105 protein-coding genes, 1 other RNA gene and 2 pseudogenes (2 of these 108 cut by a window edge) are annotated in these 115,343 nt (G+C 60.8%); 14 read left to right on the top strand and 94 right to left on the bottom strand.

The annotated features are described in order from the left end of the window. Positions 1-130: the 5' end (the start) of a TetR/AcrR family transcriptional regulator gene (locus H7C18_RS01770; protein WP_185127293.1), read on the bottom strand. Its footprint begins 461 nt before the window's first position; only the first 130 of its 591 coding nucleotides appear in the window; it begins with the start codon at positions 128-130; the stop codon falls past the left edge of the window. A 159-nt stretch (positions 131-289) separates the two neighbouring features. On the opposite strand from H7C18_RS01770, the gene H7C18_RS01775 reads away from it, so the two are divergent. Then, positions 290-1,183, top strand: coding sequence for a ketopantoate reductase family protein (locus H7C18_RS01775; RefSeq protein WP_185127294.1), 894 nt, complete (start codon positions 290-292; stop codon positions 1,181-1,183). A 101-nt stretch (positions 1,184-1,284) separates the two neighbouring features. On the opposite strand, the gene H7C18_RS01780 is transcribed toward H7C18_RS01775, so the two are convergent. The 38 genes from H7C18_RS01780 to bshC all read right to left on the bottom strand — a co-directional run bounded on the left by H7C18_RS01780 (position 1,285) and on the right by bshC (position 44,277). After that, the gene (locus tag H7C18_RS01780) at positions 1,285-2,757 is read right to left on the bottom strand and encodes an extracellular solute-binding protein (protein WP_185127295.1); all 1,473 of its coding nucleotides are present in this window, start codon (positions 2,755-2,757) and stop codon (positions 1,285-1,287) included. A 116-nt stretch (positions 2,758-2,873) separates the two neighbouring features. Further along, positions 2,874-3,800 carry a carbohydrate ABC transporter permease gene (locus H7C18_RS01785; RefSeq protein ID WP_185127446.1) on the bottom strand — a complete coding sequence of 309 codons (927 nt, stop codon included), beginning with the start codon at positions 3,798-3,800 and terminating at the stop codon, positions 2,874-2,876. Positions 3,801-3,827: 27 nt separating this feature from the next. After that, positions 3,828-4,778, bottom strand: coding sequence for an ABC transporter permease (locus tag H7C18_RS01790; protein WP_185127296.1), 951 nt, complete (start codon positions 4,776-4,778; stop codon positions 3,828-3,830). A 188-nt stretch (positions 4,779-4,966) separates the two neighbouring features. Continuing rightward, positions 4,967-6,607, bottom strand: a complete 1,641-nt coding sequence (locus H7C18_RS01795) for a response regulator transcription factor (RefSeq protein WP_185127297.1) — start codon at positions 6,605-6,607, stop codon at positions 4,967-4,969. Then, complete coding sequence (locus H7C18_RS01800) at positions 6,608-8,452, bottom strand: sensor histidine kinase (protein ID WP_185127298.1); 1,845 nt, start codon at positions 8,450-8,452, stop codon at positions 6,608-6,610. A 1-nt stretch (position 8,453) separates the two neighbouring features. Then, entirely contained in the window at positions 8,454-9,971 is a 1,518-nt protein-coding gene (locus tag H7C18_RS01805) for an extracellular solute-binding protein (RefSeq protein WP_185127299.1), read from the bottom strand. Between the two features lie 133 nt (positions 9,972-10,104). After that, the gene (locus H7C18_RS01810) at positions 10,105-10,593 is read right to left on the bottom strand and encodes a DivIVA domain-containing protein (RefSeq protein ID WP_185127300.1); all 489 of its coding nucleotides are present in this window, start codon (positions 10,591-10,593) and stop codon (positions 10,105-10,107) included. An 82-nt stretch (positions 10,594-10,675) separates the two neighbouring features. Further along, a complete protein-coding gene (locus H7C18_RS01815) occupies positions 10,676-11,461 on the bottom strand; it encodes a YlmH family RNA-binding protein (RefSeq protein WP_185127301.1) in 786 nt (261 codons plus the stop codon). A 41-nt stretch (positions 11,462-11,502) separates the two neighbouring features. Further along, positions 11,503-11,772, bottom strand: a complete 270-nt coding sequence (locus tag H7C18_RS01820) for a YggT family protein (RefSeq protein WP_185127302.1) — start codon at positions 11,770-11,772, stop codon at positions 11,503-11,505. A 7-nt stretch (positions 11,773-11,779) separates the two neighbouring features. Beyond that, positions 11,780-12,229: a cell division protein SepF gene (locus tag H7C18_RS01825; protein ID WP_185127303.1), complete on the bottom strand. Its 450-nt coding sequence runs from the start codon at positions 12,227-12,229 to the stop codon at positions 11,780-11,782. 48 nt (positions 12,230-12,277) lie between these two features. Further along, entirely contained in the window at positions 12,278-12,970 is a 693-nt protein-coding gene (locus H7C18_RS01830) for a YggS family pyridoxal phosphate-dependent enzyme (protein WP_337912707.1), read from the bottom strand. A 9-nt stretch (positions 12,971-12,979) separates the two neighbouring features. Then, the gene (pgeF, locus tag H7C18_RS01835) at positions 12,980-13,822 is read right to left on the bottom strand and encodes a peptidoglycan editing factor PgeF (protein ID WP_185127304.1); all 843 of its coding nucleotides are present in this window, start codon (positions 13,820-13,822) and stop codon (positions 12,980-12,982) included. A 65-nt stretch (positions 13,823-13,887) separates the two neighbouring features. Beyond that, a complete protein-coding gene (locus tag H7C18_RS01840; protein WP_185127305.1) occupies positions 13,888-14,166 on the bottom strand; it encodes a PRC-barrel domain-containing protein in 279 nt (92 codons plus the stop codon). A gap of 630 nt (positions 14,167-14,796) precedes the next feature. Then, the gene (gene sigG / locus H7C18_RS01845; protein ID WP_185127306.1) at positions 14,797-15,579 is read right to left on the bottom strand and encodes an RNA polymerase sporulation sigma factor SigG; all 783 of its coding nucleotides are present in this window, start codon (positions 15,577-15,579) and stop codon (positions 14,797-14,799) included. A 63-nt stretch (positions 15,580-15,642) separates the two neighbouring features. After that, complete coding sequence (gene sigE / locus H7C18_RS01850; protein ID WP_185127307.1) at positions 15,643-16,365, bottom strand: RNA polymerase sporulation sigma factor SigE; 723 nt, start codon at positions 16,363-16,365, stop codon at positions 15,643-15,645. Between the two features lie 15 nt (positions 16,366-16,380). Beyond that, positions 16,381-17,349, bottom strand: a complete 969-nt coding sequence (gene spoIIGA, locus H7C18_RS01855) for a sigma-E processing peptidase SpoIIGA (protein ID WP_185127308.1) — start codon at positions 17,347-17,349, stop codon at positions 16,381-16,383. Positions 17,350-17,587: 238 nt separating this feature from the next. Continuing rightward, complete coding sequence (locus H7C18_RS01860) at positions 17,588-18,205, bottom strand: hypothetical protein (protein WP_185127309.1); 618 nt, start codon at positions 18,203-18,205, stop codon at positions 17,588-17,590. Positions 18,206-18,275: 70 nt separating this feature from the next. Continuing rightward, the gene (locus tag H7C18_RS01865) at positions 18,276-19,175 is read right to left on the bottom strand and encodes an ABC transporter ATP-binding protein (RefSeq protein ID WP_185127310.1); all 900 of its coding nucleotides are present in this window, start codon (positions 19,173-19,175) and stop codon (positions 18,276-18,278) included. Next, a complete protein-coding gene (locus H7C18_RS01870; protein ID WP_185127311.1) occupies positions 19,172-19,531 on the bottom strand; it encodes a GntR family transcriptional regulator in 360 nt (119 codons plus the stop codon). The genes H7C18_RS01865 and H7C18_RS01870 overlap by 4 nt, the downstream gene beginning before the upstream one ends. 524 nt (positions 19,532-20,055) lie before the next feature. Then, positions 20,056-21,201: a cell division protein FtsZ gene (gene ftsZ / locus H7C18_RS01875; protein ID WP_185127312.1), complete on the bottom strand. Its 1,146-nt coding sequence runs from the start codon at positions 21,199-21,201 to the stop codon at positions 20,056-20,058. 50 nt (positions 21,202-21,251) lie between these two features. Then, positions 21,252-22,502, bottom strand: coding sequence for a cell division protein FtsA (gene ftsA, locus H7C18_RS01880; RefSeq protein WP_185127313.1), 1,251 nt, complete (start codon positions 22,500-22,502; stop codon positions 21,252-21,254). A gap of 215 nt (positions 22,503-22,717) precedes the next feature. Further along, positions 22,718-23,476 carry a cell division protein FtsQ/DivIB gene (locus H7C18_RS01885; RefSeq protein ID WP_185127314.1) on the bottom strand — a complete coding sequence of 253 codons (759 nt, stop codon included), beginning with the start codon at positions 23,474-23,476 and terminating at the stop codon, positions 22,718-22,720. Positions 23,477-23,583: 107 nt separating this feature from the next. After that, positions 23,584-24,867 carry a UDP-N-acetylglucosamine 1-carboxyvinyltransferase gene (murA, locus tag H7C18_RS01890; RefSeq protein WP_185127315.1) on the bottom strand — a complete coding sequence of 428 codons (1,284 nt, stop codon included), beginning with the start codon at positions 24,865-24,867 and terminating at the stop codon, positions 23,584-23,586. 16 nt (positions 24,868-24,883) lie between these two features. Beyond that, the gene (gene murB, locus H7C18_RS01895) at positions 24,884-25,789 is read right to left on the bottom strand and encodes a UDP-N-acetylmuramate dehydrogenase (protein WP_185127316.1); all 906 of its coding nucleotides are present in this window, start codon (positions 25,787-25,789) and stop codon (positions 24,884-24,886) included. Between the two features lie 180 nt (positions 25,790-25,969). Beyond that, on the bottom strand, positions 25,970-27,079 hold the full coding sequence (murG, locus tag H7C18_RS01900) for an undecaprenyldiphospho-muramoylpentapeptide beta-N-acetylglucosaminyltransferase (RefSeq protein WP_185127317.1): 1,110 nt from the start codon (positions 27,077-27,079) through the stop codon (positions 25,970-25,972). A 7-nt stretch (positions 27,080-27,086) separates the two neighbouring features. Further along, positions 27,087-28,184, bottom strand: a complete 1,098-nt coding sequence (gene spoVE / locus H7C18_RS01905) for a stage V sporulation protein E (protein ID WP_185127318.1) — start codon at positions 28,182-28,184, stop codon at positions 27,087-27,089. A gap of 47 nt (positions 28,185-28,231) precedes the next feature. Further along, positions 28,232-29,674 (bottom strand): UDP-N-acetylmuramoyl-L-alanine--D-glutamate ligase, encoded by a 1,443-nt coding sequence (gene murD, locus H7C18_RS01910; protein ID WP_185127319.1) that lies wholly within the window; start codon positions 29,672-29,674, stop codon positions 28,232-28,234. Between the two features lie 4 nt (positions 29,675-29,678). Beyond that, complete coding sequence (gene mraY, locus H7C18_RS01915) at positions 29,679-30,641, bottom strand: phospho-N-acetylmuramoyl-pentapeptide-transferase (RefSeq protein WP_185127320.1); 963 nt, start codon at positions 30,639-30,641, stop codon at positions 29,679-29,681. A 4-nt stretch (positions 30,642-30,645) separates the two neighbouring features. Continuing rightward, a complete protein-coding gene (locus H7C18_RS01920; protein ID WP_185127321.1) occupies positions 30,646-32,052 on the bottom strand; it encodes a UDP-N-acetylmuramoyl-tripeptide--D-alanyl-D-alanine ligase in 1,407 nt (468 codons plus the stop codon). Next, positions 32,049-33,593, bottom strand: a complete 1,545-nt coding sequence (locus H7C18_RS01925; RefSeq protein WP_185127322.1) for a UDP-N-acetylmuramoyl-L-alanyl-D-glutamate--2,6-diaminopimelate ligase — start codon at positions 33,591-33,593, stop codon at positions 32,049-32,051. Before H7C18_RS01925 ends, H7C18_RS01920 begins: the two co-directional genes overlap by 4 nt. Before the next feature lie 117 nt (positions 33,594-33,710). Beyond that, positions 33,711-35,636 (bottom strand): stage V sporulation protein D, encoded by a 1,926-nt coding sequence (locus tag H7C18_RS01930; protein ID WP_185127323.1) that lies wholly within the window; start codon positions 35,634-35,636, stop codon positions 33,711-33,713. Between the two features lie 90 nt (positions 35,637-35,726). Beyond that, positions 35,727-38,057, bottom strand: a complete 2,331-nt coding sequence (locus H7C18_RS01935) for a penicillin-binding transpeptidase domain-containing protein (protein ID WP_185127324.1) — start codon at positions 38,055-38,057, stop codon at positions 35,727-35,729. 25 nt (positions 38,058-38,082) lie between these two features. Continuing rightward, the gene (gene ftsL2 / locus H7C18_RS01940; protein ID WP_238357419.1) at positions 38,083-38,484 is read right to left on the bottom strand and encodes a cell division protein FtsL; all 402 of its coding nucleotides are present in this window, start codon (positions 38,482-38,484) and stop codon (positions 38,083-38,085) included. Beyond that, entirely contained in the window at positions 38,484-39,464 is a 981-nt protein-coding gene (rsmH, locus tag H7C18_RS01945) for a 16S rRNA (cytosine(1402)-N(4))-methyltransferase RsmH (protein WP_185127326.1), read from the bottom strand. The genes ftsL2 and rsmH overlap by 1 nt, the downstream gene beginning before the upstream one ends. 84 nt (positions 39,465-39,548) lie before the next feature. After that, positions 39,549-39,986: a division/cell wall cluster transcriptional repressor MraZ gene (gene mraZ, locus H7C18_RS01950; protein ID WP_185127327.1), complete on the bottom strand. Its 438-nt coding sequence runs from the start codon at positions 39,984-39,986 to the stop codon at positions 39,549-39,551. Between the two features lie 127 nt (positions 39,987-40,113). Further along, positions 40,114-41,277 carry a DUF4349 domain-containing protein gene (locus tag H7C18_RS01955; protein WP_185127328.1) on the bottom strand — a complete coding sequence of 388 codons (1,164 nt, stop codon included), beginning with the start codon at positions 41,275-41,277 and terminating at the stop codon, positions 40,114-40,116. A 77-nt stretch (positions 41,278-41,354) separates the two neighbouring features. Continuing rightward, positions 41,355-42,617 carry an adenosylhomocysteinase gene (locus H7C18_RS01960; protein WP_185127329.1) on the bottom strand — a complete coding sequence of 421 codons (1,263 nt, stop codon included), beginning with the start codon at positions 42,615-42,617 and terminating at the stop codon, positions 41,355-41,357. 25 nt (positions 42,618-42,642) lie between these two features. Next, on the bottom strand, positions 42,643-44,277 hold the full coding sequence (gene bshC / locus H7C18_RS01965) for a bacillithiol biosynthesis cysteine-adding enzyme BshC (protein ID WP_185127330.1): 1,635 nt from the start codon (positions 44,275-44,277) through the stop codon (positions 42,643-42,645). A gap of 432 nt (positions 44,278-44,709) precedes the next feature. Here bshC and H7C18_RS35930 point away from each other — a divergent pair. Together H7C18_RS35930 and H7C18_RS01970 are read left to right on the top strand one after the other, a co-directional pair. Then, positions 44,710-44,883: pseudogene (locus tag H7C18_RS35930) on the top strand (transposase); the annotation flags it as partial. A gap of 36 nt (positions 44,884-44,919) precedes the next feature. After that, entirely contained in the window at positions 44,920-45,639 is a 720-nt protein-coding gene (locus H7C18_RS01970; RefSeq protein ID WP_238357404.1) for a hypothetical protein, read from the top strand. A 328-nt stretch (positions 45,640-45,967) separates the two neighbouring features. Here the strand turns inward: H7C18_RS01970 and H7C18_RS01975 are convergent, their stop codons facing one another. The 8 genes from H7C18_RS01975 to H7C18_RS02010 form a co-directional block, all read right to left on the bottom strand. Further along, positions 45,968-47,044, bottom strand: a complete 1,077-nt coding sequence (locus H7C18_RS01975; protein ID WP_185127332.1) for an ABC transporter ATP-binding protein — start codon at positions 47,042-47,044, stop codon at positions 45,968-45,970. Continuing rightward, complete coding sequence (locus H7C18_RS01980; RefSeq protein ID WP_185127333.1) at positions 47,025-48,035, bottom strand: ABC transporter ATP-binding protein; 1,011 nt, start codon at positions 48,033-48,035, stop codon at positions 47,025-47,027. The genes H7C18_RS01975 and H7C18_RS01980 overlap by 20 nt, the downstream gene beginning before the upstream one ends. Positions 48,036-48,063: 28 nt before the next feature. Next, positions 48,064-48,993 carry an ABC transporter permease gene (locus H7C18_RS01985; protein WP_185127334.1) on the bottom strand — a complete coding sequence of 310 codons (930 nt, stop codon included), beginning with the start codon at positions 48,991-48,993 and terminating at the stop codon, positions 48,064-48,066. Continuing rightward, complete coding sequence (locus tag H7C18_RS01990) at positions 48,990-49,928, bottom strand: ABC transporter permease (RefSeq protein WP_185127335.1); 939 nt, start codon at positions 49,926-49,928, stop codon at positions 48,990-48,992. The genes H7C18_RS01985 and H7C18_RS01990 overlap by 4 nt, the downstream gene beginning before the upstream one ends. 108 nt (positions 49,929-50,036) lie before the next feature. Continuing rightward, positions 50,037-51,680 carry a peptide ABC transporter substrate-binding protein gene (locus H7C18_RS01995; RefSeq protein ID WP_185127336.1) on the bottom strand — a complete coding sequence of 548 codons (1,644 nt, stop codon included), beginning with the start codon at positions 51,678-51,680 and terminating at the stop codon, positions 50,037-50,039. Between the two features lie 170 nt (positions 51,681-51,850). Beyond that, positions 51,851-52,249 carry a DUF3397 domain-containing protein gene (locus H7C18_RS02000; RefSeq protein WP_185127337.1) on the bottom strand — a complete coding sequence of 133 codons (399 nt, stop codon included), beginning with the start codon at positions 52,247-52,249 and terminating at the stop codon, positions 51,851-51,853. Positions 52,250-52,260: 11 nt separating this feature from the next. After that, positions 52,261-53,226, bottom strand: a complete 966-nt coding sequence (locus H7C18_RS02005; protein ID WP_185127338.1) for a ketopantoate reductase family protein — start codon at positions 53,224-53,226, stop codon at positions 52,261-52,263. Between the two features lie 156 nt (positions 53,227-53,382). Further along, positions 53,383-54,039, bottom strand: a complete 657-nt coding sequence (locus H7C18_RS02010; protein ID WP_185127339.1) for an RsfA family transcriptional regulator — start codon at positions 54,037-54,039, stop codon at positions 53,383-53,385. 330 nt (positions 54,040-54,369) lie between these two features. On the opposite strand from H7C18_RS02010, the gene H7C18_RS02015 reads away from it, so the two are divergent. Then, positions 54,370-54,606, top strand: coding sequence for a DUF2626 family protein (locus H7C18_RS02015; RefSeq protein ID WP_185127340.1), 237 nt, complete (start codon positions 54,370-54,372; stop codon positions 54,604-54,606). A gap of 163 nt (positions 54,607-54,769) precedes the next feature. Here the strand turns inward: H7C18_RS02015 and H7C18_RS02020 are convergent, their stop codons facing one another. Continuing rightward, the gene (locus H7C18_RS02020) at positions 54,770-55,954 is read right to left on the bottom strand and encodes an SAM-dependent methyltransferase (protein WP_185127341.1); all 1,185 of its coding nucleotides are present in this window, start codon (positions 55,952-55,954) and stop codon (positions 54,770-54,772) included. A 123-nt stretch (positions 55,955-56,077) separates the two neighbouring features. On the opposite strand from H7C18_RS02020, the gene H7C18_RS02025 reads away from it, so the two are divergent. Continuing rightward, entirely contained in the window at positions 56,078-57,175 is a 1,098-nt protein-coding gene (locus H7C18_RS02025; protein WP_185127342.1) for a coiled-coil domain-containing protein, read from the top strand. Here H7C18_RS02025 and H7C18_RS02030 read toward each other — a convergent pair. Continuing rightward, positions 57,146-58,480: an extracellular solute-binding protein gene (locus H7C18_RS02030; RefSeq protein WP_185127343.1), complete on the bottom strand. Its 1,335-nt coding sequence runs from the start codon at positions 58,478-58,480 to the stop codon at positions 57,146-57,148. The genes H7C18_RS02025 and H7C18_RS02030 overlap by 30 nt on opposite strands. A 125-nt stretch (positions 58,481-58,605) precedes the next feature. On the opposite strand from H7C18_RS02030, the gene H7C18_RS02035 reads away from it, so the two are divergent. After that, positions 58,606-59,109, top strand: a complete 504-nt coding sequence (locus tag H7C18_RS02035) for a hypothetical protein (protein ID WP_185127344.1) — start codon at positions 58,606-58,608, stop codon at positions 59,107-59,109. Positions 59,110-59,172: 63 nt separating this feature from the next. Here H7C18_RS02035 and H7C18_RS02040 read toward each other — a convergent pair whose 3' ends face one another. Next, positions 59,173-60,504, bottom strand: a complete 1,332-nt coding sequence (locus H7C18_RS02040; RefSeq protein WP_185127345.1) for a PhoH family protein — start codon at positions 60,502-60,504, stop codon at positions 59,173-59,175. A gap of 181 nt (positions 60,505-60,685) precedes the next feature. On the opposite strand from H7C18_RS02040, the gene H7C18_RS02045 reads away from it, so the two are divergent. Then, complete coding sequence (locus H7C18_RS02045) at positions 60,686-61,288, top strand: YhcN/YlaJ family sporulation lipoprotein (RefSeq protein ID WP_185127346.1); 603 nt, start codon at positions 60,686-60,688, stop codon at positions 61,286-61,288. Between the two features lie 224 nt (positions 61,289-61,512). On the opposite strand, the gene H7C18_RS02050 is transcribed toward H7C18_RS02045, so the two are convergent. From H7C18_RS02050 to H7C18_RS02075, 6 genes are all read right to left on the bottom strand, one after another. Beyond that, on the bottom strand, positions 61,513-62,616 hold the full coding sequence (locus tag H7C18_RS02050; protein WP_185127347.1) for an LCP family protein: 1,104 nt from the start codon (positions 62,614-62,616) through the stop codon (positions 61,513-61,515). 15 nt (positions 62,617-62,631) lie between these two features. Then, on the bottom strand, positions 62,632-62,922 hold the full coding sequence (locus H7C18_RS02055) for a hypothetical protein (protein WP_185127348.1): 291 nt from the start codon (positions 62,920-62,922) through the stop codon (positions 62,632-62,634). A 129-nt stretch (positions 62,923-63,051) separates the two neighbouring features. Further along, entirely contained in the window at positions 63,052-63,366 is a 315-nt protein-coding gene (locus H7C18_RS02060; protein WP_185127349.1) for a YlaH-like family protein, read from the bottom strand. 60 nt (positions 63,367-63,426) lie between these two features. Beyond that, positions 63,427-65,268: a translational GTPase TypA gene (gene typA, locus H7C18_RS02065; RefSeq protein WP_185127350.1), complete on the bottom strand. Its 1,842-nt coding sequence runs from the start codon at positions 65,266-65,268 to the stop codon at positions 63,427-63,429. Between the two features lie 126 nt (positions 65,269-65,394). Beyond that, positions 65,395-65,877, bottom strand: coding sequence for a hypothetical protein (locus tag H7C18_RS02070; RefSeq protein ID WP_185127351.1), 483 nt, complete (start codon positions 65,875-65,877; stop codon positions 65,395-65,397). Between the two features lie 193 nt (positions 65,878-66,070). Further along, on the bottom strand, positions 66,071-66,742 hold the full coding sequence (locus tag H7C18_RS02075; protein ID WP_337912721.1) for a TerC family protein: 672 nt from the start codon (positions 66,740-66,742) through the stop codon (positions 66,071-66,073). Between the two features lie 132 nt (positions 66,743-66,874). Between H7C18_RS02075 and H7C18_RS02080 the strand changes: the two genes are divergently transcribed. Next, positions 66,875-67,624 (top strand): TerC family protein, encoded by a 750-nt coding sequence (locus H7C18_RS02080; RefSeq protein WP_185127352.1) that lies wholly within the window; start codon positions 66,875-66,877, stop codon positions 67,622-67,624. Between the two features lie 76 nt (positions 67,625-67,700). On the opposite strand, the gene thiI is transcribed toward H7C18_RS02080, so the two are convergent. The 5 genes from thiI to H7C18_RS02105 form a co-directional block, all read right to left on the bottom strand. Next, a complete protein-coding gene (thiI, locus tag H7C18_RS02085) occupies positions 67,701-69,026 on the bottom strand; it encodes a tRNA uracil 4-sulfurtransferase ThiI (protein WP_185127353.1) in 1,326 nt (441 codons plus the stop codon). A 6-nt stretch (positions 69,027-69,032) separates the two neighbouring features. Then, positions 69,033-70,193: a cysteine desulfurase family protein gene (locus H7C18_RS02090; protein ID WP_185127354.1), complete on the bottom strand. Its 1,161-nt coding sequence runs from the start codon at positions 70,191-70,193 to the stop codon at positions 69,033-69,035. 123 nt (positions 70,194-70,316) lie between these two features. Further along, positions 70,317-71,075, bottom strand: coding sequence for a lytic transglycosylase domain-containing protein (locus H7C18_RS02095; protein WP_238357405.1), 759 nt, complete (start codon positions 71,073-71,075; stop codon positions 70,317-70,319). Positions 71,076-71,167: 92 nt separating this feature from the next. Next, the gene (locus tag H7C18_RS02100; RefSeq protein ID WP_185127355.1) at positions 71,168-71,386 is read right to left on the bottom strand and encodes a DUF1540 domain-containing protein; all 219 of its coding nucleotides are present in this window, start codon (positions 71,384-71,386) and stop codon (positions 71,168-71,170) included. Positions 71,387-71,479: 93 nt separating this feature from the next. Continuing rightward, positions 71,480-71,983 (bottom strand): DUF3907 family protein, encoded by a 504-nt coding sequence (locus tag H7C18_RS02105; protein WP_185127356.1) that lies wholly within the window; start codon positions 71,981-71,983, stop codon positions 71,480-71,482. A 219-nt stretch (positions 71,984-72,202) separates the two neighbouring features. On the opposite strand from H7C18_RS02105, the gene H7C18_RS02110 reads away from it, so the two are divergent. The 3 genes from H7C18_RS02110 to H7C18_RS02120 all read left to right on the top strand — a co-directional run bounded on the left by H7C18_RS02110 (position 72,203) and on the right by H7C18_RS02120 (position 75,583). Next, a complete protein-coding gene (locus tag H7C18_RS02110; RefSeq protein WP_185127357.1) occupies positions 72,203-74,215 on the top strand; it encodes a S8 family serine peptidase in 2,013 nt (670 codons plus the stop codon). 244 nt (positions 74,216-74,459) lie between these two features. Continuing rightward, positions 74,460-75,095 (top strand): DsbA family protein, encoded by a 636-nt coding sequence (locus tag H7C18_RS02115; protein WP_185127358.1) that lies wholly within the window; start codon positions 74,460-74,462, stop codon positions 75,093-75,095. 32 nt (positions 75,096-75,127) lie between these two features. Beyond that, positions 75,128-75,583 carry a disulfide oxidoreductase gene (locus H7C18_RS02120; protein ID WP_185127359.1) on the top strand — a complete coding sequence of 152 codons (456 nt, stop codon included), beginning with the start codon at positions 75,128-75,130 and terminating at the stop codon, positions 75,581-75,583. A gap of 84 nt (positions 75,584-75,667) precedes the next feature. On the opposite strand, the gene rnpB is transcribed toward H7C18_RS02120, so the two are convergent. The 20 genes from rnpB to yqfC form a co-directional block, all read right to left on the bottom strand. Beyond that, positions 75,668-76,142: RNase P RNA component class A (rnpB, locus tag H7C18_RS02125), an RNA gene on the bottom strand. A 219-nt stretch (positions 76,143-76,361) separates the two neighbouring features. Beyond that, positions 76,362-77,477 (bottom strand): Nif3-like dinuclear metal center hexameric protein, encoded by a 1,116-nt coding sequence (locus H7C18_RS02130; protein WP_185127360.1) that lies wholly within the window; start codon positions 77,475-77,477, stop codon positions 76,362-76,364. Then, on the bottom strand, positions 77,453-78,250 hold the full coding sequence (locus H7C18_RS02135; protein ID WP_185127361.1) for a tRNA (adenine(22)-N(1))-methyltransferase: 798 nt from the start codon (positions 78,248-78,250) through the stop codon (positions 77,453-77,455). The genes H7C18_RS02130 and H7C18_RS02135 overlap by 25 nt, the downstream gene beginning before the upstream one ends. 1 nt (position 78,251) lies before the next feature. Continuing rightward, positions 78,252-79,085 (bottom strand): hypothetical protein, encoded by an 834-nt coding sequence (locus tag H7C18_RS02140; RefSeq protein ID WP_185127362.1) that lies wholly within the window; start codon positions 79,083-79,085, stop codon positions 78,252-78,254. 90 nt (positions 79,086-79,175) lie between these two features. After that, positions 79,176-80,300 carry an RNA polymerase sigma factor RpoD gene (rpoD, locus tag H7C18_RS02145; RefSeq protein WP_185127363.1) on the bottom strand — a complete coding sequence of 375 codons (1,125 nt, stop codon included), beginning with the start codon at positions 80,298-80,300 and terminating at the stop codon, positions 79,176-79,178. A gap of 33 nt (positions 80,301-80,333) precedes the next feature. Then, positions 80,334-82,163 carry a DNA primase gene (dnaG, locus tag H7C18_RS02150; RefSeq protein WP_185127450.1) on the bottom strand — a complete coding sequence of 610 codons (1,830 nt, stop codon included), beginning with the start codon at positions 82,161-82,163 and terminating at the stop codon, positions 80,334-80,336. A gap of 133 nt (positions 82,164-82,296) precedes the next feature. Further along, positions 82,297-82,767 (bottom strand): YaiI/YqxD family protein, encoded by a 471-nt coding sequence (locus H7C18_RS02155; RefSeq protein WP_185127364.1) that lies wholly within the window; start codon positions 82,765-82,767, stop codon positions 82,297-82,299. Between the two features lie 291 nt (positions 82,768-83,058). Continuing rightward, entirely contained in the window at positions 83,059-83,868 is an 810-nt protein-coding gene (locus H7C18_RS02160; protein ID WP_185127365.1) for a pyruvate, water dikinase regulatory protein, read from the bottom strand. Positions 83,869-83,940: 72 nt separating this feature from the next. Next, complete coding sequence (glyS, locus tag H7C18_RS02165; RefSeq protein WP_185127366.1) at positions 83,941-86,028, bottom strand: glycine--tRNA ligase subunit beta; 2,088 nt, start codon at positions 86,026-86,028, stop codon at positions 83,941-83,943. Continuing rightward, positions 86,021-86,908, bottom strand: coding sequence for a glycine--tRNA ligase subunit alpha (glyQ, locus tag H7C18_RS02170; RefSeq protein WP_185127451.1), 888 nt, complete (start codon positions 86,906-86,908; stop codon positions 86,021-86,023). The genes glyS and glyQ overlap by 8 nt, the downstream gene beginning before the upstream one ends. Positions 86,909-87,384: 476 nt before the next feature. Continuing rightward, a complete protein-coding gene (gene recO / locus H7C18_RS02175) occupies positions 87,385-88,185 on the bottom strand; it encodes a DNA repair protein RecO (protein WP_185127367.1) in 801 nt (266 codons plus the stop codon). A 39-nt stretch (positions 88,186-88,224) separates the two neighbouring features. Then, a complete protein-coding gene (locus H7C18_RS02180) occupies positions 88,225-88,383 on the bottom strand; it encodes a YqzL family protein (protein WP_185127368.1) in 159 nt (52 codons plus the stop codon). Between the two features lie 103 nt (positions 88,384-88,486). Beyond that, complete coding sequence (gene era / locus H7C18_RS02185; RefSeq protein WP_185127369.1) at positions 88,487-89,386, bottom strand: GTPase Era; 900 nt, start codon at positions 89,384-89,386, stop codon at positions 88,487-88,489. Continuing rightward, a complete protein-coding gene (cdd, locus tag H7C18_RS02190) occupies positions 89,383-89,814 on the bottom strand; it encodes a cytidine deaminase (protein WP_185127370.1) in 432 nt (143 codons plus the stop codon). Before cdd ends, era begins: the two co-directional genes overlap by 4 nt. A 33-nt stretch (positions 89,815-89,847) precedes the next feature. Beyond that, positions 89,848-90,234, bottom strand: a complete 387-nt coding sequence (locus H7C18_RS02195; protein WP_238357406.1) for a diacylglycerol kinase family protein — start codon at positions 90,232-90,234, stop codon at positions 89,848-89,850. Further along, positions 90,231-90,764: an rRNA maturation RNase YbeY gene (gene ybeY / locus H7C18_RS02200; RefSeq protein WP_185127371.1), complete on the bottom strand. Its 534-nt coding sequence runs from the start codon at positions 90,762-90,764 to the stop codon at positions 90,231-90,233. The genes H7C18_RS02195 and ybeY overlap by 4 nt, the downstream gene beginning before the upstream one ends. After that, positions 90,761-93,055: an HD family phosphohydrolase gene (locus H7C18_RS02205; protein ID WP_185127372.1), complete on the bottom strand. Its 2,295-nt coding sequence runs from the start codon at positions 93,053-93,055 to the stop codon at positions 90,761-90,763. The genes ybeY and H7C18_RS02205 overlap by 4 nt, the downstream gene beginning before the upstream one ends. 15 nt (positions 93,056-93,070) lie before the next feature. Then, positions 93,071-94,045 (bottom strand): PhoH family protein, encoded by a 975-nt coding sequence (locus H7C18_RS02210; RefSeq protein ID WP_185127373.1) that lies wholly within the window; start codon positions 94,043-94,045, stop codon positions 93,071-93,073. Positions 94,046-94,051: 6 nt separating this feature from the next. Then, positions 94,052-95,269, bottom strand: coding sequence for a sporulation protein YqfD (yqfD, locus tag H7C18_RS02215; RefSeq protein ID WP_185127374.1), 1,218 nt, complete (start codon positions 95,267-95,269; stop codon positions 94,052-94,054). 89 nt (positions 95,270-95,358) lie between these two features. Then, positions 95,359-95,655: a sporulation protein YqfC gene (yqfC, locus tag H7C18_RS02220; RefSeq protein ID WP_185127375.1), complete on the bottom strand. Its 297-nt coding sequence runs from the start codon at positions 95,653-95,655 to the stop codon at positions 95,359-95,361. Between the two features lie 164 nt (positions 95,656-95,819). On the opposite strand from yqfC, the gene csaA reads away from it, so the two are divergent. After that, on the top strand, positions 95,820-96,149 hold the full coding sequence (gene csaA / locus H7C18_RS02225) for a chaperone CsaA (RefSeq protein ID WP_185127376.1): 330 nt from the start codon (positions 95,820-95,822) through the stop codon (positions 96,147-96,149). A gap of 154 nt (positions 96,150-96,303) precedes the next feature. On the opposite strand, the gene H7C18_RS02230 is transcribed toward csaA, so the two are convergent. The 9 genes from H7C18_RS02230 to addB all read right to left on the bottom strand — a co-directional run bounded on the left by H7C18_RS02230 (position 96,304) and on the right by addB (position 108,992). Beyond that, entirely contained in the window at positions 96,304-96,876 is a 573-nt protein-coding gene (locus tag H7C18_RS02230) for a hypothetical protein (protein ID WP_185127377.1), read from the bottom strand. A gap of 5 nt (positions 96,877-96,881) precedes the next feature. Then, positions 96,882-97,874, bottom strand: a complete 993-nt coding sequence (gene floA, locus H7C18_RS02235) for a flotillin-like protein FloA (protein ID WP_185127378.1) — start codon at positions 97,872-97,874, stop codon at positions 96,882-96,884. Positions 97,875-97,893: 19 nt separating this feature from the next. Next, the gene (locus tag H7C18_RS02240) at positions 97,894-99,270 is read right to left on the bottom strand and encodes an NfeD family protein (protein WP_238357407.1); all 1,377 of its coding nucleotides are present in this window, start codon (positions 99,268-99,270) and stop codon (positions 97,894-97,896) included. A 149-nt stretch (positions 99,271-99,419) separates the two neighbouring features. Further along, on the bottom strand, positions 99,420-99,863 hold the full coding sequence (locus H7C18_RS02245; protein WP_185127379.1) for a GatB/YqeY domain-containing protein: 444 nt from the start codon (positions 99,861-99,863) through the stop codon (positions 99,420-99,422). A 14-nt stretch (positions 99,864-99,877) separates the two neighbouring features. Beyond that, positions 99,878-100,051, bottom strand: coding sequence for a 30S ribosomal protein S21 (gene rpsU / locus H7C18_RS02250; RefSeq protein WP_027091135.1), 174 nt, complete (start codon positions 100,049-100,051; stop codon positions 99,878-99,880). A 105-nt stretch (positions 100,052-100,156) separates the two neighbouring features. Continuing rightward, the gene (locus tag H7C18_RS02255; RefSeq protein WP_185127380.1) at positions 100,157-100,516 is read right to left on the bottom strand and encodes a histidine triad nucleotide-binding protein; all 360 of its coding nucleotides are present in this window, start codon (positions 100,514-100,516) and stop codon (positions 100,157-100,159) included. 146 nt (positions 100,517-100,662) lie between these two features. Continuing rightward, positions 100,663-101,262 carry a hypothetical protein gene (locus H7C18_RS02260; protein WP_185127381.1) on the bottom strand — a complete coding sequence of 200 codons (600 nt, stop codon included), beginning with the start codon at positions 101,260-101,262 and terminating at the stop codon, positions 100,663-100,665. 102 nt (positions 101,263-101,364) lie between these two features. Then, positions 101,365-105,474, bottom strand: coding sequence for a UvrD-helicase domain-containing protein (locus H7C18_RS02265; protein ID WP_185127382.1), 4,110 nt, complete (start codon positions 105,472-105,474; stop codon positions 101,365-101,367). After that, a complete protein-coding gene (addB, locus tag H7C18_RS02270) occupies positions 105,471-108,992 on the bottom strand; it encodes a helicase-exonuclease AddAB subunit AddB (protein ID WP_202886912.1) in 3,522 nt (1,173 codons plus the stop codon). The genes H7C18_RS02265 and addB overlap by 4 nt, the downstream gene beginning before the upstream one ends. A 278-nt stretch (positions 108,993-109,270) precedes the next feature. Between addB and H7C18_RS02275 the strand changes: the two genes are divergently transcribed. Next, positions 109,271-110,206, top strand: a complete 936-nt coding sequence (locus tag H7C18_RS02275; RefSeq protein WP_185127384.1) for an ArsR family transcriptional regulator — start codon at positions 109,271-109,273, stop codon at positions 110,204-110,206. Here the strand turns inward: H7C18_RS02275 and ltrA are convergent. The 3 genes and pseudogenes from ltrA to H7C18_RS02290 all read right to left on the bottom strand — a co-directional run. Continuing rightward, positions 110,159-111,229 (bottom strand): annotated as a pseudogene (gene ltrA / locus H7C18_RS02280) (group II intron reverse transcriptase/maturase); the annotation flags it as partial. The gene H7C18_RS02275 and the pseudogene ltrA sit on opposite strands and share 48 nt — an antisense overlap. A 108-nt stretch (positions 111,230-111,337) precedes the next feature. Then, on the bottom strand, positions 111,338-111,574 hold the full coding sequence (locus tag H7C18_RS02285; protein ID WP_185127385.1) for a hypothetical protein: 237 nt from the start codon (positions 111,572-111,574) through the stop codon (positions 111,338-111,340). A gap of 129 nt (positions 111,575-111,703) precedes the next feature. Further along, complete coding sequence (locus H7C18_RS02290) at positions 111,704-113,092, bottom strand: class I SAM-dependent rRNA methyltransferase (protein ID WP_185127386.1); 1,389 nt, start codon at positions 113,090-113,092, stop codon at positions 111,704-111,706. Positions 113,093-113,185: 93 nt separating this feature from the next. Here H7C18_RS02290 and H7C18_RS02295 point away from each other — a divergent pair, with 93 nt between their 5' ends. Further along, entirely contained in the window at positions 113,186-114,199 is a 1,014-nt protein-coding gene (locus H7C18_RS02295; RefSeq protein WP_185127387.1) for a Na/Pi cotransporter family protein, read from the top strand. Positions 114,200-114,675: 476 nt separating this feature from the next. Here H7C18_RS02295 and deoC read toward each other — a convergent pair whose 3' ends face one another. Beyond that, positions 114,676-115,343, bottom strand: the 3' portion of a protein-coding gene (gene deoC / locus H7C18_RS35665; protein ID WP_185127388.1) for a deoxyribose-phosphate aldolase. Its footprint extends 478 nt past the window's final position; the window shows 668 of its 1,146 coding nt (coding positions 479-1,146); its start codon lies off the right edge, out of view; its stop codon occupies positions 114,676-114,678.

A 115,343-nucleotide genomic window follows, 5' to 3' on the forward strand; every position in this document is an offset into this window, starting at 1 on the left:
TAATGGTAGCCCTCTGCGCGATATCTTTTATGGTAATGGCGTCGAATCCTTTCCTCTGCAACAGATCTCCGAACGCGTCCTTTATTAACTGCCGCGTGCGCAAAACCCTTGGATCTTCCTGACTTGCCATATCGAGATCTCCTTCCAGGCATCAAATAACGCGAAGTGTTGTCTATGCGACTTTTCGCTTCGTCTGCCGGTTGAAACCATAAGAATGCGGCACTATCATTTTATGCGACGGTTGTTGTTTAAACAAACCGTGACGATTTCGCCGAGAGGAAGGATCATCGTGAACGCCAAACGAAATAGACTGCTGATATTCGGCGCCGGCGTGATCGGCAGCGTATACGCGCTCCGATTCGCGCAGTACGGACTGGACGTCACCTTGCTGGCAAGAGGAAAAAGGCTGGAGGCGTTGAACAAAAACGGACTGAAATACAACGATAACGGAACGATAAGGAAAATACCGATCAGGACGATCGAGAAGCTTGAAAACGACGACATCTACGATTTCGTCTTTGTTCCCGTACGGTATGACCAAGCCGAGTCTGCCCTGACGGCGATCAAGAACAATCGGAGCGAAACCATCGTCACCTTGACCAACACCGTCGGATACGACGCTTGGCTGGATATCGTGGGCGACCGGCTGCTCCCGGGATTCCCCGGCGCGGGCGGAGACATCAAAGATGATGTTCTTTACGCCCGATTCGGTTCCGAGAAACATCAAGGAACTTTTTTTGGCGAAATAAACGGACGAACGACCGAAAGAGTGAAAGAGCTGGCAAGAATACTCGAAACGGCGGATTTGCCTTACGAGATACAAGATAACATTCAAGCGTTCCATGTCTCGCATGCCGCGATCGCCGCGGTCAACAAGCATTTCTATACGAATGACGGCATGACGGATTTGGAGACGGCAAGAAGCGAAAATACGCTAAGCAAGGTCGCGGCGGATATCAAACAAAATCTTCGCTTGGTAGAGCAAGCCGGAATTCCGGTCATCCCGTCCGAAACGAAATCAATGGGAGAACTGCCCGAACAAGATATTGTGACGAAATACCGTCAAATGCTGAGCGATAGCTTCATCATCGACGTAAAGCTGGGGAAGCACGCCGTTAACCAAAAAGCGGAAATTCTGCTGCTGGACAAGATGCTTCATCAAAAGCTGACCGCTCGCCGATGACATAGACGGCCGGCAAGCCAAAGCCGCCCCCAAGTCATGTCCATGACGTTAGGGGCGGCTTTTCTGCCTAACCTTTTTATAATCTCTCTTCGCTTCTCTTTTTATTTTTTGGAGCTCTTATACCACTCGTTCGCGCCCGCGGTCATGTCGGCGCCACCCTGCTCCTTCCACTTGGCCACGAATTTGTCGTAGTCGGACAGCGGCTCCGTTCCGGTAATGAAGTTGAGCATCTCGTCCAGCTGGAACTGCAGCAGGTTCAGCTTGTTCTCCGCGACCTGCGGGATCGGCGGCGCCAACGCGATCGGGTCGGTCACGACCAGACCTTCGGAATTCGCCTGCATCTGCTCGAAGTACGATTGCAGCGTCGGATCCTTGCGCACGCGGGCCTGCCAGTAGTCCGGATATTTGGTCTCGTCGACGCCGGTCATGTAGTTGCTTGCGTTGTTCAGATCGTCGGTGAACTTGGGCAGAATCGGATAATACTTGCCGTCCTTCACTTCGTAGTGGACGCCCTCCTGGCCGATCGACATCTCCTTGAAAATATCCGGCGACAGCTTGGCGTCCAGCAGCTTGACGGCATCTTCCTTATGCTTCGCATACTTCGGCACGACCGCATACCAGGAGGTTCCGGTAACCGCGTAGACGGTCGCCTTGCCGCTCTTATCCTTCAGGAACGGCACGAGCGCCGCCTTCGCGTTCGGATCGGCCTTCGTCAGCGCGTTGATCGCGCTCGGCGCGTTGTACCAGGCCAGCTTGAACATCGCCGCCTGCCCGTTGGCGAACTTCTCCATCATTTTGGCCGCCGTGTTCAGCGGCAGCTCCGTATCCAGCAGCCCTTCCGTGTACAGCTTATTCATATAAGTCAAATATTCCTTCATCTGCGGCGTCTCGACCTGGTGAACGAGCGTGCCGTTCTGGTCGACCCAGTCGGTCGTCACGCCGAACGCCGCCGCGATGTCGCCGAGCAGCGAGCTTACGGCGTCCTTGCTCGCGGTAAGCGGAATGACGTTCTTCTTCTCTTTGATCGTCTTCAGCACCGTGTACAGCTCGTCGGGGTTGGTCGGCATCTTGAGCCCCAGCTCATCCAGCCAATCCTGCCGCACGACCAGCTCCTCGCTGACCGCGATGCCCGATCCGGTCTCCGGGATGCCGTAGATTTTGCCGTCCAGCTTGGCGCTTTCCCATGAGGCGTCCGAGATCGCATTCTTGATGTTGGGGCCGTTCTTGTCGATCAGATCGTCCAGCGGCTCGAGCGCTCCGGAGCTGGCCAGGTTGTAGAATTGCGGGGCGCTGAGCTTCATCAGGTCGTAAGGCTCCTTGTTGGCGACGAGCAGATTCAGCTTCTGGTCCGCTTCCTCGGCGGGCAGCATGTCATACTTGACCGGATAACCGGTCAGCCGCGTGATCGCCTTGGCCGTATAGTCTTCGTTCGGATCGAAACGGCCGTACTGAATGAGCATCTTCAGCTCGGGCTTGCCGGAGCCGGAGCTCTCTTTGTCCGATTTGCCGCTGCAGGCCGCAAGCGAGAGCGTGAGCGCGCCTGCGAGAGTAATTGCCGCTATTTTTCCGATCATGCCTTCAACCTCCGTTTTCATGGATTGCGCCGTTTGAAGCGAATTGCCGATGGCCGAACCGCATTCGTGCCGACATCACCTCCCGCAAGCGTCAACGAGTCATCCCTGAAGCTCCTCTATTCTTTCACCGAACCGACAAGCACTCCTTTGACGAAATATTTTTGCAGGAACGGGTACACGATCAGAATCGGAACCGTCGCGAGCAGGATGGAAGCCGCCTGGATCGACTGCGGAGCCGTATTCAGCGCCTGGTCGGGGTTCAGGGTCGCATTGCGCAGGAAATCGCTGGAGGAGACCAGAAGCTCCTTCAAGAACAGCTGCAGCGGCTTCAAACCCGGATCGGAGATATAGATCATCGCGTTGAAATAATCGTTCCAGAAGGCGACCGCGAAGAACAGAGCAATGGTCGCCAATACCGGCAGCGACAGCGGCAGATAGATGGAGAACAGAATGCGGATATGCCCGGCCCCGTCCAGCTTGGCCGATTCCTCCAGACTGTCGGGCAGCCCCTCGTAGTAATTTTTGATCACCAGCATGTTGAACACGTTGATCATCGAGGGCAGGAACAGGACAGGCAGCGTATTGACGAGATGAAGATTGTGCATGAGCAGGTAGGTCGGAATCAGGCCGCCGCTGAACAGCATCGTGAAGATGAAGAGAAGCAGCAGCCATTTTCGGCCGACGAGGCGAGGCTTGGACAGCGGGTAGGCGGTCAGCGCCGTCACCAGCAGGCTGCATGCCGTCCCCAACAAGGTCAGCAGGACCGAGACGCGCAGCGCGCCCAAGAACGCGTCGTCCTGGAGCACATATCGGTACGTTCCGAACTGCAGATCGATCGGGAGCAGGTTGACCCGGCCGGCGACGACCGCTTCCTCGCTGCTGAGCGACTTGGCGAGCAGGTTGACGAACGGAAGCAGCGTCGAAAGGCCGATCAGCGCGAACAGCGTATAATTGCAGACGTCGAACACTTTCTCGGGCAACGAACGGCGAATGCCTTTTCTCCGGCGCTTTGTCTTCGCGGTCGCCGGCACCCGTGCCGTCATGCTATCCATGTTGATTAGCCCCCTTCGTCACCAGATGCCCCGGCGCAAATATTTGCGGCTCAAGTAGTTGCCGGAGATGATCAGAACGAAGCCGATGACCGATTCGAACAAGCCGACGGCTGTCGTAAAGCTGTATTCCTGCTTGCCCAGACCCATCCGGTACACGTAGGTGCCGATGATGTCGGACGACTTGTAGACGGTGGAGTTGTACATCGCCAGAATCTGTTCGGTATCGCCCGTGAACATGCTGCCCAGCCGCAGAATGAGCATCAGCACGATAATGGGCGAGATTCCCGGCAGCGTAATGTGCCAGATTTGCTTCCATCTCCCGGCTCCGTCCATCCGCGCCGCTTCATACAAGCCCGGATCGATGGTGGAGAAAGCGGCGAGATAGACGATCGTGCTCCAGCCCGTCTCCTTCCAGCCGGCCGTCGTGACGAGCACGCTGCGAAAGTAGTCGTTGCTCAGGAAGAAAGGGATCGGCTCGATGCCGAATTGGCCCAGAAATTTGTTGACCAGTCCCCCGTTGATCGAGAGCAGGTCGATGAACAGGCCGCTGATGATGATCCATGACAGGAAATGCGGAAGGTAGATGACGGTTTGCACGGTTTTGCGGTAGGTCATCTGCCTCAATTCATGGAGCAGAATGGCGGCGATAATGGGCAGCGGGAACAGGAAGACGAGCTTAAGCAAGCTGATCTCGATCGTGTTGCGAAGCACGAGCAGGAAGTCGTCGGACTCAAACAGCTTGCGGAAGTTTTCCGTCCCGACCCAAGGGCTGCCCGCCATCCCGTCGAAAATGTTGTAATCCTTGAACGCGATAAGGATGCCGTACATCGGCGTGTACTTGAACAGAAGCAGCACGGCAATGCCCGGCAAGAGGAGCAAATAGAGTTCCCGGTCGGCGCGGATGTTCTTCCAGACCGACCGTCTGTTCGGCCGCGGCGCGATGGCTGAGTTCGGATTCCTGTCCGTCATGCTTCTCCCCCTTGCTGGTCTTGATCGATTCCGTAGCTTAAGTGTAGAGGGGAAAGCGCTGTCCTAGTAGAGGAGGCTCATGACCGTTTTTGGTAATTTGATGTTGGATCGGAGGAAGGCGCGGCCGAAAAAGCCCGGAACCGCAAAAGCTGCGGTCCCGGGCCCGAACGAAATCGCCGAATGGCCGGTTATTGCTTCATTCCACCCGGCGTTACGCCCCAATATTTGCGGAATACTTTCGTAAAATAGCTGACGTCGCGGTAGCCGACCATCCGTGCGGCATCGTACACTTTGGCTCCGTCGGAGAGCGCGGCTTTGGCTTTCTCCATCTTCTGCTCCAGCACGTAAGCCGAGAACGTCTGCCCCATCTCCTGCTTGAACAGGCGGCTCAAATACGACGGATTCACGTACAGTCGCTCCGCGGCCGTATGAAGCGACACCTCTTGATCGATCTCCTCCTGCGCGATGACGAGCAGCGTCTCGACGAACTGATGGCGGCTCGATTTGCGGCGCCGGGCCTGATACGAGGCGATCTCGTCCACGCTGCTTTCCAGCCAGGCGCGGATCTTGTCCCGGGTCGACAGCTGGTTCGGGCTCAGAAACGAGGCGAAGTTGATCTTCAGCACTTCCTTGACCGCAAGCCCCTGCTTCTGCACGAACCGGACAAGCAGGCTGCCGATGTAGAGAACGCCCTCCATAATCTCGTCGGCCGTCTCGGCCCCTGCCATCCCGCTCCGCCACATCTCGTCCAGAGCCCGGACCGCCGCTTCGGCATCGCCCAGCTCCAATGCGATCTCCAGAGCTTTCTCCTGCTCGCCGCTGATCGGAGGCGGGACGGCGCCCGGCGTGCCGCACGAGTCCGGCTCGCGGTACGGAATGGCGATCCCCGGCCCGTACACGATGCGGTCCTGCAGCGCAAGGCACGCTTCGGCGTACAGCCCGTTCAGCTCGCTTAACGTCCCCACGGAGCCTCCGATCCCCGCGCTGCAGACAAGGCCGAGGCCCTCCCGCGCCCGATTCAGCAGCTTATCCACCAGCGCCTGAGGACCCAGCAGACCCTGCTGCGCGTCCTTCTCCGGAGGAACGGCGAAGATGGCCGCCAGATATCCCTGCCCGTCCAGGCACAGCCAGCAATCCGCTTCGGCCAGCAGCGACTGCGCCAGCAGGTAGACGGAGAACCGCGCGCGGGCGAGATCGACCGGGCGCGCGCGCTCCGCGCCGGCTTCGCCGCCGGCATCCGCGCTTGGCGGCTCTTCGGCCGGCTCCGTATCGACGACGGCGACCGCGTAACGCGCGCCCGCCGGGAGCCTGAGCCCGTACTCGGCGCCTTGACGTTCGGCTTCGCCCGGCCGGAACGAGCCTCGCAGCAGCCGCTCGAGGAAAGCCGCCTGCAGCTGCGGCAGGTGATCGACCCACTTCTGCCGCAGCAAATCCTCGTTATAGCGGCGGTCCAGCTCCCGGCGGAGCTGCCGGGCCGCCCCGGCGACCGCCTCCAGAATGTCGCGCTCGCCGGCGGGCTTGAGCAGATATTGGGTCACGCCCGCCTCCATCGCCTGCTGCGCGTACGCGAAGTTGTCGTGACCGCTCAAAATGATCGTTTTCAGGAAAGCGTCCTTCTCTCTCAGCAACCGGACAAGCGTCAAGCCGTCCATCTCCGGCATCTGAACGTCGAGCAGAATGATGTCCGGCTTCTTCCGCTCGAACAGCTGCAGCGCCTCCTTCCCGTTCGCCGCCAGCGCCACGACTTCGATGCCGTGATCCTCCCACGGAATGCCTCCGGCGAGCGACTGCCGCAGCCGGGCTTCGTCCTCCACAATCATCAGATTCATCTACGATTTCTCCTCTCTCCCCTTCAGACCGGACGATTCAAGGGAGGCTTGCGCGTAAATGTCGTAACGGCATCGCTCCAGCGGCAGCCGAACGATGGCCTTCGTCCCTTCGCCTTCCCGGCTGCCGACGGTCAGATCGGCTTCTTCGCCGTAGCAGAGGCGAATCCGGGTCATCACATTGCGCAGGCCGAACAGATCGTTTTTCTCCTCCGGCTGGAGCGACAGCAGCCGAATATGGCGGCGGCGCAATTCCCCCAGCTCGGCCTGTACGTAGGCGATCCGCTCCGCCGTCATCCCCCTGCCGTTGTCGGCGACCGACAGCTCCAGGAACTCGCCGTCCACCCGTCCGCCGACCGCGAGCCGGCCTCCTTCGCTGCAGCCTTCCATGCCGTGCAAAATCGCGTTCTCCACCAGCGGCTGCAGCAGCAGCTTCAGCACCGGCACCTCCGCCGCCTCCGGCCCGATCCGGTATTCGACCTCGAAGCTGTCGAGGAACTTGAGCTGCTGGATGCGCACGTAGTAGTTCAGATGCTCGATGCTCTCCCGCACCGTGATGACGTCATTGCCTTTGTTAAGGCTCAGCCGGAAGAACTTCGACAGGTTGAGCACCATTTCCCCGATCTCTTCCGCCTCGTAATTTTGCGACGTCCAGTAGATCGAGTCGAGCGTATTGTACAGAAAATGCGGATTGATCTGAGACTGCAGAAACTTCAGCTCGGTCTGGGCCAGATGAAGCTGCTGCTCGTAGTGGTTCTCGATCAGGTGCTTCTGGTTGAGCGTCATCTGGTTGAACGTCTCGGTCAGGAAGCCGAGCTCGTCCTTCCGTTTGTAATCGATTTTCACGTCGAGCATGCCGGCGCTGATCTGCTTCATCCCCTTCATGAGCTTCTTGACCGGGGAGGCGATTCCTTTGTACACCGTCCAGGAGATGATGAAGGCCAGCACGATGCTAAGGCCGGCGATCAGGTACAAGTACCTTTGAATCGATTCGGTCCGCCGGAACACCTCGTGCTTCGGCTGCACGATCGTCATCTGCCAATTCGAATAATTGGAGCGGATCGTGACGGACAGCAGCTCCGAACCGCCCCGCTCGGCGGCCTTTGCCGTCTCGGCGCTGCCTTCTCCGACGATGAGGCTCCCGTCCTGCCCGTACAGCGACACGTACGCGTTCGCCGTCGGCAGCAGCGACTTGACCGTCGACCGCAGCTCCGACTGATCCAGCGAGATGATAAGCGCATTGGGCTGCCTGCGCTGATTGTACAAATCCATCGACCGAACGAGCGAGAGCCTGTCGTTAAAGATCGATTGGGCGCCCGAATCGCCCCCCCTCGTTCCGATGCGGCCGGATTCGTATAAAATGCCCGATCCGATGCGGTTGATCGTGTCCGTCAGCCACTGCCGCTCCTCCGCCTCCGGCTGCCGCGAACCGTAGCCTGTCGTCAATAGCGTGTTGGACGCCTCGTGGTAGATCGATATTTTCTGAACGAACTGGTTGCTCAGCTTGATGTTGGACATCTGTTTAAGAATCTGGGCGAAGTCGAGGATCGACTTCGAGGTCAGCTTGGCGCCGCTGCCTTCCAGCAAGGAGATGACGTTCGGGTCGGTAGCGATAATGGTCGACAACTGCTCCACGTTCAGCAGCGTCAAATCCAGGCTGTCCATCGTGGAGGAGAGCGCCAGCTGCGACCGTTCGACCGCCTGGTCGTACAGGACGTGTTTGGACTGCTCGACCGCGTACATGCCGACGCCCGTGAGCGGCAGCAGCAGGATGAGAAAATAGCACGTAAGACGGAATTGGATGTTCTGCGAGAACATCCGGCGCACGCCGGTCGGTCCGATCCTCATATCAATTCTCCGTCCCTTGCTTGGACTGGCGATACCAATCGTTGACTTCCCGGGTTATCTCCGCTCCTCCGTTCGCATACCACTGCGCGGCATAATCGTCGAACGCCTCCAAGGGTACGAGCCCCATGACGATCCGGTCGAACACGTCCTGCAAATCTTTCAGCTTGGCTCCGTACTGGCTCATCGACGGCGTCGGCGCGCCGGTGAACGCATCCGGCATCAGATGCTCGTCGATCCGCTTCAGGTTGTCGTTCAGATGGAACGGACCGAGCGAGTCGAGCCGCCGGGCGTTCAGCGCCGGATTGTCGAAGTCCGCCAGCGATTGGTAGATGCCGCGATATTGCTGCTGGTTATGCTTCGCAAAGTCCGTCGCCATGACCCCGTCCTTCATCGTCCAGACGTCGTTCTCGAAGCCGAGCTTTAACGTTTTGTAGCCTTCGCCGGCGATAAAATCAAGCATCCGGATCGCTCCCGCGGGATTGGCGCTCCCTTTGGGCACGACGTTGTAGGAGCGGATCGGGTTGTTGCCGTAGACGCCTTGCAGGCCGTCCGGTCCGACCGGATCATCCAGCGCGATCCACTCCTCCCCCGGATGGTGGTCCATGCTGTCCTTGATCGCTCCTCTCGTATCGTACCAGGTCGCCGAATAGAGCCCGACTTTGCCCGATCGGACCTTGTCCGCCAAGGTGGCCGTCTCGTTCAGCGGATACTGCGGATCCATCAGCCCTTCCGAGTACAGGCGCCGCAAAAATTCAAGCGCATTCTTCGTCTCCGGGAGAACGTTGCCGTATACCAGTTTGCCGTCGCGTTCGAGCCACTGGTCGAGCTGCGTGCCGAAAGCGCCGAAGAACGGACTCGACCGTCCCAGATGTTCCGTCAGAATCAGCCCGTACGTGTCATCGATGCCATTGCCGTCGGGGTCGTCCTTCGCGAACGCCTTGATCGCCTCGTAATATTGCTCCAGCGTCCGGGGCGGCGCAAGTCCCAGCCGGTCCAGCCAATCCTTGCGCGCATACATCAGCTCGGTCCCGTCTGTCTCGGACAAGCTAGGAACCGCATAGATGCGGCCGTCGTAACGGACGCGATCCCACAGCTCTTCCGGGATGTTGGCCAGCAGGTGCTTGCCGTACTGCCGGAGCCAATCGTCCAGCGGCAGCAGATCGCCTCGCCTGGCGTAATTGTCCACCCACACGCCGCTGACGGCATTGATCAAATCCGGCGCATTCCCCGACGCCATGATGACGTTCAGCTTCTCCTCGTACGCATCTTCCGGAGGGAGCAGGACGTCGACGTCCAGTCCGGTTGCCTGCTCGATAAAATCCAGGTACGGATTGTGGTTCTCGTCCAGGCCGTCGGGAAAAGCGAGATCCATGCCGTACAAGACGGCCGATACGTCCGTGCGGCCGCTTGCGGACCGGGCGCCGGTATCGGACGCGGGCTGCGAATCGCTGCAGGCGGCCAACAGCAGTGCGCCTGAGAGCGGGATGGCCAAGAGGCTTCGTCTCCGCTTACCTTGCATACCCGGCATTCTCCTCCCTCTGAAGGATGGCAATAGTGGCAAAAAACCGCCCCCAGGCCGAAGCCTGCGGGGCGGCTTAATCGCAGCCGTGCCGACAAATCATGATGGCGACCGCATACATGGCGGCGGAACGCTACTCCAGCTCGCGGACGCGGGCTTCGTTCGATTCGAGCGATTCCCAGCCGTCTTGGCTGAGCAGGTCGAGCTGGGTCTCGACGAGCGCGCGGAAGCGGGCGCGGTAGATGGCCGCTTGCTTTTTCAGCTCTTCGACCTCCATCGCCACCTTGCGCGACTTGACGAGCGAGTCGTTGACGATGCGGTCGGCATTCTTCTCCGCTTCCTTCACGATGAGCTGAGCTTCCTTCTTGGCGTTGTTCTTCAGCTCGTCCGCGGCTTCCTGCGCCACGATGATCGTCTTGCTGAGCGTCTCCTCGATGTTGGCGAAATGCCCGAGCTTCTCCTGATGCACCGAGAGCTGAGCCTGCAAATCTTTGTTCTCGCGGATCAGCGACTCGTAATCTTTAATGATCTGATCTAGAAATTCATTGACCTCGTCCTCGTCATAACCGCGCAGTCGCTTGGAAAATTCCTTGTTATGAATATCGAGTGGAGTAAGTGGCATTGCGAAGTACCTCCTGTGCTCATGGTCCGGCTCCGTTCTCTCCCTTGAATTCGACGGAAGACGGCAAATTCCTCCCGGACCCTTACACAAATTTGCCGATTCGTACGCGATTTCGGCCGCTTTTGGACACGCCCTCCGCGGCGAGCACCTTGAAGCGCCCGAACCCTTTGAGGGAGACGACGTCGCCTTCCCGCAGCGCGTAAGACGGATCCTCGACCGTCTTCCAGTTGACGCGGCAGCGGCCGGACCGGATCGGATCGACGATCTTCGAGCGGCTGAGCCGAAAGGCGTCGCTGGCGACGCCGTCGAGCCGCATCGAGGCGACGGAGATTACAGACTCCTCCAATTCCGTCTTCACTTCCCGCAAGCGGTCAAGCGGGAGCACTTCCGTGCTCACTTCCGCGCGGTGGACTTGCCGCAGATGCGTCCGGAGGAAATCCCCGATCTCCTCCGCGATCAGCGCGTGGCAGCCGTCCTCCCGGACGTGGAGGTCGCCGATCTTCTCCCGCTTGATGCCGAGCCCAAGCAGCGCGCCGAGGTAGTCTCCGTGGTCCAGCTCGCCGATCCGGCGGTCGTCCGAAGCGACGGAGAGCACCGCGATGCCGATCGGCTCGTGCTCCAGCGGGCGATAATCGGGCGCGACCAGCGAGCGGCGGCGCTCGGCGTCCGGGCTTCCGCCATCCAGCCGCAGAGCGACGTCCGGATGGCGATTGGCGAGCGTAAACAAAATATGCGCCTGGCGCGGGTCCAGAAAGTCGGTGCGCCGAACTTCGTGATACTCGGCGGCCCGCTGAACCCACTCCCAGGCGCGGTCGACAAACGCTCGCTCGTCAGGATGGAAATGCGCGTAAAGATCCTGTTGCGGCATTCTTCATCGATTCCTTTCGAACGGTAATACGGCGGTCTGTCTTATCCGAAGAACATCGACAGAACCGCGTCGATTCCCAGCACGATGAACCGCAGCGCGATCAGCGCCACGATCGGCGAGATGTCCAGAACGCCCCCGATCGCCGGGATAAATCGCCGGAAGATGGACAAGTAAGGCTCAACCAGCTTGCCCAGCAGCTGTCCGACGAAGCTCTCCCGCACGGAAGGCACCCATGACATCAACACGTAAATCAGGATCATGTAAAAATAGATGTTGTAAAGGATCCCAATATAGCTCTCCACTACGTCCAATCCGAGGTCACCTCATTCTGTGATATTCGGTTTCCTCCGCCATCATCTCCGAGATCGTCCCCGAGATTTCCACGGAATCCGGGGTGCAAAGGAAAATGTTCGGGCCGACTTTGGAAATATGCCCCCCAAGGGCATAAACCGTCCCGCTCAGAAAATCGACGACCCGGAGGGCCTGTTCGCGTCTGATCCGCTGCAAATTGACGATGACGGAACGGCGCGACTTCAGGTGGTCGGCGATTTCCTGCGCCTCGTCATACGTGCGCGGCTCCACGAGCACGACGCGGGTGCTCTTCTGGGAATGGATGCTGACCACGTTGCTCTTCCCTGATGGTTTACGGGATTCGAACGCGGAAGTTTCAACTTCCGGTTCGTCCTCCACTCCCATTTTCTCCGGTTCCGCCGCCGCTTCTTCGTCCTGCAAGCCCAAATAATTCAAAAATTTGTTGACGACGCTCATAAAGTTCGCCTCCTTAAGTTAGCCGATTCGAGCCGTCCTCCGCCGGAATCAGATATCTTCTTCTTTCCCGATCAGCACGCTTCCCAAACGGACCCACGTGGCCCCTTCTTCTACGGCGACTTCGAAGTCGCCGGACATCCCCATCGACAGCTCGCGGATCGGCTCGCGAAACGCTCCGCTCTCGTTGAGCTCGTCCCTCCATTGCCTGAGCCGGCGGAATACCGGCCGCGCATCCTCGGGAACGGCGGCGAGCGGGGCCATCGTCATCAGCCCGACCGGACGAATCCGGTCCATTCCCCGCAGCGCGGCGGCGAAGCCGGGCAGCTCCTCCGGCGCGAGGCCGTGCTTCGAACTCTCGCCCGATACGTTCACCTGGATAAAGCAGGATACGGTCAGATCCAGGGCCTCGGCCCGCTTCTGAATCTCTTCCGCGAGCGGCAGGCGATCCAGCGAATGAATATAGTCGAAGCGGCCGACGACGTCTTTGACTTTGCGGGTCTGAAGCGACCCGATGAAGTGGAAGACCGCTTGTCCATGCAGCAGACGCCACTTCTCCTCCGAATCGGGCCAGCGGTTCTCGCCGATGTGCCGAACGCCGTGCGCGACGGCGTTCGCGGCGGCGGCCGCGGAGACGTACTTGGTCACCGCCAGCACGTTCACGCCGCCGGGCGATCTGCCGCTTCTCTCGCATGCTTCAACGATTCTGCGCTCCACATCCCGCATGCGTTCCTGTATCGACACCTTGGCCGTTCACCCTCTCTTCCTCCCGAGCCAGCTCATCATCCGGCCGGTCGCGCCGTTCTCCATGCGATGGGAGAAAAAAAGATCGGTGCGGCATCCGGTGCACCATGTTGTCAATTCGATGCGGCTCGGCAAAATTCCTGCTTTTATCATAAGGTGTCGGTTGATTTCTTTCAAGTTCAGCTTGGCGCGCCCATTTTCGACGGGCGTAAAGAACGTCCCGTCCTCCGTTTCCGCACGCTCCGCCAAGGGCCGCACATGCCGCAGCACCGCCTCGTCGACCTCGTAGCAGCAGACCCCGATGGACGGACCGATCGCGGCGAGCAGATCGGCCGGCTTCGTCCCGAACGTCCGCTCCATGGCCCGCACGGTCTCTCCCGCGACGTCCGCCACCGTCCCCTTCCAGCCGGCATGGGCGAGTCCCAGCGCGCCGGTCTCCGGATCGAGAAAATAAAGCGGAACGCAGTCCGCGAAATACATGACCAGCAGCACGTCCGGCTCGTTCGTGATCAGCGCATCCGTCCCCTGTACGGCGGAAGCGCGGTCCAGCCGACCCCGGCCCCTGTCGGCCGCGGTCACGACGTGAACGCGGTTGCCGTGCACCTGTTCGGCGCAAGTCCACGCCGCTACGTCCCAGCCCAACGTACCGGCGACCCGATCCCGGTTCGCAAGCACCGCCTGCGCCTCGTCGCCGACGTGCAGCGCCGTGTTCAGCGTGTCCAGCGGAGCGGCGCTCACGCCTCCGTGCCGGGTCGAGAAGCCGGCCGTCACGCCGCCTTGCGCCTCCCATCGCTCCAGATGAAGCAGGCGCGCTCCTCCCGCCGGATGCTCCTTCGGCTTAAACGGTTCCATGCTCACACCTCCGCCCCCAGTGTATCATAGCGCCGACGCCGACGGAATAGAGAAGGAACCGGACGTCACCGCCCGATTCCCTCGTTCTCCTCCAGGCGGTAGGACTTCGCGTCGTCCAGCCGGACGAGCACGACGTCGGCGCCGATCTTGACGATGTTCCGCCAGGGAATGACGACGTCGCTTCCCCCGCCGCCGAACATCCCGAAAAAACGGGTGGCGGTCGGCACGACGATCGAATCGATTCTTCCCTGACGCAGATCGAGCTCCAGGTCGCTCACTTGGCCCAGCTTTTTGCCGTCGACGATGTTGATGACGTCCTTGGTCTGGAAATCGGATATTTTCATGGACCCTTGATCCCGCCTTTCCCCTGCGTCGTCCGGTCCGCTCCGGGCGTCCCGTCATAGGCGTCCGTCTCGTCTAATTCATTATATGTGCCTATCCGGGAAAATGTCCGATAAACCGGTCCCCCAAAAGTGACGCGTTGCTTCGTAGCTTATTCCGAGTACTTTTGGGGGAGCCCCCGAAAACAATCCCCCAAAAGTGACGCGTTGCTTCGTAGCTTATTCCGAGTACTTTTGGGGGAGCCCCCCTGGAAAACAAAATAACCCCAAGTGGGGCTTAGCTTCGAAGCTTTTTTAGGTACTTTACGGGCCATGGAAGAATACACGAATGTGCTGGCCGTATCCGTATCGGGCAGCGGGCTGAACGTGTAACGGAGAGTCGGTCTGCCAAAGGCTACGTTAGCCGATTTTGTCGGCTATCGGCATCCGTTTGGTCTGCCCAAAGGCCACGTTAGCCGATTTTTTCGGCTATCGGCATCCTTTCGGCCTGCCCCGACGCCACGTTAGCCGATTTTATCGGCTATCGGCATCCTTTCAGCCGCCATGGGACTGCAATAGCCACTTGGGAAGCTTTTATACTTTCTTTAATATTAACGAAGTCCCCCGGACGGAATCCGGAGGACTTGGGTTTGTTCACGTTTTGACATGCTTCTGCATCTGCTGGATGGCCGATTTCTCGAGCCGGGACACCTGCGCCTGGGAGATGCCGATCTCGTCGGCCACTTCCATTTGCGTCTTGCCTTCGAAAAACCGCATCGACAGAATCATTTTTTCGCGCTCGTTCAGCTTTCTCATCGCTTCGCGGAGAGCGATTTCTTCGATCCATTGAATGTCCTTGTTGCGCTCGTCGCTGATCTGGTCCATGACGTAGATCGGATCTCCGCCGTCATGGTAGATCGGCTCGAACAGCGAGACCGGATCCTGGATCGCGTCCAGCGCGAACACGATGTCCTCCTTCGGCACGTTCAGCGCCTCGGATATTTCCAGAATCGTCGGTTCGCGCGAATGCTGGTTGGTCAGCTGGTCCCGGATCTGCAGCGCTTTGTAGGCGATGTCGCGAAGGCTGCGGGATACGCGGATCGGGTTGTTGTCGCGCAGGTAGCGGCGGATTTCGCCGATGATCATCGGCACCGCATAGGTGGAGAACCGGACGTTCTGGCTTAAATCGAAGTTGTCGATGGCTTTCATAAGTCCGATACAGCCGACCTGGAACAGGTCGTCGACGAATTCCCCGCGGTTGTTGAACCGCTGGATGACGCTCAGCACAAGGCGCAGGTTGCCGTTGACCAGCTTCTCCCGCGCTTCCAGTTCCCCTTGGGTTTGCAGAGCGAGAAACAGTTCCCTCATTTCGGCGTTGGTGAGGACAGGCAGCTTTGAGGTGTCCACTCCACAGATCTCCACTTTGTTGCGGGTCAAGACGATTCCTCCCGGGGAGCAGCGTTATTGTAAAGTATCTCCGGGGGAGGGCTTTTTATTCGATCAGACCATTTTGTTGAATTCTTTGCGGAGCCTTTTGATGATTCTTTTTTCCAGCCGGGAAATGTACGACTGGGAGATGCCGAGCAGATCCGCGACGTCCTTCTGCGTCTTCTCCTCGCCGTCCGCCAGGCCGAAGCGCAGCTCCATGATCGTCCGCTCCCGCTCGGTCAGCTTGTCGAGCGCCTTGTGCAGCAGTTTGCGGTCCACCTGCTCCTCGATGTTGCGATAGATCGTATCGTTCTCGGTGCCGAGCACATCCGACAGGAGCAGCTCGTTGCCGTCCCAATCGATGTTGAGCGGTTCGTCGAACGATACCTCGGTCCGCGTCTTGCTGTTGCGGCGAAGATACATCAGGATCTCGTTCTCGATACAGCGGGAGGCGTAGGTGGCCAGCTTGATTTTTTTCTCCGGATCGAACGTATTGACCGCCTTGATCAGCCCGATCGCTCCGATCGACACCAAATCCTCGATGTGGATGCCGGTGTTCTCGAACTTGCGGGCGATGTAGACGACGAGGCGAAGGTTCCGCTCGATCAGCATCGCGCGGATGGCCGCGTCTCCGGACGGCAGCCGCTCGAGCAAATATTCTTCTTCCTCGCGCGTCAGCGGAGGCGGCAACGCTTCGCTGCCCCCGATGTAGTACACTTCCTCGCTCTTCCATCCTAACCGGAACAACAGGCGATAGAGCGTCAGTTGGGACATCAGCTTCCATTTTACGAGCACTTCGTCAACCTCCTGTCATGCTGGTCGGGATGAGGACTTTAGCGGCTCCGCGTCGAAGCCGAGTCCAAGATCGGGATGCACGATGGCCTGATACGTTCCGTCGGGCGACAGCTTGCCGCCGTCCATGCCGATCAGAACCCGCTGATAAGACCGGGGGGGCTCGCCCTCTCGGCCGATCGTCACGGAATCGGGCTTGATCGCGAGCATCAGCCGCGTGTCGGTGCCCATTCCGCGGTAAGGAACGAGCCGCAGCCGGTCTCCCCAGGCGTACGGTTCGCCCGCCGCGCCGTCCAGCTCGGCGACGAGCCGGTCCGCCGCTTCTCCGCGCAGCCGTTCGGTCCAGCCCGCGGGTAGGCGCTCCCGCCACACCGACGCCTCCATCATCATGACCGGAATCCGGGTCAGCGGGTCGTACAGCCGGTTGCCCGTATCGACCAGTCCGCGGCAGCTCCAGCTGTCTTCTCCTACCGTCACCGTTACGTTCACGACGAAAGCGTCCAGCCTCCGGGTCCGCTCCGCGCTGGCGGAAGCGCCCCGGAACAGCCACACCGAGAGGCCGAACGCTGCCGCGAACAAGCCGAGCTGCATCTGCCATTCAAGCGCCACGCCGCCGCCGGAAGTGACGGACATGTCCGCCCACGGCGTACCCGATTGCCGGAGCAGGAACGAGATGCCGAGCACGCCTCCGAGCGTGGCGAAATTCACCAGGTAAAAAGTCAGAAACAGGCGGACGAATCGAAGCGGACCGCCGTAGCCAAAAGCGCAGAAGACCATGGCGACGGAGACGAGCACTTTGGCGGCGAAGCTGTACAAGTAAGGCGCGTCCGCCAGGAACATCGCCGCCGCATAAGCGGCTCCCAGCCCCGCCGACAGGGCGATGCGGCTGCGCTTGGGCTGCAGCTTGCGCGCTTTGGCCGTCGTCATGAGAACCGTCCCGTCGATCGCCAGGTTCGTGAGAAACACCAGGTCCACATATACGACCATACGAAATCGCCATCCTTTGCGCCCCGGAACGCCGTATGGAGCAAGGCCGGGATGGATGACCTTAAGTATAATCCGATTCAAGTTCGGAGTCTGTCTAATCCTGCCGGAAACGCCGCTGTTTTTTTGTCGAGCTCGCGGTGCCGCGACACGCCACGAATAAGCGAAAACCGTTGCGAAGGCGCCCTCGGATCGGGCGTTCGCAACGGTTTTCGGAATGAAATGCCTGGCATTCGTTTTTCTAGGCAACGGACTTGCGAAGCAGTCCGTAGCTGATGGCCGCATACAGCGGAATAGGTATCGCCGCCCAAGAGAAAAGCTCGACCGAGGTTAAAGGCTTGAAAAAGTCCAACAGCGCGCCCCATTGATCGTAGTACGTGAGCAGGAAAGTTCCGAAGCTTCCCGCGACGAAGAGGACCGCCGAGAGACTCAAGACGCCGAGCCGGCCAAAGCGGCGGTACACGGAGGCGTAGACGAAGCCGACGAAGAACAAGTGAAGAAAGCCGACGAGAAACACCCAAAACCGCGAGATCGCCCAACCGTCGGACAACCAGGGGAGATGAAAATAATGCATCCGGACTCCCCATCCGTTCGATTGTTGTTCCACATAAGTCAAAATGTCGAGCGCCGCCGCGAACGCCACGCTGACGAGAACCGCGAACGCCGCCGTTCCGAGAAAAAAGTCTAGCCGCCTAATGCTGAATCCGATGGCGAACGGGAACGTCTGTGCCGCGATCATGACCCCGGTGACTCCCACCATGATGAAGATAGAGCAGAGCGCTCCCGTATAATAGGGCTCATCTTGCCCGATGAAATAACCGATGATGAGATTGACGACAAACGTGATTCCCATAATCATTCCTGGAAGACCCATCCAGAATACTCGATTTCTCCAGTGCATGCGCACAACGCTTGCGGTCCGATTCATCCTAGATCTCCGCCTTTCGTTCCGGATTCGCATTCGAGGCGTTCGTCATATGAACGACCAACTGCTGCAGCGTGACGGTCTCGGAGGAAAGCCCGAGCCGCTGCGCCCGTTCCCGATCGCCGCCGTCCCCGTCGCCAATGACGACTGCGGATACGAGACCGCCGAGCGTTTGACGGTGGACCGTTTTGCGTCCTTCCGCGAACTCGTTCACCTTAAAGGCCGGGCCCGAGACTCGGATCGCCCGGCCTCGCAGCGCGTCGGCGTCCTCGTCCAGCAGCAGCTTTCCGCCTTCGATCAAGATGACGTGCTCCAGCAGCTTGCTGATCTCGTCGATCAGGTGCGTGGACAATACGATCGTGCGCGGATGCTCCGTGTAATCCTCCATCAGCCGGTCGTAGAACAGACTGCGCGCCACGGCGTCGAGGCCCAGGTACGGCTCGTCGAAAATCGTCAACGGAGCGCGGCTGGCGATGCCGACGATAATGCCGACGGATGCGAGCATGCCTCTCGACAGCTTCTTCATGCCGCGCCGAAGCGGAAGGCGGAATTCGTCGGCAAGCGAATAGGCGTATTCGCGATCCCATCCGGGGAAGAAGTCCGCCGCCGTCTCCAGCACGTCCTTCACGCGGAACGTATCCGGATACTTCTGGCTCTCTTTGATGAAGCAGGTCCGTTTCAGCACCCTTTCGTTCTCGTATGGATTCTCCCCGAAGACCTTAAGCTCGCCGGAGGTAGGCAATTGCTGAGCGGTCATCAGGTGCATCAGCGTCGTCTTGCCCGCGCCGTTCCGTCCGAGAAGCCCGTATATTTTGTTCTCGGCGATCTTTAGGCTTACATTGTCCACCGCCACCGTGTCTTTGTATGCTTTGCGCAGCCCTTTCGTTTCGACGACAACGCTCATTCCTTGTTCTCCCCTCTCCGAATCATATCCGCCAATTGATCTTGCGTGATGCCCAGCTTCTTGGCTTCCCGAACCATCGACAGGACGTATTGCTCGTAAAACTGCTCCTTGCGCTTCTCGATCAACACCGCCCGGGCTCCCTCCTTAATGAACATTCCGATTCCCCTCTTCTTGTACAGTATGCCATCGTCCACCAGCACATTGACGCCCTTCGCCGCCGTCGCCGGATTGATCTGGTAGAACGCCGCAAATTGGTTGGTAGAGGGAACTTGCGTCTCTTCCGGCAAAGTTCCGTCGATGATGTCGTTCTCGATCTTCTCGGCGATCTGAACAAAGATCGGCCGGCTGTCGTCCATATAGGTTCACCGCCTCGTCTAACCAAATTGGTTAATTACTTATGTAACTAACCATATCACCAATGAAGCTGGCCGTCAATCGACTTCTGAAAATAAAGAATAAACCCATGCGCGGCGCGCATGGGCCTATTTCTTTTCCGAGTCATTTCCTGCTTGGCCTCTCGTTCAGCGTCAGAACGTCCGTTGCGCTGTGCAAGGCATGCTGCCCGGAGGCGACGTCAGCGTTGGAGAAAAAAACAACGAAGGCACCATTTACTAACAAAGTTTGTGGGACATGCGTGCCTAACAGGGCTTATCTTCCGGCTGGCGTGATAACGATGCAAATCATCGCATCGAGAGCTAATTCGCCGGACTTCGGCGGCGAGCCGATGCGCTTGCGGTACAATATGGCACCGTTTTCGAGGATTGGCGAGGTGATGGAGATGAATCGTGCTCGTTAATTATGCCACCGTAGAAAAAAAGCGCAAAAAAAACCGTGCCGAATCTCTGGCTCGAGATGGCACGGTACGTTGAAATCCGGACGCTTAGCGGTCGCGAGGACGGTTGCGCAGGAAAGCGGGAATATCGAGTTGGTCGGAAGAGCCGCTGCTCGAACCGAAGGGACGCAGCTGATTTCCGCTGCCGCTCGAGGACGGCCGGGCTTCGTGCTGTTGCTGCTGCATCGGTTCCGCGGCCGGCTGGGTAGGCGCGGACATGCGGCGGGTCTGAGTTTGCGGCTTGTGTTCGAAGCCCGTCGCAATGACCGTTACTTTGATCTCGTCCTTCATCGTGTCGTCGATGCTGGCCCCGAAGATCATGTTCACTTCGGGATCGGAAGCGGAGATGACGATCTCGGCCGCTTCGTTTACTTCGAACAGCGACAGGTTGGAGCCGCCGGTAATATTCATGATAATGCCGCGCGCGCCTTCGATCGACGTCTCGAGCAGCGGGCTCATGATCGCCTTCTTGGCGGCCTCCATCGCGCGGTTCTCGCCGGAAGCGACGCCGATGCCCATCAGCGCGGAGCCGCGTTCGGTCATGATCGTCTTCACGTCGGCGAAGTCGAGGTTGATCAGGCCCGGAACCGCGATCAGGTCCGAGATGCCTTGAACGGCTTGCTTGAGCACGTTATCCGCTTCGCGGAACGCTTCCATCATCGGCGTCTTCTTATCGACGATCTCCAGCAGACGGTCGTTCGGAATGACGATCAGCGTATCGACTTTTTCCTTCAATGCCTCGATGCCATGCTCGGCCTGCAACGAGCGCTTGCGCCCCTCGAACGTGAACGGGCGGGTGACGACGCCTACCGTCAACGCGCCGCATTCCTTCGCGAGCTCCGCGATGACCGGAGCGGCGCCGGTGCCGGTGCCGCCGCCCATGCCGGCGGTGACGAACACCATGTCCGCCCCGCGCAGCGAATTCATGATCCCTTCGCGCGATTCCTCGGCGGCTTTCTTGCCGACTTCCGGATTCGCTCCGGCGCCCAGTCCGCGGGTCAGCTTGTCCCCAATTTGAAGCTTCTGCTCCGATTTCGTCAAATGAAGGGCCTGCGCGTCCGTGTTCACCGTAATGAACTCGACGCCTTTGACCCCGTTCTCGATCATCCGGTTTACTGCGTTGCTGCCGCCGCCACCGACGCCGATCACTTTGATTTTCGCGAGCGGTTCCATTTCAAAATCGAATTCCAACATAATACCCTCTTCCTCCTCGCATCGCTTCCTGTTCCCTCGTCAGCGTCGGCTCATATGAATTCTTTGAATAAGTTCTTGACCCATTCCATAATGCCGGGCTTCGATTCGACCGGACCGGCAGCCGCCGCCGCCTTGGCCTTCGCCGCCTTCTTGGCCGGCGCCGCGCTCCGGGTGCGAACGTACTTGGTCACGTACTGGATCATGCCGACTCCGCTGCTGAAGGACGGGTCCCTCACGCCGATAAAGTCGGGAACGGCGATCCGAACGCTTGCCTCCAGCTCGCTCTGAGCCAGCGGCAGCACGCCCGGCATCGACACCGATCCGCCGGTCAGCACGTATCCGTTCAGTTTCTCCATGTAGCCGAGCCGCTTCACTTCCTGACGGATCATATGGAAAATCTCCTGCATGCGCGGTTCGATGATGGCGGCCAGATCGTATTGGGAGAATTCCTTCTCCACGTTGCTGCCGACCCGCATCACCTTGAACCTCTGATCGTCGGCCGCGTCGTCCGTTCTGGCGCAGCCGTATTTCAGCTTAATCTTCTCCGCATGCTCCGTCTGCGTCTTGAGCCCATAGCAAATATCGCTGGTCACGTAATCGCCGCCGATCGGCAACGTCGAGACGGCGGCCAAGCTGCCGCCTTCGAAGATCGCAAGCGTCGTCGCGCCCGCTCCGATGTCGGCGAGCACCGTGCCCATCATCTTCTCGTCCTTGGTGAGCGCCATCATGCCCGAAGCGAGCGACATGAGCACGACGCCGGCGATCTTGAGCCCCGCCTTCTCCACGCACCGCATCAAGTTATGTACCGCGGCCTTCGTTCCCGTGATGATCGTGCATTCGACTTCGAGCCGAACTCCGATCATCCCCCGCGGATCTTGAATGCCGGTAAGCCCGTCCACCAGAAACTGCTTCGGAAGCAGTCCGATAATTTCCCGTTCGGGCGGAAGCGCGACGACTTTGGCGGCTTGCAGCACGCGCTCGATGTCCTCTTCCCCGATCTCCCGATCCTCGTTGGAAACGGCGACGACGCCGTGGTTGCTTTGCAGTGCGATATGGTTGCCGGCGATGCCGACGTAAACTTCGCCGATCGTGATGCCGACCATGCGCTCCGCGTGGTCGACGGCATTGCGAATGGATTGTACGGTCTGATCAATATCGACAATGGCGCCTTTGCGAATGCCCTCGGAATCCGAGGAGCCGACGCCTATAATGTTGATGGCCCCATTGCTGATCTCCCCGATAATCACCCGGACCTTCGATGTGCCGATATCCAGGCTGACGATGAGGTCGTTGCTGCTCAACCGGTGGCACCTCCAATTAATCGTTGAAAAAAGGGCTGAGTGTGGGATGGTTCCTCTACTTATTCCACGCCTTCGAGGTTTTCCCTCTTTTTTCAACAAAAATTTTCATGATTCTCATTTAGATTTGGGCGATCCTCCCAGGCGGAAAATCGGATGCCCAATAAAATAAATTTTATCATTGTTTCACGAGCTTGAGTAGAGTCCATTTCCTTAGTTTACGGCGCATCCGGGGTTTTGGTCGCCTCGTTTTCTGCCGAATAAGGCATATAATAGTCTGCATCCAGCAGCACGATCCTGCCGGGCTCCCGATTCTCGACGAACTCGCCGATGATGCCGACCTTCTCGGGCAGGAGACCGATCGTCGTCACGATCTCGAAACGCGAGCGAGTGTACATCTTGATCCGGTCCGGATAGGCGGCGGAAGGATCGGGCGCGATCTGCGAGACGTCGCCGATCAGCGAGGGTTCCAGCTTCCCGAGCGCGGCGCAGAGCGCGGCGCGGTTCGCGTCGTCCGCCTTCCAGCCGGTCAGCACCGGCCGGTCGGGAAGCGCTTCTCCCGCCTCCAGCGGCACCGACAGGCCGCTGGACAGCACGACCGAGGCTTTTCCCTGCTCGCCAAGCTCCACCGCCACGTCGGGGTACTCCTGGACACTCACCGTCACTTTGCCCGGAAAGCGCTTGGCGACATGAACCGACTCGACCGCTTTCAGCGTCCGGACGCGCCGTTCCAGCAAACCGGAGCCGGCGGAGAAGAAAGAATCCCCTTTGGAGACGCCCAGCACCGCTTCGACCTCGGCCGGCTTCAAGTGCGCCGTTCCCTTGACCTCGATCTCCGAGATGCGGGACAACGAGGAGCGGAAGAACAGGACGACGAGCGCGATGACGAACAGCGCGATCACGATCGCCAGCAGCTTGCCTCCTCGCCGCTTCTCCGGCACCGCCTGCTCTTTCAGCGCGGGTATCCGTTCGGCCATGTCCGTCCCCTCCATTCTCGCATCTCTATTTTCCCGTTCGGGCTTGTCCGTTTTCGTTCGTAAAAAGAGCCCCACCAAAGGGAATGGCCGCTTCAGCGGGGTGCCGATTATCTGCTGGTTCCTGCTGCGATTCTCTCGAACGGCTGGCGTACGATGCTGCCGCCCAGGTGCCCGAACATATTCTCGATTCTATCGTATCCGCGATCGATATGGTGAACCTGCTCCACGACCGTTCTGCCGCCGGCGGCAAGCCCCGCGATGACGAGCGCCGCTCCGGCCCGCAGGTCGGTCGCTTCCACCGTCGTTCCGTAGAGCTGCGGCACGCCGCGGATAAACGCGGTGTTCAGGTCGAGCCGGATGTCCGCTCCCATGCGGCACAATTCGTCCACATGCTTGAAGCGTCCCTCGAACACCGTCTCCTTCACGACGCTCACGCCGTCGGCCAGCGCCAGCAGAATCATCAGCTGCGCCTGCAGGTCGGTCGGAAACGCCGGATAGGGCGAGGTGACGACGCGTTCGACCGCCCGGGGGCGACCGTTCGCGCAGACTCTCATTATACCACTATCTACCTCGATCTGAACACCGGCGCGGCGCATCACGTGGATCAGGGAAGTCAGGTGCCCGGGCTGCGCCCCTTCCAGCGTCACGTCGCCGTGGGTGGCGGCGGCCGCGACCATGACGGTTCCGGTCACGATCCGGTCGGGAATGATCTCGAAATCGCAGCCTTCGAGCGCCGGTACGCCGTCAATCGTGACCGTGTCCGTACCGGCTCCTCTTACCTGACCGCCGAGCGCGTTCAGGAACGACTGCAGATCTTGAATCTCCGGCTCGCGGGCCGCCCCGACGATCGTCGTCCGCCCTTGGGCGAGCACCGCCGCCATCATGATGTTCTCGGTCGCTCCGACGCTGGGAAAATCCAGAATGATCTCCGCTCCGGTCAGCTTCTTCGCCGTGCATACGATCCGGCTGCCCGTCTCCCGAATCTCGGCTCCGAGCGCCTGCAAGCCGCGCAGGTGAAGATCGATCTTGCGTTCGCCGATCGCGCAGCCGCCGGGCTGGTACACTTCGACCTCCCCGAAGCGGGCGAGCAGCGGACCCATGAGGAACACCGACGAGCGCATCTGGCGCATGAGATATTCCGGAACCCGGGAAGAAGAGGCGCCGGAGCCGTCGACGGTTACCCGGTCCGCAAGCTGCTCCGTCCTGCACCCCAAATCCTGCAAAATTTGAAGCATCACTTCGATATCCAACAATCGGGGAACGTTGCGGAGCGTTACCGTCCCTTCCGTCAGCACGCTGGCGGCGAGAATCGGCAGAGCGGCATTTTTGGCTCCGTGGATGCGTATGGTGCCCGAAAGCGGCTTGCCGCCTTCAATCACCAATTTGTCCAAGGGTTTCACCTCCGGATTACCGCTCACCCATCAGGAGAACCTCCGGCACCAAGCGAATTCCGAAGCGGTCTTCCACGGTGCTCTGTGCCCGGCGCATGAGGGTGAGTACGTCCTCGGCCTTGGCGCCGCCGTGGTTGACGATGAAGTTGGCGTGCATACGGGAGATCTCGGCCCCGCCTTCGCAGGCGCCTTTGAGTCCGGCCGCTTCGATCAGCCTGGCGGCGTGGTCGTTCGGCGGATTGCGGAATACGCTGCCTGCGCAAGCCATCTGCAGCGGCTGCGTCCGCAGCCTGCGATCCTTGTAAGAGGCCATCGCCGCGGCGATCTCCTTGCGGTCTCCCGGCCGGAGCTCGAACGTCGCCCCCGTCACGACGCCGCGCCGCTCTTGCAGAACCGAATGACGATAGCCGAAAGCCATCTCTTCCTTCCCGTAAGTGCCGAACGTCCCGTCTTCCCAGACGATGTCGGCCGACTTTAAGATGCGTGACACGTCCGAGCCGTGCGCTCCGGCGTTCATGTAGACGGCGCCCCCGACCGAACCGGGAATTCCCCCCGCGAATTCCAGCCCGGTGAGCCCTTGCTTGCCGGCCATGACCGACAGCTTGATGAACGAGTACGATGCGCCCGCCTTCGCCAAGCCGTCCTCGAAACGAACTTCGTCGAAGCCCCGGCCGAGCTTGAGAACGGCTCCGCGAATTCCTTTGTCGGAGACGAGCGTGTTCGAACCCCGTCCGAGCGTCGTCCAGGGAACGCCGTGCCGGTAAAGGATGGCGACGGCAGCCGCCAATTGCTCTTGGGAATCGGGAACGATGAAGAGATCCGCAGGTCCGCCGATTTTCCAGGTTGTATGTTCCGCAAGCGATTCGTTCAAGCTTACGCTGCCGACCCGGGCTTGTTCCAGTTCCGCGGCCAACGGTTGCATAAACAGTTCCTCCTTGCCCTGATGGATGGCTTTGCTGCCATTGCCTCCTGCCGCGCAGGCTCGACAATCACGATCACGCTGTATCTTATGTCGGCGCGGTCGGCGTGGTGACAAACGCCCAGCAGCCAAGCCTTCGGTGGATATTTCGCAGAAAAAGCCGGCGCGATTTCCCCGGCCCTCTTACTTATGACGAATGATGCCGGTCAGTTGTTCATAAATGTCCTCTGCCGCCCGCGGCTTGCCCAGTTCGCGCGAAGCCAGCGCCATCCGTTCCCGCCGGGCGGAATCTCGCATGATCGACGAGACGCTCGCCAGCAGCTTCTCTCCGGTCAGGTCGCGCTCCAGAATCATTTCCGCCGCCCCTGCCGAAGCCAGGCTCTCCGCGTTCGGCTGCTGGTGGTTGTTCGTCACGTTCGGGGACGGGACGAGTATCGCCGGCACGCCGAGCGATGTGATCTCCGCCAGCGAGGTGGCGCCCGCGCGGCTGACGACGAGCGAAGACGCGGCGAGCACCTCCGGCATGTTGTGCGCATACGGCAAGGCATGCACGCGGCCGGACAGTTCGGCGGGCAGCTCCCGCAGGCGGGCCGACGCTTCCTCGTAGTAGCGGTCTCCGGTCACGAAGACCAGATGAACGTTCTTCAGGTCCGCAAGGCCGGGCAGCATCGCCAGCACGGCGTCGTTGAGCGCCTTCGCGCCGCGGCTGCCTCCGACCGCCAGCACGAACGGCGTTCCCGCCGTCAGGCCGAGCGAGGCGAAGCCCATCATCGGATCGGCCTTGGCGACCGCGGAGGCGACCGGATTGCCGGCAAACTTTACGTTCTGTCGGCCGGCAAAATGGGGCAGCGAGTCGGCGAAGCTGACCGACACCGCGCGGGCATAGCGGCTCAGGAACTTGTTCGTCAGGCCGGGCACGACGTTCTGCTCGTGAATGAGCGTCGGAATGCCCAGCCGCGACGCCGCGTAAACGACCGGCCCGCATACGTAGCCGCCGGTGCCGACGACCGCGTCCGGCTTGAATTCGCGAAGCAGCTTCTTGGAGCGGCGCACCGCCTGTACGAAACGGGCGATCGTGCGGACGTTCTCCAGCGACAGCGAACGGCGGAAGCCGGTGATGTCGACGCTCTCGAACCGCAGCCCTTGGGCGGGCACGAGGCGGCTCTCCAGTCCCCTCGTCGTGCCGATGTAGAGCAGGGACGTGCCGGGCTCCTTCTCCGCGGCCTCGCGGCCGATGGCGAGCGCGGGATAGATATGTCCGCCGGTTCCTCCTCCGGTCAGCACCAGTCGCATGCTTTCGTCACCTCGAATAACGGGATAAGTTAAGTAAAATGCCTAGCGCCGTCAGCAGCAGCGTCAGCGACGAGCCGCCGTAGCTGACAAGCGGCAGCGTGATGCCCGTCACCGGCAGCAGGCCGATGACGACGCCGACGTTCATGAGCACTTGCGTCGCGATGATGCCGACGATCCCCGCGGCGAGGAAGCTGCCGAACGGGTCGGCGATCGTGATGGCGGTGCGCATGCCCCGCCAGATGAGCAGCAGGAACAGCAGGAGCAGCAGCGCGCCGCCGATGAAGCCCAATTCTTCCGCCAGAATGGAGAAGATGAAGTCCGTCTGGGGCTCGGGCAAATAGTTGTATTTCTGCCGGCTCATGCCGAGGCCGAGGCCGACCAGGCCGCCGGGGCCGATCGCGTACAGCGATTGGATCGACTGGTATCCGGCGCCGAGCGGGTCTTTCCATGGATCGAGGAACGCGGTGATCCGGGCCAGCCGGTAAGGCGCGGCGGCGATCAAGCCGACGAAGCCGGCCACGCCTACTAGCCCGAGCGCCCCCAGATGCGACAGCCGGGCGCCGGCGACGTAGATGACCATCAGCGCGGCGCCGATCATGACCGCTCCCGTGCCGAGGTCGGGCTGGAGCATGATGAGGCCGAACGCCAGGCCGAGAATGCCGAGCGGCGGCATAAGTCCGCGCGAGAACGAGTGAAGCGTCTGCTGGCGGTCGGACAAGAACTTGGCGAGGAACAGAATCATCGCCAGCTTCATGAACTCCGACGGCTGGATGCCGAGGCTTCCGATGCCAAGCCAGCTTCGCGCGCCGCCGCGAACGACGCCGATGCCCGGAATGAGCACGAGCAGCAGGAAAGAGAAGCAAACGATCAGCCCCGGAAACGCCCATTTGCGCCAGCGGCTGTAGTCGAGGTTCATCGTCGCGAACATGGCGGCGACGCCGATGCCGGAGAAGATCATCTGGCGCTTGACGTAGTAGAACTTGTCGCCGTAATCGTGAAAGGCGGCGACGGCGCTGGCGCTGTAGACCATGACCACGCCGATGGCCAGAATGCCGAGCGTGGCCGCGATCATCCAAATATCGGGGGCGTTGCGGGATTTGACCATGGTACCGGACACCTCGCGTAACGAAGAAGTGGGGACAAGCCCCCTTCTTACAGCGTATGCACCGATTCCTTAAAAATGCGGCCTCGCACCTCGTACGAAGCAAACATGTCCCAGCTCGCGCAAGCCGGAGACAGGAGCACGATGTCTCCCGGACCGGCCAGAGCGGCCGCTTCGCGTACGGCGAGCCGCAGCGTTTCGGCGGCATCACCTTCAGGTTCGACGAGTTTGACCGCCGTTAAACCGGCTTCCCCCGCCACCCTGCCGAGCTTCTCCCGCGTCTGCCCGATCGCCACGAGACCTTTGACCCGGTCCCGGAACACGGTCAGCAGCTCCCGGTAGTCCGAGCCGCGGTCGAGGCCGCCGGCGATCAGGACTACCGGCGCAGACATCGAGGCGATCGACATGGCGGTCGCCGTCGAATTCGTCGCTTTGGAGTCGTTATAGTACCGAACGCCGTGAAATTCGCCGACGTATTCAAGCCGATGCTCCACAGCGTTGAAGTTTTCCAGCGGCTGCCGCAGCGTCTCCGGCGCCGCGCCCGCAGCGAGGGCGACCGCGACCGCCGCCAGCGCGTTCGCGGCATTGTGACGCCCCGGGATTCCGAGCCGCGCCGCCTGCGCGATCCGCCGCTCGGAGCCGTCGCCGGGACGGTAGACGATCCACCGCTCCGCCGCCTGCGGGTCGTCCGGGCTCTCTCCCGGAGCTGCCGGCGGATACGGCGGCTCCGCGCAAACCCCGGCCTTCAGCCGCTGCGTCAGCGAGAACGGCAGCTTGCGGGCGGCGAACGTCCGCGACAGCCGTTCGCATACCGGATCGTCGGCATTGTACACCGCCGTGTCTTCCGCCGTTTGATTGGCGAACAGCTTCGCCTTCGAAGCGATGTAGTCGTCCATGCCGCCGTGATAGTCCAGATGCGTCTCGGCGATGTTCAGGAGGCACGCCACGCGGGGCCGGAAATCGGACGTCCCTTTCAACTGAAAGCTGCTGAGCTCGGCGACGAGCCAGTTGCCTTCCGTCGCTTCTTCGGCGGCGTCGCACAGCGGACGGCCGATGTTGCCGGCGACGATGGGCGCAAGGCCCGCTGCCGCAAGCAGCGCGCCGGTCCACGACGTCGTCGTCGTCTTGCCGTTGCTGCCGGTGATGCCGATGATCGGCGCCTTCGACAGCTGTCCCGCGACTTCGACTTCCGTCACCGTCTCGATGCCCAGTTCGGAAGCCCGGACGACCGGCGGCGCGGTATAGGGAATGCCGGGATTTTTGACGAGCAGAGACGTATCCGCGCCGACGAGATCGTCCGGATGCCCGCCGCATACAACAGAAATGCCCAAAGCCTCAAGCTCCTCGGCTTCGGGACATTGCTCTCTCGGTTTACGATCGTTCGCCGCGACATCGGCTCCGATGCGGTGGAACAGCTTGGCGGCGGCCACGCCGCTGCGGGCCAGCCCGAGGACGACCACTTTGCGTCCCCGGTAAGTTGCGATTGGTCTCATATGTCTATAGCCCCTTGTACAAGATCAAGCCGACGCCCGCAAGCACGAGCCCGGCCAGCCAGAATACGGTCACGACCCGCCACTCCGACCAGCCCGTCAGCTCGAAATGGTGGTGGATCGGACTCATCTTGAATACCCGCTTGCCTCGCGTCTTGAACGACGCGACCTGAATGATGACCGACAGCATTTCCAGCACGAACACGCCGCCGATCACGATCAGCAGAAGCTCCGTCTTCGTCAGGATCGCCACGGCCGCCAGCCCCCCGCCGATGCCGAGAGAGCCGGTGTCGCCCATGAACACTTTGGCCGGATGGGCGTTGTAGACGAGGAAGCCGAGCACCGCTCCGATCATCGCCGCGGAGAAAATCGCCGACTGAAGCTGCGTCGCTTCCAGCGCGATCAGAGCGTATGCGCCGAACGCCAGGGCGCTTGTCCCGGACAACAGGCCGTCCAGGCCGTCGGTGAAGTTCACCGCATTGGTTGCCGCGAAAAACACGATAATGACGAATAAATAATAGCCCCAGCCCAAATCCAGCGAGCCGTGAACGCCCGGAAAGCCGATCGACGTGCCGTGGCCCATCCGGTGCAGAATGTAGCAGAACACGATCGAGACGAGCAGCTGGCCGAACAGCTTCTGCTTGGCCGTCAGCCCGAGCGAGCGTTTCAAGAGAATTTTGATGTAATCGTCGAGAAAACCGACCAAGCCGAAGCCGAGGCAAGCGATCAGAAGCGCCCAGAACGACCAGCCGCGGTCGGAAAATTTGAGGAACGCGAGCGTCAGGGCCAGCAGGATGATGACGCCGCCCATCGTCGGGGTTCCTACTTTTTTCTGATGGGACTGGGGCCCTTCGGTTCGCACCTGCTGGCCGAACTTCATCCGCCGGAGCACGGGGATGCAGAGCGGTCCAAGCAGCGCCGCCAGAATGAAGGAGACGCCCAGCGTCCATAATGTCGTCGAATAATCCATGGCTTCACCCCACGGCTCCCTTCTGCAGCGCGAACACGGCTTCTTCCAGCTTCATGCCCCGCGACGCCTTGACCAGTACGAGATCTTCGGGCTTCAGGCGGGCGAGCAAGTCCGCGATGAGCGCTTTTTTATCTTCGAAATGGAGCGCGCAGCCGGGCGCGAGCGCCTTCGCCGCCTCCCGGACGGTATGCGCCGACAGCGGGCCGTACGCCAGCAGGACGTCCGCTTTGTCCGGCCCGATGCTCCGGCCGATCTCCGCATGGAAGGCGGCCTCGTCGGGACCCAGCTCGCGCATGTCGCCGAGCACCAGGTATTTCCGGCCGCCCGGACGCCTCAATCCGCCGACCAGCTCGATCGCGGCGCGCACCGAGGTCGGGCTCGCGTTGTACGCGTCGTTCAACACGAGCGCGCCGTTCCAGGCGGCCGTCCTCTCGATCCGCATGCCGGTCAGCTTGGCCGCGCGAAGTCCTTCGGCGATCCGTTCCGCCGGCAATCCGAACAGCCGGCCGACGGCGATGGCCGCAAGCGCGTTCGTCGCGTTATGGCGGCCCGGAACGTGCAGCTCGTAGACGAATTCGGGATCGTCCGCCGTACGGAAACGACAGCCTTCCTCCGTCAGCCAGGCGTCTCCGAGCCGAACGGCGCAGCTCTCCCGCTCGCCGAACGTAAGCCCGTTTCTGCCTTCCGGTAGCGGGGCGGCGGCAAGTTCTTCAGCCAGCAGCGGCTCGTCGCCGTTGTAGATGAGCGTCCCGCCGTCCTTCAACCCTTCGGCGATTTCCAGTTTGGCGCGCGCGATATTGCGGCGGGAGCCCAGGTGGAGCAGGTGGGATTCGCCGATATTCGTAATGACGGCGGCATCGGGCCGGGCAATCCGGGTGAGAAGAGAGATCTCGCCCCGGCCGCTCATGCCCATCTCCAGCACCAGAATCTCGGTATCCTCGGAAGCGCGCAGAATCGTTAACGGCAGTCCGATATGATTGTTGAAATTGCCTTCGGTCTTGGCGACGCGGTACGCGGTCCCCAGCACCGAGGCGATCAGGTCCTTCGTCGTCGTCTTGCCGTTGCTTCCGGTGACGCCGACGACGCGCGCGCCGAGCGCCTCCGCGTATGCGGCGGACAGCTTCTGCAGCGCGGCCAGCGTATCGTCCACGACGATCAGCGGCAGCTTCGTCCGCGGCGCGGCCCGGTCGGCCTGCCAGAGCGAAGCGGCGGCTCCCGCCGCCTCCGCCGCGGCCAGGTGGTCGTGGCCGTCGAACCGCTCGCCGGCGAGCGGAACGAACAGCTGGCCGGGAGCCAGCGTTCTCGTATCGGTCGAGACGCCCGCAAGCTCCGTCTCCCCTGCTTCCGCTCCCGTCAAAAGTCGAACCGCGCCGCACCAGGCGGCCGCTTGCTGCAATGTCGTTCGGATCACTTGGCTAAACTCCTTAAGGCGGCTCTCGCCACGAGGCGGTCGTCGAAATCCTGCGTCGTTCCGCCTATGATTTGATAGGTCTCATGGCCTTTCCCCGCAATCAATACTACATCTCCCGGGCTTGCCATTTCAACCGCTTTGTGAATCGCTCGGGCGCGATCGGGCTCCAGCTCGTAGGCGGCTTTCCCGCCCGTCCCGGCGCTATCTCCGGCCTCGCCGACGCCGCCTTTCCCGGCCGGCTCGGCGCCGCCTACCGCGAGTCCCGGCTCGATCTCCTTCAGGATGGCGAGCGGGTCTTCCGTGCGCGGATTGTCGCTGGTGGCGATGACGTAATCGGACCATTGGGCGGCGATCCGGCCCATGATCGGGCGCTTCGTCCGGTCGCGGTCGCCGCCGCAGCCGAAAACGCTGATCACGCGCCCGGAGGCGATCTCTCTCACCGTCTTCAGCACGTTGTCGAGCCCGTCCGGCGTATGCGCATAGTCGACGATCACCGCGAACGACTGCCCTTCGTTTACCGCTTCGACCCGGCCCGGCACGCCGGGAGTGCTCTCCAGGCTGCGGATCGCCGATTCCAGCTCGATGCCTTCGCACAGCGCCGCCGTCAGCGCGGCCAGCGCATTATAAACGTTGAACATGCCGACCAGCTGCAGCTCGACCTTTCTCCCGCCCCGGAACGTGTCCAACCGAAACGACGTGCCGGTCGACGATACCGCGATCTCGGACGCACGAACATGAGCATCGCGATTCACGCCGTACGTGACGACTTCCGCGGCTGTCAGCTTCGCGAACTTCTTCGACGCTTCGTCGTCCGCGTTCAGAACCGCGTACGTCCGCTGCGCCGGGTCTTCCGCGTATGTATTGCCGAGCCGGGAGAAAAAGAGCCCTTTCGCATCCGCGTAAGCTTCCATCGTTTTATGATAGTCCAGATGGTCTTGGGTCAGATTCGTAAAAATCGCCGTGCGGAACCGGGTTCCCTTGACGCGCCCCTGCTCCAGCGCATGGGAGCTGACCTCCATCACGGCGCGGTCCGTGCCGGCATCGACCATGTCTCGGAACAGACGCTGCAGCGCGAGCGCGTCCGGCGTCGTCCCCGACATCGGGAAGCTCTTCCCGCCGTAGCGGGCTTCGATCGTGCCGATAACCCCCGGCTTCGCGCCCGCATCGGCGAGAATCCGCTCGATAAGGTACGTCGTCGTCGTCTTGCCGTTCGTTCCGGTGACCCCGATCGGCCGCAGGGAATGCGAAGGACGCCCGTACCAGGCATCCGCCAATATGGCCAGCGCCTGTCGGACGTCCGGAACGACCAGTTGCGGCAGATCGACAGGCAGCTCGCGCGAGACGACCAGCGCCGCCGCTCCCTTCTCTTTGGCCTGGCCGGCGTAGTCGTGCCCGTCCACCGTATGCCCCGGCAGACAGAAGAACAGCTGTCCCGGCTTCACGCGGCGCGAGTCCGCCTCCAAGTCCGCAATCTCGACCGGAGTCTCGGAGGTTATGCGATAGACCAGCAGAGACTCGGCCAGTTCGCTGAGCAATTTCATTTCGTGCGCCCCCTTCCGTAAACTGCATTCCTCATTATCGTCCAACCCGCTCCCCCATACAAGGGAGCGAATTGGCAATCGGCGAAAATGTGTTATTTTTCATTCTCGCCGCGTTCGTCAGTTGGGAGCGTCGCCGAGATAGATCCGGATGACGGAGCCTTTCTCGACCCTGGAGCCCGCGGCCGGGGCTTGGCGGAGCACGGTATCCCCGTTGCCGCTGGCCGACAGCTGGAAGTTCATGTTCATGTCTTCGTACAGATCGGATACCGTCTTGCCGACCACGTTCGGAACCGTGACCATCGGCGTTTGCCCGGGCTTGTATTCCTTCGCGATCTGGCCTTCCGGGTTCGGCTTCACGCCCAGATAAGGAAGCGCGTCGGCCATGATGTTGCGCACGATCGGCGCGGCGACGACGCCGCCGAACTGAATCCCCTGCGGATTGTCGACCGCCACGTAGACGATCAGCTTCGGATCGTTCGCCGGGGCGAAACCGATGAACGAGACGATATGCTCGCTGGGAGAGTAGCGGCCGTTCACGACCTTCTGCGCGGTCCCCGTCTTGCCGCCGACGCGGTAGCCGTCGAGGAACGCGCCGCCGCCGGTTCCTTGCGCCACGACGCTCTCGAGCGCCTCGCGCACCTGCTTCGACGTCTCGGGCGAGATGACCTGCCGGACGACTTCCGGCTGCACGTCCTGGAGAACCATGCCCGTCTCCGGCTGAATCCACTGCTTGGCGACGTGCGGCGTCAGCAGCTTGCCGCCGTTGATCGCCGCCGATACCGCCGTAATCTGCTGGATCGGCGTGACCGACACCCCTTGGCCGAAGGCGGTCGTCGCCAGCTCCACCGGGCCGACCTGGCTCGGCTTGAACAGAATGCCTTTGGACTCGCCGCTTAAGTCGATGCCCGTCTTCTGTCCGAAGCCGAAATCCTTGATGTATTGGAACAGCGTGTCTTTGCCCAGCCTCTGACCGAGCGCCACGAAGCCGGGGTTGCACGAATTCTCGACGACTTCGAGGAACGACTGGCTGCCGTGGCCGCCGCCCTTCCAGCAGCGAAGCCTCGCGCCCGCCACTTCCGTATAGCCGGGATCATAGAAAAACTCGTTTTTGAGATCGACTTTCTTTTCCTGCAGCGCCGCCGACAGCGTAATGATCTTGAACGTGGAACCGGGCTCGTACGTCATCCAGATCGGCAAATTCCGGTTGTACACCTTCGGATCGGCCTGCTGGTAATTGGCCGGCTCGAACGTCGGGCGGCTGGCCATGGCGAGCACTTCGCCGGTGTTCGGGTCCATCGCGATGGCGATGGCGTCGTCCGGCTGGTACTGGAGCATCGCCTGGTCCAGCTCGCGCTCCACGATCGACTGGACCTTCTGGTCGATCGTCAGCTTCAGCGTCAAGCCGTCGCGCGGCGGCACGTACTTCTCCGACGAATCCGGCATTTGCCGGCCGGCCGCGTCGGTCAGGAAGTTGACGTTGCCCCGGATTCCCTCGAGCAGATCGTTGTACTTCAGCTCGACGCCGTTTAGTCCGTCGTCATAGCCCGTAAAGCCGAGAATGTTCGCCGCCAGGCTCTGGTAGGGATAGTAGCGCTTGCTGTCATCCGCGACGAAGATGCCCGGCAGCTTCAAGTCGCGGACCTGCTGGGCCAGCTCGGTGGTGATCCTCCGGCCGCCCGGCTGCAGCTTCACGCTGCTCTCCTTCTTGGATAATTGACCGTACAGCTTGTCTGCCGTCATGCCGAGCAGCGGCGCGAGCTTGGCCGCTTCTCCTCGCGGATCCTTCACCTGCGCGGGAATCGCGTACAGCGTCGGCGTGCTGACGTTGTACGCCAGCTTGACGCCGTTGCGGTCTACGATGTCGCCGCGTTTGGCTTCGAACACGATATTTCTTCGCCATGAATCTTCCGCGAGCTGCGAGAGCTTGCCGCCGATCCACAACTGCACGTAGCCGAGCCGGAATACGAGAAAACCGAAAGCGATCACGACGCCGACAAGTAAGATGAATAACCGTCTGCGCACGGTAACTTGCGATATTTTCACGCGCGTGCCCCCTTCCCGTCAGCAGCGGAACGAGCTTGTACCGCTTCATTCCAAGCTATTCGGGTCGGGGGCTCGTTAGAACCTATCCTACTAATCTCCGGTAGACTGCGTTTGGTCAGATTGCGTTTGATCCGGCTTGTTCGCGTCGGTCGATTCTTCATCCCCGGAGCTGCCGGTGTCGCCGTCCTTGCCGCCGCTATCGGCGCCGCTTCCGGAATCGTCGGCCGTGTCGACCTTCTCTCCCGGAGGCGCCAGCGTCAGCTTCACGGTCAGTTGGCCGTTCGTCTTCGACGATGTCTGAGAGGCGACGTAGCCTTCGCCTTCGGTCTGACAAGACGCGCCCATGAGCGAGCACATCTCCAGCGCGTCGCGCAGCGACATGCCGGTCAGATCCGGCACGCTGTCGACCGACTTCTCGGTGATCAGGTAGATTGTCTGCGACGTCGGAAGCACGCTCCCCCCTTTGGGAAGCTGCTGCAGCACCTTGCTTCCGCCGCCGATCACCTCGACGCCGAAGGACTTTCCGGTCAGCTCGGCCTTGGCGGCGTCGACCGCTTTTCCGGATACGTCCGGCACGCTGGCCGTGACCGGCGCCGGCGTCGCCGAAGCGTCGTCCTCCTGCTTCTTGTCGTCGCTTTTCGTATTCTCGTCAAGCTTCGGCAGCACGCCGAGATGGAGCAGCGACTGCTGCATGATCGACTTGAAGACCGGGCCCGCGACGGCGCCGCCGCCCGCATCGGGGACGTCCGGCTGGTCGATGAGAATGTAAAGGACGATCTTCGGATCTTCGACCGGCGCGTAGCCGATAAAGGAGACGACGTATTTGTCCTTGGAATATTCCCCGTTGATGACGACCTGCGCCGTCCCCGTCTTGCCCGCGATCCGGTAGCCGGGAATATAGGCCGTCCGTCCGGTGCCGATCTTCTGGTCGCTGACGACCTGTTCGAGATAATCGCCTGCCTGGCGCGACGTATCCGCCGAGATGACTTGACGGATCGCTTTCGGCTGCGTCACCGTCTTCTCGCCGGTCTTCGGATCGGTCACCGAGCGGATCAGATGCGGCTCCATCAGTCTGCCGCCGTTGGCCACGGCCGCCACGGCCGCCACCTGCTGAATCGGCGTCACCTGCACCTTGCCCTGACCGAAAGCGGCGGTCGCCACTTCTGACGGGTATTGAAATGTAATCGCGCCTGACACTTCTCCTGCCAGCTCGATCCCCGTCTTCTGCCCGAAGCCGAAGTTGTCGATGTACTGCCGCAGCTTATCCTTGCCCAACATTTCGTAGCCCAGATGAACGAAAGCGACGTTACTGGAGTGCTTGAGGCCATCCAAATACGAAATCGTGCCCCAACCGACATTGTTGGAATCGCGGATGGTCGCACCCGGCACATGGATGTTGCCGGATTTGTAAGTAGCGTTCGGGTCGAATTTCCCTTCCTGAATGGCCGCGGCCAGCGTCACGATCTTGAAGGTCGAACCCGGCTCGTAGACCGACTGGATCGCGTCGTTTTTGAACGAATCCGGCTTATAGGACCAGTAGCTGTTCGGGTTGAAATCCGGCAGGCTGACCATGCCGAGAATGTCCATCGTCTTCGGATCGGCTGCGATGGCGGTGGCGCTGACCGGATGATACTTGTCGTAAGCATCGCGCAGCGCCTGTTCCATATAGAACTGGATATCCTTGTCGATCGTCAGTTCGACGTTTTTGCCGTCCACCGGCTGTTTGACATCGACCGTTCCGTTCGGAAGCTGGGTGCGGATGCCGTCTTTTTCGTACGTAATTTTGCCGGCTTGCCCTTGCAGGTCCGCGTTCATCGTCTTCTCGACGCCCATGACCGCCTTCCCGTCTTTGTCCACGTATCCGAGAATTTGGGACGCCAGCGATTGGTTCGGATAATAGCGTTTCTGCCCTTCCTCGAAGTAGAGGCCGATGTCGTTCTCGTTCGTCTGCTTCTCCAACTCGTCCCGGAACGTCATCAGATGCTGGGCCACTTCCTTGTCGATCTTCCAGCCTTCCGGATTGAGTTCGCGCTGATCGTAAAAAGTGCCGTCCTTCTTCTTCGCGTTAATCGCGTCGCGAACCTCGTTCTCCGGCTTGTTCAACACCAGATGAATCTTCGAGACGATCTGATCGAGCAGCCGCCACTCCGGATGTTCGGAGTTCAATTGGTTAATGATTTTCGGGCTGACGGCCACCGTGTAGGCGTCCGTATCGGCGGCGAGCACTTTCCCGTTGCGGTCGGTAATCGTTCCCCGTTCCTGCGGCAGCGGCTTGCTCGTAATCCACGTCTGGCGAGCCTGATCGGCCCAGAACGACGCGTGGGCGACCTGAACCCAATAGATTCGGCCGAATAAACCGAGAAAAAGGAGGGTTAATAACCCTCCCAGCAGTAGCGTTCGTACTTTGATTCGTTTCGTCATGATAAATCGTCCCCTTTCCCCTGAACTACGGCTGCTGGGACGTGCCGGAGGAGGATCCGGACGGGGACAGAGTGATCGGCGTTTGGTTGAGCGGCTGCAATCCGTAGCTGAGAGCCTTCTCCCGAATGACGGCGGGGTCTTTCAGCTGGTCGATCTGGCGCTGAAGCTCTTTGGAGTCGTCGACGAGCTTCTCGTAATCGGATTGGGTCGTTTGAATATCCCGATTTAATTGATAGAGTCCCGCATAACGGTAAATGATCAAGCTGGCCACGGCAACGAACACGAATACGGTGAGCAAATAGAGCAGCTTCTCGCCGACCGGAATCGAACGGCGGCGCGGCGACGGCGACGGCTGCGACGAGCGGCGCTTCTCCGGGTCCTTCGTCTTCTGTTCCGGACGCAGCGCCAGGTTGCCATAGTATTGCATCAATCATTCTCCCCCTTGCGTTCCTCGATTTTTTCAGCGATTCTCAATTTGGCGGACCTTGCCCGGTTGTTTGCTTCCAATTCCCGCTCGGACGGCAAGATCGGCTTACGGGGCGTCAGCCGGAGCCGGCCGTCTCCTCCCCCGCAGACGCATACCGGAAAGTCCGGCGGGCAGCGGCACGAAGCGACCTCGGCCGCGAACGTCTCTTTGCAGATGCGATCTTCCAGCGAGTGGAACGTAATGACGGCGATCCGGCCGCCCGGCTTCGCGCATTCGATCGCCTGCAGAAGCGCTTCGCGAAACGCGCCGAGCTCGTCGTTCACGGCGATGCGGATCGCCTGGAACGTCCGTTTGGCCGGGTGGGGACCCGTCCTTCTGGCTGCGGCGGGAATGCCGGCCTTGATCAACTCGACGAGCTGGCCCGTCGTCTCGATCGGAGCCGCCGCGCGCGCCTGAACGATCTGCTTGGCGATATTCCGCGCAAACTTTTCTTCCCCGTAATCGCGGATCAGTTCCGCGATCTCCCGTTCCTCCCACTCGTTCACGACGACTTTCGCCGACAGAGGCTGGCTGCGGTCCATCCGCATGTCCAGCTCCGCGTCGTGATTGTAGCTGAAGCCGCGATCGGCTTCGTCGAGCTGAGGGCTCGACACGCCCAGGTCGAACAGCACGCCGTCGACCCGGGGCACTCCGTTCTCCTCGGGCACGCCCGCTTGGCGCAGCGCGTCGGTCAGCCACCGGAAGTTGCTTTTCACCAACGTGACGGTATCGCCGAACGGCTTCAGCCGCTCCCGCGCGTGAGCAAGGGCGGTATCGTCCTGGTCGAGGCCTATCAGCCTGCCCCGACCCGGCGCAAGCCGCGAAGCGATCGCCTCGCTGTGGCCCGCGCCCCCGAGCGTGCAGTCGACATAAACGCCGTCTTCCTTGACGCGGAGACCCGCGACGGCTTCCTCTTTGAGTACCGTAATATGGTGAAACATGCGTTTGCCCTCCCGGCAACCCCTCGGAGTCGTTCTAAGTTGTCTGATCTATAAGTAAGGAATTTGTGAACGAGATTCAAAGTTTCAGAAATTGAAGTCGAAGTCGACCAGCTTCTCGGCAATCTCGTTGAACGATTCCTGAGATTGCTGATTGTACGTCTGCCAGGTCGCCTTGTCCCAAATTTCCACCCGGTTGGAGACGCCGATCACGATGCAGTCCTTGTCCAGCTTGGCATATTCGCGCAAGTTGCCGGGCACGTTTACCCTTCCCTGCTTATCCCATTCGCATTCGGACGCGCCCGAAAAGAAGAAACGGGTAAAAGCCCGGGCGTCGGACTTCATCATGGGAAGCTGCTTCAGCTTCTGTTCGAGAGCGCTCCACTCTTCGCGGGGGTAGACGAACAAGCAGTTGTCCAAGCCGCGGGTGACGATGAATTCGGTTCCGAGGGCTTCGCGGAATTTCGCGGGGATGATGATCCGTCCTTTATCATCGATCGTGTGCTGAAATTCCCCCATAAACATAAGCCCTCTTCACCTCCCCCATCTTCCACCACTTTCCCCCACTTTGAACCACATAACCAAACTTATTCGCCCCATAAAATAAAAATCCTGCTCAGAGAGCAGGATTTCCGAAAAATATTTTACGGGATTAACGACCCGAATGGTCGTCGTTCGTCTCCTCCGCGGCGGGTTCTGCCGGCTCGGGAATAGGGATGTCCGCGCCCGCTCCGCTGCCGGCAATCGCGGCGTTCAGCTGTCTCCGCTTCGCCGCGGCCCGCAGCTTCGCCGCCATCCGGCTTCGCCGGATTGCCCATGCGAGCGGAACGCCGATGACGGCAAGGACGAGCAGCACGGGGAGCACGGCTGCCAAGACCGTCAAAATGCCTTCGCCGATACGGCCCAGCACGTTCGCGCTGCCAAGCAGCGCATCGCCCAGCCGTCCGCCCAGCGCCTGACGCTTCGCGCCGCTCCCTTCCGCATCCTTTTGCGCCGTTTCGCCCGCGATTTGAATCAAGGTCAGGTTCACCGTCGAATAAGCGACGTTTTGGTCCAGGTACCGCATGCGGCCCTTGATTTGCTCGATCTCCTGCTGGACGCTTCCCAGCTCATTCGAGAATTGAACGAGATCGCTTGACTTGGTCGCTTTATCCATGAAGGCGAGCAGCCGGGCCTCGACCGCTTGCTTCGCGTTCAGACGGGCTTGCAGATCGACATATTCCTCCGTCACGTCGTTGCCTTGAAGCTTCCGCTCGAACCCTTTGTTCGGAACCTGCTTCAAGCGGTCGAGGAACGAGCTGAACCCGGAAGAGGGCACTTTGATGACGTAGGTGGCGCCGATCTCGTCTCCGTTTTTGGTGTCGGCATACTTCACGATAAAGCCCAGACTCTGCTCGATCGCGCCGCTGATCCGGTCCTGCGCTTCGCTTGCGTCTTCCGCCTTCAGCGTCACGTCGGCGGTGTAGACCATCTTACGGTTGAATCCGGCGCCGTCATCCGCGAACGCGCCGATCCCCGAATCGACGGACGATCCCAAAGACTCCTCCGATGCAAGCGGTTTCGAATCGGCGTTCGCGGCGGAGGCGTCGCTTGCCGAGCCCGAGGTCGATCCGGAGGCAGGTTTGCTGTCGCCGAAAGCCACGGACAACGACTCGCTCTTCGCCTCGTTAGCCGCAGCGGCCGGCGCTGCTTGATCGGCCGCCGGCGCCGCCGCCGAATCGTCGTTGTCCGACCCGGACGAACAGGCCGCCAGCATGAACGTCAGCCACAACGCCAGCACCGCGAGAAACGCAAGCTTGTTCCTTTTCCCCTTCATATGAAAAATCCCCCTTATTGGATATCTAAATCCAATAACGGGGAATTTCAGGTAAAAGTTGCAGATGTTCGAATAATTTAATGGGCCGCCCAGCTGGCCAAATACGTCCTCTGCTGTTCGCTCAGCGAGTCGATCGTAATGCCGAGCGAAGCAAGCTTCGTACGGGCCACTTGTTCGTCCAGCTCGTACGGAACGTTGACGACGCGATTGCCGATCGCGGCGTAATTCTCGTTCACATACCGGAGAGAAAGAGCCTGCAGCGCGAACGTCATGTCCATAATCTCGGCAGGATGCCCATCCCCGGCGGCCAAGTTGACGAGGCGCCCTTCGGCCAGCACGTAGATGCGGCGTCCGTCTTTCAGCAGGTACTCTTCGATGTTCCGGCGCACGGTGCGCTTGGAGGAAGACATGGCCTCCAGCTCGACCAGATTGACTTCGACGTCGAAGTGGCCGGCGTTGGACAGAATCGCTCCATCCTTCATCTTGGCGATGTGCGCGCCGGTGATGACATCGCGGTTGCCGGTGACCGTCACGAAGAAATCCCCGCGTTCCGCGGCGTCCGCCATCGACAATACCGTGAAGCCGTCCATGTAGGCCTCGACCGCCTTGATCGCGTCGACCTCGGTGACGACCACGTTCGCGCCGAGTCCTTTTGCGCGCATGGCGACTCCTTTGCCGCACCAGCCGTAGCCGTTCACGACGACCGTCTTGCCCGCTACGATCAGGTTCGTCGTCCGGTTGATGCCGTCCCAGACCGATTGTCCCGTTCCGTAACGATTGTCGAACAAATATTTGCAATAAGCGTCGTTGACCGCGACCATCGGAAAATTCAGCGAGCCTTCCTTATCCATCGCCTTGAGGCGCAAAATGCCGGTCGTCGTCTCCTCCGCCCCGCCGCGAACGTTCGGCAGCAGGTCCCGCCGTTCCGTGTGCAGGATGGTCACCAAATCCCCGCCGTCGTCAATGATCAGGTCCGGCTTCGTCTCCACCGTCTTGACCAGCAGGTCGTGATATTCCTCCGCGCTCGGGTTGTACTTGGCGTAAACGGCGATCCCGTCCTCCGCCAGCGCCGCGCAGACATCGTCCTGCGTGGACAGCGGATTGCTGCCGGTAATCGCCACCTCTGCTCCTCCGGCCTGCACGACTTTGGCCAGATAGGCCGTTTTCGCTTCCAGATGCAGCGAGATAGCGACCCGCAGGCCTTTGAACGGCTGCTCCCGCTCGAATTGCTCGCGGATGCTGTTCAGCACCGGCATATGCGCCTGGGCCCAATCGATCTTCAGCTTGCCTTCCGGCGCCAAAGACGGGTCTTTAATGATGCTCGTAAGCGATGTTCTCATCTTGATCTCCTTCCCTTCTCCACCCTCATGGGAAAACCAGTCGGTGTCCCCCCGTCACATCATATGGGACTTCCTTCCAAACTTCCAGCCACTCCGGCCCATACCGGTTCAAAAAGTGAATCGCGCCAAGCACCCGCTCCTGCGGTTTCCCCTGCGGCTGCAACGCTGCGCTCATTTGGTCCCACTGCTTCAAAGCCGACTCGTGCCGTTTGGCCAAGACGTCGGTCGCCCGCTTCTCCAAATAGGCGATCTGGTCCAAAATTCGCTCGCGGTTGTTCTCGCCAAGCCGCTTCAGGTCCGGCTGCACGGCGGCAAGCGTCTCGAGCAGCGGCGCATACAGGTCGGCGAACTGCCTTCGAACGTCGCCGAACCGATCTTCCAGCCGCCAATCGTCCTGCCGGGCCAACCAGTCCGCTTTCAGCTTCGCCCCATCCTCCATAACGGATTCCGCGTCGACTTCGTATTTCTCCAGCAGCTTGACGATGCCCGGATCGACGAACGTAAACGACTGTCTGGGCAGCAGCAGCGGAAGCGACATGCCGAATGAGGCGAACGCCGGCCCCAGCACGCCCCAATAGGCCAGCTCGGACGGACCGAGAACGGTGGCGAGCACGGGGAGCGCGTATTCCTGCATCAACGGCCGGGTCAAGGCATTGTTGCTCAGACGGTCCGGGGAACGCTCCGCCATTTCGAGCAGCTCGTCGCATGTCAACGATAGCTCATCCTTGCGGTCGCCGTAGTTGCCGTCCTTCTTATACAGAAGAAGCCGGCCCGAGTCGCCGTGCACGAACAAATTCGCGCACCCTTTCGCCGCCTCCGCCTGAATCGGCAGCCCCAGCTCGCGAACCTGCATCTCTCCTTCTTTTAAAGAAGATTCCAGTTCGTCGTTCCGTTCGATCAGCCGGCGGAAAAACGCTCCTTCCTGCGATCGGAGCTCCGGATCGTCCGCGTCGAGCAGGACAAGTCCCTCCGAGCCGAACCATTCCGACAATAGGCGGGCGAACGCCAGCGTTAAGGTCGGTTCGTCCTCCGTGTGCGACCGAATCTTCTCGATCCAGAACGGCTTATGTTCCGTATCGGGAAGCTCCGCCGCCAACTCCTCGATCGCTTCGTTCCATTGCTGGCGAGTAAGAGGCGTGCGACTGACGGCGTTCCGCGGGCCCTCCGGCCGTTCGATCCGGATTCTCTTCGGCGCTCCGTCTTGGCCGGCGACGTAAACATGGTTCGCTTCGTCGTAATCGTGGTCCTCTCCCGCGATCCAGAACACGGGCACGACCGGCCGCTGCAGCAATTCGCGCGCATATTTCGCCGCCTGAATGACGGTCAACGCTTTATAGACAATGAGGAGCGCTCCTCCGAACAGTCCCGCTTGCTGGCCTCCGACGACCGCCAGTGCGTTCCCGCTCGCAAGTTCGTCAATCGACCGATCGACCTCCGCGCTCGGCTTCAGCCGGCGTTGGTAGGCTCTCAGCGCCCCGGCCAGCCGGGAACGATCCATTCGGCCGGCTTCCGTCCGGTCGAGCGCTTCCGCCCGAAGCCTCCAATCGGATGGATGGGAAGGATGGGATCCGAACAGTCCGCATACGCCAGCTTCTCCCTTCCGGTATCGTTCAGCCAGAGAAGAGAGAGAGGACGACCCTTCCAGTGTGGTCAAATTCATTTAAAGGGGCCTCCCAACAATCGAAGTAACAGATCAAACTTGATTGTACATGAAGGAACTGTTTTCGGCAAAGAGGAAAAGCTGCGTTTCTTTCTCCCGAGCCTCTTTATCCTCTGACTCGCGTGCAACTCTCTTCTCACTTCTCTTTTCCCGTCTCCAGCTTCCTCGCTGGATCAGGCTTCTCCCGGCCTCAATCTTCTTTTCTCGTAATTACCTACTATCCCATCGGCTCAGTCGCCCGCCCGGCTCTATCTTCCGACGGCTCGATTACCTACTATCCCATCGGTTCAGGGCGAGACTTTCGAAGCGAAAAAGCTCCGAATCGTCGCAATTACATATCGCCAATGACAAGCTTATGGTATTGAAATGAGAACAAATGTTTGCTAAAATAAGAACGTAAGTTCGTATAATTTAAAAAGGTGGCGGCTTTCTATGGTCCCTTTACCTTCGTTTGCGGAGTTTTGCCGGCATTTTGCGAACGAGGACGCTTGCGTTCAAGCTTTATTCCATTCCAGATGGCCTGAAGGATTTCGGTGCCCCGATTGCCGATGCGAACATTATTATTTGATTCGGACGCGCCGGCTTCCTTTGTACGAATGCATCTCCTGCGGCCGTCAAACTTCCTTAACCGCCGGAACCGTAATGGAGAAAAGCCGCACGGCTCTGACTCGTTGGTTCCAAGCGTTTTATTTGCTCTCTCAGCCCTCCGGCATCAGCTCCATGGCTCTCTCCGAAATTATTGGCGTAACTTATAAAACCGCTTGGCATATCTCACACAAGATTCGCCACGCCATGCATCTCGACGAGATCGGCCGCTTGCTCTCCGGGAATGTTCGCGTCGAGGCTTTTACTTATGGCTCGGCGTTGTTTGCGGACGGCATTCAGCCGCTTCTGATCGGAGGTTCCTTCGACTCGGAGGGCAAGCTGAATCATGTCAAAATCGAACAGCCTCATCCCGATTATATCGACCATCAGGCCAGATTTATTTTCCCGTCGGGAATCAACGCTTTTGTTCAAAATCATGTTGAACCCGAAGCACAGATCACACAAGTGAAACGCATGGCAAAATCGCATCCGTCCCTTCTTCCTCTCAGGCTTCGGTTAAATCTATGGTTGAACGATACTTTTTTCGGCATTGGGGCCAAGCACTTGCAGGCGTATGCAGACGAGTTCTGCTATCGCTTGAACCAAACTTTTCGAAGGGTTTCTCCTATTGAATCCCTTCTTCAACATTGTGCAGCCTCGCCAGCGCTTGTTTACAAGGAATTGACCCGCAGCCGCCCCGTGCTCCCTCCCGCTTGGCTTACTTTCGGAAGCAGAAGCAGGTGGAAGAGCTACCATCAAGTTCAGTGGTTGAATTAAAATCGTTCGAATTGGAAAATCGGCGTTTCTCTTATTGCACTACTGCCGATTTCTGACGCTTTCTGCTCATAGTCGCCAATAGCTTCCCTGAGGCAATGGGATAATAGGTTACTTCCGATTCCCGCGCTTATCCTGATGCGATGGGATAGTAGGTTACTCGCACAACCGCAGCCGACTGCCGCCGACTGAGCCGATGGGATAATAGGTAACGCTTCATGAATGCGACCACTGAGCCGATGGGATAGTAGGTAATTTGGCAAAAAGAACATTCGCACCCGAACCGCGATTAAAAAAGAGGCGCCAGAGAGAAATTCTCGGGCACCTGGTATTAAGCGTAATGGCACGAAGCCCAGTGGGCCGGGGATACTTCGCGGAAAGCGGGAACTTCGGCCGCGCATTTCTCGGTGGCGTAAGGACAGCGGGTGCGGAAAGGACAGCCGCTGGGAGGGTTCACCGGGCTGGGAAGATCGCCGGACAGAACGATCCGCTCCTTCTGGGCTTCCACTTGCGGGTCGGGGACCGGGATGGCGGATAAAAGCGCCTGCGTATAAGGGTGCTTCGGATTGGCGTACAGTTCCGAGCTCTCGGCCAACTCGACCAGCTTGCCCAAGTACATAACGGCGACACGGTCGCTGATATGCTTTACCATGGACAGGTCGTGGGCGATAAACAAGTAAGTCAAGCCGAGCGATCGCTGCAACTCCTGCAGCAGGTTGACCACCTGGGCTTGAATGGAGACGTCCAAGGCGGAGATCGGTTCGTCGCAGACGATCAGCTTGGGATCGGCGGCGAGCGCCCGGGCGATGCCGATCCGCTGCCGCTGTCCGCCGGAAAATTCATGCGGATAGCGGGAAGCGTGCTCGGAGCGAAGTCCGACCCGCTCCAGCAGCTCTTCGACCTTGCGGCGGCGCTCTTTGCCGCTGCCCGCCAGATGATGAATGTCAAGCGGCTCGGCGATAATGTCGGCGATGCTGAACCGGGGGTTCAAGGAAGCGTATGGATCTTGGAAGATCATCGCCATCTCCCGACGCAGACGCTTCAGCTCGGTCCCTTTCATATCGTAAATATTGCGCCCTTCGAACCGTGTCGCGCCGGACGTCGGCTCGTACAAGCGCATGATCGTCCGGCCCGCCGTCGATTTGCCGCAGCCGGACTCGCCCACGATGCCCAATGTCTCGCCTTTTCCTACGGTCAGCGAGAGATCATTGACCGCCTTGAGGGTCTGTCCGCCGCCTACGGAGAAAAACTTGCTGAGCCGTTCCACTTCAAGCAGCGGAGTCGCCCCGCCTCCGATCGGACGGACGTGAGATTGCCCGGACGATTGCCCGGACAATGGGACGATCGACTTGCGAGAAGGCCCGGGCGATTGAGCGGTCGGTTTGGAATTAACGTTTTGCGGTTTCATGGCGCACCTCCTTGGCGAGCGGATGATGCAGCCAGCATTTGGCTGTTTGGCCGGATTGTCCGACGGGAAGCAGCTCGGGATCGTGATCGACGCAGACGCCCATCGCTTCATCGCATCGGGCGCAGAAGGCGCATCCCTGCGGAGGGACGAGCAGGTCGGGAGGCGTACCGACGATCGGGACGAGCGGCTCGCCTTTCGGCTGGTCCAGTCGCGGCATCGAACGAAGCAGGCCGCGAGTATACGGGTGCTGTGGAGAACGGAAGATGTCCCACTTCGTTCCCGTCTCGACGACCTGGCCGCCGTACATGACAATGACGCGGTCGCAGAAATCGGCCACGACGCCCAGGTCATGGGTGATGAGAATGATCGACGTTCCGAAGCGCTCCTGCAAATCTTTCATCAAACGCATGATTTGCGCTTGGATCGTCACGTCAAGAGCGGTGGTCGGCTCGTCGGCAATGAGCAGCGCCGGATTGCAGGAGAGCGCGATCGCGATCATCGCCCGCTGCCTCATTCCTCCGGAGAAGGAGTGGGGATACTGCGAGAAGCGGTCTTCCGGATTCGGAATGCCGACCAGCTTCAGCAGTTCCAGCGCTCGCGCGCGGGCTGCCTGACGGCTTGCTCCTTGATGTTTAATAAGGCCTTCGGTAATCTGGTGGCCGATCGTCAAGGTCGGATTGAGCGATGTCATCGGATCCTGAAAGATCATCCCGATCTCTTTGCCCCGAACGGATTCCATCTCGCGCTCGGACAGTTCCAGCAGGTTCCGGCCCATGAAGGTGATGGAACCTTGCTTGACGAACGAAGGCGGGCTGGGCAGCAGCCGCATGATGCTCTGCGCGGTTACGCTCTTGCCGGAACCGGACTCGCCGACGATCGCAATCGCCTCGCCCTTCCTCACTTCGAAGTCGACGCCGCGAACCGCTTGCACCTCTCCGCCCCGAGCCCGAAACGATATGTGCAAATCTTCCACGCGAAGAATGCTGTCCATCTCGTCACCTCCTAACGGAAAATGTGATTCACTTCTTGAGCTTTGGATCGAACGCGTCTCGGAGACCGTCTCCGAACACGTTGAATGCAAGCATGGTCAAGCTGATGAGCACGGCCGGGAACGCCATCTGCCACGGGTACAGCGTGAAGCTGGTCAGCGAATCGTTGATCATCGTCCCCCACGAAGCCGCCGGCGATTGCACGCCGAGACCCAGGAAACTGAGGAACGCTTCGGAGAAGATCGCGGACGGCACGGTCAGCGTCAATGTGACGATAATCGGCCCCAACGTATTGGGAATCAGATGCTTGAACAGCATTCGAGCCCCGCCTGCTCCCATCGACCGGGCAGCCAGCACGTACTCCTGGTTTTTCAGCTGCATAATCTGTCCGCGAACGATCCAACTCATGTTGATCCAGCCGGTAACCGACAGAGCGAGAATGATCGTCCACATGCTAGGCTCCAGCACGACGAGAAGCAGAATCACGACAAGCAAGTACGGAATGGAATACAATATTTCCGAAATCTTGTTCATCGCTTCGTCGGTTCGGCCTCCGACGTAGCCCATTATGCCGCCATAGACGATTCCGATGACAAGGTCGATCATCGCGGCAGCCAGCCCGACGGTCAATGAAATTCTCGCTCCCATCCAGATTCGGGAAAACAGATCGCGCCCGAGGCTGTCGGTCCCGAACCAATATTCGGAGGAAGGCGGCTCGTTCGTATGGTCGAGATTGTTCGTGTAGTAATCGTGGGGAGACACGAGCGGTCCTACGATCGCCATGATCGCCAGCAGCACGAGGAACACGACGCCGCTCATCGCCAGCTTGCTAGACGCCAGACGACGCAGCACGTCGCGCCAGACCGGAACGCTCTCGCCGGCGAGCGTCTCGGCGGGCGGCCGAAACGACAGTTTCCGGAACATCTCTTTGGTCAGCCCGTTCGCGCGAGTGTCCTTCATCGCGACACCTCCTTCCGGGAACGAAATCCGATACGCGGATCTACAAATCCGTAGGCGATATCGGTCAGCAGCCGGGCGACCATCAGAATGACCGCATAGAACAGCGTAATTCCCATAATGAGCGTGTAGTCGCGGTTCGAGACGCTGTCGACGAAATACTGTCCGAGACCCGGAATGCCGAAGATCTCTTCGACGATGACGGAGCCTGTCACGATGTTGGCGGTCATCGGCCCCAAATAAGTCAGCACGGGCAGAACGGCGTTGCGCAGCGCGTGCTTCAGAATGATGACGCGATTCGGCAGCCCCTTGGCTTTCGCGGTCTTGATATACTCGGCGGTAAGCACCTCGAGCATCGTCGAACGGGTAAGTCTCGCGATGTAGGCGATCGGAAGCGAGGACAGCGCGATGACCGGTAGCACGTAATCGAGTGGTCCGTTCAGTCCCGCCACGTTGAACCAGTTCAGTTCTTCGCCGAACACGTACTGAAGCAGCGAGGCGAGCACGAAGTTCGGCACGCTGACTCCGAGTACGGCGAGCACCATCGCGGTTCCGTCGATCAGCTTCCGATGATGCATGGCCGAGACGATTCCCAAGCCGACTCCCACGATAACGGAGACGACGATGGCGAAGATGCCCAGCCGGAAGCTGAAGCCGAACGAGTCCGAAATAATGCTGCTGACGGTTCGGTACTGGCTTTTCATGGACATGCCCAGATCGAGATGAACAAGCTTCTTCAAATAAATCAAATATTGCTCCCAGACCGGCTTATCCAGCCCGTAAAAAGACATCAGCTTCGCCTTGATCTCGGGCGGCACGGCTTTCTCGGCCGTGAACGGGTCCCCGGGGATCGCCTTCATCAGAAAAAAAGTCGCCGTCGCGAGCAAAAACAAAGACAATAGGACGGATCCCAACTTGCCGCCCCAATATCGCACCAACTCGAATCCCTCCCCTTCGGTTGCTCCGCTTGCTTCTAGAAAAACGGGATATGCCGGGGCTGGCCCGACATATCCCGTTTCGCCGTTTCGCCGCGGAAAGCCCCGGCGTTATTTCACGTAGCTGCGAGTATAGTCCACCATGCCCTGGTAATCCATGACGATGTTCTGCAGGTTTTTGTTGACCATATGAACGCCGGTGTAGTAGTACAGAGGCAGGATGGCCATGTTGTCCTTGATCAGAATGTTTTCGGCTTGGCTAAGCAGCTGCATCCGTTCATGCTGATCCCCGGATGCGAGAGCCTTCTTGACGAGTTCGTCGTACTGCGCGTTTTTGAAGCCGATGTCGTTGTTGCCGCTCGTGGACGTGAACATATCGATAAACGTCATTGGATCGTTGTAATCCGCCGACCAACCCGAGCGGGCGATCTGGTAATTGAGACTTTGCCGGTTTTTCAGGAACACTTTCCATTCCTGGGTCTCGATCTTCACGTCGACGCCGAGGTTCTTGCGCCACATGTCGGCGAGCGCTTCGGCGATCTGCTTGTGGCCCGTGCCCTCGTTAATCGTCAGGGTGACCGGCGGAAGCTGGGTCCAGCCCTTCTCCTTCAAGCCTTGGGCCAGCAGTTGCTTGGCTTCCGCAACGTCCGGCTTGAACAAATCCGTGTCCGGATACTCTTCGCGGAACGATTGCTTCTCGCCCATGATGCTCGGGGGCACCGCGCCCAGAGCCGGCTCCTGCCCGCCCTTCGTCACCTTGTCGACCAACTGCTGACGGTCGACCGCCAGCGCGAACGCCTTGCGGATGTTCGCGTTGTCGAACGGTTCCTTGGTCGTATTGAAATTGTAGTAGTACGTGCTTGCGATCGGCTTGATGCGCAGCTCGTCCTTGTTCGTCTGCTGCAGCTTCGCGATTTGCTCGATCGGGATTTCGCCGGTCGGGAAGCCGGAGTAATTCAATTGTCCGGTCTGATACATCTTGAGTTCGGTCGCGGAATTTTTGACCATGACGAAGTGCACCTTCTGCAGCTTCACTTCGTCCTTGGCGTAGTAATTCTCGTTCGGCACCAGATCGATCTCGTTGCCGTGCTTCCAAGTCGTGATCTTGAACGGACCGTTGGAGACGATCGTATTCGCTTCCGCCGCCCAAGCCGAATTGCTCTTGGCGGACTGATGGACGGGGAACAGCGTCCAGAACGACGTAACGCTCAGGAAGTAAGGCGTCGGATTTTCCAGATTCACGACCAGCGTATCATCGTCCGTCGCCTTGACGCCGACCTGATTCGGATCGCTGATGTGGTTCGGATTATCCTGTTTGATATTGTAATTCTGCGCGTTCTTAATGTAGTAGAGCTGATAGGCGTAAGGAGAAGCCGGATTCATATCGGGATCCAGCACACGTTTCCACGCGTACTCGAAATCGTGCGCGGTGACGGGGTCGCCGTTCGACCATTTCGCGTCCTTGCGGAGATGGAAAGTGTACGTCTTCATATCGTCGGATACGTCCCAAGATTCGGCCATGCCCGGAATGACTTTGCCGTCCGCGTCTTTGCGCGTCAACCCTTCATACAGTCCCGTCAGCACGGTAAAGGATACAGAGTCTTGGGCCAGCGCCGGGTCCAGCGTCGGCGGCTCCGAAGTCAAGTTCATATTGAAGACCTGCTCATGCGAGGAAGCGCTTTTAGAACCGCAACCGGCGAGCATCGTACCGGCTATCAGAAATAAAACGAGGACAACCAACGGTGATTTCCGCATTCTGCCTAACCCCTTCGTTTTTATATAGAATTCCTCAAACGATTATAGCGCCAATATTATTTTTGAACTACCGGTCATTTTTTCCGCGCATGCGCGGTTTCTTCCAAAAATAAAAAGAAGCAACCCCCTTCCGGTAGGTTGCTTCCAATTCTCCCTCATTATTCTGACGCCTATGCGAACTTCGCCGCCACATTCTGCAGCAATTCGACGAGACCAAGCAGTATGTAGAGAACGCTCATCATCAAAAACGACAGTCTCCAAACCGCCCGAACGAGCTTGGTAGCGTCGATCCTTCCCTTCGAACGGTTCTGCGCATTGCCGATCAAACCGCCGACGATCAGCATGAAAAGAAGGATAAGGTAGGGGCCGAAGGTGGTGCCCAGACCGTTCAAAAGCGTCGCCACGCAGCCGACCAGAAAAAAAGTCGTGACGTCCATCGACAGTTTGATCGCTCGTTTGCGGTCCCGGGTCCTTATGTATACGACCGCGAAGATCAACATGAAAGGCAGGATCGGCACCAGGGCAAGCACTGCGTATGCCGTCACCAACGCGTTCCACAACGCCGCCATCTTATCTCCCCTTATCCGCTGTCCAACGCCCGAATGAGCGCGACGACCGTCTCGTTTCGCGGCACCGGCTTGTCCAGCCGTTCCGCCAGCCTGCAGACGGCGCCGTTCAAGGCATCGATCTCCGTTTTCCGGCCGGCGAGCACGTCTTGAAGCATAGAGGATCGGTTCATCGCTGTCCGGCTGCAGACGTTAAGCAATTCCTCCCAAAGCGGCTCCTCCGTCTCCAACCCGCAGAGCCGAAGAATGGCGACGGTCTCTTCATATAAGGCTCTCATGATCGCAAGTCTTTCCGGACTCGCCGTCAATTCGCCGTTACGGACGCGCAGCAGTGCGGTAAGCGGGTTAATGGCCGCATTGACCAACAATTTCCTGAGCATCCTTTCCGTCATCTTATTCGACACCGAGGTCTCGAATCCTGCCAGAACAAGGCGATTTTGCACTTCGCTTAGCCGCTCCCGGCCGGGTCCCTCGGCTTCATAGGGCGGCAGCCGGTCGAACATCGTCGCAGGGCCGACGAAGGTATGTCCCGAGCCCGTATGAAGAACGGTGCGGGCGTCGGTCCGCAGCGCCGCTTCCGTCGTAATGGCGGCGGCCAGATCCCGGCCCGGCAGCGCTTCGGCCAGCCGTTCGACATGCCCGATGCCGTTGCAGAAGGCAACGAGCGCCGCTCCCGGCGGAACGGCCGCCGCAAGCGCGGACAGCAGCGCATCGCCGATCGCCGTCTGCTTGACCGCCAGCAGCACGACCGCGTCGCCGTCCGGCAGCGGACGCGCATCCGCAAGCGCCGCGGCGCGGATCGGCTTCGCGGCGGCGTAGACCGAGCCGGACGCGTCGCCTATCGCGATTCCTTCCGCGGCAATCCGCGCGGCCTGCTCCTTGCTCCGCGTCCATACTTCAACGTCGCAGTCCGACATCGCCAGCTTGCCGGCCAGCAGCAGTCCCAGGGAGCCCCCTCCAACTACGACGAATCGGGCCATCTCCATCCCCTCCCAAATTCCGGAACCATTCTGCAATTAGCATACCATAGAGCCTCAAGTACGCAAACGAAGCGCAAAAACGTCAAAAAACCGGCCGGCCTTGCGCATGCAAGGCAGCCGGTTCGTCGATCCGGTTCTTCTAAACCTAACGATTCGCTATTCGATTCTTTCCAAATTGCCGTTCGCATCCATCTTGAAGCGGGTCTTCTCCTCGTCCGGCTCTTCCGCCAGGAAGGCCAGCCGTCGCGCCCGGTCCATAATGCGGATCAGCGCTTTGTAGTCGTCGTTGACGACGCGGTAATCGGTCTGAACCTCATTGACTTCCTTGGAAAGCTGCTCGTTCGTACCGCGAAGCTCGGCAATCGTCTCTTCTCTTTCTTTCAATTCTTTCTCCAGAACACGAACTTGTCGGCTCAGCTCCTGAACGGAATGCTTCCATTGCCGCAGATAGCGGATAATCGCCTCGATCGAGAGCGACTCCGCGGTCGCGATCTCGCCTTTGCCGGAATCCGCCGTCTCCACGGCATCGGCCGCTTGCACCGTATCGCTCTGCGAGATCGCGGGCAAGCCTTGCTTTTTCAAATAATTGCGTTTTTGCCGCTGCTGCTTGGCGATGCTGATCGCCTCGTCATACCGCTTGCGAACGCAGCTATTCCAACGAAATCCGCATGCCGCCGAAGTCCGGGCAATCCGCTGCCCGACCTCCTCGAAAGCGGCCAATTGCGTGCTTCCATCCCGAATGTGGCGCAGCGTCACTTCCGCAAGAATTAAATCGTCGTCCGGACTCCAGGCGTCCTGTCTAACTGCCGTCATCAAGTGATCCCTCCTCGTCAAACGTACCATGATTTAGCTTTATGGTTTCATTTCTATGCCCATGGTAGAGTTCATAGAATCTATCGGATACTTCTATTCATATCCACTTTTTGCCATCGTATACCTAGAAGTCCGGCGAAATGCGCGCTGCACGAAAGCGATTCATTTCATCCCCGTTCCGATAGGCGCATAAAAAGGCGAAGCTCGTGGAACATTGAAGGCATAGACGAAAAGTTTGCCAATTCGTCACTTCTCCCCGTTTACACTTTGATGGGGCAAAAGGTATAATATGCTTTAGAAATTGGGTACGAGCAGAGGGGGGGATCGATCATGGCACGCATGTTCCGGGTGTTGGGCTTCTTTACGCTGGTCATCGCCCTGATGTCTTTCGCAGGCGACATGTGGGAGATGTCGCTCTTGTTCTTTATTCAGTCGGCCGTTTTCTTCTTGTTCGGCTACCTGAACTTTACGGAACGGACCTATATCTTCATGTTCTGGGGCTACATGATTATCGCGTTCTTGGGCTTCACGTATTGGAGCGTATTCGAGATGGGTCTTCCCTTCTGATATCGCGAACAAAGGCAAAAGACCGGGGCGCCGTCGCTCCGGTCTTTTTATGTGCGTTACCCACTATCCCATCGGCTCAGTCTTTTCCTTTTTCGCGTATTACCCACTATCCCATCGGCTCAGTCAGGCTCAGGCTCAGACTCGGGGCAGTCGCCTGCACGGGTTAAGCCGGATCGGGCTCCGAGGCGAAAACCTGCACCTTGAACAGCTCGCTCATGCCGTCGGACAGCAGCAGCTGCCGAATGGCCCGGTTGCGCCTGGCGGCCGGGTGAAAAGGATCGGCGTCGGCGTGAGCGACAAGCCGCTCCAGCAGGCCGGCTTCAACGAGGAACCGCTTCTGCGTGCCGTACCAGCTTTCCCGCCAGCCCGCATCTTGCGCGGCCCGCCGCAGGCTCGTGAAATTGACGTGAGCGGTCAAATCCTGTTCGCCCGGCGCCTCGTAAGGATCGAAGCTCGCCAAGTGGTTGCGGTAGCAAACGAGCGTCCCGTCCATCCGATGGGGCGAGACGAGCTCCTCCGATTCGTCGCCGTAATCGACGATGACGACAAGACCCCGCCCGAGCCGCCCGAGCAAGCCGGACAGCCAGATCTGCCCGTCCAGCGATACTTCCGCCGTCTGGCCCTCCCGAAGCCTCATCCCGTCGCGGGCCAAGCTCGCTTCCGCCAGCCTTCCGTCGCTCGGCTCCGTCAGGCAATCGTAAAACCGGCCTCGGCGCTCGTCCCATGCCACGCCCCGCTCCAGCAGTCTGCCGCCGACCCGGCAGACCCGATGCACCGGCATCGCGTCCAGCAGCTCGTTGCAGACGACGATCGTTCGCTCCGCCTCCCAAGGGAAACGCTCCGCCTCCGCTTCGTTCATGACGCGGGCCGATCCGCCCGCGATCGCCTCCGCCAACTCTTCTTCCGCCCGGCGCCGATGCTCCGGATGGCCGTCGACCACCGTCAGCCGCACCCGCCGGGCCTGCTCCGGGTTCCTGCTCCGCCAAGCGTCCAGCATCTGCCGGCCCAACCGGCCTATCCCCCCGCCCCAATCGACCAGCTCGAGGCGCTCGCCGCCTTCCGCACCGAACCGCTCCGCGGCGGCATTCGCCAAATAGGCGGCCAGACAGACGCCCATCTCCTCTCCGATCGCCGAGCTCGTATAGAAATCTCCCGCCTTGCCGACGCGAATCCCTTTCCGATAGTAACCGTATTGCGGAGCGTACAGGCATACCGACATATAGTCGCGGAACGTGATGCAGCGGACGGCGGCGCCGCTCTCTGTCCAGCCCATCCGCCGGCTGGAGGCGATCGTTTCCGCGATAAGCCGTTCCGCCTGCGACAAGCCTTCGGACGCGTTCGTACCCATTGGTATCCCCTCCTTCCCGCCCTCGTCCTCAGGCCCTATAATAAGGGAGAAACGTATAAATAATATGCCGGCCTCATAGGCTGAAATACCGCATGTTTGTCCGACCGGAGGGAGGAGGCCGCGATGAAGCGACGTTGGGCCGGCTGCTGCGCCGCCGTGATGCTCCTGCTGGCGATGAATCGAGCCGGCGCTCTGCTGCCGCCAACCTATGCCGAAGAAGCGGAACCGATGACCGACGAGACCCGTCAGCTGCTGGAGAAAGGCTTGTCGCTCGTCGAGATCGACCGCGAGATCGACCGCATCTCCGGGCTTCGCGATACCGCCGGCAAGCAGATCAAAGAGACCTCGAACCGCCTCTCCCAGCAGGAGATCGCCATCGCGGCGAAACGCGAGCGGGCGGGCCGGGTGCTGCGCTCTTACTATATGGGCCAGAAAGACGCGATGTGGGCCTCGCTGCTCAGCTCCCGCTCCTTGCCCGACTTGCTCCGCACGTGGGAGCAGATGGATTTGATTTTTACCGCCGACCGCCGGTCGATGAACGAATACGAAACGGATTACAAGAAGCTGAAGGCCGGGTACGACACCCTGCAAAAAAACGAACGGGATCTGGCCGGCATCGAGAGCCAGCTGAAAGCCCAGCGCGACCGGATCGTCGCCTTGCAGAAGGAAGTCGAGCAGGCGCTCTCGGCGAGCGACGATGCGGACCATCTGCGTCAGATGATGGACGAAATGCAGACTTACTGGCAGAACGTCGGACTGTACGTCGTCCGCGACCATTTCGATGCGCTCGCCAAAGCGATGAATAAGCTGCCCGAGTGGATTCAGCAGAATCCCGACATGCTGAAGACAAGCGGGCTGAAAACGACGCTGACCATTACGGACGATCAGCTGAACGAATTTTTGCGCGGCCAAGACGACCGGCTGAAACAATTTACGATCTCGTTCCATCCCGGCAAGCTGTCGCTTGAAGGAAGCGACGGCGGCATCCAGGTGGGCATCGAAGGGCATTACACCGTCGAAGAAAAACCCGAGAACGCCATTCTTTTTCACATCGACAAGCTCGTCTTCAACGGTCTGGAGCTTCCCGACACGACGCGTGCCGATCTGGAGCGGCAATTCGATCTCGGCTTCTACCCTCAGCAATTGATCAAATTCGTCAAAGCCGACAGCGTCAGCCTCGAAGACGGCCGCTTAACCGTCGTTCTCCGCTTTGGCAAGTAAGGTCGCCCATTGCCCTTTCCATTCGGCGAAGACGGGCGTCCCGCTTGTCCATTGTTTGAGCAGCGTTCCGAGCGTTCGCAGCTTCTCCGGAAGATCGGGCGCGACCGACAGCGGAGCCTGGTTGGGGAATCGCTGGGCGCCGGCCCCCGACAAGTCCGGGAGATCGCCGGCCCCGCTTTCATAAAGCGAACGATAGACGGGCAGCCGCCCCGTCTCGCGCGCCATATCGCTTTGCTGGTCCCGGCCGGTCATCTCGCTGATCCAGGTCATCGCCGCATCCTCGTTCCCGGTCCACGCGGACAGTACGAAGCTCTCCCCGTTCGGCCAAACGAACGGCGTCTCCCAGGCCGACCGGTCGATCCGCAGCGACGAGGCGGCGGAAGCGGGAAGCTCCGCAAGTCCTTTTACCGCCTGAGAATTGCGAACGACCGCCGCCCCGTATTGTCCTGCCGCGAACGCGGTCCAGAACGTCCCGCCTGGCGATGCCAGGGCGATCCCGCCGCGCTGTTGGGACAGCAGCGTCAGCGCCTGCTCGTAAGACTGGGAGCTCCAGGCCGCATCCGCTCCCGCTTCCGCCGGCTCGAGCCATTCGTCCTGCCGCTTGCCCGTAACTTCCCCGATCCAGGCAAGCAGCGCATACGGGTCGGACGGATCGAGCGCCAGCCAAGAAGCGTTCACTCCCTTCTCGGCCAGCTTCTGCGGCCATTCCGCCCACTGCGCCGGTCCCGACGGGATCGATTGCGGAGCGTCCGGCCGGGCGGACGCCAGCACGTTGCGGTTCCAGACGAGGACATAAGGATCAAAATCCCGCGGCACGCCCCACAGGTAACCGTTCCATTTCATCTGGGACAGCAGCACGCCGAATTGCTCCGAGAGCGCCTCCCCGGGATAGGCGGAATCGACGGGAAGCAGCGAGCCGGCAACGGCGAGCGGCTTCACCTGCTCGTTCGGCAGCAGCACGATGTCCGCTCCGTCCAGTTCGTCCGACAGCTCCGCGAAATCGGCCTCGCCCGGATCGATGCGCTGCCATTCGACCCGGATCTCCGGATGAACCGCCGACACCTTGGCGCTCTGCTGCTCCAGCAGCGCCATTCCGTCTTCGTCCGCGACCGCGGCGACCTGAAGCACGGCCGGATCCTCCGTCAGCGGAGGCGAAGACGGAGATGCTTCGCCGGGGTCCTGCGTCTTTTCCGGCGCGGCGACCGGCTTGTCCGCCGGCATGGGCGCGTTCGTCGCGAGCGGGGAAACGAAGAGAACCATAATTCCGAAAATGATAATGACGAGCAGCAGTTTCCTTCGGCCCAAGGGCGGCGACCTCCTCTCCAACGGATAGCCGAACCGGCGTTTGTCGTTTATCATGATAGCAGGAACGACCGCGAATGTCGCGTGTTTTTGTGGAAACGCTTCTTTTACGATCGGAGGTTGGCAAAATGAGACGAATATGGGCCTTGGAGGCGCTGGCTCCTGCCGGACCGGGTCCGGGCTTGTCCGGCAGTCCTGCCGTTTCGGCCGCGGCGAAGCTGCTCGGAGCGGATACGGACGGCCGCGACATGCTGATCGTCGGCCATCCGGACGACGTGCCGGCGGCCCAAGCGCTGCTGGCGAGCCATGGCGCGAAGGCGGACATGCTTGAGCTGCTCGAGCTTCCGCCGGAGGGGCTCCGGCCCGGGCCCCTTTTCGAAGATTACATCATCGAGTCCGCGGGCGGACGGCGCTTCGCCGTCGCTTCCGAGACGGCCGTCTTCCGGCTGCAGGCCGAAGGGCCGGAAGCGGACGCCGCCCCGGCCCTTCTTCAATTGGAGGAGAACCTGATCGCTTCCATAGAAGAAGACGAATTCGAATGGCATTTGGTCGCAAGCCACGAGGTCGAATGGTGCGAACGGGTCGCCCGGGCGTACGGCTGCCAAGCGGAATGGCGGTCACCGAAATCGTAGATGACCTGCGCCATCGGAGCCCCTTCAGCGTCCGCCTTCGGCTTCGGCAGCAGCGTTGCTCCCCTACAGCTTTTCCGCCGCCAGCTGAGCGAGACGGCTTCTTTCCCCTTTTTCCAAGGTGATGTGGCCGCTGATCGCTTCCCCTTTGAACTGCTCGATCAAATACGTCAGGCCGTTGCTCTGGGCATCCAGATACGGGTGGTCGATCTGCTCCGGATCGCCCAGCAGCACGATCTTGCTATGCTCGCCGACGCGCGAGACGATCGTCTTCACTTCATGCCGGCTTAAGTTCTGCGCCTCGTCGATGATGATGAATTGCCCCGGGATCGAACGCCCCCGAATGTACGTCAGCGCCTCGACCTGGATGCTGCCGAGCCCCATCAGAATCTTGTCGAGATCGCCCGCTTTTTTCGTGTCGAACAAATACTCCAGATTATCGTATATCGGCTGCATCCACGGACGCAGCTTCTCTTCTTTCTCTCCCGGCAAATAACCGATATCCTTGCCCATCGGGACGACCGGACGGGCGATCAGCAGCTTCTTGTATTTGTGTTCGTCCTCGGTCTTCAACAAGCCGGCCGCCAGCGTCAACAGCGTTTTGCCGGTTCCGGCCCGCCCCGCCAGCGTCACGAGCGGAATATCGTCGTTCAGCAGCAGCTCCAGCGCCATTCGCTGCTGGGCGTTGCGCGCCGTGATGCCCCACACCGGATCGTTGCTCATATGGAGCGGCTCCAAGCGCTGGCCGTCCTGGCTCACCTTGAGCAAAGCCGATTTGGACGTGCCGAGCTCGTCGCGCAAAATGACGAATTCGTTCGGCTGAAGCCGGACGTTCAAGTGCAAGGAAGGAATACCGAGAAAACGGTACGTGTAAAATTCGTCGATAACGGATGGATGGACATGGAGCGTCAAGTAACCGGTATATTGATCGGAGGGAGAGACGGTGCGGTCGCTCAGGTAGTCTTCCGCGTCGATGCCCAGCACGTCGGCTTTGACCCGCACGAGCACGTCTTTGCTGACCAGAATGACCGGCCGGGGCTCCGCCTTCTCCTGCTCTTCCTGATGGTAATTGAGGGCAACCGCCAATATGCGGTTGTCGTTGGTCATCTCGCCGAATAGTTCCTGAACGCGGACGAACCGGCGATGGTTCATCTCGACTTTAAGCAGTCCGCCGTTTTCCAGTGCGACACCGTCGTGCAGACGGCCGATCTCCCGCAGCCGGTCCAGCTCTCTCGATACGTACCGGGCGTTGCGCCCGATCTCGTCGGCGAGCCTTTTTTTGGAGTCGATCTCCTCCAGAACGACGGACGGGACGACCACCTCGTTCTCTTCGAACGAGAAAATGGCCAGCGGATCGTGAAGCAGCACGTTGGTATCGATCACGTAAATTTTTTTCATGCGGGTCCCTCCCGGATTCGGCGAATTGACGACAAAGGATGCGAACGCTTCCTGAATCGCATGCGGACGACAGGGAACAATGAGAGCAAGGTTGTAGGTTGCTGGCGAAAGCGGACTCGATTTCGCTCGCTTTCCGGGCATCGCCTCCAAGCGGAATAATTCAACGGGATGGTGATTTTCGATGAAATGGACCAAGACCGGCAGCGGAATCGCCGCCGGGCTGCTCGCGGCAACGCTGACGTCCGGCCTCGCGGGCTGCGCGATCAACAGACAGGCGACGCCGGCTCCGCAAACGCAGCAAGTTCGCGTTCAGAGCACGACGCCCGCCGCTCCGGGAACAGTGCCGATCGCTCACCCCAAAGAAGTGGCCGCTCACTTGGAGCAGCTGGCCAAGGGAATTCGCGGCGTCAAGGGAGCGAACTGCGTCGTGTTCGGCAATTACGCGGTCGTGGGCATCGACGTCGATTCGAAGATGGACCGCACCCGGGTCGGTGCGGTGAAATACGCGGTCGCCGAAGCGTTCCGCAAAGATCCTTACGGCGTAGACGCAGTCGTCACCGCCGACGTCGACATGGCGCAGCGGCTGCGCGAGATCCGCACCGACGTGATGAATGGCCGGCCGGTCTCCGGCTTCGCCGAGGAGATGGCCGATATCGTCGGGCGCCTCGTGCCGCAGCTGCCGCGCAGCGTCGTCCCTCCCGCTTCCCCGGACGGAACCGCCGGCATTCGCCAAATGCAGCGCCAAACGACAACGTCCGGCACTTCGCACCACCCGGCAAGATGACAAAAGCCCAGCGAGCATAAGCTCGCTGGGCTTTGTTGCCTTGCCGCACACGGATTCCGCACAGATGCCTCGATCTTCGACACGAGTCGTCAACCTCTTCGTCATCCGACGTCCTCCTCGTTCCGTCAACCTCTCTCGGCCCGGACGGGCGGGAGAGCGGCTGCCGTTTGGATGGCCCCATTATAACATAGCGCCGAACGTGATCCAAGCGTCAATCTGACCCATCATTGCGAAGCGGAGGCGGAGGAGGACGGGGAGGCGGACGCCTCAACCGTCCGTCCGTTCGGCGTCATCTCTTCGGCCAGCGCCTGCTTCGCCTGCTCCAGGCTGTCGTCGTTCAGATAGACGTAAGGACTTTTCCACACGCCTTCAAGCGGAAGGAAGCGAATATGATTGCGGTCGATATCGTAATACGCTTTGAGCATGTTCTCGATTTGGGCTTTCGGAATATCCGTCTCCATGTTGTCGCCCACGGCACCGATGACGTTGCCGAGCTTAAGCGCGCCGCCCACCGACTTCATCTTGTCGACGACCGCGCCGAGCACCCGGCTCTGCCGGTCGTTTCGCTCAAAATCGCTCGATTGCGCCGTTCCCTCGTTCGACTTGCGGTAGCGCACGAAGTCCAGCGCGTTCTTGCCGTCGAGGTGCTGGTCGCCCTTCTTCAGATTGATGTTCGTTCCGTCCGCATCATCCCGGTACTTCATGTTCTGGTCGACATAAACATCGATGCCGCCGAGCGCGTCCACGACGTCCGAGAAGCCCTGAAAATTGATGACCGCCGAGTAATTGACCGGGATGCCGAACATATCGCTCGCCAGTTCCTTCATCTGGTCGCGGGCGTAGGCATCGGCTTCCGCGCCCTTCAGCTTCTCCTCTTTGTCGGCTCTCCTATGATAGTAGGCATAGAAAGCATTGATCTTCTGCTCTACATACCCGTCGAGTTGCGGATCGGTGTCGCGCGGCACCGAGACGACCGTCGCCGTGTTCGACTTCGGGTTCATCGCGATCAGCATGACGACGTCCGTATTCATGCTCCCGGTCTGCTTCCGGTAATCCATGCCGAGCAGCAGCATCGAGAGCGGCTTCACCTGCGCCCGATCCGCGGAAGCGATCGGGTTCGCGTTGCCGGCCGGAAGCGCGACCTTGTTCAGCGCGTTGTTCGCCTGCTGCCACAAATTGCCGGCGTAAACGCCCAATCCGACAATGACGATGGCGAAAAAAACTAACAGGAACCAAAGCCACCGGCGCGGGCGTCTCTTCTGCTTCTTCGCGGCTTTGACTTTGACCCCGCTTCGCGTGCGCGGCGGCAAAGGCGTGCTGGCACTCATGGCTTCACCTCGATGTCAAAAGTGTTCGGAGTCCCCGGCTGCGCCGTAAAGCTCATTAGCCAATTGATCGACCGCCTCGCGGTCGAACCAAGCTGTCTTGGCCGCTTGTCCCCGAACCTGGTACGCAACGTAAATCTTCCCCTCGTCGCGCCCTTCGTTCAACGTCTCGAACGACTCCAATTCGTGATCATCCGACAAAATTTGCGCGAAATAGCGCAGCGACTCCCGAGCCGCCTCGTCCTCGGGACGGCGCTCGGTCATTCGCTTCGTCTGCAGCCAGTAGAACAGCGTGTCCGTCAGTTGCATGACGCTCCCTCCATTCGCGCCCGGCTAACGGCTTGGGCTTGTAAGAACCCCTGCTAATTTGACGATGGTTCGAGGCAGATAGTTTCAACTTGGAGAATGTTGGCGCTAGGGAAGCCGGGAGACCGTCCCTCAGCGGGGCTCGGGCGGGTTGGCGGCCGCAGGCTCCGATTCTCCGGCCTTGCGGCCCCGGCGCTTATCGTAGAACTGGCGCGCCCGGAGCATGAGCATCATGATGACGGCGACGCCCATGCACTGGATGATCGGCAGCTTGTCCAGCTGCAGCAACAGCAAAACAAGGCAGCCGATCGCCATGATGACATGGACGATCGCTTCCTTGATAATCGGCAGCCTTCCCATGCGGAACACCGCGTTGAAGATATAAATCGTGAAGGCGAGAATGAGCAGATAGGATACGACAGGATGCTCGTGAAACCAATGTTGCATCGGGAATCCCTCCTATGTAACGGCCGCGCGGACGGCCGCCTGGAAGAAGCCGGGCGTCGTTTAGACGCCGGCTTCCGCCATCTTGCGCTGTTTTTCGTACCGGTCGCGCTCGCCCTTGTTCAAGACCTTCTTGCGCAGGCGGAACGTCTTCGGCGTAATTTCGCACAATTCGTCGTCGTTCAAATATTCGAGCGCTTCTTCCAGCGACATGAGCCGCGGCGTCTTCAACTTCACCGTTTCTTCCTTGTTTGCGGTCCGGATGTTGTTCAGCGCCTTCTCTTTGCAGATGTTGACGATGATGTCGTTCTCGCGGGTATGCTCGCCAACGAGCATGCCTTCATAAATCTCCGTTCCCGGTTCGAGGAACAGGATCCCGCGGTCCTCAACGCCCATCATGCCGTATACCGTCGACGTTCCCGTCTCGCTGGCGATCAGAACGCCTTGGTGACGGCCGCCGACTTGACCGCCGACGACGGGGCCGTAGCTGTCGAACGCATGGTTCATGACGCCATAGCCGCGCGTTAGCGTCAGGAAGTTCGTTCGATAGCCGATCAGACCGCGCGCCGGAATGAGAAATTCCAGACGAATCTGGCCGTTGCCGTTGTTGATCATATTGACCATCTCCGCCTTGCGCGTGCCGAGGCTCTCCATGACGCTGCCCATGCTCTCTTCCGGCACGTCGATCAGAAGGCGTTCGATCGGCTCGCATTTGACGCCGTCGATCTCGCGGATGATGACCTCCGGTTTGGAGACTTGCAGTTCGAATCCTTCGCGGCGCATGTTCTCGATCAGGATGCCGAGATGAAGCTCGCCGCGTCCGCTGACGACGAAAGCGTCAGGGCTGTCCGTCTCGTCGACGCGCAGGGAGACGTCGGTCTCAAGCTCCTTCAGCAGCCTCTCCCGCAACTTCCGGGAGGTGACGAACTTGCCTTCGCGGCCGGCGAAAGGACTGTTGTTGACGAGGAAACGCATCTGCAGCGTCGGCTCGTCGATCTTTAGCACGGGCAGGGCTTCAGGGTTCGCCGGATCGGCGATCGTCTCGCCGATATTGACGTCCTTGATGCCGGCAATGGCTATGATGTCGCCGGCGGCTGCCTCTTCCATCTCGACGCGCTTAAGCCCTTGGAAGCCGAACAGCTTCTCGATCCGAGCCTGGCGAATTTTGCCCTCGCGGTCGAGAACGGCGACGGGTTGGCCTTGACGGATCTTGCCGCGGTTCACGCGGCCGATCGGAATGCGGCCCAAGTATTCGTTGTAGTCGAGCAGGGTGACGAGGAATTGAAGCGGCTCCTCGGTATTCTCCGTCGGATAAGGAATCTTCTCGACCACCGTCTCGTAGAGCGGCTCCATCGTGGTACCCAGTTCGCTTGCGTCCAGGCTGGCAATGCCGTTCAGGCCCGAGGCGTAGACCACCGGGAAGTCCAACTGATCGTCGTTGGCTTCCAGCTCGATGAACAGCTCCAGCACCTCGTCAATGACTTCCGCAGGACGGGCGGCCGGACGGTCGATCTTGTTGACGACGACGATCGGCGTCAGTCCGGCCTCCAGCGCCTTGCGCAGCACGAACTTCGTCTGCGGCATGCAGCCTTCGAAAGCGTCGACGACGAGCAGCACGCCGTCCACCATCTTCATAATGCGTTCCACTTCTCCGCCGAAGTCGGCGTGTCCCGGCGTATCCACGATGTTGATCAGATAGTCCTTGTAGTGAATCGCCGTGTTTTTGGCCAAAATCGTAATGCCGCGTTCGCGCTCCAGATCGTTGGAGTCCATGGCGCGCTCCTGCACGTGCTCGTTGTCCCGGAACGTGCCGGATTGGCGCAGCAGCTGGTCGACCAGAGTCGTCTTGCCGTGGTCTACGTGCGCGATAATGGCGATATTGCGAATGCGATCTCTTGGATGCATGCTTCCACTCCTATCTTTATATCAAGGGCAACCCCTTGGCTTACGCGAAAACAAAACGCCGACGCGAGGTCGACGTTTCACCTACATCCCTTCTATTATACGCTAACCGGATCAATAATCAAGCGATTATCGAAAGCGCGGCCTGAACCATACCATCCAGCCCCCAAGGAGGATCAGTACGATCGCGATGATGTAGAGGCCCCATGTCCACATCAGCGTCAGCAGGAACAGCACGACCGACAGCGCGGCGAGCACGACGGATGCGGTCCAGAGGCCGCGAGTGCGGACTTCGCCGAACATATAATACTCGTACAGCCCTACCGCCACCGCGAACAGGAAGAACGGCCACAAGTACTTCATGGAGCTCCAGTCGAACCAGTTGCCTACGAGAAGCAGCACGGAGACCACCGTCAGAATGCCGGCCGGGATCAGCGATACCGCCGGCAGAAGCCGCCCGAAATAAAGCACATGCAGCAGAATGCCCGGAATCAGGATGAACAATGGCCAGAAGACCGTTCCGATAAAAGCGAACACGCCCAGCTTGCCGAGCAAAATCACCAATCCCGCAGCCAAGATCAGGACGCCGACCGCGGCGGATTGTTTGTTCACGACACTCCCCCACTTTACCACGAGACTGCAAATCCGTAAGTTGGATCGCCGCTGTCCCTCCGGCGCCTCTTAACGTCGGCAGAAGGATAGGGCCGCCTCTCTTTTTACTTTTAGTGTAATGGAAGTCGGGAGAAAAAACCAGTTCCCGAAGGCAGAAAAAAGGAGGAAACGGGAAGTTCCGCCGCTTGAACTTTTATACCCGCTTGCGGCGCCGCAGAAGCAGGGCCGCCAGTACGAGCAATGCGACCGCCGCATATGGCGCGACTTCGGCGAACTTGGACTCCGCCCCCGGAAGCAGGCGGGCAAGTCCGGGATCCTTCATCAGCATCTCTCCCGCCGCGTAACCGAGCAGGCCGCCTCCGAGGTAGACGAGGAACGGAAGCCGGTCAAGCAGTTTCAGAATAAACGAACTTCCCCATATAATGATCGGAATGCTCATCGCGATGCCGATCAGGATGAGAACGAGATCTCCCCGCGCCACGGCCGCGACGGCCAGCACATTGTCCAGGCTCATGACGAAATCGGCCGTGACGATCGTCCATACCGCCCCCGAAAGGCTGACGGCGGAGCGCATCTCGTCCCCCGGCGGGCGATGGTCGTCCAGCAGCAGCTTCAAAGCGATGGCGAAAAGCAGCAGCGCGCCGGCGATTTGCATGTACGGAACGTTCAGCAGCGCCACGGCGGCCGCCGTCAGGACGCAGCGGAGCCCTACCGCCGCGGACGTTCCCCACCAGACCGCGGCTTGGCGCCGCGCCGGCGGCAGTTTCCGCGCGGCCATGGCGATGACGATGGCGTTGTCTCCGCTGAGCAGCAGATTGATCAGCACGATTTCGGCAAAGACCATGAAGTTTTCTCCGATTCCCACCTGCCATCTCTCCCCTCAGAGGAGATTTATGTACAGGCCCGTCCGGATATGCAAACTGTTTTTTCTCCGAAAAATGAATCGGGTTGCGGCTTGCTGCGTATTACCGTTTGAAAGTTACGGGGGGGAAAAGCCATGGAACTGTTCAGCCTGGAGTTTGCGACCGCGCTGCTGACCATCATTTTCATCGATCTGCTGCTGGCCGGGGACAACGCCATCGTCATCGGATTGGCCGCGCGCAACTTGCCGAAGAACCACCAGCGTAAAGCGATTTGGCTGGGCACGGGAGGAGCCGTAGCCATCCGCGTCGTCGCTACGCTGCTCGTCGTTTATTTGCTCAAAATTCCGTTTCTGCTGGCTGTCGGAGGTCTCGTCCTCTTATGGATCGCCTTCAAGCTGCTCGTGCAGGAAGATCACCATGGGAACATCAAGGCGGGATCGTCGTTATGGACGGCGATTCGCACGATCGTCATCGCCGATGCCGCGATGGGACTGGACAACGTCATCGCGGTCGCCGGAGCTTCGCACGGCAACGATCTGCTCGTCGTGCTCGGCCTGCTGATCAGCATTCCGGTCGTCGTCTGGGGCAGCACGCTGTTCGTCGGCTTGCTCGCCCGCTATCCGTGGATCATCTACTTCGGCTCCGGCGTTCTCGCTTATACGGCCGCCAAGATGGTAACGCACGAACCGAAGCTGGACGCGATCTTCCATGATAGCCCGGCGCTCAGCTGGACCTTTATCTCCGTCATGGTCGTCGTCGTCGTGGCGGGAGGCTGGCGGGCGAACGCCGTCAAAGCCGCCAAAGCCCAGCGCCGAATAGCGGCGGCGGCAGCGGCGGAGCGGGAGGACGAAGAAGGCGTGAACTGGAAGACCGGTTCTTCCTAGTCCGGACACAAACCAAAATCCCTCTGATCCGAACGCCGCGAGGCGGTTCCGGATCAGAGGGATTTTTAATTCCCGGCTAGAACCAGCGGTCTTCCGAGGACGAGGCCGGAGCTCCTTCCGGTTCCGCCGCCCCGTCCGTTCCGGCGGGACGGCCGATTTCGCCGGAATCGGCTTGCTTCCGTTGCTCGGCCATTGGTTTCGGAGCGCCTCCGCCTGTTGCTCGCCCTTTGGACGTCATAACGATCGTTTCCGTTCCGTTCACCGCTTCGTCGATCAGACGTTCCAGCTCGCCTCCTAGCATCCGCTCCGCTTTCTCCACGATTCGCAGGTTGGGGTTGGTCGCGGGGGATTTGGGGACGAACAGCGTGCAGCAATCCTCATAAGGAAGAATGGAAGTCTCGAACGTGCCGATCCGCCCGGCGATCTCGATGATCTCCTGCTTGTCCATCATGACGAGCGGACGAAGCAGCGGCATCGACACCGTGCGGCCGATCACGTTCATGCTTCCGAGAGTCTGACTGGCGACCTGGCCGAGGCTGTCGCCGGTCACGAGCGCAAGCGCCCCGCTCTTCTCGGCCAGCCGCTCGGCAATGCGCAGCATCGTGCGGCGCATCAGCGTAATGATCAGATGGTCGTGTCCGCTCTGCGCCATCCTCGTCTGGAGTTCGGTGAACGGGACCAAATGCAGTTTGATCCGGCCGCCGTAATGGGCAAGCCTCTGCGTCAAGGTCACGACCTTCTCCGTCGCCTGCTCGCTGGTGTAGGGGTAGCTGTGAAAATGGACCGCTTCGATCTCCAGCCCTTTGCGCATCGTGAGCCAACCCGCGACGGGGCTGTCGATGCCGCCGGACAGCAGCAGCATGGCTTTGCCGTTCATGCCAAGCGGGAAGCCGCCGGCTCCCGGAATGGCGCCGCACGTCAAGTAGACGCCTTCCGGTTGAATGTCGGCCTTGAGCTCGACGTCGGGATGATGAACGTCCACTTTCAGGTTCGGCGTTTGGCGCAGCACGTGCGCGCCGATCAGATGATTCATTTCCTGCGAATCGTGAGGGTACGCCTTCCAGGCCCGCTTGACCGTGACCTTGAACGTCTGCGGTGCCGGCTTCAGCTCGCGAATGACGGCCAGCGCGCCGGCCCGAATATCCTCCAGATCATGGCCGGTCCGTACCGCCGGGCTGAACGAATGAAGACCGAACACGTCCTTCAGGCGGTCCTTTATCTCTTCGAAGCTCTCGCCGTTCAGCCGAATGTAGACCCTGCCGTACCCCCGCTCGAACGCGAGGGCGGGCCACTTCGCAAGCGCTTCGCGAATTCGGCTCATCATCAACCCTTCAAACCGGCCGCGGTTTCGGCCCTTGATCGTCACTTCTCCGAGCCTTACCACTATCAAATCATAGTTCATCCTTGCCTACTTCCTCTCCAAAGGCTTCAGCCGGGCGACCGTTTCCGCCAGTCGTTCGGCCAGTAGCCGGATGTCCTCTTCAGTATGCTCGTCTCCGAGGCTGATGCGGATGCTGCCCGAGGCTCTCGCCTCGTCTAGCCCCATCGCCGACAGTACCCGGCTGGGCTTCAAGCTCTTGGACGAACAGGCGGATTGAGTGGAGACGAGCACGCCTTGCTCCTCCAGCATATGAACGATCACTTCCGGCCTCATGCCGGGGTAAGATATGTTTATTACATGCGGTGCCACGTTCTCCGCGTCTTCCGGCACGTTAAGCACGAGCTCCGGGATGCTCCGGAGGCGGTCCAGCAAATCCAGGCGAAGCCGGCGCATCGTCCCCGTCCGGCTCTCCAGCGATTCCGTCGCCAGTCGGAGCGCCTGCACGGTCCCGACGATGCCGGGCACGTTGGACGTGCCGCTGCGCGTGCCGCCTTCCTGTCCGCCTCCGGCCAGCAGGGGCTCCAGTGACGTCCCTTCGCGCACGAGCGCGAGGCCGACGCCCTTCGGGCCGCGGAACTTATGAGCGGACGCCGTATAAAAGTCCACGCCAGAGCCGCTCCAGCGAAAAGGCACTTTGCCGACCGCTTGCACGCCGTCGACGTGAAATTTCGTTCGCGGGCGCCCTTGCAGCACCTTTCCGATCTCCTCGATCGGCTGAATGACTCCCGTCTCGTTGCCTACGTGCATGACGCTTACGAGCACCGTCTCGGGACGAAGGGCGGCTTCGACATCGGCGGCGGACACTCGGCCGAGAGAGTCGACCGGCAATACGGTCACTTCGGCGCCCCAACGTCCCAGCTGCTTGATCGTCTCAAAAACGGAAGCGTGCTCGACCGGCGTGGTAATGATATGTTTCGTTCCTTGAAGAGACGAAGCAAAATAGACGCCTTTGATCGCCAGGTTGTTGCTCTCCGTTCCGCCGGACGTGAAGACGACTTCCTCCGGCTTCGCTCCCAGCCGTTCTGCCGCGGAGGCGCGAGCCCGTTCGACAAGACGCGCCGCCTCCGTTCCGGCCCGGTGCAGCGCCCCGGCATTGGCATAATGAAGCGCCATCAGCTCGCCGACCGTTTTCAAGACTTGCTCGTACGGAGGCGTCGAGGCGCAGTGATCGAAATAGAGCGTCTTCATCTTCTTTCGATTCTCCTTTCCAACGGGGAGGTGCCTCCCAACCGTCATAAAAAGGATCAAAGCAAGATGCCCGCATCCCGCTTTGATCCCCGTCGTTGCCTATAGGCCGTTCGTTCTCCCGATTTACAGCGAGGCGCTCCACGAGTCCTTCGCCTGCAGCACTTTCCGAATGTACGATTGCGTCTCGCCGGGAAGCTCCGCAAGCCGGGCCGCGACGTCCTCGTTCGTCTTCAAGCCCAATCGGTCGATCGCTCCAGGACCGGCATTGTAAGCCGCCAAAGCGGTTGCCGCATTGCCGTCGTACTTGCGAAGCAGATAAGACAGGTAGCGGGTTCCGGCATCGATGTTCTGAGCGGGATCGAACGAATCGGTGACGCCGAGACCGCGCGCCGTACCGTCCATCAGCTGCATCAAGCCTTTCGCCCCTGCGGAAGACACCGCATCCGGCCGGAAGGAAGATTCCGTCTGGATGACGCTCTTGACGAGCGCCGGGTCGACGCCGTATCGCGAGGCCGCTGCGGTAATCAACCCGTCGAAGGATGACGTGAAGCCATCGTCCGCCGACAATCCGCCGCCGAGGCCGGACAGGCCGAGGCCAGCCCCTGTCAAGCCGGAGCCGGCGCCCAGCAGTTGCAGCATCGAAAGGCTATCGGGCGAATTCGCTCCGGAATCCAAACCGGAACCGAATCCCAGTCCGATATCGGTCAAAGCGTCCGCGCCGGTCAATTGGCCCAACAGTTGCGAGAAAAGCCCGCTCCCATCCGAGTCCGTACCGTCCGCCGAAAGCCCCGTTCCGGCGAACGGATCGATTCCGGACAGGAATTGGGACATCAACAATTCCTTCATTACCCGAGGATCCATCGTTACGTTCATATCGGACATGTTCCGCAGTCTCTCCCGTGTTGCTTGCCGTTTTTCCTTATTGTACAACAAGTCCGGTGCCGCGAAAAGTCCCGTTTCCCGTTCCCGGCCGCTTAAGAGTCCTTCGGCCGAAACGTATGGCAGCAAGTCGATGCGGAATCGTCCGACCGGTCCCGGTGTTCACCGAGCTCGCCGGCGAATTCCTCGTCTCCCTCCGTTCGGCGCGAACGGGCATGCGCGTCGATCTCGATCAGAATCTGATCGGCGGCGCAACGGTTGCCTTCTCCCCAAAACGTGCAGTTGCTGACGCTGCAGGATACTCCACCCGGCATAACGCAAATCACCTCCCGATCCTTAATGTGCTCGCCACGTTCGGCGGCCATGCGGATCGGGAGGTGGAGGCTGGAGGGAGAACGGACTCTCCCTTATTTAGATTGGCCTTGCATTCTGCACTGGATCAGGTATTCGCTCTCATAGTACGTAAGGTCTTCGCGCAGTTCCTCGAAAGCGCGGGAGATGCCCAGAACGACGTCGCGAACGGCCCGTCCCGGCTTGGCGCGGAAGCGGATGGCATCCTGGCCCGTATAGGCGTAGCGCCCGTCTTCCGAATACCCTTCGTTCTTCGGATAAAAATACGCGTTGACGCAGTGGTGGTACACCTCGTAAAGGGCTCGCTCCGCGGACTTCTGGTCGAAATTCGGCCGGCGCAAAATCGCTCCGAGCTTCTCGTAAGCCACCTCGGAAAAGACCAGCAGATGACGCAGGTCGGAGAGCAGTCCGGCATGGACGGCGACCGCTTCTTCCGAAGCGTCTTCTCCCGTCAATTGCGGCAGCGCGTTCCGGTTCAGGAACGTCTCCAATACGTCAATCGCGGATTTCAGTTTTTCCCGGCTGGATTCGGCAAGCGCCTTTACGTTGGCGGTCGGCATAAATGGCTTTCCCCTTTCATTATCCACAAACGTGCCCGATAGTTGTCCCGTCTGCAGTTCGCTGTTTCCGGCGAAAAATCAAAATCATCGTACCACAAATCGATCCGGAACGGTACTGGCAAGGGCGAAAAATCCCGTATAATTTTGCCCATCCTCTTCAAGCTAACGATAGGATGTCTTGGGCAAGTCGACAGCCCATCCAAAGGAGGCAAAAAGCGAATGCGCCGCAATGCGTTAATCGGTCTACTCTTCACCGCCGCCGTCGCTCTCTTTATTGTGCCGGTGATCGCGCCGCCCCGCACGGCCAAATCCCCGGCACCCGCGCCGAACGAACTGGCTGTTCCCGCGCCCGTTCCGAGGGAGCTGGCCATCCCCGCCCCGGTCGCCAGCCCCAGGCTTCGCGCGGAAGCGGAAAAAATGTCCAAACAGCGGATTTTGCAGCGTGACATGGAGGCGACGGAACTGCTCTGCCGTTCGGACTGCACGCTCGACATGACCCGCTTCCTTCGCGACCACGCCGGCATCAAAGCCGAAGACCGCGCCGCCCACCTGCGCCAGGCGATGAAGGAACATCCCCACATGCTGAAGATCGCCTGGACGTCGCAGGGCAAGACGGTCCAGGCCGGCAAGCCCGCGGACGGCTTGGAGCAAGCCGCGGCAGCCGATTGGAAGCAAGCCAAGCAAGCGCTTCGGCAAGGGAAAACATACCAGTCCCGAACGTTCAAGTACGGCGGCAAAGACCATTTCGTACTGGCGCTTCCGGACGGCGGCAAGCCCGGCGAAGGAGTGGCCGCGCTTGTCACCACCGACGTCGTGCAGCAGGTGGAGCGCCATCAGAAGCGCAATTTGCGCCTGACGCCTTATCCGTCCGAAGGACGGTACCGGCTGGAATCGGTTCTTCCGAACACCAACCGCGATACGACCGTCAAGAACGGCGAGGACAATCAAAACGCGAGCCACTATGCGGTCGACGAGATCGTCGTCAAGTTCCAAAAGCCTCTGACGTCCAAGGAGCTGCTCGCGCTGCGCAAGGAACTCAGCTTGACCGTGGTCCGGCATCGCGGACAGACGTACTTGTTCCGCTCAAGCCGCTACAAGATGGATCAGCTTAAGGAACGTTTCGCCAAGTGGAATCCGGTCTACGTCGAGCCTCACTATTTGTATTTGACTCACGAGACCGGCGGAACATCCGGCGCTTCTTCCGGGTCTTCCGCAACCGGTACGGCAGGAACGATCGTCCCGAACGACACCCTGTACTCGAAGTATCAGTGGAACTTGCCCGAGATCGCCACGAACAAGGGCTGGAATGTCACGCGCGGCAAAGACGACGTGGTCGTCGCGATCGTGGACACCGGCGTACAGAGCGACCATCCCGATCTGAAAGGCAGGCTGGTCCAGGGCACGAACATCATCGACCCGACCCAGCCGCCGAACGACGACGTCGGCCACGGCACCCACGTGGCGGGCATCATTGCGGCCCAGGTGAACAATAACGAAGGTGTCGCCGGCATGACCTGGTATACGAAAATCATGCCGGTCAAGGCCCTCGACAGCTCCGGCGCCGGCACGACCTACTCGGTGGCGGAAGGCATCATCTGGGCGACGGATCACGGCGCCGACGTCATCAACATGAGCCTGGGCAATTACGCCGAAGCCCAGTTCCTGCACGATGCCGTCAAGTATGCTTACGATCACGGAGTCGTTTTGGTTGCGGCGACGGGCAACGACAATACCGACCGCCCGGGTTATCCGGCGGCTTATCCCGAAGTATTCGCCGTCGGGGCGACCAATCAGGACGAGTCGAGGGCCGAATACTCGAATTACGGGGATTACGTGGACGTTACCGCGCCAGGCACTTCGATCGCCAGCACCTATCCGGGCAGCCGATACGCGGCGCTCTCCGGCACGTCGATGGCCTGCCCGCACGTCTCGGCGCTCGCTTCCCTCGTGCGCGCCGCCAATGCCAATCTGGGCAACGAGGATGTGATGGATCTGCTCCGCAAAACCGCCAGGGATTTGGGTCCTGCGGGCAAAGACGTCGACTTCGGCTATGGCCAGATCGACGTGGACGCGGCCGTTCGTGCAGCCAACGCCGAAGCTGCGTCGCAGCAGCAGGCGGAAACGCCGCCGCAAAATCTGGCGGGAGAAACGGGCGAAACGGGCGAATCGTTCGCCGAGCGGATTCGCCGCCAATTGGAACGGCTCTTCGGCACCGACGGCTCCCAGCCGTAAACCCCTATCGTGATCGCAGCGGCCCGAAAAAAGGAATGTAACGTTCCTTTTTCGGGCCTTTTTGTGAATCTTTGCGATTGTTCATGCATTTTTAAGCGTTCGCATGTACAATGGGATTGGGCCGTTTTGCCTGTCCAAGTTAAGGGGGAAAGGAAGAGGATTCTTGCAAAAAGCGCAGCGAAAAATGGGAGTTAAGCAACAAAGGGAACTGGAGAAGCGCAAAAAACAACGGCGTATTCAAATCTTGACTTGGTCTACGGCCGTCGTCTTTGTCGCCTTGATCGTTCTGCTGTTTGTATTCAGGCCGGACGGGGAGTCGATCTCCATCGATTACGACCACGTTCCGACGATCGGGTCGACGGACGCGAAGGTAAAGCTGGCCGAATTCGGCGACTTCAAGTGCCCGACCTGCCAAATGTTCGCTCAGAACATCATGCCTGAGATCCAGAAGGATTACATCGATAAGGGGCAAGTCTCGCTCTCATTCTTGAACTACATGATTATCAGCCCTCAAGCCGACTCGTACACGGCGGCGCTCGCCGCGCAATCGGTTTACCATCAGAACAAAGACGAGTTCTGGAAATACTATGAAGCGATCTACAATAACCAGCAGGACGAGCGTACGCTTTGGGCGACGGCGGACAAGCTTGTTCAGATCGCCAAAGACGCGAAGCTGAACATCGACTTTGACAAGCTGCGTCAAGATATCGACAACGAGACGTACCAAGACGAAGTCCTGGATCAGACGAGCCTGGCGAGCAGCAAGCAATTCCCGGGCACGCCGACGATTCTGCTGAACGGCAAGCGGCTGACCGACGACCAGGCGCTTAACATCAACAACCTGAAGGCCGAGATCGACAAGGCGCTGGCGGCCAAATAGGACGGATAATGGATGACGGAGGATGAAGCGACGTGACGGCGATTCGAAGCTACGGGCTTTACTTGGCGTTTCTCGTCTCGCTGGTGGCGACCGGCGGCAGTCTGTTTCTAAGCGAAGTGATGCACTACATCCCTTGCAACCTGTGCTGGTTCCAACGCATCTTCATGTACCCGCTCGTGCTTCTGCTTGGCCGGGCGGCTCTCCGCGACGACCGCGGCATGGCCGGTTATGCCCTGCCGCTCAGCGTCATTGGCGGGCTGATCTCTCTCTATCATTACGGCGAACAAAAAGTACCCGGCATGGCGAGCATCGCGCCCTGCCGGGTCGGGGTGCCTTGCAATAAAGATTATCTCGACTGGTTCGGCGTCATTACCATTCCGCTGATGGCGCTGGTCGCGTTCGCGCTTATCACCGCCCTGCTGATCGTCATTCGCGCCGGTCGCCATGCCGAGGCCGACGAGCCGGAAGAATTCGCCGCGGCCGACTGAGCCGTTCCGGCATGCCGAATCCATAACCCGCGCAAATCAAAACCCGCAACCTCTGGAAAGAGCGTTGCGGGTTTTGATTTGCAGACGAAAAGTTTGCCGTAAGCCGGGTTCTGTGCTTCCGGTGGTCAGAACGGGCCGTGCGGCCCTCCCACGGATGGAAGCGACAATCATCTATCTAGGCCGTCCGTTGCCGAACGGCTCAAGCGACCAACCCGAACGCGCCCCGGGCAAGGGCTGCAGCCGAAGCTGCCGCGTTCCTCTTCGGTCTTGCTCCAGATGGGGTTTACCAGGAGCAGAGTCGCCCATGCTCCTCGTGGTCTCTTACACCACGGTTCCATCCTTGCCTGTGCCAACCCCAAAAGGTATTGGGGCCCCCGTGAAGTAATCGGAATAAGCTTCGAAGCTCTACGTCACTTTGCGGGGATCGGCCATCGGCGGTCCATTTCTGTGGCACTATCCTTCGGCTCGCGCCGACTGGACGTTATCCAGCATCCTGCCCTACGGAGCCCGGACTTTCCTCTCGCGGCGCGAAGCCGCCAGCGATTGTCTGTCAAGCTTTCCGATCTGCAACGTTTAGTATAACGCGAATCGGCTTCCGGCACAACGGCAATCGTTGACTTCCGAGGGCGCCGGGATCCGGCTATGGCGTTCATCCCCAAGTTACCCAATATCCCATCTGCTCAGTTTCGCCTGCCGAAACAACGAAACGAACCTGAGCGATGGGGATATTGGATATCGGAACAGAGCGTGAAGCTTGCACGCTCAGGACTTCAACCGGTCAGCGAAGACGGAACGGCTCGGTGTTTGCTTGGGAAGGAAGCACTTCGGTGTCGTAGCCGGCGGCTTTGAGCTTCTCCTGGAGCCACCGGGCCGTCTTCGGCTTCATGATCTTCTCGGCGTTATGTCCGGGATCGACGATCGCCAGTCCCATCGCGTCGGCGTCATGAGCCGTATGGTAGTCGATGTCGCCGGTCACGAGCACGTCTGCGCCGGCGAACTTGGCATGGCGGATATAGCGGCTGCCGGAGCCGCCGAGCACGGCCACTTTGCGAACTTGCCGGGAGCCGTCGCCGACGACCCGCACGAACGGCACGTCCAGCGCCTTCTTCACGCGCTCGCAGAACGAATCGAGACTTTCCGGCTGCGGCAGCGAGCCGACCCTTCCGAGCCCGAACGAACGGCCCTTCAGGTCGACCGGGTACAGATCGTACGCGACCTCCTCGTACGGGTGCGCCTTGAGCATCGCCTGCACGACCGCTTTGCGCGCGCTGTCCGGCACGATCGTCTCGATTCTCACTTCGGCCGCCTTCTCGAATTTGCCCTGCTTGCCGATATACGGATCCGTTCCTTCCCGAGGCAGGAAAGTGCCGGTTCCTTCGATGTTGAAGCTGCAATGGCTGTAGTTGCCGATCCAGCCGGCACCGGCGTTGAAAAGGGCGCCGCGAACCGCATCCTGATGATCGACCGGGACGAACACGGCCAGCTTAAACAGTTTATCGGTGTGCACTTCCTCGAGCACCGCCCGGCCTTCGATGCCGAGCGCTTCGGCCATCCAATCGTTCATTCCGCCTTCGGCCGAGTCCAGGTTCGTATGCGCGACGTAGACCGCGATATCACGGCGCAGCAGACTTGCCATCAGCGCCCCTTCCGGAGTATCGGTCTGCAGATGCTTCAGCGGCCGATACAGCGGCGCATGGTGGGCGATAATCAACTCCGCGCCCAGCTCGCCCGCTTCCTCCACGACCGCGGGCGTCACGTCCAGCGCGACCAGAACGCGCCGGATCTCCTTCCGCAGCGAACCGATCTGCAGCCCGATCCGATCGTCCGGAACGGCGTAATGCTTGGGCGCCAGCTTCTCCATCCATTGAATTACCGTTTCGCCGCGGGCCAGCATGCCAGCACCTCCTTGATTTTCGCGATCGCCTTCTCCCATTCCAAAGCTTTTCTCGCCGCTTCGTCCGATTGGGACAATCGAAGCCGTTCTCTGATGGTTTCCCGCTTCGCCAATTCGGATTCCCACTTCCTGCGGAACGTCTCGTCCGAACCCCGCAGCAGCAGCGGTCCCATCTCCCGGATCAGGGGCACCGGCACTTCGGCGCTACCGAAGCCGAGCAGCGACGGATCGTACAGCTCCGCATTCCGCTTCTTCGCCTCCGCTTCCCCGTCTCTCTCTGCCTTGAGCATCGTATAAATCTCTCCGTCTTCCTCCAGCAGCTTTTCCTCGATCAGGACGTAAGCATGGTCGACGAGCCACTGCCTCACTTGATCTTCCGCTACGTGCGGCGACAGAATGAGCGTGCGGACGCCGTCCAAGCGGCGCCCCGCTTCCTCCAGCAGCCGAACCATCAAGCTGCCTCCCATGCCGGCGATGCACACCGTATCGACTTCGCCCGGCTTCAAAACCGTCAGGCCGTCCCCTTGCCGGACCGACACGATGCCGTCAAGACCGGCTGCCTTTACTTGCCTCTGCGCCGCCTCGACCGGCCCTTTGTTCACGTCCCCGGCTACCGCAAAAGGCACTCTGCCCCCTGCGGCCAAATAAACCGGGAGCAGCGCGTGATCCGTCCCGATGTCGGCAAACCGCGCGCCTTCCGGCACCCAGTCCGCCAACGCGGCCAATCGGCCGGACAGCTTCACGTCCGCTCCCGCTCTTTGCGATCTCGTCATCTTATACAACCCATTCCATCCATTGTTTTCGCAGACGATACATGCCAATTCCCAGAATGACCGTCTTGACTGCCAATTCCACCTGAATCCAAGGAGTATCGATATGGTACAGCGCCGAGTAGACTTCCGGCATGAACCAAAGCACTAACGCGATTGCCAGCAGCACGCCTCCCGCCGACCGAAGCTTCACATGCGTAAACCAACTGAGCCAGCCGAATAACAGGGAAGCAGGCACCCAGAATACCTGCGTTTCCGCCCAGGTCGCGTTCGGGATCTGGCGGGCCAGCATCCATGAGTAGAGCACGATGATCGCGAGCCAACCGACCGCATGGAGCACTCCGACTCGCAGGCCCACACCGCAGACGATCCAGATGAGCGCGCAGGCCATCAGCAGCAGAATCGGCCCTCCGCCGGCCGTCCATCCGTGCAGCCGAAGCAGGCTGATTCCCGCGACGAGCAGGTAAATCACGCTCGCTCCCAGAAACAAGAAGGAGCGAAGCGGCAATTTGTCCCGCCACCATGCGCCCCCCGTAATAAAACCGGCCGTTCCCAGGCCGGTGAAGGCGATTTGCATTGCAAGGGGAAACGCGCTAAAATGAAGTACAAACAAGCAGGACAAGGCAAATATTCCAAATACAAGAATCCACGCCTTGCCGGAAGCTTGTCCGATCTTTCGAACGGCGGCGCCCATCGCATTCCTCGGACGGTCATCCAGATCATCCAAATATAAATTTTGCAGGAAGTCGCAGTATTGATCGGGAAGCATCTTTCCCCGTCTCCAGGACTCGATTTCCTTCACGATCATCTTCTTCTTGTCTTCATCCGACATCGCCATCCGGCATGCTCCTCTCGCCCGCGCAGGAACAAAAAGACCTTCAACCGTTCCGGCAGAAGGTCTCCAAAACAGGCTAATACCTGTATCGGCTTATTCGAGAAAATCTTTTAGCCGTTTGCTCCGGCTTGGATGGCGAAGCTTGCGCAGAGCTTTGGCTTCGATCTGACGAATCCGTTCGCGGGTCACGCCGAACACTTTGCCCACTTCCTCCAGCGTGCGGGTCCGTCCGTCGTCCAGGCCGAAACGGAGACGCAGAACGTTCTCTTCCCGCTCCGTAAGCGTGTCGAGCACGTCTTCGAGCTGTTCCTTCAGCAGTTCGTACGCGGCGGCGTCAGCCGGCGCCAACGCTTCCTGGTCTTCGATAAAGTCTCCCAGATGCGAGTCGTCCTCTTCGCCGATCGGCGTCTCGAGCGAGACCGGTTCCTGGGCGATCTTCATAATCTCCCTTACCTTGTCCACGCTCAGCTCCATCTGCTCGGCGATCTCTTCGGGCGTCGGCTCGCGGCCGAGTTCCTGAAGCAGCTGGCGGGAGACCCGGATCAGCTTGTTGATCGTCTCGACCATATGAACCGGAATCCGGATCGTGCGCGCCTGGTCGGCGATCGCGCGGGTAATGGCCTGGCGAATCCACCAAGTCGCGTACGTGCTGAATTTATAGCCTTTCGTATGGTCGAACTTCTCGACGGCTTTGAGCAGGCCCATATTCCCTTCCTGGATCAGATCAAGGAACAGCATTCCGCGCCCGACGTAACGCTTGGCGATGCTGACCACCAAACGGAGATTGGCTTCAGCCAGTCTCTTTTTGGCTTCTTCGCCGTCGTAGCCGCCGATTTCGATCTTCTTGGCGAGTTCCACTTCGTCGTCGGCGCCGAGCAGCGGGACTCGTCCGATCTCCTTCAAGTACATCCGGACCGGGTCGTTGATCTTGATGCCGGGCGGCAAGCTCAGATCGTCGTCGAAGTTGAAGTCGTCCTGCCCGTCTTCGTCGCTCCCTCGTCCCAGTTCATCGTGGTCGTTGACGACTTCGATGCCCAGATCGGCCAACTGCTCAAAAAAATCGTCGATCTGGTCGGCGTCCTGATCATAGGGAGACAGTTTTTCCATGATGTCTTTATAGGTCAGGGAACCCTTCTTCTTCCCTTGCTCCATCATTTGAGCCTTGACTTGCTCCAGCGTCAATTCCGCTTCCAGCCCGGTATGTTGATCGTTCGCCATTTCCGACTCCCTCCTCCCCGGAACGTAGGCGGCCTAAAGCACTTTCCGCTGCTTTTCCAGGGCGATAATCTCTGTTAAAATTTGCGCGGCTCGCAAAGGATCCCCTTGTTTCTCCGCACGATGCATCTCTTCATACATCTGTTCTATTCTCGATTTGGAATTCCATGATTCAATCGTGCGAAGGTAATCCGTAAGTTCCCGTTCGCCGAACGGAATCTCGATCAGCGCGATGGCGCCTACGATCCTCTCCAGCCGCTCGTCATGCAGGAATGTCATGAATTTACCGATATCGGGAGCATTGCCCTGCGAATAATAGCTATATAAATAAGCAGCAATGGCCGCGTGTTCCTCCATATGAAACCGATCGCCCAGGCGGTTCTGGACGGCGAGCGCCGTATCCGCGTCGTGCATCATCCAGTGAAGGAGATGGCGCTCCGCCCTTACGTTGGCCGGTTCAAGCGGCGGGTGTCTAGGCGAAGACCGGGTGTCATTCCATACATTATTCCACGATCCGTCCGGAATATCCCCAGACGTTCCCAATTTCTCCTGTCTGCGAATATCGGCCGCCTCCTGCTTGAGCGCATCGAGCGAGACGCCGAACTCTTGGGACAGCTCCCGAAGGATCAATTCCCGCTCCGTCGGGGAATCCCTCCGGGCGACCAGCTTGACCGCCTCGCGCAAATACCGAATCTTCCCATCATCTTCTAGGAGTATATGGGATTTGCGCAAATAGATGAGCTGAAATTTGACCGCGGAAACCGCTCCTTCGACGATCTCGCGGACGAACGCTTCGGCCCCGTGCTCGCCGATAAACTCGTCAGGGTCCATCCCCGGAGGCAGCAGCGCGATCCGGACCCGAAAACCCGCTTCTTCAAGCAGCGGCAAGCTTTTGTAAGCGGCCGCTTGTCCGGCGTTGTCTCCGTCGTAGCAGACGATCGCCTCGTCCGCGAAACGCCGCAGCACCGCCGCATGCTCGGCGGTCAGAGCGGTTCCCATCGTGGCGACTCCGTTCTCGACGCCGGCCGACCAGGCTTTGATCACGTCGACGTAGCCTTCGAACAGCACGACCTGCTTCGTCTTGCGGATCGCTCCCCGCGCTTCCCGCAGCCGGTACAGCGTCCGGCTCTTGTTAAACAGCGGCGTCTCGGGCGAATTCATGTACTTCGGCTGCCCGGCCGACATGAGCCTTCCCGCGAAAGCGATGATGCGGCCGTCTCCGCTATGAATCGGAAACATGACCCGGTCGCGGAACCGGTCGACGTAGCCGTCCCCTTCGTGCCGCTTGAGCAGCAAGCCGCCCCGTTCCATCTCTTCCGGATCGAAGCCGTTCCGCTGCAGCGCCTGGGTCAGCGTGTCCCAACGGGACGGAGCGTATCCGATTCCGAATTCTTCGATCAGCTTGTCCGTAAATCCGCGGGAACGGAGGTAGTCCATCGCCGGCTTCCCGGCTTCCGTATTGCGAAGCACGTACCGGTACAGCTTGGACGCATAACCGTTCGCTTCCAGCAGCGTTGCGCGTTCCTTCTGCTGGGGAGTAGCCTCCTGCTCCGCCTCGTCGGCCTGCCAGGTCACGGGAATGCCGGCTTCCTCCGCAAGCCGTTTAACCGCTTCGGGAAACGTCTCGTTCTCCATTTCCATCACGAACTTGATGACGTTGCCGCCCTTGCCGCATCCGTAGCAGTAAAAAATCTGCTTCTCGGGCGTCACGGTGAACGACGGGCTCTTCTCCGAGTGGAAGGGGCATAACCCTTTCAGGTATTTGCCCTGTTTGGCGAGCTGCACGTAACGTCCGACCGTTTCGGCGATCTCGTGGCGGCGCAACACTTCGTCGATGGTTTCCTGCGGAATCATTCCGTGGTTCATCACGAAATCACCTTCTTTTTACGCGATTCCTCCAAGACAAGTTTCACCCCATCTCTTCCGAATCCCTTAAGCCGAACCGCCGGCTTCCGCAAGCAAGCCGCGAACGTTTCGGAACGGCACGTATTACAATTCGCTAGTTTTCCCGAATCTCCTGCATCCCCCTAAGCAACAATGTCAGTTTTTGTTGAAATCGGGTTCGATCTTGCTCGGTGAATGCTTTCGGACCTTTCGTCCGCTTGCCTCCCCGCCGTTGTCTGGCCGACAGATGGCGCTGGGCCAGCAAGCCGTCGATATCGGATTCCGCGATCGTTCTTCCTCTGAACGTCAACACCGCCGCTCCTCTGGCAAGGCCCAGCGCAGCCAGTCCGTAGTCGCCCGTAACGAGGATATCGCCGGCTCCGATCGCGTTCGCGATATAAAGATCGGCCGATTGGTCGCTCGCATCGACGGTAACGACGTCTACCCCCGGCTCGGGGACGAGCAGATGGTCGTGCGAAGACACCATCAAGGCGCGGGCGCCGCACGCCTGCACCGTTCTCGCGATTTCCGACTTGACCGGACAGGCGTCGCCGTCCACGACAACCCGGTTACGAATCGGGGCCATCCGACATCACCTACGAGTTCCCCCAAAGTTTGCCGTATTATTATATACGCTAACCGGGCCGAAAATCCTGCCTGCGTCCCATTAAATTTTAAAATGATATACCTAACGCCCCTTGATGTCAAGAGTTCGTTCTTCAATTTGTCGTTTTTTTGTCAATTCCTCCCTGAGCGGCCCCGAAAAGCGTCAACAACCAGCCTTCCGCGAAAGGGAGGGCTGGTTGAGAGCTCGGGGAACGAAACGAAACGAAACGTACGCCGGCCACCCACCCTACCGTAACGCGAAGGGCATCCGCTACCGGTTCTGCAGATGGTCCAGAATAAGGCTGGCCGTCTCTTCGACCGCTTTGTTCGAGACGTCGATGACGACGCAGCCGATCTTCTTCATGATCCGATCCGCATATTCGAGTTCCTGCTCGATCCGCTCGGCCGTCGCGTAAGAAGCGGAATCCGGCAGCCCGAGCGCCTTCAGCCGTTCCTTGCGGATGGCGTTCAGCGCATTCGGCCGAATGGTGAGACCGATCACTTTGCCCGGATCGACCAGGAACAGTTCGCGCGGCGGAACGAGCTCAGGAACGAGCGGAACGTTCGCTACCTTCAGCGTCTTGTGGGCGAGCACCATCGACAGCGGCGTTTTCGAAGTTCGCGATACGCCCGTCAGCACGATGTCCGCCTTGCCGATGCCGGCGACGTCGCGGGCGTCGTCGTAGCGGACCGCGAATTCGACCGCCTCCACCTTGCGGAAGTAGCCGGCATCCAGCACGTGGTTGAGACCGGGCTCATGCCGGGAAGGCCGGCCGAACAGCCGCTCCATGTTGCCGATAAGCGGGCCGAGCAGGTCGATCGTCGTGACTCCCTTGGCGGCCGCCCGTTCGGTCATCCGTTCGCGAAGATGCGGAATGACCAGCGTATAAAGGAGAACGCTGTTGTCGCTCGCCGCCGTGTCCACGACCGTGTCGATCGCTTCTTCCGTCTGGATGAAGCCGATGCGCCGGATGTGGACCTGGAGCGGGTGGAACTGGGCGGCCGCGGCCCGAACCGCCAACTCTCCGGTATCCCCGGCGGAGTCGGACACGACATACACCGTTACTTCCGTCTCGGACATTCCTCATCACCTCTTCACTTTAAGGGACGCCGGCATCCCGTCGTTTCTTGCCGCCGCTCTTGGCGTCGAAATTCACCCTACCCACTTGGAGAAATCGGCGAACGATTTGACGTCGTCGGCGATATTGGCGAGCAGCGACAACCGGTTGCGGCGAATCGCCTCGTCCTCCGCCATGACCATCACCGCTTCGAAGAAGCCGGAGATCGGTCCGTTCAAGGCGGAGAGCGCGGCAAGCGCCTCTTCCAGCTTCGCCTCGTTCACGGCTTTGGCATACGTTCCGTGCGCCTTCTGCCACGCCTCGTACAAGGCGCCTTCGGCCGGATCCGCGAACAGGCTGGCGTCGATCTGCCGGGATTCGTCCGCTTTCGCCGCCAAATTGCAGACGCGGTTGAACGAATCGACGGCCGGCCGGAACGCTTCCTTCCGCGCGCCTTCCGATTCGTCCTGCAGCGCCTTCGCCCGCAGCAGCGTGCGGCGCACGTCGGCGCAGCCCGCGCTCAGCACGGCGTCCGCGACGTCGTATCGAATCTGCTGGTCGGCCAGCACGTTCTTCACCCGCAGCGCGAAAAATTCGTTCAGGTCGCGCAGCACGTCGTAAGCTTCGCGCTTCAGCGGCCTGGCGGCGGCGAGCGTCTCCAGCGCCAGCTGGAACAGTTCCGGCAGCGGCAGTTCCAGCTCGCGCGCGAGCAGCGTCGAGACGATGCCGGCCGCTTGGCGGCGCAGCGCGTACGGATCCTGGGAGCCGGTCGGCACGATGCCGATCGAGAAGCAGCCGACGATCGTGTCCAGCTTGTCGGCGATGCCGACGATGGCGCCGACGAGCGATTCCGGCGGCGTGTCTCCCGCGTTGCGCGGCGAGTAGTGCTCGTTGATCGCACGGGCGACGGCTTCCTTCTCGCCGGCCTTGCGGGCGTAATCTTCGCCCATGATGCCCTGCAGCTCCGGGAACTCGTATACCATCTGCGTCACGAGGTCGAACTTGCACAGCTCGGCCGCACGGTCGACGCCGGCCTGCGCCGATTCGTCCGCCCGCAGCTTCCGGGCAAGCTTGTTCGCGACGTCGCGGATGCGCCGAACTTTGTCGGCGACGGTGCCGAGCTCCTCGTGATACACGATGTTTTCCAGCTTGGCGAGGAAGTCCGGAATCGCAACCTTCTGATCCTCTTCATAGAAAAACTTCGCGTCGGACAGGCGCGCCCGCAGCACTTTCTCGTTGCCCTTGGCGACAACGTCCAGCGACATGGCGTCGCCGTTGCGAACGGTGACGAAATAAGGCTGCAGCTTCCCTTCCGCGTTCAGCACCGGGAAGTAGCGCTGATGCTCGCGCATCGAAGTAATGAGCACTTCCTGCGGAATGTTCAGGAACGAAGGATCGAACGTCCCGTACAGAACCGTCGGCGTCTCGACCAGGAAGAGCACTTCTTCCAGCAGGTCTTCCTTCACCGCGATCTTCCATCCCCGTTCCGCGGCCAGCCCGTCGATGCCGTTTACGATGGCCGCCTTGCGCTCTTCCACGTCCGCGATCACGTGCTGCTCCCGCAACTTGCCGACGTACTGCGCCGGTTCTTCGATCGTCGCGTCCGCGCCCAGGAAGCGGTGGCCTCGCGTCGTGCGGCCGGTCTCGACGCCGGCAATCTCGAACGGCACGACTTCCGATCCGTGGAGAGCGACGAGCCAGCGGATCGGCCGGATGTACCGCAGCTCCCAGGAGCCCCAACGCATGTTTTTCGGAAAAGTGAGCGACGTCGCGAGCGACGGCAGCGCGTCCGGAAGCAGGCTCGCCGTATCGACGCCGACGCTCGACTTGTTGGCGTACACGTATTCGACCCCGGACAGCTCCTTGAAGAACAGCGCTTCCGGCTCAACGCCCTGGCTGCGCGCGAAGCCGAGCGCAGCCTTCGACCAGCCGCCGGCTTCGTCCAATGCGATCTTCCGCGCCGGCCCTTTCACTTCCTCGCTGACGTCCGCCTGCCTGTCGGCGAGCCCGGTCACGAGCACGGCCAGCCGCCGCGGCGTTGCGAACGCCCGCACTTCCTTATACCCGATACGGCTGCCGTCGAGCCATTTCTCCGTCTTGTCCTTGAGCTGGTCCATCGCGGCGCGCACGAAGCGGGCCGGCACTTCTTCCAGGCCGATCTCCAGCAGCAGATCCTTAGCCATCGATCTCCACTCCTTTCTTCAGCAGCGGGAAGCCGAGCCGCTCGCGCTCCTGCAGGAAGGTCGCGGCCACTTGCCGCGCCAGGTTGCGCACGCGGCCGATATAGCCTGTCCGCTCGGTTACGCTGACCGCGCCGCGCGCGTCCAGCAGGTTAAACGTATGCGAGCATTTCAACACGTAATCGTACGCGGGAAAAACGAGATTCTCATCCATGGCGCGCTTCGCTTCGGCCTCGTAGGTCGAGAACAGCTGGAACAGCATCGCCGCGTCGGACACCTCGAACGTATATTTTGAATGCTCGTATTCCGGATGCTTGAACACGTCGCCGTAGCGGACGCCGTTCACCCATTCGAGATCGTATACGTTCTCCTTGTCCTGAATGTAGGAAGCCAGCCGCTCCATGCCGTACGTAATTTCGGCCGAAACCGGGTGGCAATCGATGCCCCCGACTTGCTGGAAGTACGTAAACTGGGTGATTTCCATGCCGTCCAGCCATACCTCCCAGCCGAGTCCGGCGCAGCCGAGAGAAGGATTCTCCCAGTTGTCCTCGACAAAGCGGATGTCATGGTGGCGCGGGTTGATGCCAAGCCGGTTCAAGCTCTCCAAATACAGCTCCTGAATGTTGTCCGGCGACGGCTTCATGATAACCTGGAACTGGTGATGCTGATACAGCCGGTTCGGATTCTCGCCGTAACGGCCGTCCGCCGGCCGGCGGGACGGCTCCACGTAGGCGACGTTCCACGGTTCCGGTCCGATCGCTCGCAGGAACGTCATCGGGTTCATCGTTCCCGCGCCTTTCTCCACGTCGTACGGCTGCACGACGATGCAGTTCTGCTCGGCCCAGAACTGCTGCAGCGTCAGCGTCATCTGCTGAAAATTCATCTTCGCCACGATTGTTCTTCTCCTTCTTTCTCCCCGCGGGGAGCTTGGTTGGCGGCACTTGCGAGAGGGGCGGACCGGCAGCCGGCAGCTCAAAAAGCTCCCGTCTCCACGTCTGCCCTCGCAGACGTAGGGACGGGAGCTCGTTCCCGCGGTTCCACCCTACTTGGCGCCGTCGCGTCACCGCCCGGGAACCGAAGTCCGCCGGCGGATGCCGCTCGTTTGCCCGCTCTTTGGCATGGCCGTTTCTCTCGGGAGCGCCCTTCGCCGATTCGTCGCGCCGGGCTCCCACCGCCCCCGGCTCGCTGATGCCGACCGTCAACCGGCTACTCCTTCTCCTTCAACGAGAACGAAGCCATTAATATGCATTATTCTAGCCGAATGCCGCCCGGGATGTCAAATGCGCGGCCGGCGGTTCGCCCGCTTAACGTTCAGTCCATGCTTGGACATTGCTCGAAGCTTGAGTTTACCCTCGTTCGCTACTCCGGTTCGGCGGGGCGGTCGGCCCTTGGAGCGCGCATGTCGGAATCGATCCGTTCGGCCAGGCGCTCCCACTGATCCAGAAAATGCTGCGACTTGAGCTTCAGCCCGAGATGGTGGTCCATCCACTTCCGCATGGCGAGACGAAGCTCGTTTTTGAGCGCGTCCTTGACGTTGATCTGCCCGAGCCGGCGAAGATCCAGCCCGGCAAACAACCGCAGAAGTTTCCATGCCGTCTCGCTCAGGTCCAAGGCGTACGGGTCCTTGCCGCGGCAATAGGGGCAAAGCGCCCCGCCCGCGCCCGGACTGAAGCGAAACGGAACGCCGGTACGGCCGCAGCCGGCGCATTCGTCGAGCAAGGGGGCGTAGCCGGCGATCCCGGCAATTTTCATCTCGAAGGCGCGGATGACGATCTGCGGATCCTTGCCTTCGGCCAGAGCGTCGAAGCAAGCTTTCAACTGGTGAAAAAGAAAGCCGCCCGCATCTTCTTCCCCGACGCCCCGATCGCATAGCTCCGCGGCGTAAGCCGCATAAGCGGCCTCCTCCAGCCCTTCCCTGAGCGCCCGGTAGGACTCGATGATTTCGCCGCTGTTCAGGGTGCCGAGCTGGCCGGATTTATAGAAAGAAAAATCCCCATGCGTAAACGGCTGCGCCAAAGAGGAATAGCGGCTTTTGGGCTTGCGCGCGCCCTTGACCACGATTCCCTGCTTGCCGTGCGATGGGGTGAGGATCGTAATGATTTTATTGCCTTCGCCATAGTCCGTTCCGCGGATAACGATTCCTTCCATCCGATACAGCATCGGACAACCCTCCGTCCGTTGCAAGCCCGGCACCGCCCGTCAGGGCGATGCCGGTTCGACCGCGGAATCGCCCTCCGGCGAATCGGGAGCGCCCGGCGGCTCCTCGCCGCCCGTCCCGAGCTTGTTCATTTCCTTGTACAGCAAATAGGCTTCAATATCGCCGGTCTGCGTAAACACGTGCCACGTGAAATCCCGCACAGCGCCTCATCCTCTCCCGACGGAAATGAATTGCCCGAATTCCGTCTTTAGGATGTCACGGCGCCGCCCGGGGTATGCCTGACAACATCTTGCTGGAAAGGCTTTAGTCGTGCCGGAAACCGAGCGATTTGAGCACCGATTCGCGGTTGCGCCAATCTTCCTTTACTTTGACCCACAGCTCCAGAAAGATTTTGGATCCGAGCAGCCGTTCCATGTCCTGCCTGGCCAGCTTGCCCACTTCCTTGAGCATCGCCCCGTTCTTGCCGATGACGATCCCTTTCTGCGACGATCGCTCCACGTAGATGACCGCGCCGATATTGACGACGCCGTTCGCTCCCGTCCCCATGCTCTCGATCTCCACCGCGATCGAGTGCGGGATTTCCTCGCGCGTCAATTGCAAAATTTTCTCCCGGATGAGCTCGGCGCAGACGAACTGCTCGGGATGGTCCGTCACCTGGTCGGCCGGATAATACATCGGTCCTTCCGGCAAATATTTGGCGATCTGGTCCAGCAGCGTCGTCACGTTGTTGCCGAGCAGCGCGGACACCGGAACGACCTCCGTGAAAGAATGGAGCCTCGCGTACTTCTCGATGATCGGCAGAAGCTCTTCCGGATGAACCTTGTCGATCTTGTTCAGGACGAGAAATACCGGCGTATCGACCTTTTTGAGCTGTTCGATAATGTAGCGGTCCCCGCCCCCGAGCTCTTCGGAGACGTCGGTCAGGAACAGCACCGCGTCCACCTCGTCGAGAGCGCTCTGGGCGGATTTGACCATGTAGTCGCCGAGCTTGGAATTCGGCTTGTGAATGCCGGGCGTGTCCAGAAACACGATTTGCGCGTCTTCCGTGGTGTATACCCCGTGAATTTTGTTGCGGGTCGTCTGCGGCTTGTCGGACATGATGGCGATCTTCTGCCCGATGACCTGGTTCATCAAGGTCGATTTGCCGACGTTCGGGCGGCCGACGATGGCGACGAACCCGGATTTGAATTTATGCTCGCTCAAGGCGCATCCTTCTTTCCGTAATCGCGGTTGTCGTGGAGCGAGAAGGCTCCTGGCAGCAGCTCCGAGGGCGTCGTCACGCGGACGTCGCCCTTCAGGTTGCTTAGAATAATCGGCATGTCCGGCGCGCACAGCTCGGAGATGACCTGGCGGCAGACGCCGCAAGGAGCGATCGGCTCGTCCGTGTCGCCGATGACGGCGAGCGCCCGGAACGAACCCGGCGCGCAGCCGTCCGCAATGGCCCGGAACAGCGCGGTCCGTTCGGCGCAGTTGGTCGGTCCGTAGGCCGCGTTCTCGACATTGCAGCCCGGATGAACGACGCCATCCGCGTCAAGCAAGGCCGCTCCGACCTTGAAATTCGAATAAGGCGCATACGCCCTTGTCCTCGCTTCGGCCGCCTCCCGGATCAATTGCTCATTCGATTCGCTCATGCCGTCCCTCCTTCGGTTATGGACACGGTTGGGTCAAGAGCCGAAAAAAGCCCGCCAAAGCGGAGGGCCCAATACGATGACGCCGACCGCGGCCGCATACAGCGATGCGACCAGCACGGCCCCCGCCGCGGCGTCCTTGGCGATCTTCGCCAGTTCATGGTCGTCCGGCGACGCCAAGTCGACCGCCCGCTCCACGCCGGTATTGAGCAGCTCGGTCACCCATACCGCCGCGATGGCGGAGAGCAGCCACAGCCATTCTCCGGCGTCCACTCGCAGCACTGCCCCGGCGATGGCAACGATCGCCGAGGCAAGAAGATGGAATTTCATATGCGGTTCATGCCCGAGAGCGTAATGAATCCCTTCCAAGGCATTGCGGAACGATTCGCTCTCGGTTCGATTGCGTCTTCTTCTCCCGCTCAACGGGACAACCCCGCTTTCGTGAGTACCGCTTCCTGCTTGGCGAACATCGCCTTCTCTTCCTCCTCGCTCTCGTGATCGTACCCGAGCAGGTGGAGGAAGCCGTGAACGAACAGGAAGCCCAATTCCCGCTCGACCGCGTGTCCGTATTCATTCGCCTGTTCGATGGCGCGCGGGACGGAGATGACGATATCGCCAAGCAGCTCGGCGAACGGATCGAACGAATCGTCCTCGGCTTCCGGATCGTCCTCCAGCGTCTCGTAATCGTCGTCGTAGACGATCTCCGTCTCCTCGTCATCGGCGCTTCTCATCGGGAAGCTCAAGACGTCGGTCGGCTTGTCCAGTCCCCGGTGCTCCCGGTTCAGCTCGCGGATGCCTTCGTCGTCGGTCAGCGTCAGCGTCACGACGCCGTCTTCCACGCCTTCCATCTCCCCTGCGAGCTGCAGAAGCCTCTCCAGCAGATCCGGCCAATCCGCTTCCGCTGAATCGCCGCCTTGTTCTCTCTCGTCGATCCACTCCAGCGCCAACGTCATGCCTGCCGCTCCTTTGTCTCTTTGCGAATTTTCAAATCTTTGTCGTCGGGATACTCGATCCGGGAATGGAACATGCCGAGCACCGTCTCCTTCAACGTCACCGCGATCTTGTCCATTTCCCGCAGCGTCAAGTCGCATTCGTTGAATTGCTGGTCGTCCAGCCGGTCTTTGATAATTTTCCCGATGATCGTCTCGACCTGTTCGACCGTAGGATGGTCGAGCGAGCGGACCGCCGCTTCCACGCTGTCGGCGATGCCGACGATCGCGGCTTCCTTGGTCTGGGCTTTAGGCCCCGGATAGCGGAAGTCGTCTTCCGTATATTCGAGCGGAATGCCCTCTTGCTCCGCCTGCTTGGCCGCTTTGTAATAAAAAAACTTCAGGAACGTCGTCCCATGGTGCTGCTCGGCGATGTCCCGGATCTGCTTCGGCAGCTTGTGCTGCTTCAGCATCTCCGCCCCGTCCCGGGCGTGGGCGATAATGATCGACGCGCTGACCTTCGGATCGAGCTTGTCGTGCGGATTGGCGCCGCCGTTCTGGTTCTCGATGAAGTACATCGGCCGCTTCGTCTTGCCGACGTCGTGGTAGAACGAGCCGACCCGGCACAGCAGGCCGTTCGCGCCGACCGCTTCCGCCGCCGCCTCCGACAGGTTGCCGACCATCAGGCTGTGATGGTACGTTCCCGGCGTCTCGGTGAGCAGCTTGCGCAGCAACGGGTGATTCGGGTTGGACAGCTCCACCAGCTTCAGCGCGGACAGAATGCCGAACGTCACTTCGAAAAACGGCATGACGCCGACGACGAGAATCGCCGTGAGCAGCCCGCTCACGAACATGAAGCTGACCGATTGCAGCAGTTGCACGCGATCCAGGTCCGATTCCACGAGCATGAGCGCCACCACGGCGACGGATCCGAACAGGCTGATCATGATGCCCGCCTTCAAGATCGCCGACCGCTGGCTGGCGCGATGAATCGCCAGCACGGACGTGAACGAGACGACGGCGGCGACGAATCCGTAACGGAAGTCGAATACGGACTGCTGGCCCACGTTCAGAATGACGCTGGAAAATACCGTGAACAACAGTGCGCTGACAAGGCCCATATGCATGTCCAGCAGCAGCGTGACAAGCATGCTTCCGAGCGCGACCGGCGCCAGAAAGCCGATGTTCGGCCAGCGGTCGGTCGGCGCCAGCGCAACCAGGTGCATGAGCAGCAGATTGATCGCGAAGATCACCAGCATCATCAAGAGCTTCACGTTGTCGCTTCGGGCGGGGCCTGACGAAGCCGCGCCTTCGGACAGGGAGGCGGATCCGGCCCACGACGTCATCTCTCCGTACCCGTAGAACGACAGAACGAACAAGATCGACAGCAGCAGCACGCCGAGCTGCGGCCAGTAATTTTTCTGCGCCTTCAGCATGCCCATGCTGTCGAGCCGGTCGTACATATCCTGCGTAATGACTTGTCCCGCCTTGACGATGACGTCTCCGGGCTTGTACACGATCGGCTGCGTGTCCTGCTTCGCCTGCACTTTGGCGTTCTCGGTGGCGTCTTTGTCGTAGAACTTGTTCGGCGTCAGCACGAAGCGGGCGAGCTCCTGAACCGTCTCGCGCTCCGTCTTCTGGTCGAGCGAGCTCGTGTTGACCAGCTCCGCCACCTTGACCCGGGCCGTCTCGGCATCCGGCACCGACTCGTTCATCAGCTTCCGCACGATGTCCCGGCCGACGACCCGCATGTCGGAGATCTGGTCGGAGGTCAGCTTCGGAAGCTTGTAGAACGTCTCTTCCGGAATGCTGTACTTCTGCGTCTGAATGTCTTTCTGCATCTCTTCGAGCAAGCTGGCGGAATACGTCTCGCCGCCGGAATTGTTCTGAACGAACGACGCGACGAACTGGTCGAGCCGGGCGGGAATATCCGTCCGGTAAATATCGACCTTGTTGTCCGTCGTCACCTGATCGTCCTGATTCAGCTGATCGATGCGGACCAGAATCTCGTCCAGCAGCTGCTCGTTATGAAGCGATACCAGCGAGTAGACGGGGCTGACTTTGTCGGCCGCCTTCTCCTGCGCCTCCAGCGTCGCCTTCTCGTCCACGATCTGGCGCGGCGCCTTGATGTCGTGCTCCGTTTTGCCGTTCAGCGTAATATCGTAAGTCTGGGGAACCAGCCGCGAAGCCAAGCTGAAATAAAAAAGCAGCACGAACAGCAGCAGCAGCAGCACTCTGACGGCTCCGCTGCGCTTCCAACCCCCTGCGGAAAAGGATGACGACGCTCTCGCCGGTCCGTTTCGTTTCCGATTCATCCGGCGTCCTCCTCTTTACGTTGGTTGATCTTGCTGGTCGCGGTCGTAAGCCTGGATAATCTTCTGCACCAAAGCATGGCGGACGACGTCCTGCTCCGAGAACGCCACCATTCCGATCTCCGGAATATCCCGCAAAATGCGCTGGGCCTCGATCAGCCCGGACTTTTTTCCTTTGGGCAGATCGATCTGCGTCACGTCGCCGGTAATGACCATATGCGAACCGAAGCCGAGCCGTGTCAGGAACATTTTCATCTGCTCGGCCGTCGTATTCTGCGCTTCGTCGAGAATGACGAACGAATCGTCCAGCGTCCGGCCGCGCATGTAGGCGAGCGGAGCGATCTCGATGAGTCCCCGTTCCATCGCCTTGGCGACGCCGTCCGGACCGAGCACGTCGTTCAGCGCGTCGTACAGCGGCCGCAAGTACGGATCGACCTTCTCCTGCAAGTCGCCGGGCAGAAAGCCCAGGTTCTCGCCGGCTTCGACGGCCGGGCGGGCCAGCAGGATGCGCTTGATCCGGCCGTCCTTGAGCGCGGCGACGGCGGAGACGACCGCCAGATACGTCTTGCCGGTGCCGGCCGGTCCGATGCCGAAGACGATATCCTTCTTGCGGATCGTCGTGATGTAATGCCGTTGGCCGAGCGTCTTGGGGACGATCGGCTTGCCGCGGAACGTCGTGGCGATCTCTCCCTTGAACAGGGAGAGCAACTGGTCCGCTTTCAATTCGCGGGCCAGCTCGTGCGCATAACGGACGTCGCGCTCGCTAAGCGACAAGCCGCTGTGAATCAGCTGCAGCAGCGTGTCGAACAACTGATGAAGCGAACGGACCTCGGATTCGGAGCCTTCGATGACGATCTCGGCTTCCCGGGAATGGATCGAAGCCTCCGAGTCCGCCTGAATCAGCCTTAGGAACTTGTCCTGCGGACCGAACAGAGCCAGTCCTTCCGCCGTGCTACGAAGCGGGATCGAGATGATGGATGTGGTTTCCGACAAAAAGCCTCATTCCCCCTGAATCGCTTGACCTGGAAGTTGGTTCGTCTGAACGATTGGACGTTCGGAGACGATGGATTGTTCAACCTCGAATAAAACTTTTATCATCACTTTACCATTCTCCGTTTGTTCATGCAAAATTTTTTCCGCGCGGATGACGGCCCCTTTGCCGCTCTTGGCGAGCAGCTGCTTCCTCGCCTGGGCCAATCCGGCTTCCTTCGCCTGCTCCGCCGTCAGCGTCTGCTCCTGATAGACGACTTCCTGCTCCCGCTCGTCCCAGGTCCCGAACGGCAGCGTCCATTTTCCCCACGCCAGGCGCTTGATGTCGGAACGGTAATCCGACTTTTCGAACGGCTTCAGCTTGTAGCCTGTTATTTGCAAGGCGCGATTGCCGATAATGAGGTACTTGCGATCGTTCGCGGCTCCGGTGTAGGCTTGGGCTTTGCGGACGAGCGGCGATACGATGTCGTATTCCTGCCAGACGAGCCCGCGCACCTCGCCTTTGGAGACGACCGCCTTCGTGCGGTCCCCTTCTCCGACGATGCCGGAGATGAGCACGTCCCCTTTGCGGACGCGCTGGTTCGTCTGCACCTTCGGACGGCCGTTCTCCGCTACGATATACGTGACGACGGCGTCATGAGTGGCAACCAGGTCGCGCGGCGATTCCGGCGCCGTTACGTCCGGCTTCTTCGCCTCGACCACCGTAATGTCGATGCTCGTCCCGTTCCGCTCCACGCCGACCCAGGCGGCTTCCGGCAGGCGGCCGGCGATACGGTCGGCGATCACCGAGGTGTCCGGCAGACGGAACGACCATTGGAATTTGTATACGCCCTCGGCTTTGGCCGCGGCGAGAACCTGGTCCGCCGACATGCGGCTGATGCCCTCCACCTTCACGTTCCAGATCAGCGTCGACAGCACGTAAAGGGCGGCGACGAAACCGATCAGGCCCCCCGCGAATGTCTTGCGGCGCGACAGGCGGGCCATCTGGAACGGCAGGCCGTGCCGTTCCATGACTCTCGTACGCCCTTTGGCTCGGCGCAGCAGCGGCCGCAGGCGAAAGTAGTCCGGGACCGTGACCCGGAACACCAGCTTTTCGTCCTTATCGTAATAGAGATCCCACAGCTCCAGCTTGTCCGCCAGCGCGGCGTTCAGGAATGCGCCCGGCTGTCCGGCGGCCAGCTTGACCGTCACGAAGCCGCGCGCGTACTGAATCCAGCTTCCCTTCATCCCTGCCCCATCCTTCCCTCGGCCGCGCTCCGCGGGGAGCCTGTCCGGCCGCTCGATGCGCGTCTGCGGCGTTTCCGCCGCGCTTGCGATCAGCCCGGCGGAAACGCCTCCTTGCTTAGCAGCACGCCCGTTATCCGTCCTTCCACCAGCACTTCCTCGGGCCCGATGTTGCGGATCGTCAAATCGCGGCCCGTCACTTCCAATTCGCCCTTCTCCATGGCCAAACGGAGGGAATCCGACGCGAAATGAAGCACGCCGCGATGATTCTCCACCGTCAATTGAATGCCTCCGATCAGCGTCACCCGCGGGAGGTCGAGCACGACGTCCTGCGGCAGATCGAGGACGCGTGCGGTCCAGTTGCGCAGTTTGCGGACGAGTCGCGGCATGACGCGCCCCCCTCCTTTACCGTAAAACATATGCGGCGCATGCCTCGATTATGAAGCGGCGGAAATGCCGGCGATGAGGAGTTCGCGGCAGCTTTTCCCGGGATGGCGTGCCATAAGCGCGGTCTTCTGCTATGATCGATTGATATAGAGGGAGGCGGATCGGCATGGCAACGGTCGAGGAGTTCGGCAATTTGGACATTCGCATCGGCACGATTACGAGGGCGGAACCTTTTCCGGAAGTGCGCAAACCGGCGATCAAGCTGGAGATCGACTTCGGAGAATTGGGAAAGAAGCGGTCATCCGCGCAAATTACGAGGAGATACGATCCTGCGATATTGGTCGGCCGCCAGGTGGCTGCCGTCGTCAACTTTCCGGTCCGCCGGATCGCCGGATTCGAATCGGAAGTATTGGTTCTGGGAGGCGTGCCGGAGGAGGGCGACGTCGTGCTGCTAAGGCCGGACGAGCCCGTTCCGAACGGAACGCCGATTGCTTGAGCATGGCGGAATATATCCCCCAAAAGTGACGTGATGCTTCGAAGCTTTTTGGGGGAGCCCCCGTTATCCACAGGAAATCAAGTCGCATCATTTCCGAAACAACAAAAAGGCTTCCGAATCCGCTGATGATGCGGATCGGAAGCTTTTTTTGGCGCTACCGCCGCCGAAACGGCTTGCGGGCGCGGGGCGGGCCGAGCACCTCGGCCATGACGACGGCGCGAGCGAGCTCGTCGCGCGACCAGCCGGCCGGCGCGCGTTCGGCCGGCGATACGCCGCGCTCCGGCGAAGCGAGCGCCGCGGCCAGGCCGGCGCGAGCGGCGGACGAGGCGGAGGTCGGCGACCCGGTCATTGCCGGTGCGGAAGACGGCGCAGCGGAAGCGCCGGGAGCCGGGAACGCGGCCGGGGGCGTCGCGGGCTCTATCGATGCGGCCGGCGAATCAACCGGTTCCGGCGCGAGAGGATCCCGGCGTTCGATGCCGGGCTGCGGCGCCGGTTCTTTGTCTTCGTGCGGCCGTTCCCGGGGCCGCAACGGCGCCGGCGAGGACGTCCGGCGCGTCATCGGCCCCGGGAAGCCGCCGCCGCCGAAGTCCGGCATCCGCGAAACCGGCTTTCGCTTCGCCGGGCCCTTTTCCAGCGGCGATTTTTTGAAAAACAGGCTGTAAATCAAACCGACGGCGATGATGATCAGAAAGTAGTAGCGGCCGAGAAAGTCCATCGCCTGTTCCATCCCGGTCAGCGTCCTTCCTGGCCGTCGCCCGTTCCGTCGGTCTTACCGCCGATCGAGCCTCTCATTTGGGTGTCGGCTTCGAGATTTTTCATATTGAGGTAATCCATCACGCCCAGCTTGCCGCCCTTCAGCGCTTCCGCCATCGCGAGCGGCACCTCGGATTCCGCCTCGACTACCTTCGCCTTCATCTCGACGACCTTCGCCCGCATCTCCTGCTCCTGGGCGACGGCCATCGCGCGGCGCTCCTCGGCCTTCGCCTGGGCGATCCGCTTGTCGGCCTCCGCCTGCTCCGTCTGCAGATGCGCGCCGATGTTCTTGCCTACGTCCACGTCCGCGATATCGATCGACAGAATCTCGAATGCGGTCCCCGAATCCAGCCCTTTGTTCAGAACGGTTCGCGAGATCAAATCCGGGTTCTCCAACACGTCCTTGTGCGAGTTCGAGGAGCCGACGGTGGTGACGATCCCCTCGCCTACGCGCGCGATAATCGTCTCCTCGCCGGCGCCGCCGACGAGGCGGTCGATGTTGGCCCGAACCGTAACCCGCGCCTTGACCTTCACTTCGATGCCGTCTTTGGCCACTGCCGAAACGATCGGCGTCTCGATGACGCGCGGGTTGACGCTCATTTGCACGGCCTGCAGCACGTCGCGGCCCGCGAGGTCGATCGCCGCCGCGCGCTCGAAGACGAGCGGGATATTCGCCCGCTGCGCCGCGATCAGCGCGTTAACCACCCGGTCCACGTTGCCCCCGGCCAGAAAGTGGCTCTCCAGCTGGTTGATGGTCAGGCCCAATCCGGCCTTCGTCGCCTTGATCATCGGGTTGACGATGCGCTGCGGAATGACTCTTCTCAGCCTCATGGCCACCAGCGTCAAGATGCTGATGCGCACCCCGGAAGCCCAAGCCGAAATCCACAGCATCAAAGGGAAAAAGCTGAGAAACACGATCAGCGCAATGACGACGACAGCGATGATGATGAGCAATTCCACGTTTCCGTTCATAGGTTTCCTCCCGAAAGGGTCAAATTTGAACTTCCTTCACGACAATCTTCGTGCCGTCCGCCGCCGTAACCCTGACGCGGCGTCCCGCTTCCACGAATTCGCCGGACGTGACGACGTCGACGCGGTCTCCCTCGAACTCCGCGACGCCGGCGGGACGGAGCGCGGACAGCGAGACGCCCTCTTTGCCCAGCCAGCCTTCCCGCGGACCGTTCGGAACGTACCCGAGCTCCGCCGTCAGCTGTTCGCGCAGCACGAACCGGTTCCAGATCCCTCTGCTTCTGAAAAAATAGGCGAAAATCGCCGCGAGCGCCAGCGCGACCAGAGCCGCCCAGCCGAGCGAACGCAGCGCGTCGCCGGTATCGTAAGCGGCCATTCCGATGCCCGTCGCGACGCCGGCTACGCCCAAGATGCCGAGGATGCCGAAGCTCGGCACGAACATCTCCAGCACGAGCAGAAGGATGCCGAGCAGGAAGACGACGAGCGCTTCCGCTTCGGCGAAGCCCGCGACGAACTGACCGAAGAAGTACAGGCCGAACGCGACGATGCCCGTAATGCCGGGAACACCGAAGCCCGGCACGAACAGCTCGATCAGAATGCCGGCAAGGCCGACGATCAGAAGAATCGTCGAGACGCCCGGGGAGACGAGCGCCTGCGACGCCTTCTCGGCAAGGCTCGGCTCGATGCGAACGATCCCGGAAGCGTCCGCTCCCCGCCAACGGATCGCTTCGTCGACGCTCCCGGCGACGGCATCGGCATAGCCGACCTTGCGCGCGTCTTCCGCCGACAGCGACAAAATTTGGCCCTTTTCCTTCGTGATCCCGAGCTCCTTGATTTCGATCGTGCGGTTCGGATCGACCATTCCTTCCGCGATCTTCGGATCGCGGCCGTTCAATTGCGCCGCCGCGACCATCTCGCTTGTCCAGAACGAGACCGTTTTCGGACTTTCGACCGCGTTCCCGGAGGCGTCAACCACCATCGCGGCGCCGATCGTGGCGCCGGGCGCCATCGCGATGCCGCCCGCGTTCAGCGCCAGATACGCGCCTGCCGAAGCGGCTTTCCCGTCCACGTATGCGATCGTCGGCACTTTCGACTCCCGAATGCGCTTGCCGATCCGGTCGGCGCTCTCCAGACTGCCGCCGGGCGTATCGATCTCGAGCACCGCGAGCGACGCCCTCGCCTCTTCGGCTTCCGTCAGCGCCCTGTCCACGAACGAAGCCAGTCCGCGCTCCACCTTCATCTTGACCGGAATAACGTAAACCGCCCCGCCGCCCGGTTGAACAGATGGCTCGGCCGCGGCGGCCGCCGCCCCGGGTAAGACCATGGCGGCAAGCGCGATTAGCGCCGTTAGCATGAGCAGCAGCGTTGCCGCCCGGCTAGGGACGGAATGTCGGTTCAATGGCCTCTCTCCTTTCGCTCCCGGTTCGGATTAAGCTGATATACGATATTTTTGCGCATCCGGTTACAAAAAACGCGGTTTTCGGGCCCTTTTACGCAAAAAGCGCTCCTCTTACGAGGAGCGCCCTGCTTATCGTTGTTTGGGGAAACTTATTGCAGAAGCTGCTGGACGTATTGATTGACGAGCTTGCCGTCGGCGCGTCCTTTCACTTTCGGCATCAACGCTCCCATTAACTTTCCCATATCCGCCTTGGAAGAAGCACCGGTCTCTTGAATGGTCTGCTTGACAATAGCTTTGATCTCTTCTTCGGTCAGTTGCTGAGGAAGGTATTGAGCGATGATGTCGATTTCCGCAATCAAATCCTGAGCCAGATCGTCCCGGCCGGCTTTCTGAAATTCCTGGAGGGAATCTTTGCGTTGTTTGACTTCGCGGCTCAAAATATCGAGCACTTCATTATCATCAAGCGGACGGCGCAAATCGATTTCCTGATTTTTGACCGACGCACGAACCATACGAATCGTGGAAAGCCGGAACTTGTCCTGAGCCTTCATCGCTTGCTTCATGTCTTCGTTCAAACGTTCCGCGAGGGTCATGTTGCCAATTCCTCCTAGAACTTGCGTTTACGAGCCGCCTCGGACTTCTTCTTCCGCTTGACGCTCGGTTTCTCGTAGTGCTTGCGTTTTTTCAGTTCCGCGAGAACGCCGTCTTTCGCGATCGATTTCTTAAAACGGCGGAGTGCAGCGTCGAGTGATTCATTTTTGCGAACTTTCGTTTCGGACACCAGTTATCCCTCCCTCCGGAACAGACCACAACACACGGTTATCAAACCTCATTATAGGCGAAGAAGAAAGGGAGTGTCAACTTTCCGGACGCGCAGTCAAGCATCTTATTCCGCGGCGGACGGTTTGGCCACCAGCGGGCCGAGCGGCTCGCCTCCGAGCACGTGGTAATGAACGTGGAAAACGACCTGGCCGCTGTCCTTGCCGATGTTGGTGATGACGCGATAGCCGCTCTCCGCGATGCCGGCGTCTCGCGCGGCCTGCCTGGCCGCCAACGCCACCCGGCCGAGCAGCTCCGCATCCTCGGGGCCCGCTTCGTCCAGAGAAGCGATATGCTTCTTCGGGATGACGAGCAGATGGACGGGCGCTTGAGGCTGAATGTCTTCGAACGCCAAAACGTGCTCGTCCTCGTACACTTTCCGCGACGGAATCGAGCCTTCCGCGATCTTGCAAAACAAGCAATCCATATGTACTCAACCTCCGCATATGATCGTGCCTCTATCATACCGCAAACGGCAACGGCTCGTCCAACCGGCGGGATGGCCTCGCCCGTCGAAGTCCCCGACCGTTTGGCTTGCGGCCATATCGACGATCTCCGCTATCGGCGCGAATATCACTTGGCGTTCAGTGCGGACGCCAAATCCTGCAACTGCTTGACCGTTTGCCCCGCAGGCCCGACCCAATCGATCCCCGCCTCCATCTGCCGGAAACGGTCGTCGCCGGTCGGAACTTCGTACTGTTTCAGCGTCGTCTCGAGCTTCTCCCCGGCGTCTCCGATCTTTTGGAGCGTGTCGAGCTCGTCCTGCGTCAGCGGTCCGTCGTGATTGCCGATCGGCTCCAGCTTGCTCCAGATCGTCTGCATGGCGGCGGAGACGGCCGACTCCGCTTCCTCCTGCGTCTGTCCCGATTGAACGCCGGATTCGGACAAAGTCTTGCCGCATGCGCTCGAGACCGGCGGAACCTGGCCGATCCGCTCCTTCACGGCCAGGCGGTCGACCGCCGCGGCGGTGCCCGATAGCGCCCGGGCATCGTCCTTCAGAATGCCTGCATAAGCGAGACAATCATTGTAGCCTTCGGCCAGCCTCTTTCCTTTGTCGAGCTTGTCCGCTTGCCCGTCGATCAGGAGACGGGACAGCAAAATGACGATCAGCGTCGCAAGGACCGTCGCGATCAGCAGCAAAATCGGGACGGTGTAGGTTCTTTTTCCGGACATTTCGAGAACTCCTTCTTCAATAAGACTGGAACGGAATGCTTGCCGGTTATCCCGGATTCGGGCGCGCCGATGCCTCCCCTGGTCCTCCGCGCGCGCATCTCCTCACAGCAGACGGACCGCGCAGCCGCCTTCCGTAAAATAAACGAAGCCTTCTTTGACCGGGCGGCCCAAGATGCGCCCGATCGCTTCCGCATACCGCTCAAGCTGAAACCGGTGCTTCCGGGCCGCATGCTCCCATCCTTCGGGCACCTCCCGGTCGGTCTTGTAATCGATCAGCACCAGTCCGTCCTCTTCGGGGAACAGGCAATCGATGACGCCTTGGACAAGCACGGGTTCGTCCGCGCTTTCCGCCCCTGCGTCCGGGTAAGCGGCCGAAGCGGGGATGCCGTAGCTGAACGGAACTTCGCGCCACGCTTTTTCCGCCCGGCAGAGCCGCTCGTAGATCGGGGTCCGGCAAAACGCCGCGATCGACTCCGGGTTCACCGCTTCCCGCTGCTGCGGCGTCAGGATGCGGCGTTCGACGAGCCGACCGAGCAGGTCCTCGACTTCCGCCGGCCCGGTTCCGGGCGCCAGAGGCAAATGCTGCATGACCAGGTGGACGATCGAGCCGCGTTCGGCCGGGGTCAGCGAGTTCTCCGACAGAAACCGCGGACGGCGGAGCCGGAACGTTCCGGCGGCCGTGTCGGGAAGCTCGTCCTCGTCACGCGCGAAGCGCTTCTCCTCAGCCGCCTCCTCCTCGTCGGACTCCGGCGAATCCGCCGCAGCGTAGTCTCCGGCCAAACGGCGTTTCATCGCCGTGATGGACGTTTTGGCCGCGAGCCGGGCGGATTCCGCCTTCGGGTCGAACCACGACAGCGCTTCGTAAGCCCGAAGCCCGGCTTCGGTCGTCTCGGCCGGAACCGGCTTCAGCTCCAGCGCGAGGTTCCAATACGGCTCATCGCCCGCCTCTTCCGGAAGACCCGCCGCTTCGGAGCGCAGGTATGCAGATGCCGGCACGACGCGGCATTTCCACGGAACGCGGGCGGGCGAAGTCCCTGCCGAAGCGCGGCCGGCATCGTCCGAAGCGGCAGCCGCTTGAGCTGCGGATCCGGCAACGGCTTCCGGCATGAGCGCTCCGGCGTCATGGCCCTCGGGCGACCAGCCCTCCCCGGCCAAGGCCGCCGCAGGCCCCAACCAATCCAGATAGCGGTTCGCGGCCGACACCGCGTAATCCGGCAAGCCGGACGCGGAAGTCGAGGCCAGTCCGCTCCACCGTTCCAGTTCCTTCGCGGCATCTTTGACCGAGCCGATCAGAATCAGCTTCTCTTTGGGCCTTGTCAACGCCACGTAGAGCACCCGCATCTCCTCGGCCAGCATCTCCGCCCTTAGCTTCCGCCGGATCGCCAGCTGCGGCAGCGTCGGATAGGCGACCCGGGTCTCGGGATCGACGAGCTTCGGGCCGAAGCCGAGTTTCTTGTGCTTCAGGAACAGCCCGTTCAAGTCCTGCTTGTTGAAGGAACGACCAAGTCCCGCCACGAACACGACCGGAAATTCCAGCCCCTTGCTCTTGTGGATGGAGACGACCCGGACGACGTCCTCCTGTTCTCCGAGCGCGCGCGCAGCGCCCAGGTCGGCGCCCGTATCGCGCATGCGGCCGAGGAACCGAAGGAACTTGAACAAGCCGCGCGAAGCCGAGTTTCGCTCGAACTGGCGGGCGCGGTCGACCAGCGCCCGCAAATTCGCCTGGCGCTGAACGCCGCCGGGCAGGCCGCCGACGAAGTCGTAATAGCCCGTTTCGCGATACAGCATCTCCAGCAGATCCCCCAGCGGCTCCCGGCGGGCGAAGCTGCGCCAATGATCCAGCGCCGCCAGAAAAGCGGACAGCTTGTCGGACAGCTCCCGGTTCTCTTCGGCCGTTCCCGCCGCGGCGGCCCGAACGGCGTCCCAGAACGAAGAGCGGCGGCCGTGCAGCCGGATTCTCGCCATCTGTTCCGCCGATAAGCCCACCAACGGGGAACGGAGCACGCCGGCGAGCGGTATGTCCTGGTCGGGATTGTCGATCAGATTCAGCATCGAGAGCATGACGTCGACTTCCGTCGCCGCGAAGTAGCCGGTGGCCAAGTCCGCGTAGGCGGGGATGCCGGCGGCTTTGAGCTCTTCGAGCACCGCCGGCGCGAGCGCGGTCGCCGCCCGCAGCAGGATGACGATGTCCCGGTAAGCGAGAGGGCGGTACAGCTTGCTCCGTCCGTCGTAGACGGCGAACGGTGCGCCGCCGCTTTCCTTCCCGCCGCTACCCATGAGCCGCTTGATCTCGGCGGCGATGCAGCGCGCCTCGAGCTGCGCCGCTTCCAGTCCTTCCTCCGCGCCGGGCAAAGCGTCCGTCTCGCCGCCTTCCGCCGCCGGCTCCTCTTCCCATTCCCGGCCGTCCTCTTCCGGCGCGCTCCGGTCGAGCAGGATCATCTCCACGGCGTAAGGGGAACGCCCCGCCTCGCGGGGCGCGCCGCTTAAACTGCCGCCTCCTTCATCACGGGAACTGGCGTAAATATCGACATCAGGATAGCCTTCGCCGTAAATCAGCTCCGCGCGCCGGTCGTAGTCCATCTCCCCGACTTTCTCGCGAAGGATCAGCCGAAAGACGTGATTGACCGCGTCCACCACTTCCCGGCGGCTGCGGAAATTGCGGGCCAGATCGATCCGGACGCCGGCAGAATCCGGTCCCGGCGCTGGCGTCGTCGCTCCGTCCCGCTTCCCTCCGTCGCCTCGCCCGCCTTCCTCTGCTTCGGAACCGCCGCGCCCTTCGAACCCTCCCCGGGACCAGACGTCGTAAGACTTGTACTTGCCCAGAAACAGGCCAGGCTCCGCCAGCCGGAACCGGTAGATGCTTTGCTTGACGTCGCCGACCATGAATACGTTGCCGGGACGGTCGCGGGCGATCAGCGACACGATCGCCTCCTGCACCTCGTTCGTATCCTGGTACTCGTCCAGCAGGATTTCGGCGAACCGCTTCCGGTAATCGAGCGCGGCAGGCGAAGGAACGGTCCGTTCCGGCGTCGAGGCCGGATCCCGCAAAATCCGCAGCGCATAGTGCTCCAGGTCGCCGAAGTCGAGCAGCCCTTTTTCCCGCTTGGCCGTCTCGTAACGCTCTCCGAACGCGCAGGCGAGCTCCGCCAGCGCGGCCATATCCGGCGCCGCCGCCCGCAGCTCCGCTGCGTACTGCTCGGGCGAGCGGACGAACCATTCCTCCGCCAGCCGGGCTACCGCTTTCTTGGCTTCGTCGCGCAGCGCCTTGACCTTCTCCTGCAAACCGGCGTCGTAGTCGTCGCCCCGGCAAGGCTTCAGCCTTCCGAACGAACAAGCTGCGAACGCGCCGTACCAAGTCTCCCAGGACCCGGTCCGGACCGCTTCGAGAACCGATTCCACCGCGCCCAGATCGTCTGCCAGCGTAACCGCGTAAGGCTGCGGCCCGCCCGGGCGGCCGGCCGTTTCCAGCCCTTCGCGAAGCAGTCCGGCCGCGCCCTCCAGCGTCAAGATGACGTCCGCCCTCATGCTGCCGACCCACTCGGTCGCCGCCAATTCCGCCGCGTCCGCCACCCGGAAGCGGGCCGCCGTTCCTTCCAGCCACGCTTCAGGCCACGGATGGCTGCGCGAAAATTCATGCAGCCCGAGCACCAGCCGGTGAAGCTGCTCGTCGCTGCGCTCCCCGCCGAAGCGGTCGGCGAGCCGGGCCAGCGTCCCTTCCTCGCCTTCCTCTCCGTACCTTTCCTCGAAGAGAGCGTCCAGCGTATCCATACGCAGCAGCTCCGCTTCCGTCTCGTTGGCGATCCGAAAACCCGGGTCCAGTCCGATAAGCGGAGAATAGGCTTCGATGACTTCCATGCAGAAAGAATGCAGCGTCGTCACGGACGCGCGTGGCAGCAGCGCCAGCTGCTTCTTCAGATGCGAAGAGTCCGGACGCCCCTCGAGGGCGTCTTCCAGCGCCACGCGAATGCGCTCCTTCATCTCCGCCGCCGCGGCTTTCGTGAACGTGGCCACGAGCAACGAATCCACGTCGATCGGCGACCGCTCGTCGGCGATGCGGGAGATGATCCGCTCGACCAGCACCGCCGTCTTGCCGGATCCCGCGGCCGCCGCGACGAGCAAGTTCGCGCCGCCCGCCGCGATGGCGGCCCACTGCTCGTCCGTCCAGCGGCTTCCTTCCGGCCTGGCGTACGTCGACGCCCACGAATCGCTCATCGCCCGTCATCCCCCTCTCCCTGCCGGCTCAGCCACTGCCAAGCCTCGTCCTTGCTTCCCGGCTTCGGCAGCCACTGCGTCCGGTTGCCCTCCACTTGCCCGTCGAACTGGCATACCGGCCGGAATTCGCATACCGAGCACGGACTTTTCTTGTCGAGCCGGTAAGGCGCGATCGCGACGTCTCCCTCCACGATCCGCTTGCCGATCCGCTTGATGCTGCTGCGCACCGAACGGCGCAGCACGTCCCATTGGCCCTGGTCCGCCACTTGCGAACGCGAGCCGAAGGAACCGTCCTTCTTGAATTCGACCGGAACGATCGCCGACTTGCCGCCGTCCGCCAGCGACCGGTCCATCAGCGTCACCGCTTCTCCGTCCGCCAGCAGCAGCCCTTGCATCCGGAACTCCTTCAGCAGCGCCAGCTCCGCCTCGCGGGGATTCATTCCGTTCGACGTATGTAACAATGGATTATGCACGTGAAAATAGAGCACGCCCGCCGGATGCGCGGGTCTCCCGAGCCAGTGGGGCGCGTGGGAGACGACGACGTCCAGGTAGGTCAGCATCTGCAGCGACAGGCCGTGCGCCACTTCGTCCAGCTTCAGCTTGACCGCGCCCGACTTGTAGTCGAGAATGCGCAGCAGCAGCCCTTCGGACGTCTCGGCGGCGTCCACGCGGTCGATGCGGCCGACGATATCCATCCAGCGGCCGTTCCCGAGCGGGAGCGACAGCGGCGGCAGCGCTCCCGCGGGGCCGAAATCGACCTCGAGGCCGACGGGCCGGAACGCCGAAAGATTCGCTTGCCGCCCGAGCATGGCGGACGCCCTTGACACGATATCCCGCAGCTTGCGGGCCATCGCCTGATGGCGGTTCGTCGACAGCAAAATTTGCGACTGCACCTTCGGCAGCAGACGCTCCACGGCGGCCGCCGCCTCGCCCTGCCATCTGGCGATCTCCTGGCCGGCCGGCCCTTCCGCCAGCAGCTTCTCCGTCGTCTGGCGCAACGCCGCGTGGAACAGCTGGCCGATATCCGGCGCGTCGACCCGGTACAGCCTTCTCTCCTGCAGCCTCAGCCCGTGCGAGGCGAAATGCCGGAACGGGCAGGCGACGAACCGCTCCATCCGCGAAACGCTGGACAGCAGCCGCTCTCCGTACAGCAGCAGGCTGGTCTCCTCCGACAAGGGCCGCTCTTCGTTGCGATATTGCAGCGACGCCAGCAGCTTCTCAAGCCGCGGCCGCCACTCCGCCCGCTCCGTCAGCCAGCGGTAGACCTGCCACCAGCCCGGCGCCAGCTCGCCTCCTTGCCGCCAGTGCCGCATCCGGGCGATCAGCAGCGTCAGCGCCCTTCCCGGACGGACCGCGTAGGCAAGCTGATCCTCTTCCGGCTCTCCGGGCTGCGGCTCCGCCGCCGGGTGCTCTTCCCTTAAACCGGGGAACTTCTTCTTCAGGGCGCGGATCAATTCCGAAGGCAGCAGCCCCTGGCCTTCCTCGCCGGCGAGCGGGTAGCTGATCCACAGATGTCGCGACGGCGTCGACAGCGTCCAGTACGCCAGGAAACGCTCGTCCAGCAGCCGTCTGCGCGCGCCGGGAGCCATGGCCGCGCCCGAAGCGGCCAGCGTCTCGCGCTCCTCCTCCGACAGCAGCCCGTTCTCGCGGATCGTCATCGGCAGGACGCCGTCGTTCGCGCCGAGCAGGTACAGAACGGCGATCCGGTCCGAGCGGGTCCGCTCCGGGCTGCCGACCAGCACCGCGTCGAGCGACGGCGGCACCGCCCCAAGCCTCAGCCGCTCCAGGCCCGCATCGATCATGCCCGCGAACAAGGCGAGATCGGCGGGCTCGCCGCCGGTCATCTCGACCAGCTGGTCGAGCAGGTCCAGCACGCCGTCCCAGAGCGGACGGTGCAGCCGGGCCCGGCCGGGTTGTCCCGCCGCCTCGTCGGCCGCGCTCCACGCCTCCAGCCGGTCGGCCGCCGCGGTCTCCTCGAGCAGCGAGAACAACGCCTCGCAGAGATCCCGAATGCTGCGCGCCTTCCTGCAGCGCTGCTCCAGCCGCTTCAGCGGCCCGACGACGGCGTCGCGGACCCGCTTGAGCTCCTCCAGGCGCCGGTCCTCGCCGCCCTCCTCCTCCGCTTCCAGATCGCCGCGCCCGAGCGGGCGCCAGACGCGGTCGTCGTGCCAGCGCCAGCCGTCGATGCCCGCCGCCAGCACGTAATTTTCCAGCCGGTCGACGTCATCCCGGGACACCGCCTCGTCCTCCGACCGAAGCAGATCCGTCTTCGCGCACCGGAGAAGAGGGTCCGCCTTCCAGCCCGATACGACGGTCTCCAGCGCCGAGCGGACGAACTCCGTCAGCGGATGATGCGCGGCCGTCACCTTCCCGTCCAGATAGAACGGGATTCCGTAATCCTCGAACGTGCGGGACAGCAGATCGGCGTAGTCCTCGATCCGGCGCACGAACACGGCCAGCTCCCGCCATCTCGCTCCTTCTTCCCGCACGCGCCGCAGCATATCCCGGGCGACGGCGTCCGCCTCCGCCCGCCGGCTGGCCGCCGCGTGCAGCGACAGGTCGCCGTCCGTCCCGAGCGACGCCTGATCGCCCGGCCATTTCGCGCGGTCCCCGTATGTCGCCTCCAGATGCGCCAGCGCCGGGCTGCCCGCATAGCGAGGCGCCACGAGCGGCCGCAGCACGACCGGCGGCTCGAGCTCCGCTCCCGATGCTGCCGCCAGCTGGCACAGCCGCCCCGACGTCTCCGCCGTCGGATGGAACAGCTCCAGCTCGTCCGGACGCTCCCCGGCGCCGTAAGGGCGATCCAGGCACAGCGCCGCCGTCACCCGCCCGGTCCGTCTCAGCAGCGCTTCCAGCACCGCGTATTCGCTCGGCGTAAACCCATGGAAGCCGTCCAGCCAGACGTGGGCGCCTTCCAGCAGCGAAGACGCCGCCGCCCCTTCGGCCAGCCTCGCGAGCGCGTCCTCCCCGTCCAGCCATTTCCCGGCCAGCTCGCGGTCCAGATCGCCGAACAGCAGCGACAGGTCGTGCAGCTTGTCCGGCAGCAGCCCGTCCGAGCCCGCTTCCGCGACGCGTTCCGCCAATTCCTTCAATCGCTGTCCGTCGGTTCCGTACCGCTTCCATTCCGTGTACAGATCGCCCAGCCGCTCGACCAGCCCGGCCGCCGACGAGCCGCCGCGAAGCAGCTTGAGCTCCGCCTTCCGGCGGACGAGCGCCTTGTGCAGCAGCATCGCCTTGCCGTTCTCGTTGATCGGCACCGCCGCCAGCCCGCCGGTCTCCTGCATGACCCGGAACGCCAGCCGGCGAAAGCTGAGCACCTGCGCCCTCAGGAAGCCCCCGAGCCCCGGCGTCGTCGCCATCGCGTACTCGGCCTGGAACGTCGCCTGCTCCGGCACGAGCAGAATCAGCGGCGGCCCTTCCGGATCTTCCTTCAGCCGCTGCCGGATCTCGTCAAGACAATATCTCGTCTTGCCGCTTCCCGATCTTCCGATCAACAATCTGAGCGTCACAGCCGCCATCCTCCCGTCCGTCTCTCCGACCTCCATTGTACCATATCCGGCCATGGGCACACACGTTCGTTCGACAATTTTCGGATCGGCCGGTCCTATCTACTGATATATTTAGTTTATTATTAATTTATTTATATTTTTATAAACAAACTGTCATTTCAATCCGTCTCTCTTCATAAAAATATCGTTCCATCTTTCTAATCAAACGGTTGAACCGTGCATCGCAAACAGCTATATTGTTAATATATTGATTAACTTTTCGACTTCTCTGACTTCGGAGGTTTTTTATGAATTTGGACGTGTCCGAGAGATCGCTGCCCTTCTACGAAGCGATGGCCAGCGGCGTCAGGCTGCAGCTGATCCAACTGCTCGCGAAGCAGCCGATGAACATCCGCGAACTGGCCGAAGCGGTGGGCCTGAGCAGCGCCATTATGACGATGCATGTCAAGAAGCTGGAGAAGGCCGGCATCGTGCGCACCGACATGCTGCCCGGAAGAGGCGGCCTGCAGAAAGTCTGCTCGCTCGCGATCGAACAGGCGGAGATCGTTTTTCCGAACAAAATGGAAAATATCCGCGAGTACCACGAAAGCTTTATTCCGGTCGGCCACTATACCGATTTCTCGGTAGAGCCGACCTGCGGCCTCGCCACCGGCGAGAAGGTGATCGGGGAACTTGACGATCCCCGTTATTTTCTGGATGCGGAGCGATTCCAGGCGAAGATCCTGTGGTTCAGCGAAGGGTTCGTCGAATATAAAATCCCGAACTTCCTGCTCTCTACGGAGAATCCTAAGGAGCTGCTGATCTCGATGGAGATCTCCTCCGAAGCTCCGCTGACCGATCAGAGGTGGCCATCCGATATTTCGTTCTGCTTGAATCAGGTCAAGCTGGGCACCTGGACCAGCCCGGGCGATTTCGGCGACAAGCGCGGCAAATACAATCCACCCTGGTGGCCCGACGATATCAACCAGTACGGCCTGCTCAAGCATCTGACGATCACCCGGGACGGCACGCGCCTGGACGGCAAGCCGCTCTCGGACGTGACGCTGGAGCAGATCGGCGTCCGGGACAAGCAATGGACGTTCCGCATCTCCTGTGACAAGGACGCGGGACATATCGGCGGCGTCACCCTGTTCGGCAAAGGCTTCGGCAATTACAACCAGGATATCGTCCTTCGGCTATATTACGAGAAAGCGGTGCCCGCCAGCGAGACGTTCCGCGAATAGGAGGTCGCAATAGCGAAAAAGCAGACTCTTCAGCCCTTTCGCTTCCCGATAGGAAGTCGGAAGGGCCGTGTTCGTGACACGAGACATTTCCCATGGACCGCGTCGGGAGTTGGCCATGACGAAACAGGCCCAATCCGGCACGTTCAGCGCCCTAAGTTCGCGGATTCGCGTTCGTACTCGTTTCCATTGCTTCCACAGGCACATGCGCAGCCGTCTGCGAATCCAGCCGTCGAATTGTACAAGATGGCTCTTCGCGGCAGCCAGTCGGAAATAGCCTAGCCACCCCATCATATAGCGATTCAACTGGTTTATCCGCTCTTCCATCGGCAATGGCCTTGTGCGGCTCGTCAGTTCGCGGACTTTGTCTTTGAACCGAGAGATCGTTTTCGGGGCCAGCCGAATCGTCGCCTGCTTGTTGCTCAGGAAACTAAACCCCGGAAACTTGCGTTTCCAAGGCCGTGCTACCGCGCTCTTTTCCCGGTTCACTTTCAGTCTCAGCTTTCTTTCGGCAAAGTGAATGACCGACGCCATGACCCGTTTTCCGGCGCGTTTGCTTGCGACGAAGATGTTGCAGTCGTCCGCATAACGGACGAAATGCAGCCCTCTTCGGGTAAGCTCCTTGTCCAGGTCGTCCAGCAAGATGTTCGCCGGCAGCGGACTGAGCGGTCCGTCTTGCGGCGTCCCTTCTTCCGTTCGCTGGCATCCCCCGTTTGCCATGACCCCAGCGTTCAGGTAGGCACGGATCAGCTTCAGGACGCGCTTGTCCGTTACCTTCCTGGCTACACGGGCCATGAGCATATCGTGGTTCACCCGGTCAAAGAACTTCTCCAGATCCATGTCCACCACCCAGCGCAAATCGCTTTGGATGTGGGCCTGTGCCTGCCTCACTGCATCATGCGCACGCTTTCCCGGCCGGAAGCCGTAGCTGCTCGGAGAAAATTCCGCATCGAAGATCGGATTCATCACTTGCAGAAGGGCTTGCTGGAGCAGACGGTCCATCACGGTCGGAATTCCCAGCCCCCGTTCGGGACTTTCACCCTAGAGATGGCGCCCATGCTGGGCGTACAAATAAAAAGCCGGAGAGGCCGCTTTCGCCTCTTCCGGCTAACCGATTCCCGCCCATCCTTCGGGTCAGGAAATATTCAGATACAGCTTCGTGCCGTCTGAAAATTTAAAAATCGCCGCGTCCGACCAAAGCTCGACATCGGTCGTCTTTTTCCACTTGCGGCGGAATTCCAAATCAAGCTCCATTTCCTTCATGCGTTCATTTAACCTTCTACGGCTTTCCAGCCGATGGGCTTTGTTCATTAAAGGAACGGTGCGATGACCGAAATGTAACGATTCCATCCATTCCACTCCCTTCGCCAACCCTATCTCTCTTTTTACAGATTAACGAAGAGTCATTAGAAAAGTTACGGGTTTGCAAACTCATATTTCCTTAACATTTCTTCATCTTTAGCGCCGAGCTGCTGCGGCCTGGAGCGCCGGCCGGCCTCGTTACAGCGCTTTGCGGCTCCGGACTTCGAAGATGCCGAACTTCAAGTAGTGTCCTTCCTCCACGCCGCCGAGCTGCGGATGATCCTTGCCGGCTCCTCGCCAATCGATGCGGCGGAGCGTCTTGCCCGCGTCGGCCGCCGCTTCGAGCAGCGTCTCCAGGAACAGCTCCGGACGGACGTGATAGGAACAGCTTGCCGTCACGAGATAACCGCCTTCGTTGATAAGCTTCATCGCCTGCAGGTTGATCTCCTTGTAGCCGCGAATGGCGCCCGGAACCGCCCGCTTCGTCTTGGCGAATGCCGGCGGGTCCAGAATGACGACGTCCCAGGTGCGTCCTTCGGCGGACAGCGGCTTGGACGTATCGACTTTTCGCTCCCCGCCCTCGGCCCGCCGCTGACGCTCCTCCCGGCCTTTGACCTGCTGGCGCAAATATTCGAAGGCGTCCGCCACGACGAACTCGACGCGATCCGCGAAGCCGTTGCGATCGACGTTATGGCGCGCCGTCTCGATCGCATGGGCGGAGACGTCCAGGCAAGTCACTTTTTTGGCTCCGTATTTGCAGGCATGCAGCGTGAAGCTTCCCGTATGGGCGAAGCATTCGAGCACCGTCGCGCCGTCCCAATACGGGAATGTCACCGGGTTGCCTTTGGCGTTCACGGGAACGGGCCGGGTTCCTTCTTCCGTCTCCCGTTCCTCCAGCCTGATGCCGCTTCGTTCGCCCCAACCCGTCATGAGGGGCGCGATGGCGGCGCGATTTTCCGTCTGGTCGAAGAAATAGCCGGTTTTCTGGCCGCCCCAGGTATCGACTTCCACCTCCAGGCCGTTCTCTTCGATCCGGGCCAGCCGGGGACAATCGCCGTACAAAACGCCGGTCCGTTCCTCCAGCCCTTCCAGCGCGCGGACCCCGACGTCGCTTCGTTCATATACCCCGAGCGGGGCGAACTCGGCGATCAGCGCCGGAAGCCATCGATCCCGCGCCAGCTCCATGCCGAGCGTCAGTACCTGCACGACCAGCACGCCGCCGAAGCGGTCGACGACAAGGCCGGGCAGAAAATCGGCTTCCCCAAAGACGAGCCGGCAGGATCTTCCTTGCCCGACAAAGCGGTTCCGGTAAGCCGCGCATTGCCGGAACCGGACACCGAACCACGCCTCGTCCATCTCTTCCAGCGGTTGATAGGAGACGACGCGGACCGCGATTTGCGATTGGGGATTCCAATAGCCGGTTGCGAGGTACTGGCCTTTGGCATCTTTGATCTGCACCAGTCCCCCGGGTTCGGCGGTGCCTTCCGTCCGCTCGATCTCGTTCGCGTAGATCCACGGGTGCCCTTGCTCCAGCCGGGGCCGGCGGGATCGGTTCAAAATAACACTCGCTTGCGCCAAGTTCGCCATAGGTTGTTTCACGCCTTTCCGGACATGACCTGTCCGATTATCGCATAGGGATGAAAAATGGGGATTTCTCTTGGAAAGGAGCCGCGAACGGCTATGATTCTAACGCTTGTCCTCGCGTCCGCCTTCGGACTCGCGCTGCTGCTGCTCGGGATGAAGCTGATGGAATCCGCGCTCAGAATGTGGGCGGGCAGCCGCCTGCCCGCCGTGCTGAACCACACGACTTCGACGCCGCTGCGGGGATTCGCCGCCGGGACGGCGTCATCGGCGCTCATGCAGAGCGGGACCGCGGTCACCGTGCTGACGATCGGCCTGGTGAACGCCGGGATGATGCCTCTCGCCGGAAGCTTCGGCATCATTCTGGGCACCAACGTCGGCACGTGCCTGACCACGGAGCTGATCAGCCTGCATCTGCACCGCTTCGGCCTTCCTCTGCTGGCCGTCGCGTTCGTCGGCTGGCTGTGGACGGCGCTCGCGGGCGAGATGGGCCTGCTGCCCCGGCTTCCGCGAAGCTGGGCGGAAGCGATTCGATACGGCTCGGCCGCGCTGGCCGGGTTCGCCATGCTGCTCGCCGGCTTCGCCATGCTTCAATCGATCGGTCCCAGTCTGCTGGCGAACGGGCGGTTCATGGGACTGATGACCGAAGCGGCCGGCCGGCCGGTCTGGGGATTGCTGAGCGGCGCGGCGCTAAGCGGCGCCGTCCATTCGAGCGCCGCCGTCATCGGCATGACGATGGGGCTGGCCGGCTCCGGCGCCCTGTCCCCGATGACCGGCATCGCCGTCATGCTGGGCGCCAACGTCGGCACCTGCTTCACCGGACTGCTTGCCTCGCTCGGCGGCGGGCGGGGCGGACGGTTCGTCGCGCTGTCCCAGATCGTTCTGAACGTAACGGGAGCGGCGGTCTTTTACCCGCTGCGGGGGCTGCTGTTCGCCGCGGCGAGCCGTCTTGCGCCTAACGATCCGGCCGCGCAAATCGCCCATGCCCAGACCATCTTCAACGTCGCCTGCTCGCTGCTCGCGCTTCCTCTCGCCTACTGGCTGCTGAACGGCCGCTTCCGGCTGCCCGGGTCCCGCCCGAATTCCGGCCGCAAGCCGCCTCGCACCGCCTAGGAGCCCGAATACTGCCGTCTCCCATTCGGGTCAAACTAACTTGTTCGCTTTGACGCTCCAAGCGCCGGATTTAGTCTGTTATCAAACGAACTCGTTATCTTTGACGCTCCGTACGCTGGATTTAGTCTGATATCAAACGAACTTGCTCGCTTTGACGCTCCAAGCGCCGGATTTAGTCTGTTATCAAACGAACTCGTTATCTTTGACGCTCCGTACGCTGGATTTAGTCTGATATCAAACGAACTTGTCCACTTCAAAGCTCCGTGCACCGGTTTTAGTCTGTTATCAAACTAACTTGTTCGCTTTGACGCTCCGTACGCTGGATTTAGTCTGATATCAAACGGACTCGTCCGCTTCAACGCGTCGTACTCTGGTTTTAGTCTGATATCCAAGTATCTCGTTCGCTTCGTCACGGCGCGAGCCGGTCTCTACCGGATTTCCTTTGCTCTCGGATCAGCCTTTTTGCTCGCAGCCGCTCAGTAGGAGCCCGATCCGGCCGCGCCCCCGCCGACGATGGCGATGCCCGAGCTCGTGCCGATGCGGCTGGCGCCGGCCAGCAGCATTTTCGCCGCCGTCTCCGTGCTGCGAATGCCGCCGGAGGCTTTCACGCCGATGCGCCGCGATACGCTCTCGCGCATGAGCCGAACGTCGGCTTCCGTCGCGCCTCCCGGACCGAAGCCCGTCGACGTCTTGACGTAATCCGCCCCGGCCGCTTCGGCCAGCCGGCATGCTTCCTGGATCAGGTCCGGTCGAAGCGCGCCCGTCTCCAGAATGACTTTGACTAGCGCTCCGCCCTGAACGGCCTGTACGACGGCCTGAATGTCCCGTTCGACCGCCGCATAATCTTCGTCAAGCAGCTTGCCGACGGACAGCACCATATCGATCTCGGCGGCGCCGTCCTCGACGGCCGCGGCCGCCTCGAACGCTTTGGCCCGCGTCGCGCCCGCGCCCAGCGGAAATCCGACGACCGCGCACACCTTGACGCTCGTTCCGCTGAGCTGCTCGCGGCATTGCCGCACCCATCTTCCGTTCACGCAGACGCTGTAGAACCGGTGCTCCAGCGCTTCCTCGCACAGCTTCGCGAAATCCGCGGAGCGAGCATCCGCCTTGAGCAGCGTATGATCGATGAACGGAGCCATCGGCT

Source organism: Cohnella zeiphila (genome assembly GCF_014212055.1).
Taxonomy (GTDB): Bacteria; Bacillota; Bacilli; order Paenibacillales; family Paenibacillaceae; genus Cohnella; species Cohnella zeiphila.

Bases quoted from the DNA above. Each gene is read 5' to 3' on its own strand.
- H7C18_RS01780 (WP_185127295.1), bottom strand. From the start codon at position 2,757: ATGATCGGAAAAATAGCGGCAATTACTCTCGCAGGCGCGCTCACGCTC.
- H7C18_RS01785 (WP_185127446.1), bottom strand. From the start codon at position 3,800: ATGACGGCACGGGTGCCGGCGACCGCGAAGACAAAGCGCCGGAGAAAA.
- H7C18_RS01790 (WP_185127296.1), bottom strand. From the start codon at position 4,778: ATGACGGACAGGAATCCGAACTCAGCCATCGCGCCGCGGCCGAACAGA.
- H7C18_RS01795 (WP_185127297.1), bottom strand. From the start codon at position 6,607: ATGAATCTGATGATTGTGGAGGACGAAGCCCGGCTGCGGCAGTCGCTC.
- H7C18_RS01800 (WP_185127298.1), bottom strand. From the start codon at position 8,452: ATGAGGATCGGACCGACCGGCGTGCGCCGGATGTTCTCGCAGAACATC.
- H7C18_RS01805 (WP_185127299.1), bottom strand. From the start codon at position 9,971: ATGCAAGGTAAGCGGAGACGAAGCCTCTTGGCCATCCCGCTCTCAGGC.
- H7C18_RS01810 (WP_185127300.1), bottom strand. From the start codon at position 10,593: ATGCCACTTACTCCACTCGATATTCATAACAAGGAATTTTCCAAGCGA.
- H7C18_RS01815 (WP_185127301.1), bottom strand. From the start codon at position 11,461: ATGCCGCAACAGGATCTTTACGCGCATTTCCATCCTGACGAGCGAGCG.
- H7C18_RS01825 (WP_185127303.1), bottom strand. From the start codon at position 12,229: ATGAGCGTCGTCAACAAATTTTTGAATTATTTGGGCTTGCAGGACGAA.
- pgeF (WP_185127304.1), bottom strand. From the start codon at position 13,822: ATGGAACCGTTTAAGCCGAAGGAGCATCCGGCGGGAGGAGCGCGCCTG.
- H7C18_RS01840 (WP_185127305.1), bottom strand. From the start codon at position 14,166: ATGAAAATATCCGATTTCCAGACCAAGGACGTCATCAACATCGTCGAC.
- spoIIGA (WP_185127308.1), bottom strand. From the start codon at position 17,349: ATGGTCGTATATGTGGACCTGGTGTTTCTCACGAACCTGGCGATCGAC.
- H7C18_RS01860 (WP_185127309.1), bottom strand. From the start codon at position 18,205: ATGATTATGGGAATCACGTTTGTCGTCAATCTCATCATCGGTTATTTC.
- H7C18_RS01865 (WP_185127310.1), bottom strand. From the start codon at position 19,175: ATGAGCGTTGTCGTCGAAACGAAAGGGCTGCGCAAAGCATACAAAGAC.
- H7C18_RS01870 (WP_185127311.1), bottom strand. From the start codon at position 19,531: ATGGACGACAGCCGGCCGATCTTTGTTCAGATCGCCGAGAAGATCGAG.
- ftsZ (WP_185127312.1), bottom strand. From the start codon at position 21,201: ATGTTGGAATTCGATTTTGAAATGGAACCGCTCGCGAAAATCAAAGTG.
- H7C18_RS01885 (WP_185127314.1), bottom strand. From the start codon at position 23,476: ATGGCCGAACGGATACCCGCGCTGAAAGAGCAGGCGGTGCCGGAGAAG.
- murB (WP_185127316.1), bottom strand. From the start codon at position 25,789: ATGCAACCGTTGGCCGCGGAACTGGAACAAGCCCGGGTCGGCAGCGTA.
- murG (WP_185127317.1), bottom strand. From the start codon at position 27,079: ATGCGACTGGTGCTGACCGGAGGAGGAACCGGCGGACATATCTATCCC.
- spoVE (WP_185127318.1), bottom strand. From the start codon at position 28,184: ATGGTCAAATCCCGCAACGCCCCCGATATTTGGATGATCGCGGCCACG.
- murD (WP_185127319.1), bottom strand. From the start codon at position 29,674: ATGAGACCAATCGCAACTTACCGGGGACGCAAAGTGGTCGTCCTCGGG.
- mraY (WP_185127320.1), bottom strand. From the start codon at position 30,641: ATGGATTATTCGACGACATTATGGACGCTGGGCGTCTCCTTCATTCTG.
- H7C18_RS01925 (WP_185127322.1), bottom strand. From the start codon at position 33,593: ATGAAATTGCTCAGCGAACTGGCCGAGTCTCTGCTGGTCTATCGCATA.
- H7C18_RS01935 (WP_185127324.1), bottom strand. From the start codon at position 38,057: ATGACGAAACGAATCAAAGTACGAACGCTACTGCTGGGAGGGTTATTA.
- ftsL2 (WP_238357419.1), bottom strand. From the start codon at position 38,484: ATGCAATACTATGGCAACCTGGCGCTGCGTCCGGAACAGAAGACGAAG.
- rsmH (WP_185127326.1), bottom strand. From the start codon at position 39,464: ATGTTTCACCATATTACGGTACTCAAAGAGGAAGCCGTCGCGGGTCTC.
- mraZ (WP_185127327.1), bottom strand. From the start codon at position 39,986: ATGTTTATGGGGGAATTTCAGCACACGATCGATGATAAAGGACGGATC.
- H7C18_RS01955 (WP_185127328.1), bottom strand. From the start codon at position 41,277: ATGAAGGGGAAAAGGAACAAGCTTGCGTTTCTCGCGGTGCTGGCGTTG.
- H7C18_RS01960 (WP_185127329.1), bottom strand. From the start codon at position 42,617: ATGAGAACATCGCTTACGAGCATCATTAAAGACCCGTCTTTGGCGCCG.
- bshC (WP_185127330.1), bottom strand. From the start codon at position 44,277: ATGAATTTGACCACACTGGAAGGGTCGTCCTCTCTCTCTTCTCTGGCT.
- H7C18_RS01970 (WP_238357404.1), top strand. From the start codon at position 44,920: ATGGAGAAAAGCCGCACGGCTCTGACTCGTTGGTTCCAAGCGTTTTAT.
- H7C18_RS01975 (WP_185127332.1), bottom strand. From the start codon at position 47,044: ATGAAACCGCAAAACGTTAATTCCAAACCGACCGCTCAATCGCCCGGG.
- H7C18_RS01980 (WP_185127333.1), bottom strand. From the start codon at position 48,035: ATGGACAGCATTCTTCGCGTGGAAGATTTGCACATATCGTTTCGGGCT.
- H7C18_RS01985 (WP_185127334.1), bottom strand. From the start codon at position 48,993: ATGAAGGACACTCGCGCGAACGGGCTGACCAAAGAGATGTTCCGGAAA.
- H7C18_RS01995 (WP_185127336.1), bottom strand. From the start codon at position 51,680: ATGCGGAAATCACCGTTGGTTGTCCTCGTTTTATTTCTGATAGCCGGT.
- H7C18_RS02000 (WP_185127337.1), bottom strand. From the start codon at position 52,249: ATGGCGGCGTTGTGGAACGCGTTGGTGACGGCATACGCAGTGCTTGCC.
- H7C18_RS02005 (WP_185127338.1), bottom strand. From the start codon at position 53,226: ATGGCCCGATTCGTCGTAGTTGGAGGGGGCTCCCTGGGACTGCTGCTG.
- H7C18_RS02010 (WP_185127339.1), bottom strand. From the start codon at position 54,039: ATGACGGCAGTTAGACAGGACGCCTGGAGTCCGGACGACGATTTAATT.
- H7C18_RS02015 (WP_185127340.1), top strand. From the start codon at position 54,370: ATGGCACGCATGTTCCGGGTGTTGGGCTTCTTTACGCTGGTCATCGCC.
- H7C18_RS02020 (WP_185127341.1), bottom strand. From the start codon at position 55,954: ATGGGTACGAACGCGTCCGAAGGCTTGTCGCAGGCGGAACGGCTTATC.
- H7C18_RS02025 (WP_185127342.1), top strand. From the start codon at position 56,078: ATGAAGCGACGTTGGGCCGGCTGCTGCGCCGCCGTGATGCTCCTGCTG.
- H7C18_RS02035 (WP_185127344.1), top strand. From the start codon at position 58,606: ATGAGACGAATATGGGCCTTGGAGGCGCTGGCTCCTGCCGGACCGGGT.
- H7C18_RS02040 (WP_185127345.1), bottom strand. From the start codon at position 60,504: ATGAAAAAAATTTACGTGATCGATACCAACGTGCTGCTTCACGATCCG.
- H7C18_RS02045 (WP_185127346.1), top strand. From the start codon at position 60,686: ATGAAATGGACCAAGACCGGCAGCGGAATCGCCGCCGGGCTGCTCGCG.
- H7C18_RS02050 (WP_185127347.1), bottom strand. From the start codon at position 62,616: ATGAGTGCCAGCACGCCTTTGCCGCCGCGCACGCGAAGCGGGGTCAAA.
- H7C18_RS02055 (WP_185127348.1), bottom strand. From the start codon at position 62,922: ATGCAACTGACGGACACGCTGTTCTACTGGCTGCAGACGAAGCGAATG.
- H7C18_RS02060 (WP_185127349.1), bottom strand. From the start codon at position 63,366: ATGCAACATTGGTTTCACGAGCATCCTGTCGTATCCTATCTGCTCATT.
- typA (WP_185127350.1), bottom strand. From the start codon at position 65,268: ATGCATCCAAGAGATCGCATTCGCAATATCGCCATTATCGCGCACGTA.
- H7C18_RS02080 (WP_185127352.1), top strand. From the start codon at position 66,875: ATGGAACTGTTCAGCCTGGAGTTTGCGACCGCGCTGCTGACCATCATT.
- thiI (WP_185127353.1), bottom strand. From the start codon at position 69,026: ATGAACTATGATTTGATAGTGGTAAGGCTCGGAGAAGTGACGATCAAG.
- H7C18_RS02090 (WP_185127354.1), bottom strand. From the start codon at position 70,193: ATGAAGACGCTCTATTTCGATCACTGCGCCTCGACGCCTCCGTACGAG.
- H7C18_RS02095 (WP_238357405.1), bottom strand. From the start codon at position 71,075: ATGTCCGATATGAACGTAACGATGGATCCTCGGGTAATGAAGGAATTG.
- H7C18_RS02100 (WP_185127355.1), bottom strand. From the start codon at position 71,386: ATGCCGGGTGGAGTATCCTGCAGCGTCAGCAACTGCACGTTTTGGGGA.
- H7C18_RS02105 (WP_185127356.1), bottom strand. From the start codon at position 71,983: ATGCCGACCGCCAACGTAAAGGCGCTTGCCGAATCCAGCCGGGAAAAA.
- H7C18_RS02110 (WP_185127357.1), top strand. From the start codon at position 72,203: ATGCGCCGCAATGCGTTAATCGGTCTACTCTTCACCGCCGCCGTCGCT.
- H7C18_RS02130 (WP_185127360.1), bottom strand. From the start codon at position 77,477: ATGCTGGCCCGCGGCGAAACGGTAATTCAATGGATGGAGAAGCTGGCG.
- H7C18_RS02135 (WP_185127361.1), bottom strand. From the start codon at position 78,250: ATGACGAGATCGCAAAGAGCGGGAGCGGACGTGAAGCTGTCCGGCCGA.
- H7C18_RS02140 (WP_185127362.1), bottom strand. From the start codon at position 79,085: ATGGCGATGTCGGATGAAGACAAGAAGAAGATGATCGTGAAGGAAATC.
- rpoD (WP_185127363.1), bottom strand. From the start codon at position 80,300: ATGGCGAACGATCAACATACCGGGCTGGAAGCGGAATTGACGCTGGAG.
- dnaG (WP_185127450.1), bottom strand. From the start codon at position 82,163: ATGAACCACGGAATGATTCCGCAGGAAACCATCGACGAAGTGTTGCGC.
- H7C18_RS02155 (WP_185127364.1), bottom strand. From the start codon at position 82,767: ATGGCCCCGATTCGTAACCGGGTTGTCGTGGACGGCGACGCCTGTCCG.
- H7C18_RS02160 (WP_185127365.1), bottom strand. From the start codon at position 83,868: ATGTCCGAGACGGAAGTAACGGTGTATGTCGTGTCCGACTCCGCCGGG.
- glyS (WP_185127366.1), bottom strand. From the start codon at position 86,028: ATGGCTAAGGATCTGCTGCTGGAGATCGGCCTGGAAGAAGTGCCGGCC.
- glyQ (WP_185127451.1), bottom strand. From the start codon at position 86,908: ATGAATTTTCAGCAGATGACGCTGACGCTGCAGCAGTTCTGGGCCGAG.
- recO (WP_185127367.1), bottom strand. From the start codon at position 88,185: ATGCTGTATCGGATGGAAGGAATCGTTATCCGCGGAACGGACTATGGC.
- cdd (WP_185127370.1), bottom strand. From the start codon at position 89,814: ATGAGCGAATCGAATGAGCAATTGATCCGGGAGGCGGCCGAAGCGAGG.
- ybeY (WP_185127371.1), bottom strand. From the start codon at position 90,764: ATGACGTTGGCGCTGGAGTGGATCGACGAGAGAGAACAAGGCGGCGAT.
- H7C18_RS02205 (WP_185127372.1), bottom strand. From the start codon at position 93,055: ATGAATCGGAAACGAAACGGACCGGCGAGAGCGTCGTCATCCTTTTCC.
- yqfD (WP_185127374.1), bottom strand. From the start codon at position 95,269: ATGAAGGGAAGCTGGATTCAGTACGCGCGCGGCTTCGTGACGGTCAAG.
- yqfC (WP_185127375.1), bottom strand. From the start codon at position 95,655: ATGCCGCGACTCGTCCGCAAACTGCGCAACTGGACCGCACGCGTCCTC.
- csaA (WP_185127376.1), top strand. From the start codon at position 95,820: ATGGCAACGGTCGAGGAGTTCGGCAATTTGGACATTCGCATCGGCACG.
- H7C18_RS02230 (WP_185127377.1), bottom strand. From the start codon at position 96,876: ATGGAACAGGCGATGGACTTTCTCGGCCGCTACTACTTTCTGATCATC.
- floA (WP_185127378.1), bottom strand. From the start codon at position 97,874: ATGAACGGAAACGTGGAATTGCTCATCATCATCGCTGTCGTCGTCATT.
- H7C18_RS02245 (WP_185127379.1), bottom strand. From the start codon at position 99,863: ATGACCCTCGCGGAACGTTTGAACGAAGACATGAAGCAAGCGATGAAG.
- H7C18_RS02255 (WP_185127380.1), bottom strand. From the start codon at position 100,516: ATGGATTGCTTGTTTTGCAAGATCGCGGAAGGCTCGATTCCGTCGCGG.
- H7C18_RS02260 (WP_185127381.1), bottom strand. From the start codon at position 101,262: ATGTCCGGAAAAAGAACCTACACCGTCCCGATTTTGCTGCTGATCGCG.
- H7C18_RS02265 (WP_185127382.1), bottom strand. From the start codon at position 105,474: ATGAGCGATTCGTGGGCGTCGACGTACGCCAGGCCGGAAGGAAGCCGC.
- addB (WP_202886912.1), bottom strand. From the start codon at position 108,992: ATGGCGGCTGTGACGCTCAGATTGTTGATCGGAAGATCGGGAAGCGGC.
- H7C18_RS02275 (WP_185127384.1), top strand. From the start codon at position 109,271: ATGAATTTGGACGTGTCCGAGAGATCGCTGCCCTTCTACGAAGCGATG.
- H7C18_RS02290 (WP_185127386.1), bottom strand. From the start codon at position 113,092: ATGGCGAACTTGGCGCAAGCGAGTGTTATTTTGAACCGATCCCGCCGG.
- H7C18_RS02295 (WP_185127387.1), top strand. From the start codon at position 113,186: ATGATTCTAACGCTTGTCCTCGCGTCCGCCTTCGGACTCGCGCTGCTG.